This window comes from Paenibacillus rhizoryzae (assembly GCF_059686995.1).
The window spans coordinates 115,343-230,685 of the sequence record NZ_JCAALT010000008.1; the positions used below are offsets into that span (position 1 = coordinate 115,343).

Consider the following 115,343-nt stretch of genomic DNA (forward strand, 5'->3'; position numbering starts at 1 on the left):
TGCGGATTGTCGCGATCCGTCTTCACTTTCACAGTCAGCTCCCGCTTCGATTGCAGCGATACCAGGTGATACACGGTTTCCAGATGCGTCTCATAATCGACGCCGGATAAGTTCCGCAAATAATCGAATTGTTGCGATTCATGCGACTTTAACAGCTCGGCACTTTCAAGCAGACGATCCGTCCGAATGACAAGCGTCGGCATATGACTGTTTATTTCATTTATGTAGGCTTCCACGATGGCATCATCAGAAACGAGTGAACGTATGAGGGCCGAAGCTTCATCCAGCTGCGGCTGCTTCGGTGACGGAGGCTTCGGTTCAGCCGGAACGGCTTCGCTCTCGGCTGCTGCTTTGGCTGCCGCCCGTGCTGCGCGCGCTTCCTCGGCAGCTTTGATCTTCGCCGCCTTCTCCGCTTCGACATCGCCGGCGGCCGGAGCATCGCCACTTCCTTCGCCGCCGGCTGCGGCTTTGGCCGCGGCCCGTGCTGCGCGCGCTTCCGCGGCAGCTTTCAGCTTCGCTTCGCGCTCCGGATCCACGGCCGCTTGCTCCGCTGCGGGCGGATTCGCCGGCGCGGCGGATGCTTGCTCCGCTGCGGGGTCGCTCGCCGCAGGTGCCGCGGGCTCGCTCACCGGAGCGGCCGCTGCTGGCTCGGCAGCTTGTTCGCTCGGCGCTGCTATCGCCTCAGCTGGTTGCGCCTCCGCAGGGGCTGCGCTCTCCGGTTGCTCCGATTGATTCGGCTGCTCCTTCTGGCCCAGATCCTTCTCTTTATCATCGCTCATCGATTCGTCACCCGCTTCCCGGTCTTCGCCTCGTAGCGGATCTTCTCTTGCAGTTTATTGATTCCATAGATAAGTGCTGCAGGATTCGGCGGACAGCCCGGTATATATACATCAACAGGGACGATCTGATCGACGCCCTTCATAACCGCGTAGGATTTCACATACGGTCCGCCTGCGGTCGCGCATGAACCCATGGCGATTACCCATTTGGGCTCTGGCATTTGATCATAAAGTCTGCGAAGCAGAGGTCCCATCTTCTTCGTGACCGTACCCGCCACAATCATAACGTCTGACTGACGAGGAGATGTGCGGAACATAACGCCGAATCGGTCCAAGTCATAGTGGGATGCACCCGTACCCATCATCTCAATCGCGCAGCACGCCAGTCCAAAAGTTAACGGCCAAAGCGAGTTGCTCCGAGCCCATGCCTTAAGTTCCTCCAGCGTACCCATAAATACGTTGCGTTCCAGTTCTTTGCGTTCCTCTGGCGTGATCGACTCTAAATTGAATTCCATTTGAGCACCTTCTTTTTCCAGGCGTAGAGTAATCCAATTAACAATAATCCTGTGAAAATGGCCATTTCAACAAGCACAAATAAGCCGAGCTGCTTATACGCAACGGCCCAAGGGTATAGGAAAACGGTTTCGACATCAAAGATAACGAACATGAGCGCAAACAAGTAGTAGCGCACATTAAAGCGGACCTGACCCTCCCCAACGGGCTCGTTCCCGCTCTCGTAAGTGGTCTTCTTCTCTTCATTCGGTTTGTGCGGACGCAGTATACGGCCGACAGCCAAAGCAACCACCGGAAGTAGGATACCGAGTAGAATGAAGATCGTCACAATCACGTAATTGTTGATGTACTTCTCCACACATTTCGCCTCCATGGTTATGAGTCTATAGGGCGGGATAGGTGCTGACGCCTTGGTCAATTTTCCCTCACAATTATAACAAACCCTGCCACTTGCGTCTATGATGTAGTTGGATGCGCTTCCTTTTTACAAAAAAGGCCAGAATCTGCAGGTTTTCCCCATTAGAATGTACAGCTGTTGGAAATTTTATGCAAATTAAACTATTGAAAAAGGGTAGATAATCGCAGGGAGACGTTTTGGGGCTGGGATCTCGATACTTCGAAATTCTAACGAACCGTAGAGGTCTTATTTAGCCGAATACCGGTACTTCGAAATTCTAACGAACCATGGAGGTCTTATATTGAAATAGTCGGCTCCCAAATCGCCAAAAACCGTTAAATAGAGCCTCTACGGTTCGTTAGAATATTATTGGAGCTGTTTTGGGGCAAATAAGACCTCTACCGTTCGTTAGAGAATTCTGGATTCCGCAGTTCGCACACCGAGTGCCTCGAGCAGCACATCGTGCAACTTATCTCACGTTCGCTCCTTTCAATTCGAACCTCACAGTTCACACCTCACACCACACCGATCACACATCGCCCCCACATTTTCTCAAATCGCACTTCACATTTTGCACCGTTCGTTCATTCCGTACCTTGCACCACCCTGTTCACACTTCGCCGTCACAATTCGCAGTTCGCACCTTGTACTTAACACCTCACACCTTAAAGGTCGGACTTCGCTCTTCACACCTCACGCCTCGCACTCCTCATCCCGCACTAATCAACGCGAAACTCCCGAAACACATCAAGTTGTTAATAGTAGAACACCGCCCCCGCCAAGCAGTCGCCCCTTCTCCCAACACACGAAAAAAGACTCCCTCTGCGCCTAGTATGGCGAAAGGGAGCCTCTAACACGATTCATTACACAGCAGTTGTGATATCTTTATCGTCCGACTTTTTTGGGCCTTCTTGCGGAGTGCCCTCCATAGAAGCGCTCTTATCCACCGACTCTGCCGACTCTGCAAGCTTCTTCTGCCTCGCTAACAAGACAAATACGAAGCCATAATACATCCAATAGAGTACGAATTCCTCCAGCGACGGATCTTGGGTATAACCAAGGAACGCCTTGAAGAAAATGCCGATTTGGCCGTTCAGAATCGGATGATTGCCGGTATCGCGGATATAGTTCGTTTCGTCGATCGGATGCTCAGGCATGAACCAGGTCAGATCATACATCGCGCCAACTTCGCCGCCCGGCGTGTGATAGACGCTGCCGATCAGCTTCAAATCCTGCATGACGCCAACCGCTTGGACGAACAATCCTGCTGCAATCATGATCAGAAATACGCTCGTAATTCTGAAGAACGTGCTGATCTGAATTTTTTTACTGCTTTTGAACACGACGATCCCAAGCACGCCTGCCGCAACTAACCCGAACAACGCTCCCCAGCTTTGCAGTACCTTGGAAATGTCGCCGGAGGAGATGGCAGCAAAGAAAAATACGGTCTCCACGCCTTCCCGAAGGGTAACAAGGAAGGAATGCACAATCATATTCAGCGCGCCGCCGGCCGTAAGAATAAGCGCTACTTTCTGCTGCAGCTTACTTCGCATCTCCCGATTCTGCTTACTCATAAACAGGATCATATGGGTTAACAATCCCGCAGATACCAGCAAAATCCCAATCCGCAAATATTCCCGGCTGCCCATTGTCGCATAACCGTCCAGCACGATTTGGAAGACCAGGGCCACGCCAAGGCTGGCGATAATCGCCATAACAACCCCGAGCCACACCCATTTGTTCCACTTCGACTGGCCGATTCGATTTAAGTACGAAATGATAATGCCGACAATCAAGATGGCTTCGAACGCTTCGCGAAATGTGATGAGAAAGGCTTGCAAATTCATGCGAAGAGTCACTCCTTACCGTTCGTAAAATGAGCTAACCCGCCCTGCAAAGAGGACGGGAAGCGGTGGTTGCGGGCAAACGAAAAGCCCCTACTTATTGGATTGCGATAACTCTATTTGATTACGATAACATGACCTTTTTCGAAATAGATATGGTTCCCGGAAAGCTCAGCAATGGCGCGGAGCGGCAGGTAGGTCACGCTGTCTTTTACAACTACCGGTTGATCCAGCTTGAAGTCTGCAACAGGCTCGCCGTTCTTCAGGACTGCATCGCTGCCAATTGTTAGAGCAAGCGTTACGCCATCTTTCGTTACCGAAGCTGTTTTCGTTGTATTGTTGAAGTCAACTTGGAAGCCCAGCAATTGCAGGTAACGAGTAGGTACGAGCGTACGGCCGGTAGCTTTCTCGATGAAAGAAGGCGTTACTTCTTGTGCCGTGCCCGATACTGCTGCTTCTTTGTCGCCGACATTGAAGGAAATGCCGTCAACTGTTGCTGCATAAGCAGCCATTTTGTAGCCGATTGCGCGAACTGCATCTGCATTGCCTGCAGCGGAAGCTACAAGAATTTCGTCAGTCAGGGATTTTGCTTCTTTGTAGGTTGCACCAAGGAACGGCTCAAGAGCTGCGAAGAAACCATAAAGCTCACCGCCTGTACCAGCTGCGTCAGCTGCGTCGCCCTTCTCGAGTTTCTCAAGTACTTCGATTGTGTACGCACTTACTTTTGCGATGTTGCAACGGATGATTGCTTTCTTGATCGCATCATAGTTGAATTGTTTCGCATCGCCGGAAGCGAATGCTTTGTATACGAGATCTGCGTCAGGAGCGTCTCCACCCTTCAGGTAGCCATATACGCTCATGTAGTAGAAGTAGCCTTTGATGATTGCCGCAGGTTTCTCGGCTGCAGCGACCTTTTGAACATCATCAGCTGCTGAAAGCGTTGCAAGGGCAAACACTTTGATCAACGTTTTATCGAGTAATTGACGGTGAACGTTAAGCGATGTTACGTCTTTCTTCTCGATATCTGCTTTGAAAGCAGGGAACAACGTTTCCGTTACCAATTTGGAAGAGGAAGTGCCGAATTTGCTGTCTGTTGCTTTCACTGTTGCATCGATGGCAGCGGTGTAAACAGCAACTGTTTTGTCAATGAACTCTTGCGCTTTGACTGTGTCGCCTGCAGTAAGGGCACCTTTCGCACCTACGTTTGTCAGGTTTTTGATCAGGAAGTAGAAGTACCATTGCAGACCTTTATCAACGGCTTGCTGCGTTTGTTCATATGTAAGCTTGCCTGCTACTGCGTTCTCCAGAACGAAGTTGACATTCTCATTGATGACAGGGTCGCCGGCTTTGATGCTGTCGTCAACGCCTTTAACGTTAAGCTTGAAATCCGCTTCGAATTGTTTCTTGATATCGGCTACCGGTTTCTTCTGAGCAAACATGTCGAGCAGGTTCTGGTAAGCTTTCAGTTGGGGTGCTACATCGGTATTTACCGGTGCTTTCTGTGGTGCATCATCAGCAAATGCAGTTGCTGCGAAAGTGAATACGGCAGCTACCAGCATTGAAATCGTAAGAAGGATGGATAAAAATTTCTTCATTCGGTTCATCGTTTTGAACACTCCTTGTTTAATTAGGGATGATTGCCGCTTGCACTTGCTTAGAAAAACCCTTTGCGTCTAGCCAACCAAACCGCACCTGCTCCAATGATGAGGACGCCGCCGATTACACCGACAGTGACGCCCGTATTGGTTTTGTCCGTACGCGCCATTGCGGCATGTTCCTTCGTGCCGTCAATGGTCTCAGGCTCTGCTGCCGCTGCCGCGGCTTCGTCCGCTACTGCCGTATTGTCAGTCGCAGCTGCATCGTCTGCTGCATTGTCAGTTGACTCCGAAGCATCAGTGGCTTGATTATCAGCTGTATCAGCAGGCTCTTCGGCTGCTGCCGTTTGATCATCCGCCGATGCGGCTTGATCGTCGGCAGGCGCTGCATCCGTAGGAGCGGCTTCTTCAGCTGCCGGCTTGTCACCATCGGCCGTTTCCGCTGCATCCGGCGCTGCCGCGTCCGGTTCTGCCGTAACCGGCTTGTCAGCTGGCTGTTCCGTCTGCTTAGCAGGCTCGGTCGGCTTAGTAACCGGTTTATCAGGCTTCTGCGTCGTGCCTTTATCTGTGTTGCCTGAGTTCGTGCTTGGTTTTGCGGTTGTACCTTTATCTGTACTTGTACCGGCACCGGCAGCCGGTTTGGTCGGCTCCTTGTACGCGGTATAAGGGAACAGCGGTTTAAGCGAGCTGTAAATACGGTTGACAGCATCTTTCAACGCTTTCTCGTCAGCGTCCTTCTGCCCCACGCCGAACAATCCCGGATTGCCGATGGCATCAAGCGCGACATCAAAGTCGGCGCTTAAGCTGCTCATTTTGGCAGCTGAGAGTTTGGCTTCCGCGTAAGGAGTCAGCGCAACGAAGGTTGCGCGTGCTTTGGCAAGCAGCATCTTCGCATTCGTGTAATCACTTACATCCTTCAGCGTGTTCTCGAATCGCCGATCAAGGTTCATGATTAGAATCGCCTTGTAATTGGCAATCGTCTCCTTCGCTTTGAGAGACTTGAAGTTAGCATCTAGCGTAGCGGCTACCGAATTGCCGAAATGAGCGGCAATTTCTTCACGTCTTTCTTTATGAGCGGCCAGCGCAGTGTTCCAGTCCGCAGGAGATTTGCTGAGCGAGGCTGCAACGATCTTAAAGGTTTCCGCGACATCCTCTGTATTGGCATCGCCATATGAATAGGCCCACGCCCCCGTTGGTGCAAGTGAAAAAAATAGCGCCATGACCAGCATTATGGTCTTCGTAAACGTCAAACGCATGATTGCATATCACCTTCCGTCAGACATAAATTCATATAAAATTCATATTGCAGATGACCCGTTAACAATGATAATCATTTTCAACTGAGGTGTCAATCACTTTTATTTCCTGAAATTGCCTTGCTAATTTTCCGGTAGATTGGTCCTATTTGGGAGAGAGAAGAATGGGAGCGGAAGCCAGGTGCTTTGGCGGCGAGTCGTGTTTATGAGGTGGTTGAGGGTGGCGGATGCTAAGGCTGAACATGCGATGGTCTAACAGGAGGTTCAAGAAGTACTGTGCACAGTAGAAAAGGTGTATTTTGAACGGAGAAAAAGAAAACCCCGCTGCCCGCGAGGTTAATTCTTCGGTTTCCCTATCCACTTGTATAAACGAATCTCGTTATAGACCGGCTCAAACAGCTCCTCGCTCCGATAGACCGCGACCGGCTGCACGCAATCCCGCAACGAGCCTACCTGCTCTTCAAACCCCTTGAGCACGTGATCCGTCAATAGAATCGTCGCCTCCGGATCCGCCTGCACATCGGCAATAAAATAATCGTAGGTTTCGATTCTACGGTTGGTTACCGGCGAATGCAGGTATTGCAGCACACGCATCTCTTCCCACGTGTAGACGACGAATCGGCTTGAGGGATTGTCGCTGGCCAGCTGCCGCAGCCCCTGCTCAAGCCGATACACAGCTGGCAGCTCCTTCGCCTGCCTGGCGACCAGCGAGCCGCCCACCGCCGCCTGCAGCGCAATGATGCAGGCGGCGAGCAGCGCGGCCGCGGCCGCCAGCGCGCGGCGCGCGCGCAAGCCGCGCTCCGCCGGCGCCGCGGGCTGCTGCGCAGCAGCGGATGCACCGGGCACCGCCGGTGCATCCGGCGCGGCGGGCCGCGCTAGCGGCGCTGCCGCGCAGAACAGCGCAAGCAGCAGCCACATCACGCCGATGAGCGGCGTGATGTGGCGTGGCTTGTCGATGTTCTGCGCCAGCAGCGCCCAGGCGCCGTAGGCGCTCGCGAGCGCAGCGAGCGCCCCCGGCAGCGCCGGGCGGCGGAGCCATGCCGCCGCCCGGGGCGCCAGGCGCGGCTCGCCCGCGCTCGCGCCGCCGCGGGGCGAGCGTGCCGCGCCCGCGGAGAGCACGGCGGCGAAGAGCAGGCCCGCCGCCGCATAGAGCAGTGCCGTAGAGCGGGCGAACATCCCGCTCCACAGCACATTATCGCCCGCGAAGCGCAGTGCGCGCTCCGCGAAGCTCAGCCCGCTGCCGGCGGACGCAACCCCGCCGCCCCACTCGCTGAAATGGCCCGCCGTAAATGCGGCGGCGAGCTGGATAAACCCGAGCAAGCCGCCTTCGCTAAGCGCCAGCCCGGCTACCCACAACAACTGAAACACAGCGGCCAGCGCACCAAACAGCACGATGCGAGGCCACAATCTCTTCCCTTGTCTTCGCCAGTTCACGCAACTCACGACCAGCAGCCATACCAGCGCCAAGCCAAAAGGCGCAAACGAAAGTCGGATCCCCATCAGCAGCCCGAACACAAACAAAGCCACTACCATTCTGCCCCATGTGGACCGCTCCATCGCCCGCCACCAGCTCCATAGAAACCACCACAAGAGCGCGATACCTGCCCCCTCCGACATCGGCCTGACTGATTGCAGCCACAGATAAGGCGCTGTCAGCACTAAGAGCACGGTTAGAACAGACCACAGCGGAGAAAGCATTCGTCTCGCAAGCAGCCAAATCGGAATCGTCGCCAGCGCCGTCAGCCCGATGTTTAACGTCTCAAACGCATAAACAGCATTCGGGATGAATCGCTGTACAGCCAATGCCCCCATGACGAAATACGGATATCCCGGAAAATGCGGCTGCATCGCCAGCAGATCGAAACGATCAAGCGCCAACACAAAATCAACCTCATCCCAGCTCGCCGCATACGGACTCCTGTGCATGAAGCTGTAAACCACCCACAGGATGACCCCAACAAGAAGAAAAGCCGGTGCAGCCACCGACTTCAACGTCATTTTGTTATCCAGCTTGCTTACTCCACGAGCTTCCCCGCTTCGTCCATCCGCCCGAACCCGCTGCCGCACCTTTCTTCCCCCTTTACAACTGTGACTCATTTCACTCGGTGTTCCCTTGTTTTCACTTCGCGTTTCAATAAATGTTTCACTTCGTCCCGCCAGGCCCAATCGCAACCGTGCCAGTCTGCTTATGCCGCACACCGCGTTTGTTTCCCACCGGGCGACGCATCTCTTTCCAAACCGCCGGAAGCACATTGAACATGTACTTGCGAAACTTGATGAAGGATTCCCCGTGCGTACGCACTTGGTAGGTAATCGGCACTTCTTTCATCACGAAGCCCTGGCGCACCAAATTCAGCGTCAGCACTTGAGCGTAGTTGTAATCGTGGATGATTTCGGCATGCTCCATAGCTTCCCTTGAGAAGCCGCGCATCCCCGATTGTCCGTCCCAGATCATCCGGCGCAGCAGCACAGCCTGCAGCAAGGTGAAGCAGATATTGCCCAGCCGGCGATGCAGCCTCATCCCGCGAATGACGCCTTTAAACCGCGAGCCCATCGTGTAATCGGTATGTCCCTCTCGAATTGGCGCGATGACATCCGGAATTTCATCTGCCGGATATTCGTAATCCGCATCGATCATAAGCCCAATATCCGCACCGAGCCGCACGCAAGAGGCAAGCCCCTCGCGCACCGCAGCACCAAGTCCTCGATTTCGGACAAAAGAAACCACATGGTCCGCTCCCGCTTCCCTTGCTTCTTGCACCGTTCCATCCGTGGAACCATCGTCGATGACAAGCACCTCAACCTGCCAATCCGGATGAAAATCACGCGGGACTCTGGTTATAACCTTGCCGATATTCTGTTGTTCGTTATGCGCCGGAAGGAACACAATCAATTTCTTTTTCACGCTGCCCAGCTTCCTTCTATCCAAAATTTACAATAGATTAAACTTTTACTTATCTAATTCAAAAGCATCCGAGAGAACCGGTCCACGGCTATGACTCGGCAGCGGAGCACCAAGCAAATAACTAAGCGTCGGCGCAACCGACACGAGCGAGTGCTTCGCCTCAACCTTCACACCTGCACGCACATGCGGGCCGTACATAAAGAACGGAACGAAACGCTCTCCTTCATCGAGATGGCCATGCCCGCCAATGCCATCCGCTTGTCCATGATCCGCACAGATAATGAACGTAGCATCCTTCGCGTGACCTTGGGCTGTAAGCCATCCCACGAACTCAGCGATGAGCGCATCGGCTTCCTCAATCTTTTGCCGATATTCGTCGTACAGCGCTCCCATGCTATGACCGGTTTGGTCCGTCGCAATAAACTGTACGACGAGCAAGTCCGGATTCTGCTCCGCCATAATAAGCTTTGCACGTTCCATGATGTTGCGGTCCGCTTTGTCGTTATGCATAACGGCCGTTACGCTTTCCACGTCTTCACCCATCGAGTCAATCAGATGAGCGATGCCGAGGAGTCGTCCTTTTTTCCCCACCTTGCGCAGGCTGTCGAAGATCGATTCGACTTTAATCCCGAGCTTCCATACCATATTCGAAGTAATCCCGTGCTCGCGCGGGTACGACCCCGTGAACATCGACGAGAAACAGACTACTGTACGTGCAGGATAAAGAGTTTCCATTTGCGTGTATTCCGTACCTTCTGCGCGCCATTTCTTCAGGAATGGGGCATTGGCCTCTTCGAACCGATCCTTGCGCATCCCATCGATGACAAGTACAAACACCTTCCCGCTGCTCGCCTCTTCAGGCTGGGCTTGTACCGGAACGGTGTAGCCCTCCACTTCTTTGGGCTTCCAATCAAACAGATTGCGATGCAGGATCCATGCATAGAGCGCTACACCCAAGAGGAACAACACATAACTGCTCCATGTAAAATCAACCTGTGCTCCTGCTCCATCCACGTCCGCCCAATAGGAGCCTCCCGTATCCATAATAAACAGCAATAGCAGAAACTTCGGCAGCTGCTCTTGGGCATTGCCGCTTGTGGAATCGCTATTTTTCAGGACGAGCTTCCAAAATCGTTTAAAGTTCCACCACGAGGTACCAATGCGCAGATGATAATAGAAGGTGCCCCAGAAATAGATCGTGAAGAACAAGAACAATCCAATCGCCGCCGCATACAGCCCCATATCCAGATACGTATCTCGCCACAGCACGAGCGCACCAATAACCGGGAACCACAGATAATTACGCAGAAACAGCGGAAAATCAAAATGAAAATAAAGGGCAAACAGCGGCAGTGCCGCCAGAAGTCCAAGTCCAAACTGCTCCCAGAAGCTACCGTCTCCCCAAGCATTCATGTGGTAGAGGAGATACACACCAACCGTAAAAATCGGCGTAAACGGCTTGCCCTCATTCAACAAGTTCCAGCACCTGGCTGCAACAATTTCAAATCCTGACGCTTTCTTCACGATTTCTTCTGCCTCCCTCTATCCTTTAAGCCGAACCATTCCTTTAATTCCCTCCGGGAAACAGCTCCAAGAACCAACGCTGCTGCTCCTGCTGTATAGGCAAAACCAAATTTATAGCCATGCGATAATAACGCAGCTGTATACCCATCACTGCCGGCAATGCCGAGCAACCCAAGCGAGGCCGTTAAAGTCGTCTCATAGGTTCCAATACCGCCAGGCGTCACATGGAACAGCTGTCCCGCAATCGTCATGCTATTAGCCCAAACGGCTTGCAGCAGGCCAACCTGCAAATTGAGCACATGAACTACACCGTATACAACCGCACCTTCCAGCACCCAACTGGCGAGCGTAAGCAGCGCAACTGCCGCTCCCCTGCGCGATCCAATCGTCGTCCACAGCCGCTCGAAATGCCGTTGAAACGGTTTCCACTTCCTGCTTAGCCATGTAGCCAGGGCTAGCATGACCACTCCCAGAACAATCATTACAAGCAGGAAGCGAGGCGAAAAAGACAATCCCAGCGTGATGGCTCCAATTGAACCAATGAGCAGCAGCGAAACCATATCCAGCAGCCGCATCATCGCCACAGAGTGAAGCGCATCATCAAAGCGCATCTTCGATTGCCGAGCCAGCATTCCGGTGCGCGCCAAATCTCCTAATTTAACGGGCAGTATATGATTAACCAATAGACTAACAAGTAAGGGATACATGTATGTACGCAGCCGATCCTCGTTCTCCCGGGCCACATATAATCGCCAAGCTACCGCTTTCAGCCAAAAGGAACAGCCATATCCTATCGTCATAGCTGCAATCCACCCAGGCGAATGGAGCAGTCTCCTGAAAGCTTCATCGATCTGACGGCCATGAAACCACTGCAGCGACAGCCAAACAAATACGGCTGTCATTACCAGACCGCCGCCAACAATTACTGCTCTTTTCATTTTGTCACCTGTATCCTGTTACTCTGTTCTATCACTCTGCTCTATCACTATCGATCAGCATTGTTGAGAACAGTTATCAATTAAGTATAAAGGCCCTGTCGAAGCCCGTCAATTTATATTCCACTTAGCATTATCTACCAGCACACCACTCACTGATTCCTCTAAACTTATAATTTGGTAAAAATATGGGTAAATTTACCGTTCTTGATTTATCGAAGCCTAGTATACACCAGCATCAATGAGAGTTTTGCAAATAGTGCGGTATCTAGCGCTTTTATCGAACTTACTTGGCGTACAATTTTAAATTGAAATCGTCTAATCCTATTCCAGATTGCAAAAACCCTACCTTTAAATGACCTATTTCTACCCTTTACATAACAATATTCTCTATACGGAACTTCATTATTAGTAAAAAATAGATAATGTGAGCGCTTCACATACGAGAGGAGTGAAATTAATGAAAAAGAATTCACGCTTTATGTCTCTATGTTTGTCACTTGCAATGCTGTTTGGCGCACTAATCTTACCGTCTTCGGCCGGAGCGGCGTATGGCGATCGAATTACGATCACCGGTACGAACTTCTATGCAGGCGGTCAGCAGATCTTTATGAATGGGGCCAACACGCCTTGGAACAGCTGGAATGATTTTGGCGGATCCTTCGACTACACGTGGTGGGATAACCATTTCCAGACGCTTCACAATAACGGCATCAACTCCACGCGGATCTGGATTACCTGCAATGGCGAAGTCGGCATCAACATCGACAGCAGCGGAAACGTATCCGGCGCAACAACCGCTCACTGGAACAACCTCGACAGTCTCTTCCAAATCGCGCAAAATCGTGGTGTCTATGTCATGGCAACACTGATGTCCTTCGACCATTTTAAGAACACCCACACCAACTACAACAGCTGGCGCAATATGCTCAGCACGAACGCCAACATCGACTCCTACGTGAACAATTACCTCATTCCATTCGTGAATCGCTACAAGAGCAACCCATGGCTCTGGTCCATCGACCTGATGAACGAGCCGGACTGGGTATATGAAGATGCTGCAGCCGGTCAAATCGCATGGGCTCGCCTGCAAACGTATTTTGCCAAAGCAGCCGTCGCGATCCATCAGAACAGCAACATTCTCACAACGGTCGGCCTAGGCATGGTCAAGTATAACAGCGCTACTCAATCCGGCTCCACCGACAACAAAATAAGCGATGCTGCCTTGCAGGCCCAAGTCAGCAACACACTCGCGAAGGTCGACTTCTACTCCCCTCACTACTACGGCTGGCAAGACCCTTACTTCGGCATTCCATTCTACATGACGCCTACCGCGTTCGGTATCGTCCATGACCGCCCTGTCGTGATTGGCGAATCCCCTGCGCTTGGTTCCACCGGTCATACCATTACAAGCGACTTTGCTAATGCGTACACCAATGGATACGCAGGTGTTATGCCTTGGACGTCTAACGGTGTCGATAGCAATGGCAGCATCACGAACCTCGGACCTGCTACACAAGCATTCCGTGACGCACACTACTCCCTGGTGTTCCCGCCAGCAACCACGGATACTGCAAAGTTTAATTTCGAGAGCAATTCCCTGCAAAGCTTCTTCGGCCGAAATGGTCTAGCCGTATCTGCAAGTACGGACCGCGCCTATGCCGGCAGCTATTCTTTGAAAATGACCTCTAGCGCAACAGGCGTGGCTACCTACTATGCACAACTCGATAATCCAAGCGGGTTAAGCGCGAACACCACGCTTTCCTTCCGCGTTTGGGTACCAAGCGGCGCAGCCATTGCATCCATCCAGCCTTATGTACAAAGCAACAACTGGACCTGGTATGGCAACTATCAAACCTATGCAAGTTTGACGAAGAATGCATGGAACACCATCACCTTAACAATCCCTTCCGGCGCAGCCACACCGATGAAGAACATCGGCGTTGAGCTCGTCACATCCGGCGCTTGGAGCGGAAGTATTTATGTAGACAGTATTAACTAAATAAAGCTTAATTGTAATTTACATTAAAGGGACTTATGTGCATGCACATAAGTCCCTTTATACATTCGCGCCACACCCACCTTATTAGTCCAATTTACCCAATCTGATTCCTATTACCTATTTTCATAATAACCCCTTTAAAAACCTACGTTTCGCTATATTTCTTACTCTTTCCTCATTATCTTTTTTGAAAATCCATAATATTATCGACGAATTTCGACACACTCTGCACCATTACCTTAGTATGATATTTAATATATCTTCATGGAGGTAGAGGCGATGCCAAATTACTTTTTCAAAGAAGTGTGGTCCCCCTTGAAATTGATTGGTGTCCGTTTTTACCGGGATGATGACAACTATCTGTGGATTAAAATGTGGTCCAAGCAAAGACGACGTCTTGGCTGATTAAACCGTTTTATCACATCTACGTCTATAACCTAGATCCTGTTCATACTTCTCACTACATCAAGAAGCCTGGCGTTTATGGGTCATGAATTATATAAAGGTCTTGTAATCATTTCGTTCATGGGTTGGATAAATATCTTAAAAGCGCTCTAATAAAAATGACTGCTCCCCAATTTCCACCAGGGAGCAGTCGTTTTGTTTGTTCGGTCTGATTAGGCCATGCCCTTCATGATTTCTCTGCCGGCCTCGACTTGGCTATTAAACTCTTTACGGTAGTCAGCAATGATCGCAGTACTATAGCCGTTAGCCTTCAGCTGAGCCTCGACCTCGCCTACGATTGTATTAAAGGAAGCTGTGCAGGCATCAAGCTTGGCGTAGCCTTGATTCTTCAGCTTCTCCTTCAGCTTCGCATCATTCGAGCTGATGTATTGGATGCCAATATCCATCAGCGCGGCTTGGCAGCTATTTTGCAGGGAAGTAAGACGCGTCTGTGCATTAGCTGTAATGGACTCGTAAGAAGGCTTAACCGGTCCAGAACCACCGCCAGTGGAGCCACCTGTCGACCCGCCGGTAGTGCCGCCGTTAGAACCAGTACCAGTGCCACCAGTACCTCCATTATTGCCTTGTGATCCATGCTCAGCCCGATAGGCTGCAGACTCTGCATATACTTGCTTCTTCACCGGATCCCACTGTATAGCAGTTCCTACCGCTTCCGACATGAAGCGTACCGGCACATACAATGCACCGTTCACTATGTATCCGGACTGTCCATTAGGCAGCACCTTTGCTTTGCCATCCACGACAACCTTCACACTCTTCGGAGTAAGCTGCACGGACACGCCGCCTTTAGCCGACACTTCATTACCATGTGCAGTGACATTAGTAAGGTAGTCCTTCAAAACAACAGCTTCTTGTTTATTCGGATTCGCTACAGTAACCTGAGAAGCCTTAGCATCCCACTGCACGCTCTTCTGCAGGGCATAAGACACAAAACGCAGTGGCACGTAAGATGTGCCGTTAACTGCAAATACGTATTGCCCATCCGGAAGTACAAGCGTCTTCCCGTCGAACACCATGTTGAACGAGCTTGTCTTAACTTTAAGTGCAGCTGAAGGAGCTGCGGCGACGATGGATTGGAGCGTCAGTAATATTGCTGTGAATAAAAGTAAGGAAAGCGTTAGTTTACTAGCTTTGCGGTTTAACATTCGTATGCACCTCTTCTTAGAAAAACTCATTTCTATTAATAACGTTGCTAGTTCATGTTTGAATCCAGATAATTACTGTGATACAGCTGCCTTATTCTTACTTTCCTTCTCAGTTACCTGCACTAAATACTCTAGAAATTCTTCTCTCAAATCATCTCGTTTAAGAGCAAACTCTACTGTTGCTTGCAAGAAACCTTGCTTGTCACCAACATCATACCTTCTTCCCTCGAAGGTATAAGCGTACATAGCTTCTTTTTGCGCTAGAACCTTAAGTGCATCCGTAAGCTGGATCTCTCCACCTTTACCGGGTTCTGTACATTCCAAAATTTCAAAGATAGCCGGAGTAATAACGTATCTTCCCAGAATGGCTATATTGGAAGGTGCATCTTCCACAGATGGTTTCTCAACTAGCCCCTTTACTTTGTAAATCCGATCTTCAATATACTTACCTTCCACGATACCGTACTTACCGACTTCTTCATACGCAATTTCTTGAACACCCAGAATAGTAGTCTTATACTCATTATAGATTTCCATCATCTGTTTCAAACAAGGCTTAGGATTATCAACAATGTCATCTCCAAGCATAACAGCGAACGGTTCATTACCTATGAAACTCTTTGCGCAATGAATGGCATGACCTAACCCCTTAGGCTCTTTCTGACGGATATAATGAATATTTACCATATCCGAAATGCCTCTAACTTGTTCTAACAAATCAAGCTTCCCTTTGGACTCTAGTTCCAATTCCAGTTCGACGGATTTATCGAAATGATCTTCAATGCTTTTTTTGTTTCGACCTGTTATGATCAAAATTTCTTCAATCCCAGATGCCACTGCTTCTTCAATAATATATTGAAGCGTTGGCTTGTCCACGATTGGAAGCATTTCCTTTGGTTGTGCCTTAGTCGCCGGAAGGAATCTTGTCCCTAGTCCTGCCGCAGGAATAATAGCTTTCCGAACCTTCATGTAGTCTCACTCCTTGTTACCCCATAATACTCCACGTACCAGTTCGCAAACTTTTGCAATCCTTCTTCGATTGGGGTTTCCGGTTTAAATCCTACAGCTTGTTGCAACAAATGTATAGACGCATAAGTTGCTGGCACATCACCTGGCTTAATTGGTTCAAATACCTTTTCAAATACCACTTCTTTACCAGCAGCCTTGCTTAGAGCCTTTTCTAACGTTTCAATAAAGGTCATTAGCTTCTCAGGGCTGTTATTTCCAATATTATAAACCTTGTGTGGAACAGATTCGGTAGGCGAATTGCTGAGCAATCGTTCAATGCCTATTACAATATCGTCTACATATGTAAAGTCTCGATAGAGGTCATTCTCAAAATCACCATTATTATAGATGTGAATAGGTTGGCCAGCAAAATATTTATCCGCAAATCCGAAATAGGCCATATCCGGTCGACCCATAGGACCATATACGGTAAAGAATCGAAGTCCGGTAGCCGGTATGTTGTACAAATGGCTATATGTATACGCCATTAGCTCATTTGATTTCTTGGTAGATGCGTAGAGCGAAACAGGAGTATCAACCATATCTGTTTCTTCGAAAGGCACTTTCTTATTCGCACCATACACCGAGCTAGATGAAGCATAAACGAGATGTTCGACCGGATAAGCTCTGCAGGCTTCTAGGATATTAAAGAACCCTATAATATTGCTTTGAATATATACATCCGGATTCTCAATGGAATAACGAACGCCTGCTTGAGCAGCTAAATTCACTACATAGTTTGGTTTATGTTCTTCAAATATTGCAGTAATTATTGTTTTATCAGAGATATCGGCTTTGATAAACGTGAATTTCTCAAAAGCTTGAAGTTGTTCCAATCGAGTATGCTTAAGATTCACATCATAGTAATCATTGATATTATCAATACCAATGACTCGACATCCCTGCTCTAGAAGCTTTTTAGATAAGAAGGATCCAATAAAGCCAGCCGCTCCGGTAATAAGATACACTTTACTAGAATCAAAAGGTTTGAAGTTCAAAGCTCTTCAACTCCTTGCTGTCTTCTCTATGTGCAGGTGTTCTGCCAACCGAGTGATACTCTACGCCTGCACCTTTCATTGCATCAACTTGATACAAATTTCTGCCGTCATAGACTAACGGAGTGCGCATAAATGACTTATAAACTTCCGCTGAAATAGATTTAATTTCTCCCCATTCAGTGAAGATAAAGCAGACATTCGCTCCCTCTAAAGCACCTTCTATGCTATCAACATACGTTATGTTGCCTTTACCATGCTCCCCTTCAGGATAAACTTTGGAGAAGTTTTCTTTTCCGACAGGATCATAAGCATAAATATCTGCACCTTGCTCTAATAGCATGGGGACGTTAACTAGGGAAGCAGCCTCTCTCAGATCATCTGTACCCGGTTTAAATGTAAGTCCCAGTACCGCAACTTTTAGACCATTGAAAGTAATTAATCGCTTACTTGCCTTCTTATATAAGAGCGTTTTTTGATCATTATTGACGTCAATTGCAGCTTTTACCGTTCGTAGTTCATATCCATGTTGCTTAGCAATATACTCGAGTGCCTTAGTATCTTTAGGGAAACAAGACCCCCCATAGCCAATACCAGCATTTAAGAACTTGCTGCCGATTCTGTCATCAAAGCTCATCCCTTTTGCAACATCTTGAATATCTGCGCCGACTAGCTCACACAGATTGGCTATGTCATTCATATAGGAGATCTTAAGAGCCAAGAAATCGTTTGAGGCATACTTAATCATTTCTGCTGATCTTCTATTGACGGAAACAATAGGTAAATTAAAAGGCTCATAGATCTTCATTAGCAGCTCTTCAGCCCATTTACTCTCTGTACCAATGACAATACGATCAGCATGCAATGTATCACGCACTGCTGAACCTTGTGCCAAGAATTCAGGATTAGATGCTACTTCTACTCTCACATCGTTGACTAAGAAATCATGAATGAATTGTTCTACTTTATCATTTGTACCAACCGGAACAGTGGATTTCACGACCACGAGACAGTCCTTTTCTACCGACTCCGCAATTTGCCTTGCAACAGTTGCTATGTAAGAGAGATTGGCAGAACCATCCGGCTGCTCCGGAGTTCCAACACCTATAAAGATTGCATCTGCATCTCTATAAGCTGATTTATAATCAGTAGAATAATTAATTCTTCCAGCAGCATAATTCTTGCGCATTAATTCTTCCAAACCTGTTTCATAAATCGGAGAAATACCAGATTTCATTAAGTCTACTTTTTTTAAATCTATATCAACACATGTTACTTGATGACCCATTTCAGCAAAACAAACACCGGCAACTAAGCCTACATAGCCTGTTCCTGCAACTGCTATTTTGTACATTGAAGTGCCTTCCTTTACTCTTAATCTCTTACTTCTTGTACATTAAGTAACAATTCTATTATTGATCACTAAAACCGAATAATATCATCTTCTTCCAGATAATCACCAATTTGCACTTCAATAAGCTCCAGCACTATTTTACCAGGATTCTCTAATCTATGTCTTTGCCCTTGCTTTATAAATATACTCTCACCTGCGACCACGAAGTTCTCAACACCATCAATCGTTACTTTTGCTATTCCTTTAACAACAATCCAATGCTCGCTGCGATGATGATGTAATTGATTACTTAACTTTCTCCCTTGATTGACTTTTACCCTCTTAATTTTACAATTGTTCTTTTCTTCTTCAAGTACTTTATAATATCCCCAAGGTCTATAGTTGTGAACATGATTTTCCACTCTACTATCTTTTTTCAATGTTAATGTATCTACTATCTCTTTTACCTGTTGTGATTGATCTTTTTTACAAATCAATAGAGCGTCTCTATTATCTACTACAATTAAATCAGTAACACCAACAATTGAAACTAATTTCTCTTTTTCCGAGTAGATGTAATTATTCCTTGAATCGATTACAATGCTATCTGAATTAACGATATTATTATTCTCATCTTTGTCAAATACATCATAGATAGCGTCAAAACTACCAAGATCGTTCCAACCAATATCCACTGGCACTACAACTACATTACTACTCTTCTCTAATATGCTATAATCAACGGAAAAATTTCCTTCAATTTTACTAAAAGCATCATTAATATTGTTGCATGTCTCAAAAGCATAATAAATGTCTTTAGTAAACTCTTTTACTTCTCTTTCAAAAAAATCCGAATGAAACATAAGAATACCGGAATTCCAATAATATCCGTTATTTACATATGATATGGCTACATCATAAACTGGTTTTTCTTTAAAATCTTTTACCTCAAAGTAATCACCCTTTTTAGTTCCAGGTGCAATATAACCATAACCTGTATTTGGATTATCAGGCTTTATACCAAAAGTTATTAATGAATAATTAGAGATGTCTTCGAACTTTCTAATTATGTCCGCGAATTCTTGCTCTCTTTCAATAATATGATCAGATGGAAAAACTACTACTGTATCCTTCTCCACTTTATTAATTTCATGAACTCCGGCGTAAATTGCCGGCAAAGTATTCTTCGCTTCAGGTTCAACAATAATATTCGATTCTTTAAATTCAAAACCTAATTCTTCGATCGCACCTATAACTAAAAACTTATATTTCTCATTAGTAATGACATATACATCATCTATTTCCACTAATAACAAGCTTCTAATAAAAGTTTTTTGAAAAAGAGAAGGTTTGTCTGATTGTAACTTAATAAATTGCTTTGGATAATTATTACGACTAAGTGGCCACAGCCTTGTACCACTTCCACCAGCTAATATGATAACTTTCATAAGTACTTCTCCTTAGGCAACTAGATTATTTCATTACACTTTATTACTAATTCTTAAAATAAAAATACTAATGGTTTCTTTAAAGCCCATTTTAAACATGCTTATTAAGTTTAGATTGAGTGACCTAAGAACTTTTAACGGCCAAACCCAATTATTAAATACAATTTGTACAGCAATTTGAGCGATTATAAGCCCCCATACACCCATGTTTGTCGTATAAATTATTATGTAAGCTAAAATAATACCTGATAGACTTGAAATTAAAAAAGCTTTCATATACGGCACATTATTGGTATTGGATATGTACGACGCATAATAGGAATGATGAAATAATAAGAAAATATAAAATGTAATTGAAAGTAGAACTGGAATATTAAAACTAGTATCTGGTTTAACAATTGATAATAAAGGTATCCCAAAAACCAACAATCCTATTACACCTGCAATAAAAATTATACAGTACGCAGTCATCGCAGAGGACATTAGTCGCTTTAATTTTTCAATATCTCTATTTATATAAGCAGATTGTAAGGATGGCTGATATGCAGAGTATAATACCCCTGAAATTGTAGCAATTGCTGTTATAAGTTGCACTGAGATTGAATAAATTCCAGTCTCAGTTAAGCTTAAAAACATTGAGCAAATTATAGTACTCGCTTGGTTAGTGAAATAACTTGAGATCGAAACCAGACCATCTCTCCAAGCATTATGCCAGATTATGTTAAAAGATTCTTTTATATCATTCTTGCCAATAATGATTGATACTTTATTTAAATGTTCTCCGATTTTATTAAAATTATAAAAAAAATGTTTCGATAATACTCGAAACAACACTCCATACCCCAAATAGCTTATAGCAACTGCGATTAATCCGAAACCACTACATAATAAAATAATTGAAGCTACAATTTGAAAAGTTCTGGAATAAACATTTGCAACATTAACTTGTGTAACTCCACCAACACCTCTCAGGAATGTTGTATAATAACTATAATATAAATTCATAAAAACCGCAGATATATAAATTAACCATGCTGCTATATAATGCGAATAACCACTCAAATCTCTTGACAGGTGTAGAATATAGATAGTCCCTACAGTTAATAATACAAATAGAGCAGATAGTGAAATTATTAGGTAAATTCTCTTACATGTTGCGATAACTTTTTTCATCAAAATAAAATTAGGCTCTTTATTAGTTACAAAGTGCCCACCCGTTTTACTCAATTTTGAAGCTCCGCTCCAACAGTATGCAATATTCCTGGCGAAAGTCGGATTAAAACCAAAATCAAATAGTGTAACTAAACCGCCAATACTAAGGAAAACATACCATAACCCTAGTGTATCTCCATCAAGAAAATGCATAATGAAAGGCAGTACAATAAAATTACTGCCCATACTCATAAGCGTCCCCAAGTAATTCCACATAACATCTCTTTTAGTGACTTTCACTATCACAGTTCTCCTCGACTTGCAATTTCAATTCTATTTGTTAATCATTCTGTTATATCTTAAAGTATTTGAAAGTTCGGTCTTAAAAATCGACGATATTCTTTCCAGACTATGATCTTGGATGAATCTTGAAAACGATTCAGTTAATTTTGCGTTATTTTTTATTTTTTTAATTTCACTAAAGAATTCCGATTCATTTTGAACTCCAATACAAATTCCTGGATATTTATTCTGATACTGCTTAACAATATCGTCATTATTAGTAATAACTATCTTATGCAAAGAGAATGCGTCATATATAGCCCCACTTGACCTATACTTAAAATTTAAGGGTAAAGGAACCAATATACTTTCTGAACCTTGAATATATTCTTCATAATCTATCCTTGGCAAGAAACCATTTATTATTTTCAAATGATTATTATCATACTGATACTGCTTTGATCTAAACACAGCCTTTAAGTTCATTGTTTTAAAATGATTTTTTTGTTTTTCACTTTCGATAATTCTATTTAAAAATAACTCATCATTACTATTACTCAAACCCACACAACGATACAAATTTTCTCGGTTTATATTCTTAATATTTTTGTTTTCCACTGGATGAGGTATTACATGAACTCTTTCATTGGCAATTCCAATTTCATCTACTAAATATTCTTTAAAATAGCTTTCAAAAACTATATGGTGCATTTTATTCATATAAGATTTAAAGATTATTTTTTTTGATTTTCGGTTAAGTTCATCAATATTTTTATGATGTATTATTAAAACGTTATCTCCTTTTAAAAACAATTTAGACAACGCCATTGCGATAGTATCAAAAGCCAAAATGATAACAAAGTCATACGCAAGACCATTATCAATATTACCTGTTCTTAGCATTATCGAAATCGTTTCTAACTTTCTGCTTATTGCATTTTCTCTTTTTCTTTTCTTGTTATGCTCAAATTCTACTAATTCAACACCATTCCAATTGTTCTTATAATCAATATAGTAATCTTTTTTAGCAACTACCTTAACACTGGCGATAGAGGACAAACAATCAATTATATTGCTATTAAAGTGTTTATGACCTTCAGCAAATAGATAATCAATTACAAGAATTTTCATTTGAACCTCCACTTATACTTGTATGTAAAAAACCGATTTGAGTACTTTCATTACGCAACCTCATTTTTATTTGGTGTTTCCCTATCAAGATCGAATAATCCAATAATAAAAGCAGTTACACCAAATATTGATATTGTTATAGAATATGCATAAAACAGTATAAACCAAAATCCACCAATCATTATCCATGGAGATTTATGGAAATTTTTATATATGATTATAAATAAACCGAGACAGTAGAAAACTCCTATTAAACCATTGGTTAAAAATAATACATTTAACGTTTCATGCATACTATAGTATGTTTTGTTGGCTAATTCCCAACTTGAAAATGAAAATTCATCAATTACACCAAACATATTTAAATGATCTGTGATAGTCCCTAAATAACCTTTTCCTGTAATTAAATACCACGGTTTGCTCGCATACTCATATGTTATGTTTAAAATTTCAGAAATTCTCATTTTGGGGGAATCCGGCAGATTAATTAGCCAACCTGATTTCCAAATTGAGAGCATTGATTTAGCCTGTTCCAATTTGACAGAAAACAATACACTGTGATTACTCATAGCTGAAACCAAAGAGTTCATTGCAATCAACATTACAGCCATGAATATAGTAATCAAAATGATAGCTTGCAATGGTTTTCTTTTTCGAATTAATAACACAATCGTCATCATCGGAACTAATACAATAATAATAATCATTTTTCCATTCGTATTATATAATAAAGACAATATAGTAATTATACTTCCAATAATAAGGAGTAGTGTTTTTTCAAATCTTGAATAATTAGTATACAATGGCAATAGCACCACGCAAGTAAGGAGCATCACAATATTACCTACTTGAAGTGAATCCAATCCACCCCGGTTACCATAATTACCGAACAATAATGAGGCTACCAGAGTTATTGCTAAGCTTATAATTATTCCGTGTAAACATTGTTTAATTTGATCTACATTTATTTTATTTTCACTAATAACGCAGCTAACAACAATAACTTCAATTAATACAACAATAAATATGTAACTCGCATCTATAAACTTAGAAATAACATTTGGTGAGCTCGCGATGTTATTATCATTAAATAGTATACCTAGCATTCCCATTACGAAACCAATAGTAGTCATAATTATCACTGTAGTTATAAATTTTTTTATATATCCGTTGGATTTCAATACGTTTTTAATTGAACCTTTTATTAGATACTTTATGAAAAGGGGCAGAATGCAAAGTATGCCAACGTTTATTCCTGCTATCTTAAAGTTCTTGAATCCATAAAACACATCTGTACCAACAAATGATGGGGACTCCATACTCAAACTAAGAAAGATAATATAATAGCATAAGTACTTATGATCTTCTTTAAATACGAATGACTTAGCGAGTACTAATACTTCGGCTATAGTAAGAACTAACATTACATTAAAATTGTCATAATAAAAACTGTTTAACAAAGCAATCATTGATGCAATAATAATAAAACTTAGAGACATTTGATTGCCGGTAATTCTTGCTAAAGGGTATCTTAGTTTAGAATTCATATACTTTAGTCATCCTCATAATTCATTGATATAATTATAAATTATCCACAAAATCACTTAGAGTATTACCAAAACTTGTTTCATGGAGAAGCTGAATTCGAGCCTCACTATCATCTTTAATATTTCTTCTAGATACATAATCATAGAGAACTTTTTTTTCATCTCGATCTATGTCTAATACAATTCCGATATCATACTGTTTGACCTGGGCCGCAACATCATAAACATAAGGGGTAGTAATAATTTTCATTCCGCTTTGCACATATTCTAGAAATTTATTTGGATATGCCACATTGTTTGTAACAATATTTTCCCGAATAAGGAAAGCATAATCCCCTGCACATAATACGTTATTTACTACCTCTGCATTTACACTATCAATAATAGCATCTTCACAGTCAATTAACCGAACGATCTCATTTCTTTGATGTGAAAGTATTAGTAATCTGCTTTTTATACTGGAATTTTGTTTTATTTCTTTGTATAGTTTAATTGTTTTATCAATGCATTGCCATGGTGAAACCCCGCCTGAATAGATAAATAATACTTCATCATCTTTTATTCCATATTTCTTTCTATAAATTTCTCGATATTGTAATCTTTCAAATTCATTAAACTTCCCTCCCTCAATCGCACATGGAGCGATATAAAATTTATGATTTTTCAATTTATATTCACTCGTGAGATGTTCTACTAATCCATTAGAAACTACAAGAGTAGCATCAACATCTTTCAAGTGCTTTGATTCGCCATACCTAGCAACTTGATAAATTATCTTTTGGCGTATTTTCCTTATTAAGTTTTTTCCAACCGAAAATTGCAACATATCATCATTTGCTCCATGAATATCAGCAATAATTGGAATCTCTTTGTCTAAAGATCTTATTTTTCTGACATAGTGCAAGGTGCCAACCCCAGATAAAATAACACATTTATATTCGCCAGATCTAACGTATTCAGAAATAATGATATTACTCCTCTTAATAACAGACAAAACACTTAAAGGATTATTCATTTCTATACCTAACTTGATTACTTTACATTTATATCCCATTGATTCGTTATTGTTATTTAGCTTTTTATTGCTGCATAAAACAACGAAATCTGTTTGTATTCCCCACTTCTCATATAATGTTTTTGCTCGGTTTTTAATAAGTCGTAATTCACCACTGGTATTTAGTATATTTCGAGTAGTAATTAAAAGTATCTTATCCAAATCCTATCCACTCACTTATCATTTTTTGTTTGCTTATTTCAAATACTAAGAAACACTTCAATATCTATCCATGGTTAAATAGGAATGTTTTCGTATCCCTCTTTTGAACAACTACTGTATTATCTGCGAATTCACCTTTTATAACACTCCCTGCTCCAATCACACAATTATTCCCGATTTTTGTCCCTCTTAGAATAACTGTATTTGCAGCAATCCATACATTATCACCAATTTCAACAGGAGATGTAATATATTTTAAATTTTTCAAACCATTAGCGGCTTTATAATCATGATCGTGATCATAAATAAACACATTCGGACCGACCTGAACATTTTTCCCTATAGTTATCTTCTCATGAGAAATTATTATACAACCGTGATTAAAAGATGAATTATCTCCTATTGATATCTCTGCATTTTGTCTAACTCTAATCTTAACACCACTACGCATACGAATTTTATTGCCAATAATTAATTTACTTCTTTTCCCGATTTCAATCTCGGTGAAAGGAGAAACGATATTAAAAAAAGTAAAATAAAAACTCTTAAAATGAAATAACTTAATCAAATGGAACTTTACTAATGAAAATAATAAGCAAAATACAGCTCTTATATATTTTTTCATTTTATTCTCCTTTAAATTCTTTGCAGTTCTTGTAGATAAGTATCTATTACAATCTGTCGATCGAATTCATTTTCCACTTTAATTCGAGCATCAAGTCCCATATTTAATTTCATTTTATGGTTGATATTTAAATACTTTTCTATTTTATTTGTTAGGTCCCTTGCATTTCCTGGTTCAAAAAGGTAGCCTGTGTGATTATCATTTATAACGTCCTTTGAACCATTTATATTCGATGCAATACAAACCCTACCCATTGCCGCTGACTCTAAAAGAACATTTGGAACTCCTTCTCCTCCATGTGAGGGAAGAACAGTACAATGACATTTTTGAATCCATGATTTAATATCCTTTTGAAATCCGATATAGTTTATAATTCCTTTTAAATTGTAATCTTTAATAATCTCTTTATATCTATCTTCCTCAATGAATCCAGCCACATAAAAATTTGTATTCGGATATTTTTTTTTAATGCTTTTAGCACTAATTAAATACTCATCTATGCCTTTAATTTGCATAACTCTTCCAATGAAAATGAAATTCACTATATCGTCGCTCGGTAGGTCACATACTGAAAATTGTTCGAGATTCACACCAGATCCTGGGACCATTGCATAATTGGCTTTTACCAAGTTATTATTGATAAAATAGTCTCTATCGCCACTGTTTTGGAATAATACTTTGTACGACCTTTTAAGTGAGATTTTATATAAAAACTTCGCCATTACGTTAACAACATTGTTTTTTATAAAAGTACCTCCTGTTCCTGTAATGTTGCTTATTTGTTTATGTTTTGTAAGGTTCGAGGCTATACAGCCATATATATTGGGTTTGATGGTGTATGAGAAGATAATATTCGGTTTAATTTTAAGCATTATTTTTATATAATTTATTATTAACCTAATGTCCGTAATCGGATTTATACCTCGTCGATCCACTGTTGTCTCAATGATTTTACAGCCCAAATCACTAAAAAACTTATTATCTTCCGATTTTGGTATTGATATATATATATCATGTCCTTCATCGACCAACATTGTAATGAACTCTCTTCTGAAATTATATAACGTTATAAAATGATTTGATAAAATCAAAATTCTCCGCCTTAGCACTCTCTTAATCACCTGCTATCTTTTTAAATTATTGTTATTTACCTTTGTGATCGGTAGGACTCTCTTTTTATCCCACTGTTATTACCTTCAATAATTCCATCACTTTTTAAAATACTAACTAATGTCCCAAAAAAGCATTTAATATCCATCCATACACTAATCTTCTCGACATACTCACCATCAAGCTTTGCTTTTTCTTCAATAGTAAGTTCGTCTCTTCCATTAATTTGAGCCCACCCAGTTAATCCGGGTCTAATATTGTTTGCTCCATATTTATCACGTTCAGCAATCAAGTCGTACTGATTCCAAAGCGCTGGACGTGGGCCTATTATTGCCATGGAACCACATAAAATATTTATTATCTGAGGCAATTCATCAAGACTTGTTTTTCTTAATATTTTCCCTACGTTCGTAATATATCGGGTTGGATTTTCGAGTAGATGTGTCGGTGTGTCCTTCGGTGTATCTATTCTCATTGTACGAAACTTAAGAATTGTAAACCTTCTCTTGTGGATACCAACTCTTGTTTGTTTAAAAAGCACTGGTCCTTTGGAATCCAGCTTTATCGCAATGATAATAATTGCAAATAATGGTGCAAGAACAATCAATCCTACAAATGCAAGTATGAAGTCAATTACACTCTTTGATACTGAGTACAGTTTAAATCCCCCCATATTTTTCAAGTCCATCATTACTATGCATTCTGCAAATGCTTACACGCTCAGTGCCAAAGGGTTCATACAAAAGAATAACGATTTTATATCTCCAACAATCTAATAGCTATAAAGTAAGTCCCCTTTAGAATAAAAGCTCCCCGGATGCTGATTATCTACCACAATCAGCAGCACACGGAAAGCGTTCCATCAATTACTTTTCAGTTATCAAAATCCTAATAATGCTAATAAAATTACTTATTCAGGCTCTCTTCCTTGACTATATCATCATGAGTTTTGCCTTGACTAACACCATACTTCTTAGCAATCTGTGAAAGTTCATTATACTGCTCTGGACTAACTCCATTAAGAACAATTTTGCGGGCTTCTCTTTTTTCCTCAAGACTAAGTCCACCACTGGCTAGCTGCTGTAATTTTTTCATATCCTTTAAACAAAGTTTACTAATAAGAATCGAAGTCACCGATGCCTTGTCCTTTAATGAGACCGATTCCTTTATGTTTTTCGCCTTTTCAACCGATACTTCGGGAGAGTATTTGTTAATTTGTTCATCACCCGTTTTAGTTTTCCCATCATCTGTAGCAGGCCTAGCTGCTTGGTTATCTTCGTCCTGGATTTGAGAAGTATTTATTGTCGTTTCATTGTCAGATGGTTCATTTTTTTTCGTACCTTCTTGTTGTGACTCATTACCGGCGCTACTCTCAATTTCTTGTTCAACAGCCATTGTTTCAACTGTAGTATTGTTTGTTAGATCAGGTTCAAGACTTGCAGACAAAGACCCAATCACTTTATTCACAGCATAATTAGCTACAAATACTCCTGCAATCCCAAACACGATAACTATTGAGCCAATCCACAATGCGACCTTTTTCCATCTCTTCATGTTTCGCAAAGTATCCATTCCTTTCACATCCAATTCAATTCCTAATGTTAGGAAACATCTTTAAACAACGGTACTATGTACTCAATAACATTTCGAATGTCATCTTTATCATCGCCAATTGCACGTTCCAGACGTTTAAACTGAAGCTCCAACTCCGCTTGATTAATACCCAATGGTTTGCCAATAAATATTCGATTATGCTTCGTCTTCGCAATCGCCTCTTCATTCAGTAGCAGCTCTTCATACAGCTTCTCCCCGGCACGGATACCGGTAAACTCGATTGGTATCTCAGTATATGGTTCGAAACCAGACAATCGGATAACATCCTCTGCAAGCTCTACAATCTTTACAGGCTGGCCCATATCCAATACGAAGATTTCACCTCCAGCAGCAAAGGCTCCTGCTTGGATGACGAGCTGTACGGCCTCAGGAATGGTCATAAAGTAACGTACCATCTCTGGATGCGTGACAGTTACAGGACCACCGGCTGCGATCTGCTCTTTGAACCTTGGTATAACACTGCCTCTACTGCCGAGAACATTACCGAACCTTACTGCTACATATTTGGTATGGCTTACTTGGTCTAACATTTGTATGTACATCTCAGCAATCCGTTTGGTGGCCCCCATAATGCTCGATGGATTAACCGCCTTGTCAGATGAAATGAGAACGAATCTCTCCACCTCATAACGATCAGCCGCATCAGCCACATTCTTAGTCCCAAACACATTATTCTTAACGGCTTCCGCCGGGTTTCTTTCCATTAGTGGAACATGCTTATGCGCGGCTGCATGGAAGACGACTTGTGGTCTATGTAAGCGGAATACATCGTCAATGCGTTGACGATCTTGGATATCCGCAATGATGGTTTCGAGTGCGAGTTCTGGGAAACGTCTACGCAGTTCCATCTCAATGGTATAGATACTATTCTCGCCATGCCCTAATAGAATCAAGGTCTTGGGCCTGAATATCGTGATTTGTCGGCACAATTCAGAACCTATGGATCCACCGGCACCGGTTACAAGAACAACCTTGTTCTCTACATATTCGGCAATACCTTTCAAATCTGGCAGGATTGGATCGCGTCCAAGTAAATCTTCCAGATCTATATCTCTCATGGCACTAACCGATACCTTGCCGGCGATTAGATCATTCAGTGCAGGTATGATTTTCACCTTAGCGCTAGTTACTCTGCAAATCGAAATGATCTCAGACAGCTCTGACTTCTCAGCTGATGGAATGGCAATTATAATCTCGTTAATCTTATGCCTTCTCACAATTGCTTCAATTGCGTACCGATCGCCCAGAACGGGTATACCCAGTATGCGTTGTAGTAACTTCTTCTTATCGTCGTCAATAAAGCCAACTACATATAATTGCGCGTTAGCATTGCTCTTAATCTCTTTCGCGATAATGGCACCGCAGTCTCCGGCTCCAATAATAAGCACTCTAGACTTATTAGTAGCAGTATTCTTACTATCTACAATCATTCTCCATATGAAGCGGATGCCACCCATTATCAACAGCATCGTCTCCATGGTCCGCACCGCTATTGGCAATGGAACGTTCTCATCCATGATGATGCTCGTTAAACCATAGGAAATTACCCAGCCAAGAATGACTGCTCTCAGCAGAGAAACAAGCTCACCAATACTGGCATATCTCCATATACGTTGGTACATCTTAAAGTAAACCATCGTCATATTGCATATCACTGCTGTGACTAATGCATAGATTAGCATTTGCAATACAGAGTCTGCTGGAATGGTCCCCTGGTAACGGAATAAATAAGACGTTCCAACGCTAAAGCAAACGATTAATGAATCAATTCCCAATAAAAGCAAAGAACGCTTCTTGTACAGCATTGGACTTCCCCCATGTTCTCAGTATTACTATCCGGCTTATATGCCCTCAATTGGTAGTATTAGACAATAGTCCCAGATATAATAATAGAACTTATTACCTGGCATAACAATACTTTTGAACTACTTTTCTGTTTCGCTATAATAGTAGTAGTAGTACCCATCACTGTTCTTCTGCTCTATGTTCTTCAGTACCACACCGAGTATTCTTGCCTTTACATGTGTTAATTGTTGCTTCGCCTTGATAACTGCATCGCGTTTGACCTTACCTGATTCAACGACAAGCAAGACGCCATCACATTTTGTCGAAATAAGCTGTGCATCTGTTACTGCTAACGTCGGAGGGGTGTCGATTAAGACAATATCAAACTTGGTTCGCAGTTCTTCGATTAGTGCACTCATCCGCTGAGACGCAACCATCTCGGAAGGATTAGGCGGTACAGGACCGGAAGGAATAATAAATAAATTAGGGATGTCCGTAGCTTTAACCGCCTCATCCAGCTCACACTGCCGTGACAGTAAGGAAGACAAGCCATGACGATTGCTTAGCCCAAATGTGTGATGCATCGTCGGCTTGCGCATATCGGAATCGATGAGTACGACTTTCTTATTCGCTTGGGCATAAACTACGGCTATATTAGCGATTGTCGTTGATTTTCCTTCTCCCGGTGATGCTGAGGTTCCCATAATAACTTGAATGTGATCATCGACTGAGGAGAAATCAATATTCGTCCGCATCGCACGATAAGCTTCTGAAATAGGTGACTTTGGTTCGTAATACGTAATCAGATATCTGCTATTTCCCAACTTGGACACTCGAAATCTCACCTGCCTTTACGTTACCCGTCTTAATCGCTTCTTCTCGATTCGCATGTTCATTCTTCACTTTGGCGATTTGGCCCATTGTCGGCAGCTCCAAGTATCGCAGAACGTCCGCCTCAGTCTTAATCGTGTCATCTAAATACTCAAGTAAAAAAGCAATTCCAGCTGCTGCCATAAGAGATACAACGAAAGCCAAAATCACGTTTAGCTCAAGTTTGTTATTGACCGGAATAGGGTCTTTGCTTGGATTCAATTTCGCTAAGTTCAGTACGGTTACATTCTGCACGTTGAAGATTGTCGGAATTTGTTCTTTAAACACCTGCGTCACTGCATTCACAATCTCTGCTGCTTTCTCATAAGAGAGATCCTGAACAGCCATCGTCATTACTTGCGTATTGTTGACGGAGCTCACTTTCACTTTCTTAATCAAATCATCCACGCTCATGTTAAACTCCGGATGTTTGTTGGACACTGCCTCCATAATAGCCGGTGTCTTGATCACTTCTTTGTAGGTATCAATCAAACGAAGATTGGCATTCACTTCGTTCAAATCCAAGTCGTTGGCGGAAGTACCTGTGGCGGCTGTGCGATTGACAACAATCTTGGTCGTCGCTTGATAAACCGGTTCAATCATGAAATAACTATACAACCCCGCTGCCATTGAACAGATGACAACAACTGCAACGATCATCCATTTCCGTTTGGTAATAATCCGTATATAGTCTCGGAGTTCTAACTCGATCTGCACGTCATATCCCTCGCAATTTCATCATCAAAATTTTGGATTAATCTGGGTGAATTTTGTTCTTTAAAGCAATATACATCCCCCATTGAAGGGGGATGTATATTATGCCATTCCATCCTGTGATGCTAGTTGATTAACCCTTGAAGTTAAATGCACGGTAGATAATAACTGCTGCTTGAGCGCGTGTAGCTGTAGCGTTTGGATTGAATTTACCTTTATCGCCAACAACAAGTCCGTTGTTCGCTGCAAAAGCTACTCCATCTTTTAAGCTAGCGCTAATCGAACCAGCATCCTTGAATGCGTCTAGAGCCTTCAGGTCTTCAGCGTTAGCTTTGACCCCTTTAGCTGCTTCCAGGCCACGAGCGACCATTACAGCCATCTCTGCGCGTGTAATTGTAGCGTTAGGCGCGAAGGAAGTAGCTGTACGGCCCTTGATGATACCAGCTTCGGATGCTGCAGCTACGAATGGTGCGAACCAGTCAGCAGCATTCACGTCGCTAAAGCCTTCTTTGGCCAATACGTTGTCCAGATCAAGTGCACGAACGAGCATCTTAGCGAACTCAGCGCGTGTTACTTCACCATTCGGAACGAATGCGCCATTAGCGCGACCTTGGATAGCGCCTTTAGCAGCCATAACTTCGATCTGGCGGCCAGCCCATGCTTTTACTTTATTAATATCTTTGAATGCAACTTTGTTCTCAACAACTACATATGTGGAGAAGTGGTCACGCTTCTCAGTGATCACGCCGTCGTGGAATACGCCCCCATAATAAGTCGTACCGTCGAATACTGTTAGAAGATCTTTGTCGACACCTGTTGTATTTACAGGGATGTTAACTTCAATTGGGCTGCTGAACTCGTGAACTTCTTTACCGCCAACTGCTAGGGCAAAGTCATAAGCGTCAGATACAGCTTTCAACGAAGTTGCAGGAGCCGCAGGAGCGTTGTTCTTCACATTGAATGTGAAAGCATCGTTGATCTCAGCACCAACCGGCAATGTCGCGCTAAAGCCATTGAAGCCAAAGTTGAAGCCAATTACGTTAGCTCCGATAACTTTCTTCACGCTGTCGCCGATAACGGAAACACTAACATCTTTGGCATTAACAGTTCCGAGATCCACTGTCAGTACCACTTTAAGTGCAGCTTCCGCACCAGGAGCCGCATCTTTCAAAGCTGCGATAACTTTAGCGATTTCGTTGATAGCTTTTTCAATTGCTGCCGCACTTACCGTTACAGTTGCTTTACCATCAACAATCTTAACGTCGCCTTTAGCATCGATCTTCGCTAGTTCTGCGATAGCTGCTGCAGCTTTATCAATCGCTTCTTGGATTAGCTTGTCTTTCTCTGCGCCGGTTGCAGCTGCAATCTTGCCTTTAAGCTCATTCAAAATGTCAGTAATCGATGGCGTTGTGATTGGCGGAACATATGTGCTAGTAGAGTAAGTTAGTGTATCTGATTTCTCGAAGATTACTTTACCTTGGAACTTCGCTTGAATTAATGCTGTACCAGTCGTCGCAGTAGATGCAAGCGTTACTTTACCCGCCACAACTTCAATATCCACGTTGCCGCTTGCTGTCCAAGTGAGCAGCGCATTAGGAATTGTGATGCCTTTGAGTTGCAGCGTGTATGTATGAGTGCGTCCATTGTCAGAAGTCGTATACGTGTTTACGGTTTCTGCACGAACTGCTGCTACCACTAGCGCTTTCGTCGCTGCTTCTCCCGCTGGAAGTGCAGTTGTGAAGTTCTCAAATGTTGCTGCCAGGCCATCTGCCAAATCTTGATTAGAAGTGTTACCTTTAAGAGCGTTGAGAACATTGCTAACTACTAGAGTATCATTATCCAATACATTCTTCACACCAGCTTTGATCAAAGCTACTGCTAGTGAACCTGACTCATCATTAAGCAAATCTGCTAGATTCGTTTGCACGGATTCAACTGCTGCCGTTTCAACCGCATCAACAAATGCCAGCAAGTCATTTACTGTAAGCTTGTCTGTGTTAGTTGCAGCAGCCAAAGCTACTAGAGCCGCTTGAAGATCTGCATCGGAACGAATAGCTGCAATTTCTTCGTTGCGCGTGCTGTACATAATTTTTCCAACAGCTTGGAAGGTGTCGAACAGAAGATGTTTGTTGGCGTCACTATTAATCGGTGACGGAACATAAGCCCAAAGAGGGTCAATAGCCTCGTTGTTTGCTACATACGTCAGTGCGCCGATTTGAGTGCGAAGATCGCGTACGCTTTGCGCTTCTCCACCAGCTATAAGTGCTGTATGAATAGCATCCAATCTTGACATGAATTCATCATAAGTAGGAGTTGCTGCTGCTGCAATATTGGACAGACCCAGTTGCTCTGCCAATCCTTTATTGCTAAGTGGCAATCCTGCCAGAGAACCTGCTACTAGACTTGCTGCGATCGTAGTTACTACTAATTTTTTTCTTACTGTCATTATAAGTCACCTCAACCTCTAAATTTGTCTAAAATTGCCTCCATTTGTAACAATCACTACCAATAGTACCATCCATACACCAAGTGGTCAATTATCTCCCAAAAAATTTTAGGAGATTTTCCAGCTTTTTACTTTTGGTAGTCCTGCCCAATACTGGTGATTCATTGAAAATACGATTGCTAATGATAGCCTCAGCATTATGCTTGTAACAGTGCTCGAAGCTCTCTCCAAGCTCTTCTCTTACTCTCTTATAGGCTTCTTGAAGACGATAGCCGCGACGTATAACATGATGTGCATCCGAAGAGAGCGTATGTATGAGACCTTCCTGGCAAAGCTGCCAGGCTGAACGTTCGATTTGTTTGCCAAATCCGCCGAGCAGAGAGTGGGTCGTCACTTGGCCATAGGCACCTGCGTCTACCATTTCTCTTAATTTGGATGGGTTCTGTACGACCTCAGCATTTCGTTCGGGATGGGCGATGATCGGCCGTATGCCCATAATCGTGAATTCATGAATATATTCCAGCATCCGTTTGGGAACGGAAGAAGACGGCATCTCTAATAAAATATATTGGGAATTAGCCAAAGTGGACAGTTCCCCTGAACTCCAAGCTTCAAGCATATCACTATGTACACGAATCTCTTGTCCCACATACAGATCAAGCGCAATTTGCTCAATGGTTAGTCGCTCTCTGAGCAGCTCTACTTGCTGGTGAGCGAATGACGCATCGTTCATATAACGCCCATTGGCGTGATGCGGAGTGGCAATGAGTCCGGTGATTCCATCCGACACAGCAGCTCTAGCCAAATCTAGTGCCTCTTCCATATCTGCAGCGCCGTCATCAATGCCCGGCAATATATGCGTATGAATATCTATCATGGCAAGACCTCCTTACGATGTCGGATTTTCTCATTATACTACAGATTTACCAACGGAATGTGTCCATCATTTGTCAATTTCCTCCCAAATGATTACAACCATAAATACATAATAAAAAGACTGACCCTTTCGCAGAATGCTTCTGCGAAAGAATCAGTCCTCTTCGCTTGCGATCTTAGCGCGACTTTACGGCGATCCGGTTAAGCGCACGCTGCAATGCGAGCTCAGCGCGAAGTTGGTCGTACTCATCACGCTTGCCGTTAATGCGTTGCTCTGCACGCTGCTTCGCTGATTCTGCGCGGGACAGATCGATATCGCCCGGCAGCTCAGCGCTCTCAGCCAAGATAACCACTTTATCCTTACGGATCTCAAGAAACCCGCCGTTAACGGCGATTGTTTCTTCAGAGCGGTCTTTCTTGATCGTAACAGGAGCAATTCGCAAAGGCGTTACCATCGGAATGTGATTAGGCATAATACCCATCTCACCCTCGGAGCCTTTAACGATAATCATATTTACATCCTCCGCGTAAACTTTACGCTCAGGTGTTACAATTTCCAATAAAAAGGAGCTCATGATATTACCTCCCTAGCTATGAGCGATTAAACCTCTTGAGCAAGTTTTTCCGCTTTAGCAACCGCGTCTTCGATCGTTCCGACGTTATGGAATGCCGATTCCGGAAGGTGGTCGTACTTACCTTCAAGAATTTCTTTGAAGCTGCGTACCGTTTCTTTAACAGGAACGTACAAGCCCGGAATACCATTGAACGCTTCCGCAACGTGTAGTGGTTGCGCGAAGAACACTTGAATTCGACGCGCACGGTGAACGATCAGCTTGTCTTCTTCAGACAATTCGTCCATACCGAGGATCGCGATGATATCCAGAAGCTCTTTATAACGTTGCAGAACTTTCTTAACGGTTTGCGCTACTTGGTAGTGCTCTTCGCCAAGAATTTCAGGTGTTAGGATACGGGAAGACGAAGCGAGCGGATCTACGGCCGGGAAGATACCCATTGCAGCGATGTTACGCTCAAGGTTAGTCGTTGCATCCAAGTGGGCAAACGCCGTTGCAGGAGCCGGATCCGTATAGTCATCTGCAGGAACGTAGATCGCTTGAATGGAAGTAACGGAACCCTTCTTCGTGGAAGTGATACGCTCTTGCAGTTGACCCATTTCAGTTGCCAATGTTGGTTGGTAACCTACCGCGGATGGCATACGGCCTAGCAAAGCGGATACTTCAGAACCAGCTTGCGTGAAGCGGAAGATGTTATCGACGAACAGAAGAACGTCTCTTCCTTCTTCATCACGGAAATACTCAGCCATTGTAAGACCTGTCAAAGCTACGCGAAGACGCGCACCCGGAGGCTCATTCATTTGACCGAATACCATCGCTGTCTTAGCGATAACGCCGGAGTCGCTCATCTCGTGGTAAAGGTCATTACCTTCACGAGTACGCTCACCAACGCCGGCGAATACGGAGATACCGCCGTGCTCTTGTGCGATGTTGTGGATAAGCTCTTGCATCGTTACGGTTTTACCTACGCCCGCACCGCCGAAGAGACCGATTTTACCACCCTTGGAGTAAGGAGCCATCAAGTCGATAACTTTGATCCCTGTTTCCAAGATTTCTTGTGATGTCGACAATTCTTCAAACGGAGGTGCTTGACGGTGGATCGGGTTAGAGATCGTACGGTCAACATCACCGTTGTTATCGATTGGATCACCAAGTACGTTAAATACACGGCCAAGTGTTGCTGGTCCTACAGGTACTGTGATCGGTTTACCCAAATCCACAGCTTCTGTTCCTCTGACAAGACCGTCAGTGGAAGACATCGCAACGCAGCGAACCAGATTGTCGCCGAGGTGAGTTGCTACTTCAACCGTAAGGTTGATATCGCGCTCGCCTGCGTTTTGAGCCGTTCTTTCGATTTTTATCGCATTAAGAATCTCAGGCAATTGTCCGTTGTCGAACGCAATGTCGACTACCGGTCCTGTTACCTGGACTACACGCCCCTTGCTCATTCTTGTACCTCCTTCATGTTTTCCGGAGCTGCACCGCCGGAAGTGAAACGGCCGTTAAACCGATCACAACCAGCTGGTGCTTACTTCGGATGCATTAATGGTGAAGCTTATGCCTGTGCGTTAGCTCCGCCGACGATCTCTGCGATTTCTTGCGTGATTGCTGCCTGACGTGCACGGTTGTACGTCAACGTCAAGCCTGCGATCATCTTCGTCGCGTTCTTCGTTGCATTGCCCATCGCTGTCATACGTGCGCCGAATTCGCTCGCTTTACCTTCCAATACCGCGCTGTAAACAACCGTTTCCGCGTATTTCGGCAATAGAACGTCGAGGACCTTCTCAGGTGACGGCTCATATTCGTAACTTGCCTTCGCGCCTGTAAATTGCGACTGATCCAGTGGAAGCAGCTGCTTAATAACAGGAACTTGGGTAATTGCATTATAGAATTGGTTATACACCAGGTTTAGCTCGTCATATTTACCGCTTTCGAAGCCTTTAACAGCAGCTGCTGCCAACGACTTGATATCGGCAAACTTCGGTGAATCGGAAAGTCCTGTTACTTCATCAGCAAGGTTGATGTTCCGGCGTTTGAAGTAATCCCGGCCTTTACGTCCGATGACGAAAACGTCGTATTCAGCAGCAGACTTATGCTTCTCCTGAATCTCCGTCCATACTTTACGAAGCACGTTCGCATTGTATCCGCCCGCCAAACCGCGGTCCGACGTGACGACCAGGTAGGCCGTACGTTTGACTTCGCGGCTTTGCAGCATAGGATGCTTAATCGCGCCCCCGCCCGATGCAATGCTCGCTACGACTTCCTTGATCTTGTCGGTATATGGACGTGATGCTACAGCGGCATCTTGAGCTCTCTTGAGCTTGGCGGATGCAACCATTTCCATTGCCTTCGTGATCTGTTTCGTATTCTGCTTACTCTTGATCGAGCGCTTAATTTCGCGCATACCTTTAGCCATTCGTTGTCACCACCTTATTACCGGCCGTATGGGTGAAGCAAGCCTCACCCTAACCAGTTCTATTCCGCACAGTATTCAAACGGTATACGATAAGCAGCATACCGTTTAAATGATTAAAGAAAGGTTTTAAACCGACACTGCAAAGCTGTTCTTGAACGATTTGATCGCTTCAACAAGCACTTTCTCATTGTCGGAAGTCAAATCTTTCGTATCGCGGATGGAAGCGAAAATTTCTGGTTTGTTTGCATCCACGTAAGCCAGAAGGCCAGCTTCGAAGCGGCGTACATCTTGAACCGGAATATCATCAACGTGTCCACGTGTAACCGTGTAAAGGGAAACGACCTGGCGCTCTACCGGCAATGGCGCATTAACGCCTTGCTTCAAGATTTCCAGTGTGCGCTCACCGCGGTTTAGACGGGATTGCGTTACTTTATCAAGATCAGATCCGAATGCTGCAAATGCTGCCAATTCGCGGTATTGAGCAAGGTCAGTTTTGAGCGTGCCCGCAACTTTCTTCATGGCTTTGATTTGAGCGGAGCTACCTACACGGGATACAGAGTTACCAACGTTAACCGCTGGACGCTGACCGGAGTAGAACAGGTCGGACTCTAGGAAGATTTGACCGTCCGTAATCGAAATTACGTTTGTCGGGATGTAAGCCGAGATATCGCCGGCTTGCGTCTCGATGAATGGCAAAGCAGTCAAGGAACCGCCGCCTAGCTCATCGTTCAGCTTAGCTGCGCGCTCAAGCAAACGGGAGTGAAGGTAGAATACGTCCCCTGGATAAGCCTCACGGCCCGGCGGACGGCGAAGCAGCAAGGAAAGCTCACGGTATGCTGCCGCTTGTTTGGAAAGGTCATCATAGATAACAAGTACGTGTTTGCCGTTGTACATGAAGTACTCGCCCATCGAGCAGCCTGTGTAAGGTGCAAGGTAAAGAAGCGGGGACGGCTCGGAAGCGCTCGCGGTTACGACGATTGTGTATTCCAAAGCGCCTTGTTGGCGAAGGGATTCAACAACGGTACGAACAGTGGATTGCTTTTGACCGATTGCAACGTAGATACAGATAACGCCGTTGCCTTTTTGGTTAACGATCGTGTCGATCGCGATTTGCGTTTTACCTGTTTGACGGTCGCCGATGATAAGCTCACGTTGACCGCGGCCGATTGGAATCATCGCATCGATTGCTTTGATACCTGTTTGCATCGGCTCGAATACCGATTTACGAGCCATTACGCCCGGTGCCGGAGATTCGATTGGACGTGCTGCAGTTGTGTTGATTGGTCCGTTGCCGTCAACCGGTTGGCCTAGTGCGTTTACTACGCGGCCAAGCAAAGCTTCGCCAACTGGAACTTCCATGATACGACCCGTTCTCTTAACTTGGTCGCCTTCGCGGATGCCTGTGTAAGGTCCCATGATAACGACACCGACGTTGCTCTCTTCAAGGTTAAGGGCCATACCCATAACGCCGTTCGAGAATTCGAGCAATTCGCCGGCCATAGCGTTCTCAAGGCCGTGCACACGTGCGATACCGTCACCGACTTGGATGACCGTACCGACATCAACGACTTGAATTTCGGATTTAAATTGTTCGATCTGTTGTTTAATCAGCGTGCTGATTTCATCAGGTCTGATACTCAATTCCGTTCACCCCTATCTACAATGCTTGAGTTTTCAAAGCTTTTTCAAGTCGAGCGAGCTTGCCGGAGAGGCTGCCGTCATACAAACGGTCGCCGATGCGCACTTGTACGCCGCCGAGCAGAGCTGGTTCAACGATTTGTTTTGCGATGATGCGTTTGCCAACCATTGTGCCGAATTGCGCAGCCACTTTGGACAGCTCATCTGCGGACAAGGATTTAGCCGTATATATAGTAGCGTGTGCCTGACCGAGCGCATCGCCCGCTACTTTCGTATAAGCTTCGTACACTTCTGCGATCGCGTCATGACGGCCGCGGATAATGAGCAGCTCTACTGTATTCAGTACCATTACCGACACTTTGTCAGATAGCGCACCTTTAATAATGTCGATCTTCTTCGTCACTTCGACGTTTGGCAGACCAAGAAACTTGCGGATTTGCGCATCTCCGGTCAGGGCGTCAACGACGATTTTCAGCTGTTTCTCAACATCTGCAACCGCATTATTGCTTTGCGCAAGTTCAAACAGCGCTTTAGCGTAGCGTTTAGCTACGACGCTCTCGCGGCTCATTTGCTTCCAACCTCATTCAAGTATTGGTCAACAAGCTGCTCTTGCGATTTATCATCGATTTGTTTCTCGATGATTTTGGAAGCGATCATGACGGACATACCGCTAACTTGACTGCGGAGTGCAGAAATCGCTTTGTTTTTCTCGCTTTCGATATCTTTGACAGCGTCGTCCTTCAGGCGAGTAGCCTCGGATTTAGCAGCATGTACGATTTCATCTGCTTGCTTCGAGCTAGTTTGTTTCGCTTGCTCGATAATTTCATAAGCATCTTTACGTGCTTGTTGAAGGGATTGCTTCTGCTCTTCATACTGTGCTTCGGCTTGTTTGCGGCTGTTCTCCGCGCTCTCAAGCTGTTCTTTCACGAACTGCTTGCGCTGTTCCATGATGGAGAATAGCGGACCGAAAGCGTAACGGCTAAGCAGCCAGTAAAGAATTCCGAAAGCAACCAGTTGGATGAAAAAATTGGACCATACGATATCCAACGTACGTCACTCCTTTCCGTAGATTAGCCGGCTTTCAATTGAAGCAGGCAAAAGGAAGGCGCGGAGGCTGATTGCACTCCCCGCCATAATGCATTAGTAATCTTACGATTTGCCCAAGAAGATGAACGCTAGTACTAGGGAAATAACTGGAAGTGCCTCTACAAGCGCTACCCCGATGAACATTGTAGTTTGAAGAGTACCGCGAAGTTCTGGTTGACGGGAAATACCTTCAACTGTACGACCTACGATCAAACCGTTACCGATACCTGCACCCAGTGCTCCAAGACCGAATACAATTGCTGCTGCAACTAATGCTAAAGCTCCCATTAGAGAAATCCTCCTTAAAATGTTTACATATAGTTTTATTGTTTCCTGCCAGTAGCAGGTTTGTTACTGTCTTAATGCTCTTCGTGAACGATCGCTTGCGACATGTAAACCATGGTCAACATGACGAATACGAAGGACTGAATTGCACCTACGAAAACACTGAAACCTTGCCACACAATCAGTGCAGGGATACCAAACCATCCCATGCCCATGATGACGCCAATCATAACCTCACCCGCGAAAATGTTACCGTATAGACGAAGCGAAAGCGATAGCGGCTTAGCGACCTCTTTGATTACGTTAAGCGGGAAGAATGCTGCATAAGGTTCGAAGTAATGCTTGAGGTAATGCTTACGGTTGCGACGCAGACCCTCGATGTGCGTGAGCACGATTACGATAGCCATTAGTGCGCCGGCAACGGCAACATCGGCAGTCGGCGATTTCCACCATGCGATGTGCGCTTCCTCTTCACCATGCAAGTTAAGCTCCATGCCGAAGATTGTTGCTCCGTGATGCGCCTCGGTAATGATACCGAAAGGAAGACCCAGCAAGTTGGCAACAAACAGGTACATGATCATAGCAATCCCCAGCGTCAAGTACGGACGACCTTTCTTCAGGTCCATCGTTGTACCGATAATGTTCTGTACGAATTCGATCACCCACTCCAAGAAGTTCTGCATCTTGGTCGGATTGGTCACCGAAGCGTTGCGAACCGCCAGCTTTGCAATAATAAATACGATAATGCTGGTGATAACTATCATGATAATGGCAGCCAAATCAAATCGAATGCCACCCAGACTTACTTCAGGAAAAATATGATCCATTAGTTGTTTTCACCCCTTTCATCGGTGGATTGCCGTACGGCCGGATCTCTCTTGGCTTTAAATCCCAATATGAGTGTTGCCAATTGAGCAACAAATAATCCAGCTACTGTTCCATAGAGGCTAAACGAAAAGTACTTGGTTGCAATCACAACCGCTAACAAGGCAATACATGCGCGAGTCAGAAAACCGAGATTATGGCGTTTCTGGATACCCGCAGCCGATATAGCGCCGATCCGCTGTACTTTCCAAGAAAGATGGAAGGCGTTTGCAAGACTTGCCGCAGTTCCGAGAACAAGACCGCCGAAGAACGGTTTATATTCCGGAAGAAGGGCCCATCCAATAAAGCATAGAGACAAAAAAAAGAACGTAATACGCTTAACCGTTCGAAGGTGGCCGGATAAATCATCCATTATTTCGCTTTGCCCCCAGTAAACGCCTTGATCAGAATGATGGTGATGAAGACCGCGACAACAAAACCTAAAGCCATGCCAACAATGGAGCTATACCCGGTGTCTTGCGCTTGATCGACCTTGAGTCCAATCCAGTAGCCCAGTCCAAGACAGGCACCGATTGTACCGCCAACGGATCCGATCAGACCCATTGCGCGCCAAGGATTATCTCCGAAGCTGCCGTTATCCGTGTTGCGATTATTGTCGTTATGGGACGGATTCGTCATCCTAGAATCACTCCAAAACTCTTATTTATTTTAGCCAAGCGGGTTCACTTTTGTCAATTGATATAAATTCAAACATTTAGTGAACGGATGCCCGAAAACCCTTGATTTACCTGGGGTTTCCGGGTTTCCAAACCGTACAGTAGCACTGTATGCTGTTGCGTTGCTCGGAATGCAATCCTACTGATGTAAACTATGAACGTTGTGTGAACGACTCCGGACGCTTGTCCGCTTTTCCAAAATGATGCAGGATCGCCTGGACAATACGAACAGATGCTTGCCCATCGCCATAAGGATTGGCTGCTTGGCTCATTTTCTCATAGAGTTTCGTGTCGGATAGAAGCGCATGAGCACGCTCGTAAACAACCTCTTCGTCCGTGCCTACCAGCTCCAGTGTTCCTGCATCGATACCTTCAGGACGCTCGGTAGTATCACGAAGCACCAGCGTCGGAACGCCGAAGGATGGCGCTTCTTCCTGCAGACCGCCGGAATCCGTCATAATCATGTAGGTGTGCGGATAGAAGTTATGGAATTCAAACACGTCGAGCGGCTCGATTAGCTTAATACGCGGATGATTGCCAAGGATTTCATTCGCCGGCTCACGAACAGCAGGATTCAAATGCACCGCATAGACAATAACAACATCTTCGAATTCGTCGGCAATTCGTTTCACCGCGCGGAAAATATTACGGTGAGGCTCGCCCAGCGCTTCGCGGCGATGAGCCGTCATCAGAATCATGCGCTTACCAGCCGCCCATTCGATCACCGGATGCGTAAAGGATTTGTCCACCGTGTATTGGAATACGTCTGTCGCCGTGTTGCCGGTTATGTAGATCGTAGACTCCGATTTGTTCTCTTTGCGCAGGTTGTCTGCCGCTCTGTCCGTTGGCGCGAAATGCACATCCGAGAGTACGCCTGCCAATTGACGGTTCATCTCTTCCGGATACGGAGACATCTTGTTCCACGTACGAAGACCTGCTTCTACATGTCCAACCTGAATCTGCTGTACAAAGGAAGCATAGCTGGCTAAGAAACAAGTCTGCGTATCGCCATGTACGAGTACGATATCCGGTTTCGCTTCACGCAGGATCGGCTCAAGGCCTTCCAGCACTTTGACGGTTGTTTCCGTCAGCGTCTGCCGATCTTTCATGACGTTCAGATCGTATTCCGGCTGGATTTTGAAGAAATCGAGTACTTGATCGAGCATCTGGCGATGCTGCGCCGTCACGCAGACAATGGATTCAATTTGTTCCGGATGCTTCTGCAGCTCCAGCACCAATGGCGCCATCTTAACCGCTTCCGGTCTGGTGCCGAAAATCGTCATAACCTTTATTTTAGCCAAAGTATGTCACTCCTAAATTTACTCGCAGCAGTTATTGCTCCGAAAGCAGTATTATTTGGTGCCAAACATACGGTCACCGGCATCGCCCAAACCCGGAACGATGTAGCCGTGATCATTAAGATGGCTGTCGAGCGAAGCTAAGAAAATATCAACTTCCGGATGCGCCTTCTGCACAGCCGCTACACCTTCCGGTGCCGCGATGAGGCACATTAGCTTAATTTGCGTACAGCCGCGGGTCTTCAGCGCTTGGATAGCCGCATTCGCCGATCCGCCTGTAGCGAGCATGGGATCAATAACAATCAACTGACGCTCCGTTGCATCAGAAGGCAGATTGACGTAATACTCCACCGGCTCGAGCGTTTCCGGATTACGGAACAGCCCGATGTGGCCGACTTTAGCCGAAGGAATCAGCTTGAGCATCCCTTCCACCATGCCGAGCCCTGCGCGCAAAATCGGAATAAGCCCAACCATGCGTCCGGACACGACTTTGCTCGTCGCTTCTACGACAGGCGTTGTAACGCTAACGGTCTCAAGCGGTAGATCTCTCGTAATTTCATACGCCATCATGGTGGCGACTTCATCGACCAGTTCACGGAAATCTTTGGTCTTCGTATCTTTGTCGCGAATAAAGGTCAGCTTATGCTGGATAAGCGGATGGTCGCAAATTGTGAGATTGCCCATAGGTCTATTCATCCTCCTGAAATGCTTCTTCAACTGACTATTATAACATTCGACGCATCAATGTGCTATGTGGGCCACGGAGTGCAAGAAACACATGCAAAGTATACCCGAAAGCAGCATGAATTACGTCAAAAGCATCTCAGTCTCAGCTGCCCCCGCCGCAGCTGCTTCCACAGGATGAACCGCTTCCCGAATCGCCGCCGCCGGAACAAGAGCTGCCCCCGCCATCGAAGCCTCCTCCGTTACCGGAATCCCCGTTGCCGCCGTCATTAAAGTCAGAGGAGCCGCCATCGTCGCCGCTGCATATAGGTGCAGACCCTCCGCTATAGTCGCTGTTCGCATCACGCTGTTCCTGCGTTTGATTCTCATCCATCTGATTATGGAAGTTATCGCTAGGTCCGAATGAAGAGTAGAAAAACATCCCCGAGAGCAAACCTGTCGTCATCATGTCGGAGGAGGAGTCTGCTTGGCGGTTATGGACTGGCTGCTCTTTGGCTGAAGCGAGCTGCCTCCCACGATCAATTAAGTAATCAACGGTTGCGTTCAAATCGCCAAACTGAGCTGCCGCCTTCTCGTTGAAGCGTTTGCTGCGCAGTTCATCCGGTGAGCCTGTCTCCAGCTCGTACATTAACTCATGCGGCAATGGCGTCCGATAGAAGGCTCCCCACAGCTGTCCGCTTACCGGAACGGGCAGAAACAGTTCTCCGTAAATCCAATCGAACCACGCGCGTTCTCCGGCTGCAGGCTTCGCCTCAGGACCGTGCGGAGCATGATGAATCGTCCCCCCGCAAAATTGCTTGCAGAACTGCTCATACTCCCGCGTAAACATCAGCATTTCATGCCAAACCTCATCTACGCGCACACTGTACATCGGAACGTTCCGAAGCACGCCGCACATGAGAAAATAACGCTTCAGCTCAAACCACTGCCACTGCCATTCGCCCTCGCGCATGCTTGGGGTACGCTTGAACACGCGGTCTTTCACGCGTGCCTCGAAGTCCGGCGACAGTGCGGCTTCAAGCCGCTCAGCGGCCGATCGCGCCGGATGCTGTTCGGGTACGCCGAGATATTCCGGGGGTTTGCGCATCGTCATGGCCGGCCGGCGGGCGCCGGCCGAATTGAAGCCGCTAGGACGTGACTGCTGGGTACCTCGCGATTGAAAGAGCTTCAGCACAATAAACACTAAAATGATTATGAAAACAATCGTAAATAAACTCATACGCCGGAGGCTCACCGCCTTTGTTATCGATATATGGTTATCATATCATGCCGAAGCTGATGCACTGCTCATTTTTCGCTAAAATCAGGAAAAAGTTGCGGGGGTGTTGTGTCAGATGGTCATGGGCAAAGTTGTTGCAGGAACGGCAACATTTACGCCTCCCAGTGGGCAAATGGTTCTAAATGTTGCGCAAACTGCAACATATCTAAGCGGATTGGCGGCCAATTAGCTGTTTGTTGCGATAATGTTGCCATAAGCGCAACATTTTCTCAACGAGACTTATCATTAACGTAATTGTTGCATAACGAGCAACATTACTACTTCTCATTTCATTTGGGCGTGTAGCGGTTAGCCATAGACACAAGAAAAAAGATGGCATAAGGGATTGGCTCGCCCTATTGCCATCTTCATAATTAACCGCGAAGCAGCAGACGGTTAAAGTAGTCGATTGTGTACCGAACGCCTTTGTCCCCAAGCTCTCCCGTCCACGTGTGGGAATGCGGCTCGATGCTCAACCCGCCTTGGTAGCCGACTCCATAAAGGATGGACATGAACGTGCCCCAATCGGTTTGATCCATGCCAGCCGGCGGATCGTCGAAGCGTTTGCCGTCAATGATGACGGAGCCTTTGATGTGGATATGCTTGATGCGCGAGCCCCAGTTCACGATTTCTTTCAAATAATCTTGCCCTGCGTAACGAGCATGGGACGGATCGTACTTGATGCCAAGCTCAGGCAAATGGCCGTGAATAAGCTTCCATGCCGCTTCGTCCACGATGTAATTGTTCCAATGGCAGTTATATGTCGCAATGGAGATGCCGCGCGTTTTGCCATATTCAATCAGAACGGTAAAGTAGTTAATCGCCGCCGTGATGTTATCGTAGTAGGAAAGCTCTTCGATGTAGTTACAGCCGCCCACAAATACCGGACAGCCAAGCTCTTGGCATGCGTCGATCAGCGCCTGCGCTGCCTGCAACTCCTCTTCGTTGATACTGCCATCTTTATTGATGCGATCAGGGCCCCAACGTCCGATGGAAGCAACCGCAACGCCAGTCCGCTCACTTGCGGCTTTCAGCTCTGGCACAAGGTTCGTGAAAGCAGAAGCCGGAATGTCCACATTGACGCAAAACTCTAAAAAGGCCAAGCCGAGATTGGCCGCATAATCGAAGCTTTCAGCACGATAATCTGCAATAATTCCAAGTTTCATATTCGGTTCGACTCCTTCGTCTTCATCCTATTATGACACATCCCCGAAACGTTTCGGTTGGCTCGCACTACCACTATATATCCAGCAAGAAAGCGATTGCAACATAAATTTATCGACAAGCGGTAAGTGACAGAAGTGAGCGATTCGTATGGGCGGCGGTGCATTGCGGGAGAGCGGGTAGCGGCTGATGGGATCGGGAGACTGCGAGGCGTGAACTGCGGACGGTGACTGATGCGACCATGAGAGGCGGGATATGTGGGTAGCGATAAGGAGAGATGGTGTGTCCGCCGGTAAGGCAGCAGTAATGCGACTTCGTATGATGGTGCTGTCGGCAGCGGGTCGGCTTGCTGCTGTGGATACTCGCTAACGAACCGTACAGGCCTTATTTCGTGGAAATGGGCTCGTCAAAAATTCTAACGAACCACAGGGAGCTTATTTAGCCAAAAATGGAGGTACGAAGCATGATTTTTGCTAAATAGCGCCTGTAGGGTTCGTTAGAATTTTAACTGGCGTGATTTGGGCGAAATAAGACCTCTATGGTTCGTTAGAGTTGAGAATCCGTCCGTAGCATGCTGCGGAATGCAAAAAAAAGGCGGCATAGGGAGGAACCCTTTGCCACCTTTTTTTGATTTTCTGCTTAGTAAGTCATGCCCGGGTAAAGCGGGTATTGCGACATAAGGTCGCTTACCATACCGCGTGCTTTTTCCAGAACGGACTCGTCTTTCGGATTCTTAAGCGTCATTGCGATGACTTCTGCGATTGTAGCCATTGCGTCTACGCCCATGCCGCGCGAAGTCGCTGCTGGCGTACCGATACGGATACCGCTAGTGATGAAAGGACTGGTTGGATCGAATGGAATCGCGTTTTTGTTGACTGTGATTTGTACGGAATCGAGTACGTGCTCCGCGTCTTTACCTGTGATGTTCAGGTTGCGAAGGTCGATCAGCATCAAGTGGTTGTCCGTACCGCCGGAAACGATGTTGATGCCTCTTTCGATCAAACCGTCAGCGAGCGCCTTAGCGTTGTCGACAACGTTCTTGCCGTATTCTTTGAACGAAGGCTGAAGCGCTTCGCCGAAAGCTACTGCTTTAGCCGCGATAATGTGCATCAGAGGTCCGCCTTGGGAGCCCGGGAATACTGCTTTATCAATCGCTTGCGCCCATGCTTTGCGGCAAAGGATCATACCGCCGCGAGGACCGCGAAGCGTTTTGTGCGTAGTTGTTGTTACAAAGTGAGCATGTGGAACCGGGCTCGGGTGCAAGCCGGCAGCTACAAGGCCTGCGATATGCGCCATGTCAACGAAGAGCAATGCGCCTACGTCATTAGCAATGCGGCCAAGCTCTTCGAAATCGATGATGCGCGGGTAAGCCGATGCGCCTGCAACGATCATGCGCGGACGGTGTTTGAACGCCAGTTTGCGTACTTCTGCATAGTCGATTGTAAAAGTGTTCTCGTTAACGCCGTAAGCTACGAAGTTGTACAGAAGACCTGAAGCATTAACCGGGCTGCCGTGCGTCAAGTGACCGCCATGCGCCAGGTTCATACCAAGAACCGTGTCGCCCGGGTTTAGCGCCGCTAGGTAAACAGCCATGTTTGCTTGTGCGCCGGAGTGAGGCTGCACGTTCGCGTGCTCAGCACCGAACAATTCTTTGGCGCGGTTGCGTGCGATATCTTCCGCGATATCGACATGCTCACAGCCGCCGTAGTAACGTTTGCCCGGGTAGCCTTCCGCGTATTTGTTCGTCAGCACCGTACCCATTGCTTCCAATACCGCTTCGGAAACGATGTTCTCGGATGCGATCAGTTCGATGTTGTCACGTTGGCGCTGCAGCTCAAGGCCAAGGGCTTTCATGATTTCGGGATCTTGTTTACGTAGGTTTTCCATGTTGATGAGTCCTCCTCAAGATAATAAGTATATTAGTCGCATGTGCCGGCATCCGTTGCCGGACCTGCCGCTTCTCGCGTGTAAACCGCACGTTCCCCGCCAATTAGCTTCGGACGGGTATAAGCCATCGTCAAATGCGCGGATCCGATTGCTCGAATCGTTGGTCGCACCGGCACCGCAACACGCTTCAAATGCATGCCGATGAAGGTGTCGCCGATATCGATGCCCGCATGTGCCTGAACCGTCTCGGTCAGCACAGCATCCTGCAGCGTTTGGAACGCGTAGGCTGCCATCGAGCCGCCGGCTTTACGCACAGGGACCGCCGAAACAAGGTCTAGGCCGTATCGTTCAGCGGCTTCCCGTTCCATCACGAGTGCCCTGTTCAGATGTTCACAGCACTGATAAACGGGATAAAACTGCAATTCTTGCCGTACCTTCTCGACCCCCGCGTAGATCGCGGCTGCCGTTTCCAGCGTGCCTGATGTACCGATCCGCTCGCCGAGCACCTCGCTGGTCGACACGCCGATTACAAGCAGCTGTCCCTGACGAATGCCCGACGCGGCTGCCAGCTCGCGGACTACGGTTTCTACATCCTTGGTCAGCTGTGCCGAGTCCATGTTGCTTATTCCGTGGTCGCTCATCACTGGATACGCCCCTTACTCGGATTTCGCCGCATCGGCGTATTGTGCTTCAAGCTTCATCACTTTGCTCACGCGGCCGATATGACGCTCGCCATTGGAGAACGGTGTCTCAAGCCAAATCCGGATAATCTCTTGGGCTACGCCCGGGCCAATGACGCGCTCGCCCATTGCCAGCACGTTGGTGTCGTTGTGCTCGCGGGTTGCTTTAGCCGAGAACATATCGTGCACCAGCGCGCAGCGAATGCCTTTGACTTTGTTAGCCGCGATGGACATGCCGATTCCCGTGCCGCAAATGAGAATGCCGCGTTCTGCCTTGCCTTGCGCTACAAGCTCAGCAACCGGAAGTGCATAATCCGGGTAGTCTACGGATTGATCGCAATCGCAGCCTACGTCCTCAATGTCGTGACCAAGCGATTTGATAAACGGAACTAGCTCATCTTTCAAGCGGTAGCCCGCGTGGTCTGCGCCGATGGCGATTTTCATATCCATTTTCCTCCCAATAAGACCGCACATGGCGGAAATTGTCGATTCACAATGGCATTAGTATACCTGATTTCGCCGAAAAAGACGAAAAAAGAGCAAGCATGCTTACGCACGCTGCTCTTTGCCCAGGCGACCGGCCGTATGATCCGATGCTCCACCGTGGTTTAACCCACTTTCGTCGCCAGTTACATCGGAAACCGTCTTTAGTTGCTTTTATCATAACGGATTTTAGTGTCAAAATCAATCGTTGCCGGAAGAAACGGCGCTTGCCATCCTTTGGCAAAGGGAGAGGTGAAGAGCAAGAAAATTACTGCGATCCCTCTACTTCTTATCCGTTCAGGCGATCAAGAAGTCGATTTAATGCGGCTTCGATTTGGGTCGCGCTCTGCTCATAAACCGCCAGCGAACCGCCGAAAGGATCCGCTACATCGAAGCTTGGGATCTGCTGCTCCAGCTGAAGCAGCCTTGACCGCTCCTGCGCCGTCATCGGCTGACCAAGCGCTTGCTTGATCTGCCAGCTCGAATAAAGCCCCTCCAGCTCCGCGATGTCAGCCAGTACTTTGGGATCCGTGTTCACGAACTCGAGCAGCGTATGCGTCTTGTCCACGGCAGCCGGAAAATGCTGCAGCAGCTGCCTCTTATGGCTGGCGGTCATTGTCAAAATAAGATCAGCCCACGCAATCGAGCCGCCTTCCAGCGCTTTTGAGGTGCCGTTATGCGCAATATCGCGTTTGGACAGCGCCGTACGCGCATGATTGGAAACAGGCAGTCCATCGATCGTGGACACGCCTGCGGAACGAATATCGAGCTGCATGCCCCTTTGCTGGGACATCGCCCGAAGCAGCGCTTCAGCCATTGGTGAACGGCATGTATTGCCGGTGCACACGAATAGAATCCGTTTCACGATTGATACACTCCTTTTCGTAGGTGTGGGTTTGGTGATTGATCTATAGGTTATGAAATTGAAATTGTTATTGTTATTGATAAAAGATAAAGGGCATATGTTGCTGATCTGTTAGAACAGGAACAGCAATCCGAATGTGAATAGGATCACGCCGCCGCACGCTTCCCCGTAGCCGCCGAGACTTGTACCCACTTTACGGCCGAGCAGCAGCCCAAATACGGACATCATCCCGCCGGCAACGCCGAACAGCAGTACCGTCAGCAGCATGTCCGTATCGAACATGCCAAGAGAGATCCCGACGGAAAAAGAGTCGATGCTCACGCCGAGTGCGAACAATAGCATCCCCCACGAGCTGCGGTAATCGATCGACTCCACGGCATCGCCGCGCAGCGAGCTATAAATCATATGCCCGCCGAGGAGGAGCAGCAGCGCACCAGCCGCAGTCGTCGCAACGCCGCCAAGCAGCGTACTGACATATTTGCCCGTAAAGATGCCCATGAGCGGCATAATCGTGTGAAAAAGCGCAATGATCGCGCTAAGCTTTGCTATATCCATCAGCCGAATGCCTTTGAGCCCGATGCCGACACCCAGCGAAAAAGCATCCATCCCCAGTGCCATAGCGATAATCAGCAGCGTCAGCAATTGTCCGGCATGCATGCCCGCCTCAACCATTTCATCCTCTCCTTGTCCGCAACCTCTGAGTAAGCATATGCGGACAAGATGGGAAAGATGACCCGTGGAGGCGGGGAGCTGGGCGCCTGCGCGCTAGTTTTCGAGAGCAAGGGCGTGGTGGCGCTTGGGGCGCGGAGCGAGCAAGGCTACGCCGATTGGCGCGCGGCGAGCAGGTTCGCGGCGAACTAGCGCAGCGGTGCTTGGCGCGCGGCCGGAAACCTTGTCGCTAGACGTGGACCACTGCGTGACCGGCCGCTTTGGATAAGCGATTCATGAGCGCGTGGCCGATACCCTGCTCCGAGCAGGTCTCGGCCCAAATGCGCTGTACGCCGCGGTTGTCGAACTCGCGCAGCGCGTTGTAGAGGCCGTGCGCAGCCGTTTCCAGCTGCGCCAGGCTGCCGACGACGAGCACGCAGTCGGCGTCGTACCGAGCAGCATGCTCGGCAAAGGCGAGCACGCCTGTGCGCTCGCCGCGCGCTTTCGCTGCGCCGACTTCCGCCTCAATATAGGCGGAGACGGCGTCAGCGTCGCCTTTGACCAAGTGCATCAGCCCCTGTGGGGCGTAATGCGCGTATTTCATGCCCGGCGAGCGCGGCGCATGCGTTTCCGCCGCGGGAGCTCCCGCCGCCGCAGGCGCAGAGGCGGCTATGCCGGCGCCAGGCGCAGCCACGGCGTCGTAATCGACCCGCGCCGCAACCTCGCGCAGCGCTTCGGCCGTCACGCCGCCGGGGCGCAAAATGCGCACAAGATCGCTGTCAACCTCCACAACGGTCGATTCAAGACCTACCCCAGCGGCACCGCCGTCGACAATACCGTCGATTAGGCCGCTAAGGTCATCGCGCACATGTGAGGCCAGTGTCGGACTTGGCCGACCGGATCGATTCGCGCTAGGTGCCGCCAGCGGGCAGCCAGAAGCAGCAATAAGCTGCAGCGCCACAGGATGGGCAGGCATCCGCACCGCGACTGTAGCAAGTCCCGCCGTTACCCGCGGCGATACGGCCCCCGGCTTCACCGGCAGCACAATCGTTAGCGGCCCCGGCCAGAACCGATCCATGAGCCTCCCGGCAAGCATGGATGACTCTCCTTCCAGCGGAAGCGTCAGCTCTTCCAGCTGCTTGCGATCGGAGATATGAACGATTAGCGGATTGTCGGAAGGGCGCCCTTTTGCCTCAAAAATCCGTTCAACCGCCGCCGTGCTCCTCGCATCCGCACCTAGCCCGTAGACCGTTTCTGTCGGAAAAGCAACGGTACCGCCTTCACGCAGCAAGGCAGCAGCCTCATCAAGTTCACTTTCGCGCGGGTGGTGGCTATCCACTTCCCACAGTAATGTTTTTCGTAGATGGATGGTCAATGTCGTATCCCCAGCTTCTGCTTTGTTTTGCCCCATTATACCATACGCCGCTGGACACCATCCAAACCCCCCACTATACAATAAAAGCCCAATCGCGGAGTGCGCGACTGAGCTTAGTGTGTGATTAGCTGAAAAGGCTGCGGAAGAAACTAATAATCGACTTGATGACTTCCCACAGAAAAAATTTCACTTCCGGCTGTTTGACTTCACCCGCTTGAACATTTTGATCAGAAGCTTTATCTTTGGCAGGCGCATCTGCTACAGCTGAGGTTGCTTGAGCGTTGTTGTCTGCTTTTGCACTCACGCTTGCCGTTGCAGCCACCGCCGGAGTTGACGCTTCCCCGCTCACTGCATCCACGAAGCAGAGGGGTGGGAACAGCACGCACCACCAGTTTTGTCCGGCACCGGCACCAAGCGTGATGCGAAGCGCTTCGTAATTACCGGCAGGATATACTTGAGTACCATATATTTTAGTTGGAAACGGCACGTTGCCGAGTTCCGCTTTGAATCCATAGTGAAAACCGCGCGCGCTAAGTTTAGTAGCAATAATACCTTCGATATCGCTCATATGATAGCGGATGGTGTTGCGTGCTTCTTCGATCGTTTGCGGTCCAGCCACCCAGTTGTTCATTTCCGCTACGATGGCATCACGAACCTCGCGTTTCACCGCTTGATCGGACGCATGATCCGAATTCGCTAGAATGCGCAGACGGATAGATTCGGAAGGAATGCTGCCGCCGGCAATAGACGCATCGGCTCGTTGACTTTCCCAGCTCATAAGCAGTACTGCAGCGATAAGAAGGACATACCCATAAATAGGACGATAAGGAAAACGGGAATAAGTGCGAATCATAACGACAAGCTCCTTTTTGGCACCCGTCGGTGCATCGGCTTGCGTTCCGGAACGATCATATCCCCATTATGTCCCTCGCGGCGGCTCTCTAAACCTATCAATCCACTTAAAAAGAGTTTCGTAGAGTAAAAGAAAAAGGCAACTCATGGTGCGCCTCGACTAATCGAAGCGGTGGTGCGGCTTTGTTAGCGGAATAGCCGCTAAAGAAAGTAGAATTCAGCTAGTTTGGCTCGTTTTAGCGGTATATCCGCTTATTGCGAGGATAGTTGGCGATTAAGTGCCACTTTCGATGGGTTCGAGCAACTGTAAGCGGAATAGCCGCTAAAGAAAGTAGATATAAGCTAGTTTGATCGTTTTTAGCGGTATATCCGCTTATTGCGAGGATAGTTGGCGATTGCGTGCCACTTTCGATGGGTTCGAGCAACCATAAGCGGAATAGCCGCTAAAGAGAGTAGCTATCGCTAGTGTGATCGTTTTTAGCGGTATATCCGCTAATAAGCAGAGTTTCGTGGAGTTTGCAGCCACTCGGCTTCCGCCCCAAGCTTTAACCCGGTCAACAAAAAACCTGAGAGTTCGATTTCCGAACTCTCAGGCTCTATTTCTCACTATTTCGCTACTGAAAGTTTATTTTTCGCACTCTCAATTCACAATACAAGCTGCATTCCGCTGATCCTGATGGTGAGAGTGCGATTTTGGAACTCTCAGCAGCTTTTGGTGCCATTTCACTGCTGAGAGTTTGATTTCTGCACTCTCAGCTCCCGATGCACGCTATATTCTGCTGATTGCGGTGCGGAGAGTTCCATTTCCGAACTCTCACCATCTTTTTGATGCCATTTCGCTGCTGAAAGTTTGATTTCTGCACTCTCAGCTCCCGATGCACGGATGATCGCTATTCCACCGCCAGCACATGGCGGTCAATCCCCGCGTAATCGGGGATGATGCGCACTTCGCGCCATGCGCCGATGCCGCGGAGCAGGTCGGCAACGGCTTCGGCCTGGCCCATGCCAAGCTCAAAGCCGACGATGCGCGGCATCGAAGACAGCTGCAGCAGCTGCTCTGCCATGCGCCGATACGGCGTCAGGCCGTCATCGCCGCCATCGAGGGCGAGGCGCGGCTCGTGGTCGCGCACTTCCGGCTGCAAGCCGGCAATATCCCCCGCCGGAATATACGGCGGGTTCGAGACCAGCACGTCGATGCGCAGGCCGGCTACGCTGCCTGGCGCATCGTTGTGCTCCCCGGGCCGCGGCTGCGCGAACGGCCCGAGCAGGTCGCCCTGCACGAACGTCATGCGCGCGGCTGCGCCATGGCGCTCCGCGTTCGCGCGGGCGACAGCCAGCGCGTCCGGCGACAAATCGGACGCGCATACGCGCCACCGCGGACGCAGCGTGGCCAGCGTCACGCCAATGGCGCCACTGCCGGTGCCGACATCAACCACCGTCGGCCCCGTACGCTCTCGATGCGCAGCATCGCCACTCACATTACTTGCTGTAGCGCCTTCAATTACCGCTTCTTCGCTACTCGCTTCTGCGACTTCACTTACCGCCTCGTCACCACTCGCTGGCACGCCCTCGCCTAACGCTTCGCCGCTACTCGCCACACTCGCTTCTGCGTCTTCACCTTGCCCCTCGCCCACAGCCCCCGGCCATAGCTTATCCGCTGCTTCCAGCACAGCTTCAACGAGCAGCTCCGTCTCGGGGCGCGGGATGAGCACCGCCGGTGTGACCTGATAAGGCAGACCATAGAACCACTGCTCGCCGATCAAATACTGCACCGGTTCGCCGGCTGCTTTGCGGGCAAGCAGCGCTTCCCATTCAGCGGTGTGCTGCTGCGGAAAAGGGTCTCGCCAATCGCGGATCAGCGCGGCCCGCTCCATTCCGAGCACATGCAGCAGCAGCAGCTCCGCGTTATTGCGAGGTTCGCTGATACCGCGAGCTTCAAGCATCTTCGTCGCATTTACACAAACTTCCCCTATCGTAAGCAACTCCCCGCCTCCAGCCTGACCATTTACCTCCACAACAAACACTCCCTATCCTCAAACTCAGACCAGTCTGCACGCTGCGACTTCTAATCACTCTGCATCCTACACGTTTAACCATCCCTCAGGATTTTGCACTTGACGGTATTAACATAAGCCTTAGCACAGCCATTGCCGAAGTGGAACCATGTACAGATTTGATTATTAATTCTCATTAATTCATCATCACGCTCACGCCCAAGAAGTCGCTGCCGCTAACCCCAGCGACAATATCCAGGCTACACAAACGGGAGCAGCCAAGGCCGCTCCCGTCATTCCTAACTATGATTGCGCTCTGAGATTACTCTTCAACGCGCTCTTACACCAAGTTCTCGCGTTCCATCAGTTCTGTCTGAGCCGTCAATGTCAGCGCATTGATGATCTCTTCCATATCCCCGTTCAACACGGAGTCGAGTTTGTGCAGCGTAAGGCCGATACGGTGATCGGTTACCCGGCTTTGCGGGTAGTTGTACGTCCGAATCCGCTCGCTGCGGTCGCCTGTGCCGACTTTGCTTTTGCGTTCGCCGGCATATTTGGCTTCTTCTTCTTGGCGGCGGATATCCGAGATCCGTGCACGTAGAACTTGAAGAGCTTTCGCTTTGTTCTCGTTCTGCGATTTACCATCCTGACACTGAGCCATGATGCCCGTCGGAACGTGAAGCACACGCACCGCGGATTTGGTTGTATTAACGGACTGACCGCCTGCACCGCTGGAACAGAAGGTATCGATCCGAATATCCTTATCGAGAATTTCGATCTCGACCTCTTCAACCTCCGGCATAACGGCAACCGTTGATGTCGATGTGTGAATTCGGCCGCCTGACTCCGTTACCGGAATCCGCTGTACGCGGTGCGCGCCGCTTTCGAATTTCAACTTACTGTAGGCGCCTTTGCCGGTTACCATGAAGATAACCTCTTTGAAGCCGCCAAGATCGCTTTCGCTGAATTCAAGCAGCTCCACGCGCCAGCCTTGGGTATCCGCAAATTTCATATACATGCGGTACAAATCCGATGCGAACAAAGCCGCTTCGTCGCCGCCGGCAGCGCCGCGGATCTCAACGATCACGTTTTTGTCGTCATTCGGGTCTTTCGGCAACAAGAGAACATGGATATGTTCTTCAAGCTCAGCTTGGCGCGAGCTCAGCTCGTCGATTTCCATCTTCACCATTTCGCGCATTTCATCGTCAAGCTTCTCGTTCTGCATTACTTTTGCTTCATCAAGCTGCTCGGATACTTGCTTATATTCCGTATATGCCTCATAAGGAGCTTGCAAATCCGACTGCTCCTTGGAGTAGTCGCGCAGCTTCTTCGGATCGCTAGCCACATCCGGATCGCACAACAGCTCGCTCAATTTCTCATACCGGTCAGCGAGTGCCTGTAAACGGTCCAACACTGTCATTCACCTCTACTTTAGAATAAATCCAATTGATTGTTCCTTTAGTATAACATAACGCACTACAAACCATAAACGTGACAATTCTGGTTAATTTGCCGACTTCCGCAAGGCATAGCAAAAGGACCCGAGAATTTCGGGCCCTAAAACCAACCATTCAACCGCTAAACGTTGAAACGGAAATGCATAACGTCGCCGTCTTGCACCACGTATTCTTTACCCTCCAGGCGAAGCTGTCCTTTTTCCTTAGCCGCATTCATGGAGCCTGCCGCCATCAGATCCTCGTAGGAAACCACTTCTGCACGGATAAAGCCGCGTTCAAAATCGGTATGAATAACGCCGGCAGCTTGCGGCGCCTTCATGCCTTTACGGATCGTCCATGCACGCACTTCTTGCACGCCCGCCGTAAAGTAAGTGTACAGACCAAGCAGCTTGTATGCTGCGCGGATCAAGCGGTTCAGGCCGGATTCCGTGAGGCCAAGCTCCTCCAGGAACATCTCTTTGTCTTCGCCTTCAAGCTCAGCGATTTCGGATTCCACTTTCGCGCTGATCGGCACTACTTCCGCGCCTTCCGATTTTGCGAATTCGCGTACCAATTCCACGTAGCTGTTGCCGTCGGAGTTTGCCGCTTCGCCTTCGCTAACGTTAGCCGCGTACAAGACCGGTTTCATCGTAAGCAGGTGAAGATCGCGAATGATCGCTTTCTCATCCTCGGAGAGGTCCAGACTGCGCGCCGGCAGGTCGTTGTACAACGCTTCTTTCACGCGCTCGAGTGTTTCCACCTCTTGCACGACCTTCTTGTCGCCGCCTTTGAGGTTTTTGCGGGAACGCTCGATTTTGCGGTCAACGGAATCGATATCCGCCAAAATCAACTCCAGGTTGATCGTGTTGATATCGCCGATTGGATCCACTTTACCCGATACGTGCGTGATGTTGTCATCTTGGAAGCAGCGAACCACGTGAACGATCGCATCAACCTCGCGGATGTGCGCAAGGAATTTGTTGCCAAGGCCTTCGCCTTTGCTCGCGCCTTTCACGATACCTGCAATATCGATGAATTCAAAAGCAGTCGGAACGGTTTTGTTAGGCACAACAAGCTCCGTCAATTTATCAAGACGCTCATCCGGTACCTCTACGACGCCCACGTTCGGATCGATCGTACAGAACGGATAGTTCGCGGATTCCGCGCCCGCTTGCGTTATTGCATTAAATAAAGTCGATTTACCTACGTTCGGCAGGCCGACGATTCCAGCTTTCAAAGCCATGTATGAAGACACCCCTGTTCCGTAATAAACAATCTCATGACATTATACATGAAGGGGGGGAAATAAAAAAGGAGACTCCGCGGATTCCCAGCTTGCAAATGTTTGATTTTCCCCGATAATCAGCTAATACTGGATAAATTGTTCGGCTTCCGGACGTTACCCCCAACCGCATGCCGCTCCCATCTTCCGAACATACTACCTTGTGTGCGACCATCCATCGGAGGTGAACCGACATGGAAAACCAAACCCATAAAGGCAACTACAAAGGTACAACCAAGATGCACGCCAAAAATCAGGATATGGCCTTCGTCAACGATACGATCGAAGATGCCAAGTCCATCACCAACTTCAACCATGTGAAGAAGAAAACCGATAAGTAAGCCGATCTCGCGGACCCTCCCTCTGCGAAGAAGCGGCACGGCTAAAAGGGTGTCCCGCCGGATCGTCACCGATCCGCGGGCACCCTTTTTCTTGTTCGTCTTGCGCCATGCCTTCAGCCACCATCATGTCGCCTAAGGCTTACTTACGCCTGTATAGATATGAATGGCATCTCGCAGAAACTCAGCCGATCCCGGTTGATCCACGTCGTAATACGCCTTGAACCGCTCGTCGTCCACGTACATTTGCGACAGGTTCGCATGGGCTTCCTTGCTGTACTGAGCCCAGTAGAAGCTCAGCCATTGCCGGTGCAAATCCGCCGTCTTCTGCGCGAGCTCGCCCGCCGGATCGCCTTGCTTGAAAGCCTCCGCCAACGTTTCCTTAACTTCCTCGGCCAGACGGGTTACGCGGTCGTGGTCTTCCTGCGACATGCCCTTCACCTTGGCATTCGATTTGTTCACGGCATCATCGCCGTATTTCTCGCGCGCTTCCTTGCCGTATTTCTGCTCGTTCTCGTCAATCAGGCGCTGCTTAAAGCCTTCAAATTTCTGTTTATCGCTCATCGAAATTCTCCCTTCAGCCGCAGCGATGGTTTGATCTACGTTTGCGATCAGCGCATCAAGCTGCCGTCTTCTGTCGAGAAGCTGTTCCCGATGCTGGATCAAGGCTGCGGTGCCATTGAAGGCCGGATCCGTCAGAAGCTCTTTAATGCGATCCAAGCTGACGCCTAGCTCCCGATAAAATAAAATCTGCTGCAGCCTGTCGACCTCGGCCTGACCATAGATGCGGTAGCCCGAAGAGTTCATTCTTGCCGGCTTAAGAATGCCTACTTCGTCATAGAACCGCAATGTCCTCGTACTGATTCCCGCGAGCCTGCCCAGCTTCTGAACGGTATATTCCACCTTCATCACCTCCCGACAAACCCACTTTACACCTTTACGCAACGTGAATGTCAAACCCATTTTTTAATCTAAAATGCCCGTTTGCTACTCCCTATACCCACGCATCCGTATCGTAGCCGCGTTCTTCCCAGTACCCGGTATGATTCCCATCGATAAGCTCAATCCGATTCAGCCATTTGACCGACTTATAGGCGTACATCTTCGGAACGATCAGCCGCACCGGACCCCCGAGGTCGCTCGGAATCGGCTTGCCGTCATGCATAACCGCAACCATAACATCATCCATACCGGCCTGCTCCAGTGTGAGGGAATCCGTATACACGCCGTCTCCGGAGTACAGTTTTACCGTTTTCGCTGACGGTTTAACCCCTGCCAGCTTCAAGAAATCCATCAGCTTGATGCCTTCCCACGTATTGCCGAGAACCGACCAGCCGGTCACGCAGTGGAAATCACTCACTTGCACTTCCCGCTTCAGCGCCACAAACTGCTCCCAGTTCCATTGCAGCCGCTTCTCCACAAGCCCATCCACGATGAAGGAAAAGGTGCTGTTGTCGAACTCCGGAATCGGTGTCACGGTATAAATACGGTACGATCCGCGGCTTCCCCCGCCAATCGGCGGCGATGAGGCCGGAAGCGGTTGCGGGGCAGGGATGAGCGAATTCGCATCATGCTCGACCAGATCATCCAGATTCGCGCTTGGCGTTAGTTGATTGCTGAACCATTTTAGAAACGAAGGACCGATGGCAACGGCGATACCCGCTCCTACCGCGACTCGAATAAACGAACGCCTCGACATGACCGCTTCCGGTTTGGCTGCCGGATGGAGGCCCTCGCCTAGTTGTCCGGTCTTAATCGTGCGGCGATGCGGCTCCTTGAGCCATTTCAGCCTTGTGATGGAGTGGTAGATGATATAGGGAAGTCCAGCCCATGTCAGCAGATCATGGATGGTGAGCGCATTACCGGACCATGCCGGACCAACCGCCTTGAATTGCCACAAAAGCACGCCGGACAGCAGCCAGCCGACCAGCAGACCCAGCACGATGATGACGTTTGCCTTCTGCCACGTCTTTCCTTTCAGCTGTTTCCAGTGCTTCGCGGCCAGCGCCAAATAGAACACGACCGGCAGCAGCGACGCGATGCCGACCACAATATGCGCGTAGCGGATGATAACCCGCCCTTCTCCGAGAATACCGCGCCACAGTCCTTGGAACAGCACAAGCCCTGTCAGTGCCAGAATCACGACAATCCAACCGTTTATTGCATGCAGCTTAACCAGCTTCTTGCCGTAGCCTTTGCGAAGCTGCGCGAGCCATTTCTGCATAGAAGACTCTGCCCCCTTGACGGTTTATTCACTACCTATATCGACGTATATAAACTTGGGAACGGATCACGATAGCTCGTAGTAATATGTATGCTTATTGTTGCACAACGAAGCCCTCACACCATATAGGCGCGAGGGCTCGTAAAGCAATACTTAGATTTGGCCTTGAATTTTGTTTTTCAGGGCGTCTTTGGATTGCAAGCCAACCATTTTATCAACCGGTTGACCGTCTTTGAAAAGAATCAGTGTCGGGATCGACATTACGCCGAATTGGGATGCCAATTCAGGCTCCTCGTCCACGTTAATTTTAGCGATTGTAGCTGTACCAGCAAGCTCGCCGGAAAGCTCTTCTACGATTGGAAGCTGCATTTTGCAAGGTCCGCACCATGGTGCCCAGAAATCAACGAGCGTTACGCCGCTCTCGATGCTTTTGTTGAATGTGTCTTTCGTCAATGCTACTGCCATATTCAATCATCCTCTCTACAATAAGTTCACAAGCTTATGGGAAGGGAAACCCCGTCACACCTTGTTCAACACTCTTCGCATTCCTTGATTTGACCCAGCACATCGGAGATCGTAATGCCGCCGAAATAATTCTCCAGCTGCTTCTCCGCTCTGCAAAAGATCCCATCCATGACTTCACGCATGTTGGAGCCGACTACGCAATCCATCTCTGGATTGCCCGAGCACCAGCTCGGAATAACGGAGCCTTGCGCCATTAACCGGTAGATGTCGGCAAGGTTGACGATGGCCGGATCCAGTGTAAGCCGATATCCGCCGCCTGCGCCTTCCCTTGTATCGACATAACCGCCTCGCTTCAAACAGCTCATCACCTTGCGGATTCTGGCAGGATTGGTCGAGACATTATCGGCAATGGCTTCACTCGGAGCCATGCGTTCGGGCAAAAAAGCCAAGTAAACCAAACTGTGTACGGCAATGGTGAATTCGCTGTTCATGCTTAACGGCACCCCGCTTTGTACTGTAATCATATCAGTTACAGTTGAACCTGTCAACGGCGGTTGTACTTCTATTTTGCGAATATGAGCATGCGTCTATTCAAAAGCCAGTGATTGCCGGGCCGCAGGCAGCTTTGAGATTCATCGCTCGCTGCCCATTAATCGAACAGCTCCAGCTGCTGGGCTGTTTCCTGCGGCGGCGGAGCCAGCTTAAACGAGCCTCGAGGCGGCAGCTGATGCAGCATCGCCATGAGCTGTAAGGCGTTATCCGCCGCATCCCCGCCGGAGTTGTTATTGAACAGCACGCATACCGTGCCGGTCAACTGCTCCAAGCGCCGCAGCCGCTCCACCCACTCTGACAGCTCCGTTTCATTATAACGGTACAAATATCGAACATCCCGCCAGTTAGGTTGTCCTGCCGAAACCCAGCCATCCGTATTGCGTCCATGCAGGCGAACAATGGTGAATTGATCATCCGTGGCCGCTTCTACGATCGGAATGGAGCCATCTCCGGCCTGCGGCTCATCGCATACCGTATGAATCCAGCCTTCGCGGCGCGTGAAAGCAATGGTTTTCTCACTCATTTCGTTCGTGAACCAGCTTTGGTTTCGAAATTCGAGCGCGCAAGGAACATTGCCCATCCGCGCCTTGGCCGTGCGCAGCGTCTCCACGTTAGGCCGCGTGCAATTAAACCATGGCGGATATTGAAATAGGACGGCAAGCAGCTTGCCGGCGGCGCGGATCGGTTCGATTGCCTCTCGGAATGCTTGAAACATCGCCGCCTCGCTTTCGTAAGGATGATGCCCTTTACCCCCGCGCGCATGCCCTGTCATCCCTTGATACGCTTTAATGACAAAGCGGAAGTGATCCGGCGTTTCCGTAGCCCATTTCTCCATCACCTGCGGGGACTGAATGGCATAGAAGGTGCTGTCTACTTCGACGACCCGGAACCACTGCGCATAGGCAGGCAGCTTATTCTTTTCCTTGCCCGCTTCCCGATACAGCTCCGAATGATCGCCCCAGCCGCATAGACCGATTTCAATCATACCTTCCCCCTCCTCATTGACCGAGTATTCTATATCCAATAGTTTACAGCCCTCCTAAATCACAAAGCAAATCGCGAAAATGCACTGTGCGCCGTATCTACCCTTGCTTGATATGCAAAACTACATTAGCATGGTTATGTAACCTGCAACAATTGAAGAGAAGAACTGACAAACTATTCGAAAGGTTGTCGTTTCCATATGCATATTGACCTGTACTCGGATGTGGTCTGCCCTTGGTGCCGCATCGGCAAGCAAAATCTATACCGTGCGCTCGCGCTTTGGTCGGAGAAGAACGATGAGCCGGTCACCGTCACTTATCATGCGTATCAGCTTGATCCCGGGCTGCCCGAAGAGGGAAAACCGTTCGATGATGTAATGGCTAAGAAAATGGGCGGCCTCGAATCGATGAAACGCGCCACCCAGCAGGTAACGCAAGCCGGAGCGGCCGTAGGCGTGACGTTCCATTTTGACCGGGTCACTCGGATGCCGAACACGCGTCTTGCGCATCGTTTCGTTGCTATTCTGCCTGAGGAGCGTAAAGCAGAGGCGGTGGAAGAGCTGTTCCGCGCTTATTTCGAAGAAGGCCTGGACGTGGCGCAGCTGAGCGTGATCATGACGATTGCCGAACGGCTTGGCGAGTTCACTCCGGAGCTGCAAACTCGTCTTGAGAACGGCGAAGGCGGCGATGCGGTTGACGCCGATCTGAAACGCGCGCAGCAAATCGGCGTGACGGGCGTTCCCTTCTTCGTCTTCAACAACCGCTATGCGCTGTCCGGCGCCTATCCCGCTGAGGAGCTGCTCGGCTTGATGGGCGGCGTGAACACTGGCGTGTAGTCAGGCGAAAGCTACTTAACATCAGTTCGTCGGGAAGACTGGAATGGGTTCGAAGCCAACATCCGCAATGTGCGGATCCGGATGATCCCGAAACCGACAGGGTTCGTTTGAAACAAGAACAAAAGAAGCTTACCATGCCGTCCCGTGACGTTTTGGTAAGCTTCTTCTCTTTTCATTATTTTAGATTCTATAATCAAATGAACCACTTGTAACAGGAATAGCCCCAGTACGTATCCATTCAATCGCCTGTAACACCAGGGGAGATGAATTGGTAGAAGTTGCTTTATCAAGAGCCAGCCAAATAGACCCGTTTGAATCTTGCCCTTCAAACGATTCAATGGTAGTCGTTGTCTCTTCCGAATCAACATCTATTTTATATAAAATAGCAATATGGTGTAAATTTTCCACTGTACGATCTTGTAATGTCCACATCACTGAAAAATCGCAGACACCAATATTTTCGAGTTTTCGAACTGTATAGCCCGTTTCTTCTCGGAGTTCTCTTGTGATTCCTTGTTCCAAGGATTCCATCTTTTCTAACCGACCACCCGGTAAATCATATTTTCCTGTGTAGGGACCTAAAATTTTTTGAATCACTAAAATACAGTTATTAGCTATACAAACTCCATAAACCCCCATATGTCTATAAAAATTGTCATTGTTATCCCCCATTCTTCCCTTCCCCCCAAGCTATCTCTAATTCATCCAAACCATTCGCCGTTGTGTTTCATATCCCCTGCTATCCAAGGACCCCAGCTACAGTTTAAACGGGAGTGATCGCTATCCATACTCTGGACGTTACACATAGCCTTCATTATAAAAAGCGGCAGTCCATTAATGACCGCCGCCTGTAACTCGTAAACCCGCAACACTAATTATGATCATAGCGATAAAGAGCAATTTCCGTTTATCCTTCGACTCGCCGAACACCAACATGCCAAGTACGACGCTGCCGACAGAGCCGATCCCCGTCCAAACCCCGTAAGCGGTACTGATCGGGACATCCTGCAGCGATCGAGATAGGAAATAAAAGCTGACCATCCCGGATCCTAACGCGAGCAGCGTTCCCTTCCAGTTTTTAAAACCATTCGACAGCTTCATGCCCGTCACGCCGCCTACTTCACCCAGCCCAGATATGAGCAAGAACAACCAGGCCACTTGCAGCCACCTCCCCTTACTCCGTTCCCTCAGAAGCAGCAAGCTCCGCTTGAGGTTCTTTCTTTTCGTCTTTGCTTGCGATCACTTTAAGTCCCACAATGCCTCCGATCAGCATCGCGATAAACAGCAACTTGAGCAGATCGGCCGGCTCGCCACGGACAATGCCGACAATCACGGTACCCACGGTTCCGATTCCGGTAAATATGGCGTACGCCGTTCCGATTTCGATGGTCCTCATCGCCCGGGCAAACAAGATAAAACTTATAATTAACAGCACAATGGTTATCACACTGGGCAGCCATTCCGTAAACCCATCAGACGCCTGCATGCCATAAGCCCAACCCACCTCAAGGAGTCCGGCCAGCAGCAAAAACAGCCATGCCATCGCGACTCATCCCCCTCTCTACGCCGTTCCCGGCTTCAACGCCTCCTGCAGCCAGCTCCAAAGCTGTTCCTGCCTCTTCCGATAGAGCGCCGAATCATACAATTTATGTTCCACCAGCAAGCCGTCAATTAGCGCGTAAAACAAAGCAAGCAGCCGTTCAGCCTGTAACTCGCCGAGCGTTCCCTCGTTTGAACTGCCCCGAAGCAGCGCCAATACATGAACCGTTACTTCTTCTTCATAAGTCGTAAAATATTGACTAAGCCGCGACTCTAAATGCCGTGGCGGGACAAGCATCGTTCGCTTAAGGAAGGATTGGCCCTTCGTAATCTGATCCAAATCGGTGTAAAACAAGAACACCGCATACAGCCGCTCTATAGGCGGATGATCCTCCATGCCCTGAAGCAGCAGCAGAAGCTTCTCCCGCTCCTCCCGAATCGCGTCCTCCAGCAGCTCAATAAACAGCTGTTCCTTGGAGTCAAAATGAGCATAGATCGACGGTGTCTTAATGCCCACTGATTTTGCGATTTCCGATAAGGACACACCTTCATAGCCCGAATCCGCAAATAACGTCAATGCAGCTTGCTTCAAGCGATTCGCCGTCATCCTTAGTTCTCCCCTTGCATGGTCCGTATTATTGCCTAACGAACGTTAGTTAGCCTCAAGTGATAATAGCCCCTTTGGCTGTACGTGTCAAGCGGTGGACGGGCTCTATCCAAACTTTGGGGTGAAAAGCGCAGGAGCGGCGATTATGGGCGTGAATAATTGCGTGCGGATGTGGTACAATAGACGTAATTAAAAGGCCATGCTACCGCAAAGGTACAACCTCGCTATGAATGACGAGGTTGTACCTTTTTTGCATTGGTTTAGATCTATTTTAGGAGAGTGAACCTTATTATGATGCTTGAAGCCATTTATCATCGTCCGAAGCAAAACTGGTCGTACGCATACGACCGTTCCACCCTGCATCTACGTATTCGCACACAGAAAGGCGATATGGATGCCGTTCAGGCTGTTGTAGGCGACAAATATGCATGGGACAAAACGATGCAAATCGTGCCTATGCGCGTTTTTGCAACGGACGCTATGTTCGACTACTGGGAAGTTGCCGTGGAACCGCCGTTTCGCCGACTGCGCTATGCGTTCCAATTGGAGAAAGGCCCGAAGACGCTGTGGCTGACCGAAAGTGGTTTCGTGGGCGAGCTGCCGGCTGACTGCCTCACGTTCTACGACTACCCGTTCATCAATCCGATCGACGTGTTCCAGCCGCCGGCTTGGGTAAAAGAAGCGGTTTTCTATCAGATCTTCCCGGAACGTTTTGCGAACGGTGACCCGTCGCTCGATCCCGAGAACGTAGAACCCTGGGGCGGCAAACCGACTCCGAAAAACTTCTTCGGCGGCGATCTTCAGGGGGTTATCGATCACCTGGATTACCTGGAGACACTAGGCGTTAACGCGATTTATTTTACCCCTGTATTCGAAGCGACGACGAACCACAAATACGATACGCAGGATTATTTGAAGGTCGACCCCCATTTCGGCACCAATGAGCTCATGAAAGAGCTCGTGGATATCTGCCACAAGCGCGGCATGCGCGTGCTTCTTGATGCGGTGTTCAACCATGCCGGCGCAACCTTCCCTCCATTCCTTGATGTACAGGAGAAAGGTGCAGAGTCGAAGTATGCAGGCTGGTTCCATGTGCGTGAATGGCCGCTTCGCATCGAGGATGGTATCCCCACTTATGACACGTTTGCTTTTGAACCGATCATGCCGAAGCTGAACACCGAGAATCCGGACGTCAAAAAGTACCTGCTGGACGTAGCCCGCTACTGGGTGGAGGAAATCGGCATCGACGGCTGGCGGCTTGATGTCGCGAATGAGGTCGACCATCATTTCTGGCGCGACTTCCGCAAGACGGTTAAGGACGTCAATCCGGATGCCTATATTCTGGGCGAGATTTGGCATGACTCTATGATGTGGCTGGAGGGCGATCAATTCGATGCGGTCATGAACTATCCGTTCACTAATGCCGTGCTCGATTATGCCGCTTTTGGCAAGCTTGACGGACGCAGCTTCGCGAACGCGATCGGCACGCAGCTGGCTAACTATCCGCAGCAAGCAACCGAGGTTGCGTTCAACCTGCTGGATAGCCATGACACGCCGCGTCTGCTCACGCTGTGCGATGGCGATGAGAGCCGAATGAAGCTGGCCGCGCTGTTCCAAATGACATACCCGGGTACGCCGTGCATCTATTACGGTGACGAAGTCGGCATGTCCGGTGCAGGCGATCCCGACTGCCGTCAGTGCATGGTGTGGGAAGAGGAGCAGCAGAACGGCGATATGCTGAAGTTCTATCAGACGCTGATCTCGCTTCGCAAGGAGCATGCCGCTCTACGCTCCATGGACATTACGTTCCTGCATGCAGAGGCGGATGATGCGGCAATTGTCTACGCTCGCCGCAGCGGCGATGAGCAATTCATCATCGCGATGAATGCAGGTGCGAAGGCTTGCAGCCTCACTGTGCCGGCTGCAAATGGGAAGTGGCAGGATATGTTCGCCGGCTCGCCTGTGGAGTCGAAGGGCAAGCAGCTCTCCATCGCGCTGGATGGCTTCGGATTTGTAGTGTATAAGCTTTTGGGTTAGTTTGTTTTTGCACGCCGGCCGCCGTGCAAGTTGGTGTGCGCTGGCACGGTTTGGAGCCGAGAGTCTGGATTTTCGACTCTCGGCTCTTTTTTGTGGCGGTTTGGGCGCTGAGAGTCGGGATTTCGACTAAGCCACCTAATTGACCACCCATGAAAGGCTCTGAATGCTACTCTTGCGCTCGATTCGTCAGTTTCTAACCCATGTGTGGCTCTGGAAGCTACTCTTGCGCTCGACTCGTTAGTTTCTAACCCGTGTGTCGCTCTGGGAGCTACTCTTGTGCTCGACTCGTCAGTTTCTATCCCATGTGTTGCTCTGTATGCTACTCTTGCGCTCGATTCGTTAGTTTCTAACCCATGTGTTGCTCTGAATGCTACTCTTGCGCTCGATTCGTTAGTTTCTAACCCATGTGTTGCTCTGAATGCTACTCTTGCGCTCGATTCGTTAGTTTCTAACCAATGTGCTGCTCTGGGAGCTATTCTTCTGAATGAGTCACCCACAATGTAGATCTCTGGTTAAGCTACTTTGTCTCTTTTTGCAAATTTTCGACTAATGTAGATCTCTGTGTGAGCTACTTTCTCACTTTCCCCCAATTTCCCGCCAATGTAGATCCCCAGGTAAGCTTCTCCGAATTCGAACGGGGTTGATTTCAGAGCTGAGGGTCGCATTTTCCTACTCTCGGCTCATTTTTCCGGCGATTTCGGTGCTGAGAGTCGGCTTTTCCTACTCTCAGCTTCCCACCAATGCCGAGCGGGCTTGGTTCTAGATCTGCGAGTAGCGGGTTTCCCTACAAAAAAGACCAACCCTTCATCTAAGATGAAGAGTTGGCCTTTCCCAACCCGGCGCGGGAACATCATTTCCTCTGCAAGTCGGTCATCCCCTATCCCGTCACGGGATTGGCAGCTCCTCCGCGAAGTGGCCGGAGCGGTTCACTTTGGTCTCCAGATACTTGCGGTTGAATTCCGAAATGTCGCCCCAGAGCGGGACTCGGTCGTCCACGTTCATGCCGGATGCTTTGAGCGCCGCGAGCTTCTTCGGATTGTTCGTGATGAGCGTGACCGGCTTGCTGCGGAGATGGGCGAGGACGAGCAGCGTTTCCTCGTAGCTGCGCGTATCATCCTTGAACCCGAGCTCCAGGTTCGCCTCGACCGTGTCGTATCCTTTCTCCTGCAGAAGATAAGCCATCGCCTTACTGAACAGCCCGATTCCCCGCCCTTCGTGGTTGGCCAAGTAGAACAGAGCCCCTGTGCCGTGCGTAGTAATCATCTTCATCGACTGATGCAGCTGATACCCGCAATCGCAGCGCTTGCTCCCAAAAATATCGCCCGTATGACAGATGCTATGCATACGAATCAATGCGTCTTCACTGTCCCTAAAGTCGCCGTACACGAGTGCGCTCGACTGCTGTTTCTCCGCCAGATTGGACGCGGACAGCTGCTCGATCAGAAACTCGGTCCGCTCCTTTTCCTTGCAGCCGCCCTCTGTATGGACCAAATCCCTGCACGGAAGCCAGCAATACCACTGGAAGGTGTGCGTTTCTCCCTCCAAATTCACCGGCAGCTGAATGGGTCCAACCAAGATTAAAGTACCGTTCTTACCTTTGATCGTTTCAATGCGATCATCCAGAATGCCAACGATTTTCTCATCAATCATGCCATGCCGCCTTTCCCGCTTCTGACAGTAAACCTCAGGTTAGTGTTTATTGCGCGGAGAGGAAATATGCAGTCCTAAGCGGCACTCCTATTTGTTCCAATCCCGAACTAACCGAGAACAATTATCCCGCCTGCGCCGTCCCCTCATCCACATAATACTGCGCCTGCGCGTTGAACATCTCCGCATATTTGCCTTCCTGCTCCAACATTAACTCATCGTGACTGCCATACTGGATGAGCCGGCCTTGATGGAAGACGGCGATGACATCGCAGAACCTGCAGCTGGACAAGCGATGCGAAATGTACACGGCTGTTTTGCCTGAAATGATCTCATTAAACCGATTATAGATCTCATATTCGGCAATCGGATCCAGCGCCGCGGTCGGCTCATCGAGCACCACAACCGGCGCATCCTTATACAGCGAGCGTGCGAGCGCGATCTTCTGCGTCTCTCCACCGGAAAACTCCACGCCATCCTCGTCAAAATATTTATAAACCGCCGTATCGACACCCTTCTCCAGCGTCTCCACAACGCTTGCCAACCCCGCTTTATCGATGACCTCATGCAGTTTCTCGGCCTGGTCGCCCATCGTCATCTGGATATTCTCCTTCATGCTGAAAGCGAAGATCGCAAAGTCCTGGAACACAACCGAGAACAGCTTCTCGTATTCAGCCAGCTCGATCGTCCGAATATCTACCCCATTCAGCAAAATCTGCCCTTCAGTCGGATCATACAGCCGCGTCAGAAGCTTAATAAACGTCGTCTTGCCCGCGCCGTTCATCCCCACGACAGAAAGCTTTTGCCCGAACGGAATCGTAATGGAGAAGTCCTTCAATATCATCTCCGAGCTCCCCGGATACTTGAACGACACATCCCGAAACTCGATGACAAAATCCCGCTCCGCCGGCAGCGCACCATGCTCCCGGGGTTTCACATCCTCAAGCTCCGCGAACCGAACGAACTCGGCCAAATACTTAGCCTGCTCCCGCAGCCGCAGCGTCTCGCCGAAGACGTTCTCGATGCTGTCCTTCAGCGCCGAAGCAGCCGCAATGTACATCGTAAAACTGCCGATGGTGATCGAACCCACAAACACCTTCGCCGCAAAATACCCGTACAGCACCATTTGCTGCAGCACATTCAAGAAGTTGAACAGCATGTTGTATTTCACATTCAGGCTGGACCACTCACCGGATATTTTGCGATTGAATTGAATGCTCTCCTGCTGCCGTCTTAAGATCAAACCCGAAGCATCGTACAGCCGAATATCCTTGCCGAATTTGAAATCCTTCAGAATACCGCGGAAGTAATCGAACATCCGGTTATAACCCGACATTTTACCCCAGAAGCTATGATTGGCCTCAGATAATTTGGCGCCAAAGTACAAGTTAGCGGCGACGAACAGAAGAACCAGCGCAACAATCCACCACTCCACCGCGGAGAAGACATAACCCAGACCTGCTAGCGTAATGATACCTGCGAGAATTTCGACAGTCTTGGAGGTGACCCCGTACATGCCCCAAGTACCCCACTTCATAGAAGAGGTCGCTCGCTCCGACATGTTCAGCACCGCTGCATTCTCGATATGCTCGTAATCCATCTCCATGGCTTTATTGATGATGACAAAATCGAGCAGCTTATTCGTCCGCATATTGATAAACTGCAGCAGATGATTGCACACCGACAGCAGCGAGGAGATGACAAGATTGCTTCCGATCAGCAGCGCCGTGTACAGCACGAGCTTCTCAATGCTTTTGCCGCCGATGAGTTCATCGATGATAGATTTGGGGAACAGAATGTTCGGGAAAGGGACAACCGCTTTGAGCAAAATACTCAGTACCAAATAGAGCGGATAACGTTTGTTGTGCCGCCATGTGAAGCGATAGAAAAAACCCAGCGTTCGCAGCGTGCCAACGTGACTTCGATTTCGATTAGCCAACGACCTTCACCTCATTGCTGTAGTATACGGCCTGCATATCGAACATCTTCTTGTAGGTGCCGCCCTGCGCGATGAGCGTTTGATGCGTGCCGTATTCTTCAATCCGGCCATCGTTGAACACCGCGATGTTCGTGCAAAACCGCGTACTGGAGAGTCGATGCGAAATATAAATGGCGGTCTTATCCCCGATCATCCGATCAAAGCTTTGATAGACCTCGTACTCCGCCAAGGCATCAAGCGCGGAAGTCGGTTCATCCAGCACAACAATCGGCGCGTCCTTGTAGAGCGCCCTTGCGAGGGCGATCTTCTGATTCTGGCCGCCGGAGAACTCGACTCCCTCTTCGTCCAGCACTTTCTGCACATAGGTGTCGTAGCCTTTCGGCAATCCTGCGACTTTGTCGCCTAGTCCGGCTCCTTGAACGGCGCGCTCGACTTTACCGGCATCCAGCACATCCAGCTCCCTCACGGCGACATTCTCCTTGACCGAGAAAGCGAACATCATAATTTCCTGGAAAACGACGGAGAACATTTGGTAGTACGTTTTCTTATCAAAATGGCGAATGTCCGTCCCGTTCAGCAAAATACGCCCTTCCGTCGGCTCATAAATCCGCGTCAGCAGTTTGATGAAGGTGGTCTTACCAGCGCCGTTCAGTCCGATAATCGCCAGACGTTCTCTGGGCTTCAATACGATTGAAACGTTTCGAAGCGCATACTCATCCCTGCCCGTGTACTTAAATGAAACATGCTCGAATTCGATGGTATAGGAAGCGTTGCGATCAGGAGCGAGCGCAATCCGCTCCAAGGAATTGTCCCGAATCGGCAGCTCGATAAACGCCAGATAGTCGTCCACGCGCATATTTTGCTGCAAATATTCTGCGAATCGTTCCAGCAGCTGACCAAAGCTCGAGGAGAATGCCCGAACGGCAGCCGCGTACATCGTAAAGTCCGCAATCGACAAATCCGCATACAGCACTTTATAGATCAGCCAGGCGTAAAGCACAGCCTCCTGCACGACGATTCCAACGTTGTACACCGCGTCGATGATGATATAGCGTTTGCGAAGCAGCCAGCTCTTGGCGATGTCAACGCTTACAACACTCCAAAACTTATCCGACAGCCACTTGCGCAACCCGAACAAACGGATGTCTTTGCCAAACTTAAAATTTTTCGTAGCCGCCATGATGTAGTCGGTCTGCCGAAATATCGTAGAGAGGGAATCAAGGATGCTTTTCTCCACGTAACGATTGCGCAAATTCACATAGAAGTTGATGGAAATGATAATGCCGAGAACAAGGATCACGACGACATTCAGATTAAGCAGTATGGCTGAGCAGCCGATGACGACCAATGACCGATTCAAAATCTCCGTTACGTTATGAAGCAGCCCCTCGACCCCATTCCCGTCATTCTCCACCGCGTTGTCCGCTTTCTGGCTGAAATCCAGCACCTTCGCATTCTCAATATCCTCCTGGTTCATCTCCATGAACTTCTTGCCTGACAGACGGATGAGCTGCATGCGGAATGTGGAGTAGCGGGGCCATACCTGGTGCGTCGACCAAGTGGCGACCGCTTGGGCTGCGAACAGAAACAAGCCAAGCCCGATAATGACGGTGTATAGTGCCTTCATATCACTGCTTTGTGTAATGGCATCGAGTACTAATTTGGGGATAAGGACAACAATCAGCGGTACAACTGCCTCGGCAACTGCAGCCACCGCCATGAAGAGGACCGCTGCTTTATCATGCTGCCACAGGGTGGTCAGGATCCACTTCAGGTTGCGGATAAGCGTTTTCTTCCGATTAGGTGCTTGTGTTTCCACAACCGCCCTCCTTCTATATGGAATTATTAGGAAATTATAGTATAGGCGATGTCTTCCTCAGGAGCAATACATGCAAGCTAAAATTCGTCGCTCACATGGATCGATCCGTTGTGGGAAGAAGCTTTGATGTAGATTAGGTCCTCGTCTCCTTGACGGAATGTTTGGCAGTTGTCAGCATCATCGCCCTGTTTCTTATCGACCAGCTGTTGGCCATTCAAGCGGCAGGCCGCGCGACCATGATGGACGTTTAATTCGCCGTAAACGCCGGTCGAATGAGCGGGGAACTGAATCGTAATGTTGCCATTATGTGTTTTAGCGGTAATGCTGCTTTCTGAGGTCGCATTCGCTACCAGAATCTCAATCTTCCCATTTTGCGATTTGCATGCCAATTCCTCGAACTGACAGTTCGCTTTGATGTTGCCGTTCTGCGTGTGTACCTCTATCGTCTCGGCTATAACACCGTCTGTATGGACGGAACCGTTCGTTGTGCGGCATTCCAGCTTCTCCAGTTGGCCTTTCGCCGTAATCTTGCCGTTCGTTGTCGTAAGCACAGCCGATTCGGCTTGGAGCCCGCCTATGTGAATAAAGCCGTTAACCGTTGTTACATTGACCTGTTCCACCTGCATGCCTTCAATCTCGATATTTCCGTTGTTCGAGGTGAATGCAGCCGTCTCTGAGTAAATCTGCTGGACATCAAGGCCACCGTTCGTCGCGGACATGTGGAACAACTCGTAGGCTTGTCCTTGCGGAACTTGAATGGTTACGGCGAGATCTACTTGACGGCCGTTCAGATCGTCCGTCTTCAAGCTGAATCTGTAACGTTCATCATCGGAGCTCTGAGCAACCGCCTCCTGCAGCCATTGGGACAAATCGAAGCTGCTGTCCGGTCTATCCATCCTCGCCGTGACGTTCACCTGAGTGAAGGGCTGGTCCCAAGCCCGGTACCGGATGGACGCGTTATCCGTCGCAAATTCCACGTACTCCGTCGGAAACGCGTGGTGCTTGACTTCCCAGTAAGCCTCTCCCTGGCCGGCTTGTCCGCCATGAACGATGGAATCGCTCACCGGCGCCTGATCTTCCTTATGAAGCGGAGCGGGAACGACCGCATCCTCCTCGGCTGGCGTACTCTCGCCTCGCTCAAGAGCTTCAAGCAGTGCCAGACCTTGCTCAACGGTAATTTTCCGTTCCTCGATCATTCTTGTAATCATCGTCCGTTCTTCACGCATTTCGCAATCGCTCCTTTATTTTTTACTCGCTTGAATGAGCTTCAATGCTTCTTCAACCGTAATCGCACCTTCATCGAGCTTCGATAGAATCTGCTTGCGCTGTGAATCCTCCGCGGCCGCAGCCGTATCTGGCGCGGGTGAGGTCTGGTAACCAAGCGCCTCCACGATGTGGTCAAGCCGGTTACGAACAGTCGGATACGAAATGCTGAGCTCCTTCTCCATCTCGCGGATGTTCCCCCGAACCTTCAGGAACACCTCCACGAACTTCAGTTGGTCGTCGTTAAGGGAGGCCAGTCTGGTCGATTCGAAGCTGCCTTTAATCGTGGTGTGGCAATGGTCGCATTTAAGCTCTTGGATCGTCAGCTTATTCTCGCATACGGGACATTGCTGCGGTGGTGGGTATTTCAGAGTAATCCCTCCTCAAGTGGTTGTTTAAATATATTAGTTGTATATTGAATTATATTAAATAATAATATTCAATTTTACAAGTTTAAAATTAAATAATTTAATATTCGTTTTCCTACCCCTCACTTCCTGCAGTTCTTGTGGTACGGCGGTGGAAGGGTGCGCCCGGCTAGAAATTGCAATTTCAAAGATAGCTCAATGAGCCTTCGCTGCCGTGCACGCGGACTATATAATTAGACACCCTAACCCTGGGGGACTTATATTTGCGAAACTAACCGCTATTCTAAGCTAACGAACCGTGAGAGACAGCCGACGAAAATCTAACGAACCGTAGAGGCCTTATTTGGCCGGATTTCTCACTTCTAGGAATCTAACGAACCGTACAGGCCTTATTACGGCAAAATCGCCTCATTTCCGACCGCAAACCTCCGAATAGCGTCTCTACGGTTCGTTAGAATTATTTCGGGCCATTTTTGAGGCAAATAAGCGCTGTACGGTTCGTTAGAGCTTTCCTCCTAGGGTTCGTTACCGCGAATGGCTCCATGGGAAAGCTAACGCCATCGCACCGTACAGGCCTGCACCATTTTCGGTTATCCCCAGGCTTACGCACATATTATCCACAGAATCCACAACTTACTCACAATGCTGAACAAAACAAAAAAGGGCTGCCCCACCCGAAATCATCCTGCGATGACCTCGAGTGGGACAACCCAGCCCCTGTTTATTGCAATATAACCGTACTGTAAGGCGGCAGCTTCAGCTTGCCCTCGCCTAGTTTGGCGCCGTCCTTGGTGGAGCGCGCGATTTCTTTAAAAGCATCCTTCGCTACGGTACCGCCCGATGTCAGATCAATAATCTGCTCAGCCGCCGACATATTGTGCACAACGAGAACCTTCTGATCGTTGGTTTCGCGGTAATACGCGGCAACGGACGGGCTATCGGTGTTCTTCTCTACAATCGTGCCATCGCGAAGCGCTGGCAGTTCATTGCGCCAAGCAATCAGCTTCTTATAATGCGAGAGCAGCGAGTTCGGATCAGCCTGCTCCGCTTCAACCGAAACCGTATTCGGCGTCGTATTGTAGCGGGAGGCTTCCCAGGTCGTCTGCCCTTTGCCGCTCGCTGCGCCTGAGGCATACCAAGGCATCGGCTCGCGAATTGCTTCGTCGGGCTTCATCCCCTTCATGCCCAGCTCCTCGCCGTAGTAGATGAACGGATTGCCTGGAAGCGTAAGCAGCAACCCTGCCGCCATCTTGGCATGATCCACATTGCCGCCAAGCTCGCTCATCGTCCGGTTCTGGTCATGATTCGTCAGAAACGGCGCATCCAAGAACGCACCATTCGATGACTTGTTGTACATCTCATATACGCGGCCAAGACTAAACGCGACATCGGGATTCTGCTCCCGGTCTGCGCCGGAGAGCAGCTTCTTCGCCAAATCAAAGTTAAAGGCCGAATCGAGCGCTTGGTCCAGGTATGGCGCGATGATAACCGAGGAATCCCAGACTTCGCCTACGAGATAAGCGTCCTTTTTCGTACCGCTAATACCCTTGCGGAACTCCTGCCACCACTTCTGGTTGCTCGCTTTGACGGCATCCGTGTTAATGGTAGACGCAAAATCGCCGTAGATATGCTTCGCCGCATCCAGTCGGAATCCATCTATGCCTTGCTTCAGCCAGTAATTGCCGATCGCGACCATCTCGCTGCGCACTTCAGGCTCGTCAAAGTTTAGATCGGGCATCCCTTCCCAGAAGTCGCCCAAGTACTTCAAGCTCCCGAACGGATGCCACGGATTGCCGCCTACAGCGCCATCTGCCGGCACCTGTGCATCCGCTTGCTTAATATGATACCAATTGCGATAGGGGCTCTTCGGATCGGCGATCGCGGATTTGAACCAAGGATGCTCGTTGCTCGTATGATTGACCACAAGATCCATAATGACCTTGATCCCAAGCTTATGTGCAGCATCCGTTAATTTCTTCAAATCCTCCATCGTGCCATAATCCTTGTTGACGCCATAGTAATCCGTCACATCATACCCGTGATAGCTGGGGGAAGGATTAATCGGCATCAGCCAAATCCCGCCGATGCCCAGTTCCTTCAAGTAGCTCAGCTTCTCGGTCACACCGTTCAGATCGCCGATGCCGTCTCCATTAGAATCCGAGAAGGAACGAACGAAGATTTCATAATAAACCGTTCCCGGCTGCTCATCGACTAGTGCCGCAGCCGCTTCTTTCCCAACTTTCTTCCCTTGCTCTTGTTCATCCTTCGAGGAGGAGCAGCCTGCCAGCACGGTCATTAGAAGAGCGGCGGCCAATGTGGCCGCCGCGAATTTGTTGCTTATAAAAGTACGGATGATCATCACCCCTTGGATGCTCCGGCAGTAAGTCCTTCAACAAGGAACTTCTGCAGAAACGCGAACAGAATCATAATCGGAATGGCAATCATAACTGCCCCTGCCGCGAACATCGTGAAGTTACTGTTCTGGAAGTTAGCCACCATATCCCACATGCCGACTGCAAGCGTCCAGTTTTCTTTGGAACGCAGAACAAGTCTCGCGAAGATAAAGTCTACCCATGCACCCGTAAACGTCGTTAGCCCGATGTACGTAAGCATTGGACGTGACAATGGCAGCATAATGCGCCAGAAGATCGTCAAATGGCTTGCTCCGTCAATCCGCGCCGCTTCATCCAAGCTCCGCGGAATCGTATCGTAGAACCCTTTTACAATGAAGCCGCCAAGCACAGAGCCCGAAGAATAAACGAGAACGAGCGCTGCATGCGTATCCAGCAAATCCAGCTGAAGCAGCAGGATATAGATCGCGACCATGCTCATAAAGCCCGGGAACATCCCAAGGACGAGCATCGTAGTGAGCAACGTTTTACGACCCTTGAAGCGGAAACGCGACAAAGCGTACATGCTCAGCGTAGTCAGCAAGGTCGACAGCAGCATCGACAGTGTAGCGATCTTCAGCGTGTTCCAATACCAGCGGCCGAAGCTGAAGCTTGGTGAAGTGAACAGCTCCTTGAAATGGATGAGCGTCGGATGGCTCGGGAAGAACTGTTCGCTAAACAGTGCGCTGCCGGGACGCAGAGCCGAGAACAGCACCCATACGGCCGGATAAATCGCACAAATCGCAATTAGGGTCAGAATGATATAGGTCAACGTTAAACGGAAGACGTTCCTCGATTTCATACTCATTGGATCATATCCTCCTCTTTAAACGACCGTGAACGACGGTAGCTCCAAATCGAGAGCGAAGCGACAATCACGAAGATGATAATCCCGATCGCGGATGCAAAATTGTACTTGTTGTTATTAAGCGTCAGCTTGTACAGCCATGTAACGAGCAAGTCGGTGCTGCCCGCGTACTGATAGTCACCCTTAACCGGGTCACCGTTCGTCAGCAGGAAGATGACGTTGAAGTTATTGATATTACCTGCAAATTGCGTAATCAGAATCGGCGTTGTAGCAAAGAACACGAAAGGCAATGTAATGACGCGAAGCTTCTGGAACGCCGTAGCGCCATCCACCTCGGCAGCCTCGTACATATCTCTTGGGATCGCGGTAAGCACACCCAGAATAAGGACCATGGAGACCGGAATCCCGACCCACATGTTGACGAGAATAACCGTAACCTTGGCCCAGAACGGATCGGTCAGCCAAGGAAGCTTGCCAATTCCGAAATAGCCGAGATACTGATTGATCGGCCCGAATTGGCCGTTAAATAAGTTACGCATGACAAGCAGCGAGATTAACTGTGGAATCGCGTAAGGAATGATAAAGATCGAACGCCACATCCCTTTGAAACGAATGCCCTGCTGATTGATCATCAGCGCGACGAACAAACCGCCGAAATAGGTTGTAACGGTGGCGATAACCGCCCAAATAACCGTCCAAATGAACACGCCGTAGAACGTATGGCTCCACGTCTTTAATTGGAGCAAATCGATAAACGTCTGGAACCCAACCCAATCGACAAGCTTCGCAGGCGGAATATGCTCCGGTGCGGAGTAGTTGGTGAATGCCAGCAGGATCGCCATCAATATCGGCATGATCGTTAAGAACAGCACGGAGATAGCAGGCAGCGTAAGCAGCAGCTGAGGGAACCGTTTGTCGGTTACATAGCTGACGGATTGTTTAAACGATGCCGGTTTGACGCCTTCATCCCGCAGCTTGCCGGTTCGGTTCGCATCCCTGACGTTCATTACATAGATGACAACAAATAAGCTGAATAAAATCAGAATAACAAGTCCGCCGATTAGCAAGTTGACGGAGTGGTCACCGACTACGTTCTTATAGCGTTTGCCGACTTTAACAAGCTTTGTCGGTGTATCACCAAGGGTAACGAGACCCCAAATGGCATGTGGAAGCTTCTGAATAAAGTAGTAGCCGCCCATAATTTCAACGCAAAGCAGAAGAATGCCTTTCACGAACTGACGATTGTACAGTTGACCAAGACCCATCGCGAGAACAGATAAAATAGTTGCTGTTTTTTGATGCCGCTGCATCCACCTCCAGCTCCTTTCCCTTGTCCGAATAAAGTTACGTCACCCGCCCCTTATAAGAAAGGGCGGGTGACGGCATTGTATGGTTGTTTATTCGCAGCCATTTGGCTGCTTCCGATACCGCGACTGCCGCGAATTACTTCGCTACAGCTGCATTAGCATCTTCGATTTGCTTCACAGCATTATCAAGCGTTGCTTTTGGATCTTTGCCAGCGTTCCAGATGTCGGAAAGCGCTGCGCCGATTGGTGTCCAAACGTTACCCATTTCAGGGATCGAAGGCATTGGCTGCGAGTTTTTGAACTGCTCTACGAATGCTTTTACAATTTCATCGCCTTGGATCTTCGGATCTTCCGTCGCTTCCTTGTTTGCAGGAATCGCGCCAGTCAAAGTGAAGTCATCCAGTTGCGCTTCTTTCGTGGAAGCAAAACGCGCGAACAATTTCGCTGCATTCGGGTATTTCGTGTACGAGTTTACGTACCAAGCTTTAACGCCGGAGAACGATACGGACGGTTTGCCGTTGATGCTAGGGATTGGCGCTGCACCGAAGTTGATGCCGGATTTCTTGATATCGCCGATTGCCCATGGGCCGTCGATGTTCATAGCAAGCGTACCGCCTGTGAACAGACCTTTCTTGATGTCGTACGTCACATCGCCGGATTTAAGCGGCAATACGTCTTTCTTCAGCGAAGCGAAGTAAGTTGCGCCTTCTACTGCACCGGCGTTGTTAAGGCCGATTTCCGCTTTGTCTTGGCCGTTGTTGCCATATACGAAGCCGCCAGTTGTAGCTAGGAACGGATAACTGAAGTAGAAGTTTCCGATATCCCACATGAATGCATATTTATTCTTTTTGCCGTCGTTGAACGTTTTCGCGAATTCTTTCACTTCGTCAAACGTTGTCGGAGGCGTTGCGATTAGATCTTTGTTGTAGAACATTGCGTATGTTTCAACTGCACGCGGGAAGCCGTATAGTACGCCATCGTACGAAACCGCTTGAACGGCAACGTCACTGTTCTCCGATTTTGCTTCTTCTTCGTATACATCATTCGGAAGCACAAGACCGGCCGCTACTGCTTTACCAAGGTTATCGTGCGGGAACAATACAACGTCCGCGCCGATTCCGGCAGGACCGTCAGTTGTCAATTTCGCTACTTGGTCGCCAGCGCCAAGCTCTTCCATTTTCACTTCAACGCCGTATTTCTCTTTAAATTCTTTCATCATTTTCTCAACGAAAGGACGCTCTTCTTTAGCTTCCCATACAAGCAAAGTTGCGCCGTCTTCAGGTACAAGCTCAGCATCTTCAGCCGTGTTGTTGCCCGTGTTGCCTGTTCCGTTGTTTACTGTACCGGTGTTGGTTTCACCCGTGCTTTCATTGTTGTTTTTCGAGCCGCATGCTGTCAGTGTGGCAGCAAGTGTTAAAACTAGAAGCAAGGATACTGTCTTTTTCATTCTATTTAACCCCTCTCGTTATTAAAGCGTAATCGCCGGAGCATAAACCTAGCGTAACCAATTATCGACATCCTATTACGAATAGCGCGATTGCCTTGGATGATGCAATAACCCGAGCCATGCATGTTGCATAAAAATGCGGCTCTTGCATTGTACACGATCCTCTGCATTTGTGCAAACGTTTGTACAGATGGCCATGGAAATGGTAATTCGAGGCTTTAATTTCCTTCTTTTTATGAAAGAAAGCGTTTTACCGACGCCCTTACTATACACTAAGGCCTGCTGGTTGGGAAAACGTTTGCACAGTTCGTTTGCACAAATAATTACGGACCGTTCTTCCATTTCCTCTGTTTTTCTCCCCGTATCTCAGAAAATTAAATTTGTGCATGAAAAACTTTTCAATGATATACTCTAGGTAAAGTACGGATTTAGCATCGGCTCACATAAACAATGATAAGTGCACACGTTTGCGCAATTGGGGGATTTTATGTCAGTCACGATTAAAGATATCGCAAAAATCGCCGGCGTCTCGCCTTCCACGGTATCGAGGGTCGTCTCGAACCATCCGCGAATCAGCCGGGAAACGTCCCGCAAGGTAAAAGAGATCATGGACCAGCTCGGCTATCATCCGAACATGATGGCGAAGAGTCTGGTGTCGAAAACAACGCAAACCATCGGCATCGTCTTGCCGCGCCCCGCTGAAGAGCTGTTTCTGAACTTCTTCTTCGGCGAGTTGATACGCGGCATCGTTACGCAGGCGACCAGAGCCGGCTACGACATGCTGATGACGACGGTTACCTCCGATTCCAATGAGCTTGAAGCCATCTCGCGCCTCGTAATGGGACGCCGCGTCGATGGTATTTTGCTGTTGTCCTCGCGTACCTCCGATCCGATCATCGGATTCTTGAAGCAGCAGAACTTCCCCTTCGTGCTCATCGGGCGAAGCGACGAGTTTCCGGATGTGCTGTCGATCGATAACAACAATATTCAAGCGAGCTATGACGCCACGAGCCACTTTATCGCACAGGGCCATAAGCGAATCGGCTTCATTAGCGGACCGCCGAATCTCGTCGTTTCCCAGGATCGGCTCTTTGGTTACAAGAAAGCGCTCAAGGAAGCGAACCTGCCATTTCAGCAAGAGTGGGTATTGGAAGGGGATCTGCTGCAGCAAAGCGGGTATCGGGCGATGTCTTTCTTCATGAGCTTGCCGGATCGGCCGTCTGCCCTTGTCATCTTCGACGATTTGCTCGCCTTCGGCGTGCTGCGCGGACTGACAGAGCTTGGCTACAGTGTTCCGCAGGACATCTGCATCGTCAGCTTTAACAATATTCCGCTGTCTGAGCTCGCATCAACGCCGATCAGCTCCATCGATATCGGCACCTATCAGCTCGGCTACACCGCTTCGCAATCCTTGCTGCGCATCGTGCATGATGAGCCGCTCTCGCAGAATCACATCATCATTCCGCATCGCCTGATCGTGCGGGAATCGTCGATCAATTCGGGCGGCAAGAAAACATAACAAAAGGCATCCTCCGCTGTCCGGCTGGAAGATGCCTTTTTATTATGCCTCCGTACCCGCACTCCTGCAGAACCGGGCCTATTATTGATAAACGGCAACAGCTTTTTGAATCGCAGCATTGAGTGCATTCAGGTCCGGCGTCGACGGCGTCTTCGTGTCTGTCAGCCCGTATTTCTGCTTCAGCACTAGAATCCGCTTCACACTTTCGTCCACACGCTCCACAGCAATGCCGCCGTTGTTCACGCTTTTCTTGAGCGCCGCAAGTATGGCATCCACATTCTTATACTCATGGGCCACGAGCAAAATATCGCTGCCCGCCTTCACCGACATGACCGCCGCTTCTCCCATGCCGTAATTCTTCGCGATTGCACCCATCGTCAAATCGTCCGTCATGACGACGCCTTCGTAACCGAGTTCGCCGCGAAGCTCATCTGTGATGACCCGTTTGGATAGGGAGGCCGGCACTTTGTCGTCCACTTTCGGGTAGAGAATATGCGCGATCATGACCGCATCTACCCCTTTATCAATCGCCTCTTGGAAAGGGACCCACTCGAAGGCTTTGAGCGCGGCTTCGCTTTTGTTGACTACCGGCAGCTCCAAGTGCGAGTCAACCGACGTATCCCCATGCCCCGGAAAATGTTTTACAACCGGAATGACCCCTTCCGCCTCGATCGCCTCCATGACGGAGATGCCCATCTTCGTCACGACTTTAGGCGTCGAACCGTAGGATCGGTCGCCGATGACCGGGTTCTTCGGGTTGCTGTTAATGTCCAGCACCGGCGCGAAGTCCACGTTAAAGCCCATCTCCTTGCTCGCGTCTCCGAGTATGCTGCCAATCTTCGTTGCGTACGCGCTGTTGCCCGTGTCTCCGACCGCCTTGGCGGTTGGCAGCTTCACAAGTCCGGGAAGCCGGCTCACTCGGCCGCCTTCCTGGTCGACGGAGACAATGAGCGGCGATGGATTGTCTTTGTTCCACGCCTTCAGCTGGTTCACATAGGCGATAACCCCTTTAGGGGTCTCAATATTATTCGCGTAGAAGATGACGCCGCCCACATGCTGATTCACGATCATTCGTTTCGCTGCCTGGCCGCCCGTCGTACCGTCCACTCCGGCAATAATCATCGTCCCAAGCTTCTCATCAAGCGACATCTTCTCGATCTGCTGCGTGATGGCATCTTTCGGCGGTTGCTCAGGTTGCTCCGGCTGCTCGGGAGTCTCCGGCACTGCCGGCGTTACCGGCTCTTCGGGGGTTTCCGGCGTTTCCGTTGGCGTCTCATCCGCCGGCTGCTCCGAGTCAGGCGGCGAAACGACGACCGGCGGCTGTTCGCTGGTCTCTCCCTTATGCGTACAACCGCCTAATAGTCCAATCGACAAAGCCATTAATCCAATAGCAAGTTTCTTCATCTGTCCGTTCACCCGTTCCTCTTCGCGTACTTATTGCAATTGTAACCATTAGAACGTAAGAAGAACCGCCAAAAGTTGCAGAAAGAGAATTAATAACCAGCAAATGAGTGTTTTGGCCTGTGTCGGTACGTGTTCTTGTGTAGGTGGCGGGTGCGGGTGGGTGATCCACCCCATTAGCGAATATGTTGCAGGAAATGCAGCATTCCCACCTATAACCACACCTATTCCGTAAAATGTTGCAGGAAATGCAGCATCTTCATGGATTTCTCCCACTGCCTCCCCCTCTTACGCAAAAATATTGCATTTCGTGCAGCATATAAAAATTCACGGCAGCTGGCTGGTCGGAATCATGCTTAAATCGCAACATTTCACGCCTTACAACCTTAAACAAGTCAAAAAACCGCCTTCCCCCTCGAAGAGGAAAAGCGGTCCCATACTAGTATTCGATTAGATCGTCCACAAGCTCCAATCATTGCGTCTGCGGCCGATGGAATCGATCCAGCGCAGCGATACATCGAACAGCTCGTCGCGTGAGGCTTTCGAGGAGAACGTATGGTCACCCTGCAAAATAACCTCTTTATCGCAATTGCCCTCTTTGCGCAGCCAGAACATTTTCTGATACAAGAAGCAGTAGTCGACAGGGATCACCGTGTCCGCCGTGCCATGCACGATCAGCACATCCCCGTTGTAGCCTCGCAGCTCAGTCAATGGCTGGAATTGGGCCAACGAATCGGTAAACTTCTTCGTAAACTGGTAATGCATATGGTCAGTCGTACCTATGGTGTCGATCTCTTGGATCGCCTTGGTTCCGATAATGTTGCGAATATCCATGAACGGGTGGGCGACCGGCGCCCACATGACCAATGACTTCACGCGCGAGTCGCGAGCAGCCGTCAGCACTGCGACCGCACCGCCAAGGCTGTGGCCCACAAGAATCAGCCGCTCGGCATCCACCATGTCGAGACTGAGCGCGTAATCGATGACCGTTCTCGTCTGTCCGATCATCTCATCCAAACCGCCGCTTCCGTAATCGCCGGTGCTCTCGCCGCAGCCGCCGTAATCAAAGCGCAGCACAAGATAACCGCTGCGAGTCAGCCGATCAGCCGCCTCAACAAATAACCGGTCCGTACCCATGCGATTGCCGATAAAGCCGTGGCAAATGATGATAATCGGGTATTTGGCAGCTCTCTTCTCTTCGCGATCTACTACGGGATACTGCAGCACGCCGGACAATTCTACCTCGCCGCTGCGGATTGATATGGGATGATTCATGATCGGCACCACCTTATTCCTATAATTCCTACCTACTTTGTTGGAATTAAGAATATCACGGAAGCGCGTTATCGTCAATCGTCATTTTGCCCGGCATCCGGCTATGCTTGTGCACCTACATGCTTGAGCGCTTCGCGTGCGCTGAGCGGCGATAATGCCGTGTCCGCCACGAACCGCCGCACTGCAGCCGCATCGGTCTTCGCATATTCGCGCAGTGCCCAGCCGATCGCTTTGCGGATGAAGAACTCTTCCTCACGCGCAGTGCGCCGAATGAGCGAGAAGAGCAGCTCCGCATCCGTTCGGCCCTTATAGCCGAGCTGAAACAAAATGGCGGTACGGCGCAGCCATAGGTTGTCCGATGAAATCCATTTCTCCGTGTATGCGGGCACAAGCTCCGGATAACGTGTAAACATTGCTCCCACAAGATGACTAGCAATCAAATCGACCGTATCCCACCAGGAATGGGTCGTGATGAGATGTTCGATAAACCCTACCTGGTCAATCGCCAGATCTTTCTTCCGCTTCTCAAGCAGAATCATGGCTGTGTAATGGAACTCCCGCTCCGGCAGCGACCATAGCTTCCGAGCAATCTGTTCAAGCTCCCCACCCGATGGCACACCGTGCTCTTTCATAAACTGCTTCGTCACGGCAGCGCGTTCCGGTGTCCGAATGCCAAGAAACGGAAACAAATCACGCATATAAGCCGTCATCGGACCGGCGGTTTCTTCATTCGCATGACTGCGAAGCATCGACTCGAGCTCCTCGCAGTATGTTTCCGATACCCTATTCTCTTTCACAAGGCAGCAGCCTCCTTTTTATATCCCATTATACCAAACCTCCCCCGCTTCCCTAGCAAGACACGCAGCATAAAAAGACGACCGATGATCAAACCATCCGCCGCCTCTAGTATTACTTCTTATAGATCAGCTTTCGCTGCTCTTCTACCAACCGCTTCAGCTCTTCCGTCGCATAGGCGCCAGGGCTCAACACGCCGAATTTGATCCAGTAACTCACCCCAAACGACGAGCCGTCTTCCAAAATAACACGCAAACTGTAACTCCCGCCCGCTAAATTCTTCGTTTGTTTGGCAAGCGCCATGCGGTCGACCACCTTCAGCTTTACGTACTCCTCCGCAAACTCCGTGACCGCTTCCGGCGTGAAGTCTTTAAGCGGCGAACCATCGTTTCCGCTCACGAAACGAACATTTTTGATTCGGCCCGTAATATCATAGAGGTCGCCTACCGTAGCCGCGGCCTTATTCTCTAAGACTTGATAGAGCTCGCCGCCTGCCAGAAGACGATAGCTTTGCTTATACCCCTTAACCTCGAACAGCTCCGTCCCGATTTCCAGCAGCGTAGCATCCCCGTCCTGCATCTTATAATCCTCGCAGGCATGATCGGATAGCTTATAGCCGATTTGTCCGATTTTCTGTCCTTGCTGCACGAAGCTCGCTTCTTCGCTGTCCCCCATAGACATATACAGGATGCCGTTCCAACGCAGCACTGGCGCATAGTCGATAACGGAGGTCTTATTGCGGCATTCCCTTCGATCTGCGCCCCCTACCTTGGTGCCCGGCAATTGAAACGAACAACCAGACAGCAGCACTAGGCAGCTCAATAGAAGAAGCACTGCTCGCATGGCATATAACCTCCGGCCATAACCTTGCTTCATTGATCCTCACTCCGACTCTCATTCTTGCACCTATAGACGAGGCTATTCTGAGTTTGGTTGCAGTATATGATCAATGATACAGGATCTGGATGCATCGTCAAAATAAAAAGCCGCCTCCGCGTGCCTGCTCGCTCGCGGATAACGACTCACGGATCGGTTTATAAAGAATTATTTCAACGCAGCTTCAACAGCCCGCCACTTCAGCTTGTCCCGCATAGCGACGACCGGGCCGATGACGATGGCGACTGGGCTAACCAGCTCCGCAACCTCAGGCTGTGAGGTTATCGTCCGAAGTGTACCAACAACCGTTCTTTGCTCGGAACAGGTTCCGCTTTGCACGAGCGCGATCGGCGTGCTCGGCGGTTTATCATGGCCGAGCAGCTGCTCCACGATGTACGGAAGCTGGGCCAGCCCCATCAGCACGACAAGCGTTTCCGAGCCGGCCGCCCATGCCCAATCGACACAGGCGCTGTCCTTGTCGGTACATTCGTGGCCGGTAATGACCGCGAAGGAAGCAGCCAGCTTCCGATGCGTAACCGGAATCCCGGCGTAAGCAGGAGCGGCGATGCAAGAGGAGATACCTGGCACGATTTCGAATTCAATCCCGCGCTCCGCTAAGTGGGCGGCCTCTTCGCCGCCGCGCCCGAACACGAAGGGATCGCCTCCCTTCAGCCGGGTGACGGTCAGACCACGCATCGCGCGCTCGGCAAGAAGAGCATTAATCTCTTCTTGCCCCAGTGTATGTCGACCGGAGGCTTTGCCAACATAGATCAGCTCCGCATCTACCCGAGCCTCCTTAACCAGCTCGCCTGACACGAGCCTGTCATAAACAATGACATCAGCCAGTCGGATACTCTCCAGCCCGCGGACCGTAATCAGCTTCGGGTCGCCCGGACCCGCTCCTGTTAAGTACACCTTCCCATAATCGCCGCCCATACGCCCACTCTCCCCAACTCAGCTATGTCTTGCTGCCATTATGTTGTAAAACTATCCACTCACCGACTATGCACTCACACCGCCCGCGCAGTCGCCCGACACGGCACCAACGGCCGCCTCGCCCTCCGTCAGCTGTCCGCCGCCGCCGAAATATTTGCTCATGGCAACGACCATACTGCCCATCCGCTCCTCTTCCGGGAACAATACCCGCTCCACGCCTTCCTCTTGCAGCGCCTCCGCCGTCACCTTTCCAACGGCAACCGCCAGTACTCGCTCCGCGAAGGCGGAGCGAACCGCCTCCAGTTTGCCGAGCTTCGCCGCGCAGCCCATCACATAGCGCACTTGAACGGTACTCGTGAGCGTCACAGCATCCACATCGCCGCTTACAATTTCGTCGATCAACGTCTCGACGATATCGCCCTGCGGCGGGATGTGCCGATAAGGCAGCAGCTCCTCGCATAGCGCGCCGCGACCGGCAAGCTCGCCGATCAGACGCGGGGCAGGATCGCCGTACAGCTGCAGAGCGACGGTCCGACCATACAGATCATGAGCGCCCATTAAGCGAAGCAACCCCGCTGTCGTCCCGTCATCATCGCGAACCTCCGGCGTGATGCCAAGCTTGCGCAGCGCATTCACCGTCTTATAGCCGCGGGCCGCTATGCGCATCCCGCTCAGCGCATGCACGAACTGCTCCGTCAAACCGATTCGCTCGGCAATTTGCACGAGCGCATCGGTTCCAACGCCAGTCGTCAGCACAAGCCAATCGGCCGGCCGCGTGATGAGCGAGCTTAGCTGCTCCTCAATACCGGAATCGTCGAGAAACACCGTCCCTTGCGCTGGACGAAGTACCGCAGTTCCACCGAATTTGGCAATCATTTTGCTCAGCTCATCCGCCTTGCGCGGTCCCGTCACTGCGATCCTTTTCCCCTCTAAACGCGCCATAGCCGCCGCCCCCAGTCCACTCGTTATCAACGCACATCAAGGCAGCAATCTTAAGACACTTTTCTTGCGGAGGCCCCGTCCTGCACCAGCAAAACCACATTTCCCGCACCATCAACGGTCGTGCTGTACGTATTCACGCAGCCCTCGTCCGGCGCTTGCACGAGCCCATCGTGTAAATTAATCTTCCAATCATGCAGCGGACAATAGACATGATGGTCGCACACAATCCCTTCGGAGAGCTTGCCGTTCTTATGCGGGCATAAATTCTCGATCGCTTTGACCGTTCCATCGGTCAGTTTAAACAATGCGAGCTCCAGATCACCAAGCCGAACAATGCGTCCGCTCCGCTCAGGAAACTCAGAAATGTGTCCAATGATCAGTTCGTTCATCTTCTCATCCGCTCCTTCCGCTGCTGCCGCACACAAGCCGCAGCGCTGTCTCTATTTATGGCTTAACTGTTGCATCTGCCGCGGCAGCTTCCGGACTCATCGGCGCTGTCAGCGCATCGAATGCGCTGCGCAGATCGTCACTCTCGATAATTTGCTGCCATGGATCCTTCATGAGATCAAGCGTCTTATCAATGCGCGCATTCAGGGCGTCACGATCCTCTTGCTTTTCCAGCGCAGCCTTAATCGTATCCAGACCTATTCGAAGCGACCACTCACTTGTTCGTTCCATATAGTTGGCGGTTTCCCGGTAATACTGCAAGTAAGCACCCGTCCACCCCAGCACTTCTTCCTCCGTCTTCACCTTTGTCAGCAAATCCGCCGCGCGTACGCGGGTACCTCCATTGCCGGCCACGTAAATCTCCCACCCGCCGTCAATCGCGACAACGCCGAGGTCTTTAATGGTTGCCTCTGCGCAGTTACGCGGGCAGCCCGAGACAGCGAGCTTCACTTTATGCGGGGTGTTCAGCCGTTCGAATTTCTTCTCCAGGTCGATTCCCATCTTGATCGCATCTTGCGTTCCAAACCGGCAAAATGTATTGCCTACGCAAGTCTTCACTGTGCGCAGCGCCTTGCCGTACGCATAACCGGAAGGCATATCGAGATCCTTCCACATGCCCGGCAAGTCTTCTTTCTTCACGCCGAGCAGGTCAATCCGCTGGCCTCCTGTTATTTTCACAAGCGGCACTTGGTATTTCTCCGCAACCGTCGCGATTTTCATTAAATCCTCCGGCGTCGTCACGCCTCCATAAATGCGGGGAACAACGGAGAATGTGCCGTCTTTCTGAATATTCGCATGGTTGCGTTCATTAACGAAACGGGATTCCAGCTCATCCTCATGTTCGTCCGGAAACGCCATGCCGAGGTAATAATTGAGCGCCGGCCGGCATTTGGAGCAGCCCTCCGGGTTGTTCCACTCCAGCACATGCATAACTTCCTTCGTCGTCGTCAGGTGCATTTGCTGAATCGCATTCACCACTTCATCGCGCGAGAGTGTCGTACATCCGCAGATCCCTTCTTTTACCGCCGTAATCTGATCTGCGCCAAGCGTTGTTGTCAGAATAGCTTCCACAAGCGGCTTACAGCCGCCGCACCCGCCTGAAGCTTTGGTGCAGGCCTTCAGCTCGCCCACACTGACGCAGCCTTTCTCTGTGATGGCCTCGACCAATGTGTCCTTCGTAACGCCATTGCAGCCACAGACGATTTCGTCCCCGCTCATCGCGGTTACGAGATCCGCCGTGCTCACCGACTTTCCGCCCCCGCTTCCGCCGGACGATCCGAACAGCACCTCTTTTTCGCTTCCCGTGAAATCCTTGCCGCTGCGAATAACCGAGAAAAGTCTGGAGCTGTCGCTGGTATCACCGAACAGCACCGCGCCAACAACCCTCCCGTTCTCAAACACGACCTTCTTATAAATGCCGTCCAAATCATCCTGTACGCGAAGCGCCTTCGTACCCGGTTCATCCGCAAATCGTCCCGCCGAGAATACGTTAACCCCCGACACCTTCAGCTTGGTTGACAGCACCGAACCTTGATAGCCGTCGCTTTCCACCCCCGCTAACTTCTTCGCGAGAATAGCGCCTTGTTCATAGAGCGGTGCTACCAGTCCATACACAGTCCCGCGATGCTCAGCGCACTCCCCTACGGCGTGTATGTTAGCTATACTCCCCTGGAGATAGTCGTTAACCACAATACCCCGATTCACTTCCACGCCGGCACCTTTGGCCAGTTGCACGTTAGGTCTAATCCCGGCTGCCATGACGATGAGGTCCGCTTCCACATGCGTCCCATCCTTGAACGTCAGACCCGTTACCCGCTCTTCGCCCGTAATGAAATCGGACTGTTTCTCCAGCAGAAACCTCATCCCCTGCCGTTCCAATTCCGCTTGCAGCAGCCGTGACGCCGTCGCATCAAGCTGCCGTTCCATTAAGTAGCTGAAGATATGAACAACGTTTACTTCCATGCCGAGATTGACCAGCCCGCGCGCCGCCTCAATACCTAGCAAGCCGCCGCCAATGACAACCGCCTTCCGATACTTCTTCGCTGTATCGATCATCGTTTCGCAGTCTTTTATATCTCGGAATGCGATGACGCCTTCCTTATCGGCACCCGGTATCGGAGGCATGAAAGGCAGCGATCCCGTTGCAAAAACAAGCTCATCGTACGCCAATTCCAGCCCTTGATCGGTTGTTACCGTTCGCGCCTCCGTATCCACTTTGGTAGCTTGCTGACCGGCATGCAGCGCAATACCATTATCACGGTACCAATCCCAATCGTTCAAAATAATATCCTTCATGCTGGCATCCCCTGCAAGCACCGACGACAGCATGATGCGGTTATAGTTGGGATGCGGCTCCGCCCCAATAATCGAGATTTCGTAGCGATGCGGATTCAGCTTTAGCAGCTGCTCAACGAATGACACGCCGGCCATCCCATTGCCAATCATGACCAATTTCTTTCTCATGGCTATCTCTCCTAAAAGTTAGTGCGTCGCACGAGGTACGACCCTTATTGCGCTGCAGCCCCGGCCGCTTCCGAAAACATAAAAAGCCTATCCACTCGTCGCAATTGACGAAAGAATAGGCTCCATTGCCGGATTTAAGAGGGCACGCCATTGTGCCGTCGTAAAGATCTTGGCTTCAGTATAGTTCTCGAAGATGCACATGTCAATATATCTAACATAAAATAGGACGTTAAGTGCCACTTTTGGTCACTCGCCTAAAATTTAGGAAAAATAGTTGAAATGAACGTCGACATTCTGAGGAAGGGTATGTTATATTTTATTACAAATTTGCAGGCAGGGCTCTAAAGCTGGACAAATGCTATGCCTAACCGAGGTGACCGATGATGAGATCAATCCTTTTTCTAGAGGAAGGAAGGCCTCCCGTTTCGATGCATAGCTTGCAGCAAAACTGCCGTACCTTGCACCGAGCAGCTGATGCCGAAGAGGTTAAGAGCCTGATTAGCGTTGTGGATGCCGCGGTCATGCATGTTCCCGTTGAACGGATGCAGAATTGGCAATCTACAATTGCCGGAATGAGAAGACTGCCAACGCTTTGGCTCTGTTCCGATAGCGCGGTTCCGAGTGAGCTCGAGTTCGGATTTACGCTGGACGGCGTCCTCTTCAGCTCCATGAACACCTTGGAAATAGGCATTGCTTTGAAATGGGGGCAGCGAGTATTCCAGCAGCGCAAGCGATGGGCCGAGGAACGGGAGCAGCTGCTTCAGCGGATCGATGAGCGCAAATGGATCGATCAAGCGAAGGCTGTACTGTGCGAAATCAAAGGAATTTCCGAAGCGGAAGCCTATGATTTCCTACGAAAGCAGGCCATGAATGAACGCAAACGGATGGGCGATATCGCAGCCTCCATCGTGAAAGTCTACCAACTCATCCACGGCTAACCCTCCGGAACAAGTCCCCTCGATGTTCTGAAAATTTATATGTTAGCTATATTGACATCATCCTCGCAAGCCCCCTATAATTGCAACTAAGATCACAATGACGTGAATCGAACGATAATTTGGCTGCCACACCGACGTGGAGCCGATGGCAAAGAGGCCGTATTGCAGTTATCCAACTGCGATGCGGCCTTTTATTGTGTTAGAAACGCTTACAAACAAAAAAGAGAGAAAACCGGAATGAACAATGGAGAGGAGCTACTTGCAATGATGAATCGCGATGGATTTTTAAAAAGCGGACACAGCCCGTCCTTACTGAGTGCATTTTTGTATTTTGACATGAGCTTCATGGTGTGGGTGCTGCTCGGGCCGCTGGCTGTCATTATTATGAGCGACTATCAGATGGATGCCGCGCAGAAAGCAAACCTGGTTGCCTTGCCGGTACTCGGCGGTTCCATCCTTCGCTTAGTGCTCGGTTATTTCACCGATGTTATCGGACCGAAGCGTACGGGACAAATCGGCATTGCGCTGACGATGATCCCGCTGATCTGGGGCTGGAAATTCGTCGACTCCCTGGGCGAGCTGTATATCGTCGCGCTGCTGCTCGGCGTTGCCGGCGCTTCCTTCGCTGCCGCCCTCCCACTCGCAAGTCGCTGGTATCCGCCGAAATATCAGGGCCTCGCGATGGGAATCGCCGGCGCAGGCAACAGCGGAACGGTATTCGCCACGCTGTTCGCTAATCGAATCGCTCAGCATTATGGCAGCTGGCATGCAGTGTTTGGCTTAGCGCTCATTCCGATCGCGATTGTCTTCGTCGTCTTCACCGTGCTCGCCAAGGACAGCCCGAACCAACCCTCCCCGCGCAAGCTGTCCGATTACGGGGCAGTGCTGAAACAGCGAGATACCTGGATGTTCTGTATGCTGTATGCCGTCACATTCGGCGGTTTCGTTGGGATGTCCAACTATTTGACGATTTTCTTCAACACCCAGTATGGCTTGAGCCCCGTACGAGCAGCTGACTTCGCTACAATCTGCGTCATCGCAGGCAGCTTCTTCCGTCCGGTCGGCGGTTGGCTTGCCGATCGAATCGGCGGCCTACGCATGCTGATAGCCTTATATGCGGTCGTCGCCATCATGATGGCTTGCATCTCCACGCTGCCGCCTCTTCCGGCCATGATCGTCCTGCTGTTCATCGGGATGATGGCCCTCGGCATGGGCAACGGCTCCGTGTTCCAGCTTGTGCCGCAGCGCTTCCAGAACGAGATCGGCATCGTCACCGGTATCGTTGGCGCCGCCGGGGGACTTGGGGGCTATTTTCTCCCGAAGGTTCTCGGCAACCTGAAGCTCTCCTCCGGCTCCTATACACCGGGCTTCCTCATTCTTAGCGGCGTGGCACTGATCTGTATCGTCCTCATCTTCCTCGTGCAAGGTGCCTGGAAGAAATCCTGGATCGGCAGCGGCGGCAAAGCTCGCATCGATTCGGCAGGCATGCAGAATACAGCCACCTCTTAATTGATTTCGCTAGGCGGACTGCTCAGCCCGGATGATCACCGCACTGCGCACATCATCCGGGGCGGACGGAACAAAGTCGTTCCGTCTGCACGCCTTAACCCTACGCAAGCGGAAACGGAGGAAACCTCATGTGCGCACTACCTATAGCAGCTGATCCGGATGCGACCCGCATTAGCTCCCATTGCTGCTTTTGCAGTATGCAGTGCGGAATTGAGCTGCTTCCGGAAGACAATTCCGCAGGCTTCGAAATTAAGCCCAGCCCGGATTTTCCGGTGGCAACGGGCCGCTTATGCCAGAAAGGACTGAATGCCTTGGGGCATACCGTCCATGAGGAGCGTCTCCTTGTACCGCAACGCAGAATCGGCTCTGCGCTTCCGGGTTCCACATGGCAGCCAACCAGCTGGGAAGATACGCTGGATGCCATCGCCTCCTCGATCTTATCCATTCAAGAGCAGCACGGCCGCGATGCCGTATCCGTCTTCGGTGGCGGCTCGCTCACGAATGAAGTCTGTTACCTGCTCGGCAAGTTCACGCGTGTCGCTTTACGCTCCAAATATGTGGATTACAACGGACGCTACTGCATGTCCTCCGCTGCGGCGGCGCAAATGCGCGCCTTCGGCATCGACAGAGGGATGAATGTGCCGCTGGATGATTTGATGATGGCAAACTATATTATTTTGGCCGGATCCAATATTGCGGAATGCCAGCCGACGATGGTTCCGTATTTAATGGCAGCCAAGAAGCGCGGGGCCATTATCGTCACGATCGACCCACGCCCTACCATGACCTCCAAATTAGCGGATATTCATGTGAATTTACAGCCGGGGTTCGACTCCGTCTTCGTCAACGGCCTGCTCCATGTCATCTTGAGCGAGAATCTATATGACAAAGCCTACGTAGACGCTCACACAACCGGAATCGAGGAGGTCCGGGAGTCCGTTCGTGATTTCTCGCCCGATACGGTGTCCGGGTACACCGGCATTCCCAAAGAAGTCATCCGCACCATCGCGCGCGGATTTGCCCGTGCGGAAACAGGCATCGTCCTCACTGCACGCGGATTGGAACAGCAAATTAACGGCGTGGAGCACACGCTGAACTATATCAATCTCTGTCTGTTAACCGGCAAAATGGGCCGGCCCGGCTGCGGATTCGGACCCGTAACCGGTCAAGCGAACGGTCAAGGCGGCCGAGAGCACGGTCAGAAAGCCGACCAGCTGCCGGGCTACCGCATGATTGACGACCCCGAAGCACGTCGGCATGTCGCGGCGGTTTGGGGAATTGATCCGGAGGAGATCCCTGGCAAAGGGGTTTCTGCTTATGAGCTGTTCGACCGCATTCTGGACGGCGAAATTAAAGCGATGATCGTGCTCGGCTCCAATCCCCTTGTATCGAGTCCGAATAACTCGCGAGTGGAAGAGGCATTAAAGAAGCTGGAGCTGCTCGTTGTTATTGATCTCTTCGAGACGGAAACCGCCGCTTACGCACATTGGCTGCTTCCGGGATCGACATTTCTGGAGGCGGAGGGTACGTTAACCAATCTCGAAGGCCGCGTATTTCATCGTCCGCGTGCGCTGAAGACGCCGGGCGAAGTGATGGAGGACTACAAGCTCATTGCTGCACTGGCAGAGCGGCTTGGGCGCGGTGCTTATTTTCAATATGAAACACCGGAAGCGGTGTTCGACGAGCTGAGCCGTGCAAGCGCAGGCGGAAAAGCAGACTACAGCGGCATGTCCTATTCACGGATCAAAGAGAAGAAAGGCTTGTTCTGGCCTTGTCCGGCGCCCGAACATCCCGGAACGCCGCGCATGTTCGAGAACGGCGTCTATTACCATCCGAACGGACGCGCCAAGCTGCATGGGATAACGCCAAAGAAACCCGCCGAAACGACGAGTTCCGAGTATCCTTATATCCTTACGACAGGCAGGCTTGGCAACCATTACTTGAGCGGCACCCAAACGAGGCGCACCGCCGCACTAATGAAGAAAGCGCCTGTTCCCGTCGCTGAAATTCACCCCTCTGCAGCCGAGAAACTACTGCTGCGTCCCGGCGACCGCCTCCGCCTCACCACGCGGCGCGGTACGATGGTCATCGACGTGAAGGTGGTGCAGGATATTCACCCCACCACCGTATTCGTTCCCTTCCACTGGGGCGGCGACTTGGCAATTAATAGGCTGACCAACGATGCGCTGCACCCCATCAGCCGCATGCCTGAATTCAAGCTATGCGCGGTCCGGCTTGAGCGGGAGGCCTCCTCGTAAGCGAAATGAAATAAACAAAGCACCCCTTCGGGTGCTTTTCTTGCGATGAAAAACTACCTTTCGCTGCGGCGATAGCGCTACATGAGAGGTACCAGATACCGCTCTTCAGCGGGAACGTGACTCTATTGGGTTAGGCTCGCTGTTTAGCGGCAAAGGGAAAGTAGCTCACAGAGCTACACTTGCGCAACTAAATGCCGATTTCTGTTCATGTGTGGCTCCACGAGCAACACATCCTCAAATAGTTGGTGATTTCTGTTGAAGTGTTGCTCCCAGAACAACACTTCAACAAGTGGTTAGTTTCATTTTGCTTACAGCTCTATACTACCTCTCGAACGCACATAGTCAGCGTACAATTCAGGAGTATTCAGATTCACAAAAGCCTCTTCTTCCTCCGGAAGCGGCTGCACCTGAGCGGTATGCAGCGCATCAAGCAGCGACATGAGGCGAAGCTCACGCCGCTCGAGCCGCAGCTGCAATTCGCTCGCCACGCTCGTATGATAAAGCGCATGGAACGGCTGATTTACCGTGCGAATAATTTGCAGCACACCTGCTTCCGGCCGCGATACCGCCTCCTCGCTTGCTAATTGCAGCATCCGTGCCAGCAGCGAACCCGACAACAAGGGCATATCACATGCCATCGCAAAGCCATAACCCGGCTCTTGCATCGCAGACAACGCGGCATGCAGTCCAGCCAGCGGGCCGCAATCCGGGTAAGAATCGTGCACGAATCGAACCCGGCCGAGCAGTCCGTCCAGCCTCGACCTGTACGCGTCCTCCCGCTGACTGTCGCCAACGGATACAATGACACACGTCATGCCAAGTGCCAGCATTTGCTCGGCGATCACCTTCAGGATCACGTCACCATTTGTCCCAACGGGCAGCAATGCCTTATCGGACCCCATGCGCGAGCTTCGTCCGCCTGCAAGAATGATGCCCGTCACCTTCGATAGCGATATCGACAAAGCCGTTCCCCTCCGCCCACAAAATAGTTGCCCTTAGTATACCAGCCATCAGCGGATACCTGTACTAACTTCTAACAAAAAAGGACCGAAGACAGAGTTTCCTCTCCGCTTCGGCCCTCGCTCGTTATGCGCTCCCCCACTTTTCCCCGCGTCTCTTACAAACACAAAAATAAGCCTAATTCGAGGTCATCGAACTAGGCTTCTTCTGCTTGTTACAATGGTTTACTTTTCATTGCCCCACAATGTAGGCTTGCTGCCGTTTGCATTGCGCCATGCATGCCGCCACCGATGCACATCAACGACGCCGACTTCCGGCATGTTGCCCCGCTCTTCCTTCGGCGGAAGCGCCGGGAATGGTTGATGCGGCTCGCTTTGATACCAATACGCAACGGTCGACAGATCGAGCGTCAAGCTATTGTCATGTCCGTGCTCGATGCTCGCATGCAGCGATTTCTCGAATCGGATCGGATCTTCCAAGAAGAAGCGGTAGCAGTGCGTGCGACCCATCCAGCCCAGCTTATTCGGCACTTTAGCGTAACCAAAGTACGGATGCGCATACACTTCGTTCGGGCACCAGGAGCTGTTGAAGAAATCCTCCGTCCCCGTTCCATGGAGAGAGCCTGGCCAATCCTCGCCATCGATCAGCCACATGTCATCGCCCTCGCCGTACCACATTGGGCCCGGGTTATCCACGTAGTAGTTGATGCCGACAAACTGTCCGCTGCCAACGATATTTGCGAACACATAGTTATGCTCGGTTGTCGGGTTCTTCCCCTGTGGTGCGATAACACCCCACTCCGTCTCTCCTTCTTGAGGTTGCACGCCCGTAATCTCCCGGTTCCACCAAGCGTGGAACCGGCCCTCACTGGCAGGAATCTCCGGATGCTGCTCGAAATCAATATAATAATAAAAGTTGGTAATTGGCTCATTCGATTGGTTCTCAATCGTAATTCTTGCCCCGTCGCCAAACGGCATCGGAAAATAACAGTTAAACGCTTTGCCATTTACAGGCGCCGCGGCAAGCGGAAGCGAGGCGAAATTGTACTCTTCGCCAAATCCTTGTCCGAAGAAATCGCCCATCGGGGATTCGACGCTCGGCTCGGTCTCGCCATCCCAATACATCCGAATGACGGCATTGCGGCGAATAAACTTGTCCGGTGCATTGACCGTGATCCAAATATGTTTTACGATGCCAGCGCCGGCAATAACAGCAAGATCCGCTGTTTCTCCTGCGGGAATCGATATAAAGTCGGCGTTCCCTCCGCTGCGGTCGTAGCTCGAAATGCGTTTCGTTTTAATGCCAGGTTGAATCTTACTGATATGGTTTAACATATTCGTCTCCTCTCACTAGCTCCATGATAGCTAGATTATAACGAACCGCTTCGGAGAAATATTTATCAGGACCATGTGACTTTTTAACAGCAATTGCTCTTCTAGTAGATTGCAGCCAGGGAGGCAACGTAGTTGGAAGAACAAGATATCCTCACGAGGCTTAGTCCTTATGTTCGCATAGCGATGGCAAGCATCGTCCCTTCGCATTGGTCTATTCCCGAGCGGCAAATTTGGGATTACGAGCTTCTTTACTTGCAAGAGGGGCAGTTGCTTGTAACAGTGGAAGGCGTTGCCTATGAGGGAGTTCCCGGCGACATCTTCTTGTTTAAGCCGCGGCAGACGCATTCCATTCAGGTGCTTGGCGACGCGGCCGTAAGTCAGCCTCATGTGCATTTTGACCTGATCGAGATGCCGGACAGCCCGGAGCTGTCGGTATCCTTCCACATGCCCAGCCACATGCCGAAGGAACAGCTGGCATGGTTTCGGCCGGACCGGATGTCTGAAGGACCGCTCGCGCTCCCGAACCACATTCGGCTCCGACAACCGAAGCGGTTTGAGTCGATGCTGCTGGAACTGATTGAGGAGTTTCAAATGCGATTGCCGCTATACGAAACCTCTTGCAAAGGATTGCTGCTCTCCCTGCTCACTTATTTGATCCGGCAGCATGACCTTGGCATGAAACGGCCAGGTACGGACATGCAAGCCATTCGCCGGCATCTTCACTCCAAATGGGACAGCGAGATTACGCTGGAGGAGCTGTCTGAGCGATTTAAGATCAGCAAGTACTATATGCTGCGCACCTTCAAGAAACACTATCTCACGACGCCGATCCAATACCATCGCCAAATCCGAATCGATCAGGCCAAACAATTGCTTCGTTATACCAATCTCTCCATCCAGCATATTTCCGATCACTTGGGATTCGGCAGCATCCATGCGTTCAGCCGCGCCTTCAAGGTGGCGGAGGGCGTGCCTCCAATCGCTTTCAGGGCAAGGAGCGGTCCGGGTGCGGAAGAGTTTAACAGTCAATTTTGACAAAAAAACGAGATTGTTTAGACCAAGAAATTCTCCCTTAGAACTTATATAATCGTACGTAAGTACAACTTTCATAAGGGAGTGTCGCGCATTGAACAGAGTCGTTATTGACAATAAAGGCATACCGCCTCTTGCCGGAATATGTTCCTACGAAGAGGCCTGCAAGCCCGGGTTTACCGTCGACCAAAGCGTAAATCTGCTGAAGCGTTTCAACTTTATTGCCAAGAACCTCAATCAAATCTTGTCCGCGCATCTGGCAGCTGTTCCGGAATGGGAAGTTAAATGTGCGTTTGGCTACCATCTGTGGCTCGATGCCGAGCACAGTGCCGCTATTCGCAAACGGGTTTCTGAAATGCGCGAGCCTCCCCTGCATCTTGATCAAGATCCGGATGAGCAGCTGCGCATCTGGCTGGATGAAGCAATCCGCGCGGAGAATACGGTGGAGCTGCTCACCGGGGTCTATCGGGTCATCCGACCGGAAGTTGCGAAAGCGCTGTCCCAGTATATGGCGAATATGAACAAAATGACGGAGCATCCGACGTACCGCCTGCTTCGCGGCATGCTGCAGGATGAAGAAGAAATGATCGCCTGGGGAGAAGCGGCCCTCGCGGCGTTAATGGATTCGCCTGAGCAGGCGAGCATTGCCGATCAATGGGAAGCTCACCTGCGCGCTTTCTTGCTCGCTGCCGGCGGCGTGTCGGGGGATCTCGATGCTGTGGTCTGTGAAGCAATCCCGCGTTCGGACGGTCAACGCTATGAAATGGACCCGATGCCTCGTCGCGATGATCGGTTCATCGATCCTTACAATACGTCCGCCAAGATCGATTCCTACTTCTGGGATGAGAACTGTTCACCGGAAGAGCGCGCCTACTCGCTCATCTATAAACGACTTCGCGAGATGGATGTACCGGAGTGGATGGGGCCGATTCTGTACAAAACGGAAGGCAAGCCGTGGGAATACTACACCGATCTTAGCCGCCAGCTATGGGATGAAACCCGGCATGCGATGCTTGGAGAGATCGGCCTGTACTTTGGCGGAGTTCCATTTTATAAGTACCCGATTCATATGGGATCTTCGGTGATTCTCAATACCGAATTTAGTCCGCAGGATGCTCATCTCATCCTGTGGCGGATCGAACAGAGTCTCATGCCTAAACATACGGGCAAGCAGAAAGAGTGGGAAATCGCGAAGGACACCAACAATCCGATTTCGCTCCTGATCCAAGATTACGATTGGGCCGACGAGGTGCTTCATGCCCAAATCGGACGCAAATGGCTCGTTCCGGACTACGGCAGCTTAGCGGCCATGACCGAAAGCGGCGACCAAGCGATGAAGGCGTGGGGCCAAGCGAACGCCAAAACGGCCGATTGGTCCGAGCAGGCCGAGTGGTGGCCGCAGTTTATGGAGGAAATCCGCGCGAATGAGCTGGCGCGGAAGGGTTAGAATTGGGGCACCGCTGTCAGCGGTGCCCTTTTTGGCGGGCTTCCAGCTGCAGGCTGAGCCAGGGCAGGCAGAGCAGGTAAATTTGTTTAACCCGCGATGGCTATCCCGCTTATGTGTTGGTTTTTTGGCGATTTTGCATGCTTTTAGCGGCTATTCGGCTTATGGCGACGGAAAGATGCAGTTCGGGGTTAGGTTTACTCGGGTTTCGTTGGTGTTAGCGGCTATTCCGCTTATGGGCTGGTTTTATCGCGATTTCGCCCACTGAGAGCGAATATGCCGCTATCGGCGGTCAACTGCACCACGCAAGCAAAAAAGGGCTGGCCCCGCAAGTCATAACCATGACTTGCGAGGCCAGCCCTATTCATTTTAAGCCTTCGGATCAAACGAACTCTTCAGCGACACGATGCGGTTGAAGACAACCTTCTCATCGCTGGTGTGCTTCGGATCTACGTTGAAGTAGCCGTGGCGGAAGAACTGGAACTTGTCCTGTCCGCGCGCTTCCTTCATGTTCGGTTCGACGAAACCTTGCAGCACGTCGAGCGAGTTCGGATTGATGCGCTCCAGGAACTCTTTGCCGTCATCCTCCGGGTTATCGAGAAGCAGCGGCTCGAACAGGCGGAATTCAGCCGGTACGGCTTGGGAAGCTTCCACCCAGTGGATGGTGCCTTTCACCTTGCGGCCGGTGAAGCCTGATCCGCTCTTCGTTTCCGGATCATACGTGCAGCGAAGCTCGACTACGTTGCCCGCTTCGTCCTTCACCACTTCTTGGCAGGTAATGAAGTAAGCATGCTTCAAGCGGACTTCGTTGCCCGGGAACAACCGGAAATATTTGTTCGGCGGGTTCTCCATGAAATCGTCCTGCTCGATATAAATTTCACGCGAGAACGGAATTTGGCGGCTGCCCATCTCTTCGTTCTCCGCGTTATTTTCGGCTTCAAGCATCTCCACTTGCCCTTCCGGGTAGTTGGTGATGACCACTTTCAGCGGTGCAAGCACGGCCATCGTGCGCGGCGCCTTCAGCTTCAAATCCTCGCGAATGAAGAACTCCAGCATCCGCTCGTCCACTACGCTATAAGCACGCGCTACGCCGATTTCGCGGCAGAAAGCACGCAGCGATTCAGCCGTGAAGCCGCGGCGGCGAAGACCGCTGATCGTCGGCATGCGAGGGTCGTCCCAGCTTTCGACGACGCCTTGATCGACGAGCATTTTGAGGTAACGTTTACTCATGATCGTATTCGTCACGTTCAAGCGGGCAAACTCATATTGACGCGGCTGCGATTCCATCTCGCATTCGATGATCGTCCAATCGTACAGCGGGCGGTGATCTTCGAACTCCAGCGTACAGATCGAATGCGTTACACCTTCAATCGCATCGCTGATCGGGTGCGCGTAGTCATACATCGGATAGATGCACCAAGCATCGCCCGTCCGGTGGTGATGAGCATGAGCAATACGGTACAGCGCAGGGTCACGCAGGTTGATGTTCGGCGAGCTCATGTCGATTTTGGCACGCAGAATCCGTTCGCCGTCCTTGAACTCGCCTGCACGCATACGAGCGAACAGATCCAAGTTCTCTTCCACGCTGCGGTCACGGTATGGGCTGTTTTTGCCAGGCTCGGTCAACGATCCGCGCATTTCGCGCATTTGCTCGGCCGTCAGGTCGCAGACGAACGCTTTGCCCTTCTTAATGAGAAGCACCGCACGTTGATAGAGCTCCTCGAAATAATCCGAAGCAAAGCGAAGGTCGTCCCACTCAAAACCAAGCCAAGTCACGTCCTCTTGGATCGATTCCACATATTCCGTATCTTCTTTTACCGGATTCGTATCGTCAAAACGCAGGTTGGTTTTCCCGCCATATTCGTCGGCAAGCTCAAAATTCAAACAGATCGATTTGGCATGGCCAATATGCAGGTAACCGTTCGGCTCCGGCGGGAATCGGGTAATGACCTCGCTGACTTTACCGGCTTTCAAATCTTCAGCCACGATATTTTTAATAAAGTTAGAGGATGATGTCTTGTTCTCCATTGCGACCAACCTTTCCTACCTAAAATCTTATCCTACTATCATACACAATTTTCAGAGTGTTTATAAATAGCAATCTTGACATTCCATTGGCGAAATAAATATACTTAGGTTAGCTAACCAAACTAAATGCATGATGCAAAAAAGGAGCACTTCCTATGCAAGGTCATAACGAGCACGACCGCGGCACTGCCCACCAGCTTATCCGCGCATTCCGACAGCTCAAGCATATTCCGTTTAAGAACCGAAATCCGATCGAGAATTGCACGCCCAGCGAGACGATGACGCTATTCACCATCGGAGGAGCCATGCGCTCCAATCCCGCAGGACTGAAGGCATCGGAACTCAGCAGTCTGATGAACGTCGCTTCGCCTACAATCACGCAGACCGTCAATGTGCTCACGGCAAGAGGTCTGCTTGAGCGCAGCGCGGACCCGAGCGACCGCAGAGTGGTACGGATTAAGCTGACGGAGGAAGGCGCCAGGCTGACCGGTCTTGCCCGAGCCGCCATGCATGCCCGGATGAACGGACTGATCGAGCATCTGGGCGAGGATCGTGCAGCGCTGCTGGTAGAATTGCTCGATGATGTTTTCGCCTTCTATCATGGCGAGCGACCAGAGGAATATTCCGTATGGTGCAAGGACAGTCCAAACAAACCAACTAACTCCAAAGAGGGTGAATGAGCGTTTATGATGAAACTGCTTCGTATGCTGCGGCCTTACCGCATCCCTGTTTTATTCGTTCTATTATTCGTCTTCCTTCAATCGTTATCCGATTTGTATCTCCCGACGCTGCTCGCCGACATCGTCGACAAAGGCGTCGTACAAGGGGATAACCCGTACATCTGGCGGATCGGCGGTTTCATGCTGCTCATCGCGCTGGGCGGCGGTATTTGTTCCATCGGTGCCAGCTTCTTGTCCGCCAAGGCGGCGGGCGGCTTCGGCCGCGACCTGCGCAGCCGCGTTTTCGGGCATGTAGAGAAGTATTCCCTGCATGAATTTGACCAAATCGGCACTGCCTCCCTCATTACACGGACGACCAACGACATCACCCAAGTACAGCAAGTACTCATGATGATGATGAGGGTCATGGTCATGGCCCCGATGATGTGCTTCGGCGGGATCATTATGGCGCTCTACAAAGACGTCAATCTCTCACTCATTATTATTGCGATCGTACCGATTCTCGCACTCATTATCTTCGCGATCGTTAGCCGTGGTGTCCCGCTGTTCAAGGCGATGCAGAAGAAGATCGACAAGCTTAACCTTGTACTTCGCGAAAATCTTACCGGTATCCGCGTTATCCGTTCCTTTAACCGGATCAACCACGAGCAGGGCCGTTTCAATGATGCCAATTTCGATCTGACCGATACATCGATCAAAGTAAACCGGATCATGGCCTCGCTTATGCCCGCGATGATGCTCGTGTTGAATTTTGCGAGCCTTGCCATCGTTTGGTACGGCGGACTTCGCATTAACAGCGGCCATATGGAAGTCGGCGACTTGATGGCCTTTATTCAATACGCGTGGCAAATCATGTTCGCGCTTATCTTTGCCTCCATGATGTTCGTAATGATTCCGCGTGCATCCGCTTCGGCCACTCGGATCAACGAGGTGCTGAACATGGTACCGGATATCACAGACCCTAATGCAGCTTCATCGGCTCGATCAGCTGCTGCAAGCGGCGAGCTTGCTTTCAACAATGTATCCTTTCATTACCCGGGCGCCGAAATGCCGGCGCTCTCCAACATTTCGTTCCGCGCAGGCCGCGGCGAAGTGACGGCCATTATCGGCGGCACAGGCTCCGGCAAATCTACGCTCATCAATCTCATTCCGCGCTTCTATGATGCTTCTGGCGGCAGCATTACGATCGGCGGCATCGATGTACGCGAGATGTCGCAAGAGACGCTGCGTTCTATGATCGGCCTCGTGCCGCAGAAGGCGGTGCTCTTCACGGGGACCATTGCCGAGAACATCCGCTTCGGCAAAGAAGATGCAACGGACGAGGAGATTCGTCATGCGGCCGTTGTAGCGCAAGCCAGCGACTTCATCTCTGAGATGAAGGAAGGCTTCGGCTCGCCGATCGCGCAAGGCGGTACCAACGTATCCGGCGGCCAGAAGCAGCGGTTATCCATTGCCCGCGCACTCGTTCGCAGACCTTCGGTCTATTTGTTCGACGACAGCTTCTCGGCGCTCGACTTCAAGACCGATGCCAAGCTGCGTGAGGCACTGCGCAGTGAAACGACGGATGCGACAGTCTTGATCGTTGCCCAGCGGGTTAGCACCGTCATGGATGCCGACCGCATTATCGTGCTCGATGACGGCCAAATCTCAGCGATTGGCACACATCGCGAGCTGCTGCAATCGTCCACCGTCTATCGCGAAATCGTCACGTCACAGCTGTCAGAGGAGGAAATCGCATGAGTGAACAACAACGAGGCCCTGCAGGTGGACCGGGCGGTCCTGGCGGTCCGGGCGGTCAACGGCCAGGTGCCCCAACCGGCCCGGGTCCAAGCAATTTCGGTTTCGGCCCGGGACGCGGCGGCCCGGGCGGCATGATGGGTATGCCGGTTCAGAAGGCGAAGAACTTTAAAGTTACGCTGCGCAGACTAACCGGTTATCTGAAGCCTCACCGCACGGCACTGCTTATCGTGCTTCTGACGGCAGTACTCAGCACGGTCTTCTCGATTCTCGGACCGAAAATCATGGGGAAAGCCACAACGAAGCTGTTCGAAGGACTGATGGGCAAGATTAAAGGCGTACCCGGCGCAGAGATCGACTTTCATTATATTTGGCAAATCCTTGTTATACTCGCTGTCTTATATGTAATCAGTGCCATGTTCAGTTTCATTCAGCAGTATGTCATGGCAAGCGTCGCGCAGAAAACCGTATACGATCTTCGCAAAGACGTGAACGAGAAGCTGGCGCGATTGCCTCTGAAGTTCTTCGATTCCCGCACGCACGGGGAAATACTGAGCCGCGCGGTCAACGATGTCGATAACATCAGCGGAACGCTGCAGCAAAGCTTGACGCAGTTCATTACCTCCTTCGTGACGCTGATCGGCGTTATCGTCATGATGCTGACGATCAGCCCGCTCATGACGCTCTTCACGGTTGTGACGCTGCCGCTTAGCTTCCTCGCGATTAAGATGATTGCGAAGCGATCGCAGCTTTATTTTAAAGGACAACAGAAGGCGCTTGGCGAACTGAACGGCCACGTTGAGGAAATGTACACGGGCCACAATATCGTGAAAGCGTTCGGTCATGAGCGCAAATCCGTTGCCAAGTTTAATGCGGTCAATGAGGAGCTGTATCAATCCGGCTGGCGCGCGCAATTCGTCTCCGGGATGATCATGCCCATCATGGGCTTCATCGGCAACATCGGCTATGTACTGGTCAGCGTCGCGGGCGGCATACTCGTGCTGCACAAGTCGATTACAATCGGGGACGTGCAGGCGTTCATCTCCTATTCGCGCCAATTCGCGATGCCGATTACGCAAACCGCTCAAATCGCCAACATCATTCAGTCGACGATTGCTTCCGCGGAGCGGATTTTCGAGCTGCTGGATGAGGAAGAAGAAGTGCTTGAAGCAGATGCTCCGGTTGCCATTGTAAGCAGCCAAGCAGCTGCCGGTACCCTTGTCGGTAAAGCAATGAAGCCGAAGGGCGACGTGAGCTTCAACCATGTGCAATTCCGCTATAAGGAAGACACGGCGCTCATCGAAGACATGGACATCCATGTCCGCGCAGGTCAAACGATCGCCATCGTCGGCCCAACCGGCGCAGGTAAAACAACGCTTATTAACCTGTTGATGCGGTTCTATGAGCTGAGCAGCGGCAGCATTACCATTGACGGCGTAAACCTGACGCAGCTTCGCCGAGGCGATTTACGCAGCTTGTTCGGCATGGTGCTTCAGGATACGTGGCTGTTCAACGGGACGATCCGCGACAATATCGCTTACGGTCGTATCGGCGCTTCGGAAGACGAAGTGGTTGCAGCAGCCCGGGCCGCTTACGCCGATCACTTCATTCGAACGCTGCCGGACGGCTATGATACGATTCTGAACGAGGAAGCCTCGAATATTTCTCAAGGCCAGAAACAATTGCTCACCATTGCCCGCGCCATTCTTGCCGACCCTGCCATCCTCATCCTCGATGAGGCGACAAGCAGCGTCGATACGCGGACAGAGATTCATATTCAGCATGCGATGAATCAGCTGATGCAAGGACGGACCAGCTTCGTCATCGCCCACCGTCTCTCGACAATCCGCGATGCGGATCTCATTCTCGTCATGAACCACGGTACCGTGATCGAACAAGGCACACACGAAGGCTTGCTCGCTGCCGGCGGTTTCTACGCCGACCTGTACGAAAGCCAGTTCAGCAACCGCAAGCGTCAGGATGTAAGCTAGCTTACGATCAGCCGGTTGCCGAAATGCAGAACCTCCATACCTACCTTTCTCGGTGGGATGGAGGTTTTGTCGTTCTGTCGCCAAACACGCCTTGCGGCGACTAAAAAATGGAAGCGCATGGTATACTGAAATGGAAATTTATTGCCCGCTAATTTAACAACTGGGGGAATCCGAGATGTTAGCCACGATTCTGATTACCGCTGTTTTCTTGCTTGTCGCGCTGCCTCTGCTCGCGTTCTTCAGCTATATGTACATCCTCTCCAAGCGGCCCAAGCATTCCATTATCCGATCGCATCCGTTTCTTGGCTGGATGCGGTATTTGCTGGAGAAGCTGGGTCCGGAGTTCCGGCAATATTGGTTCGATAATGATACAGAAGGCAAACCGTTCTCGCGGGCCGATTTCGTCGGCCTGGTGTATGCGGCCAAATACCGCACCGATCTCATTTCTTTCGGCGGGCGCCGTGACTATGAGAAGCCGGGCTTCTACTTGTCCAATGCGATGTTTCCCAAGCTGACGAGCGAGCTGAAGGTCGACAACCTTCAGCTTGTGCCCGGAAGAAAATACGTCATCACCGACGAAGGGCTGTTTACGCGCAAAGAAAAAACCGTCGACGAGAGCGTGAAGCGCTGGCTCCTCGCTGACGACGATGTCATTATCGTGGGTCAAGATCGCCCTCAGCCATGGCGGCTGAAAGGCATGTTCGGCGCGTCCGCCACTTCCTTCGGCGCAGTCGGCGAGAACTATATCCAATCGACAGGCAGCGGCGCAGCTATGGCCGGCGGGTCATGGATCAATACAGGCGAAGGCGGCGTTGCAGCCGTTCACCTCGCAACCGGGGTAGACGTCGTTTCCCAGATCGGCCCCGGTATGTTTGGTTTCCGTGACGACCTGGGTAAATTCTCCATAGAAGAGTTCAAGCGCAAAGCAGAGAATCCGAACATTAAAGCCTTCGAGCTCAAATTCCATCAAGGGGCTAAGATCCGCGGCGGACATCTGGAAGGCTCTAAGGTAACGGAAGCGGTAGCGGCAGCAAGGCTGGTCCCGGTTGGCAAAACCGTCAATTCGCCCAATCGCTTCGAAATGCTGACGAGCCCGGAAGAAGCGCTCCGTTTCATAAGCTCCTTGCAAGAGGCCGGCGGCAAACCTGTAGGCATTAAGATCGTCGTCGGGGACCCGAACCGGCTGGAGCCGTTATTCTCGGCGATGCTGGAGCTGAACATCTACCCCGACTTCATTACGGTCGACGGCTCCGAGGGCGGGTCCGGCGCCACGTTCAAGGCGATGGCTGACGGCATGGGCCTGCCGCTATACGCGGCGCTCATCATTCTCGACGACACCGCTCGCAAATTCGGCGTTCGCGAGCGCATTCGCATCTTCGCCTCCGGCAAGCTGATCACGCCGGATAAAGTAGCGATTGCCCTCGCACTTGGAGCAGACTGCGTCAATTCGGCGCGCGGCTTCATGATGGCTAACGGCTGCATCATGGCGATGCAATGTCACACCGGCAAATGCCCGACCGGCATCACCACAACCGATGACAAGTATCAAGCTGCACTCGCGCCTGAGGAGAAGCAGTGGCGGGTCATGAATTATATTTTGCAGCTGAGGGAAGGTTTGTTCTCGCTGTCTGCGGCATGCGGCCTGGAGAGCCCGCGCGGGCTGCGACGGGAGCATGTGGTATTCACGACCGAAAGCGGCCAAACGACCCGAATCGCCGATCTCTTCCCTTATCCCGAGCCGCAATAATCAATAGGGTTTTTCTTACATCCGTATTGACAAAGACATACTTTCCCCATTAAACTTACTATATAATATTTAGCTTATTATTAATTGTAAGTAAACTTAGGAGGTCAATTCATGTCTTTGTCCAAATGGATCGTTGATGCAAGCCACAGTAGTGTTGATTTCACAATCAGACATATGATGATTGCTAAAGTTAAAGGCACGTTTCACGAGTTTAATGCCACAATTGAAGCGGATCCAACGGATTTGACTACAGCAAACATTGAATTTAACATTGCGCTTAGCAGCATCGACACTCGTAATGCCGATCGCGATAACCACCTTCGCACCGGTGATTTCTTCGATATCGAGCAATACCCAACCCTCTCCTTCAAATCGACATCCATTAGCAAAACAGATGATGGCGAATATAACGTTAGCGGCGATCTGACTTTGCACGGCTTGACTCGTACAGAATCGTTCACCGTTACTTATGAAGGCAGCGGCAAAGACCCATGGGGCAACGAGAAAGTTGGCTTCAGCGGCAAAGGCGCTTTCAAACGGAGCGATTACGGCCTGACTTACAACGCGGCGCTTGAAACAGGCGGCGTTCTAATCGGCGATGAAGTGAAATTCACAATCGAAATCGAAGCTTCCAAACAGGCTTAATTTCACGCTTTTCATAGCAAAAAGACCCGCTCTCGGCGGGTCTTTTTCTCATGCTACCAGACGACCTATGCCGCCTTCATCATCATAAGCTGAATTCCTCTTGCTCCTCTAAAGAAACCCGCTTATCGCCAATGCGCACATGGATAACCGGTCCCTGTTGATTAGCCACCGTAACGCGGCCATCGCGAACTTCAACAAGCAGCGTATTGCTCAGCATCGCAATCCCTTCCGCTCGTACCCAGTCCAACCCATCCGGCAGCTGCGGCGCAATCTCGATGAGCTGCTGGTCGGCGTATGGGCGGACGCCCAGCAGTCCGGTGACCATATTCCCGATTACGGAATACGACACCTCCGGGTACTCTCTGCGCTTCATCCCTTCGTCACACAGCGCGAGAATAGCCCGATAAGCCTCTTCTTTCTCCCCAGAGGCGTAGTAGATATCGGCCAAATGCGACATCTCCTCCACATTGGAGACTCCATTGCGAATGATGTCCTGCACCGCCAGCTGCCGCTTCTCAGCCGATGCGATCAACCCGAAATAAACTGGCATGTATTGCGCCGACAAATAATAGCTGTTATGAAACTGACCATCCTGCAAGATTGCCGCGCTAAACCGCTGCTTCGCCTCACTCCACCACTCTGTATCAAACATCTGCTGCAGCCGCTCCGCCAAAGCCCTATAATGTGCCGCTTTGTCATACTCCCCGCGCAGCGAAGCCATAGCACTATAGGCGGCGTAAGCGCCATATTGCGCCGCTACAAGATCGCCTCCCACCCGAGGTGTAAGCGAATCCTCCACGTAAGACGCAATACCGCGCCGGCCTTCGCCCTTCACATGGTCGGGAATGCCGTCTCCATCACGATCCCAGCGCTGTACATAGTCGTTTAAGCTCCGCTCGTAGAATGTAAGGAACCGTTCATCCGTTAGAAAATCCCTATCCCCGCTCCACAAATATTGCCGATAACAGCAGTCGATTACGTCGAAGTTGGCAGGCAAGTTGTACCAGAAATCGGCATCGCTCGTATAATCATCCGGGCACGGAAGCCCTTCCTTCGTTATTTCCCAGTACGTGCACCAATCCTTAGACTCGCTGATGTTCTCCGCAAACTTCAGCAGCATATTCTTCGTGTGTGCGCCTAGCCCAAGTACAGCGGCTCCTGCGCTCATATGCGCCACATCGCGCATGCAGAACGCCTCGCGTCCCGGCAGCGCCGCTTCGTACCACGGTCCAACCGGATCACTTACCGACGCGTAAGCTAGCGCCTGCTCCTTCGCCCAGCGCGCAGCAGCCTGAAGCGCCTCGGATGAAGAAGTCAGCTTAAACGGACTTAATACGGATATCGGACTCACGCCATAACCTCCCTTATCTCAATGCAGCCGAATCGTTATTACTTGACAGAGCCTAACGTAATCCCGCCGATAAAATATTTCTGCAGAAACGGATACACGCAAAGAATCGGCACCGTCACGAGGACGGTTGTCGCCGCGCGCAGCGTCTGTGGAGATAAGCCCTGAAACTTATGCAGCAGCAGCTGTTGATCGCGAATTTGCTGTGTAGCCTCGACTTCCAGAAGCAAGCGTCTCAGGTACACCTGGAGCGTATCGAATTTCCCGTTAAAGTTGTAGAGAATAACATCGAACCAAGAGTTCCAGTGACCTACCGCCCCATAGATGGACACTGCGGCGAACACCGGCATCGCTACAGGAATGACAATTCGCCAATAGATGCGGAGCTCCCCTGCTCCGTCAATCCGCGCCGATTCGAACAGCGCTTCCGGCAGGTCGGAGATATAGGAAGCCATGAGCAGCATGAAGTACGCGTTAATGAGTCCCGGGATCCAGTACACCTGAAACGTATTCGTCAAATGCAGCTGGTTCATCAGAATATAAGTCGGGATGATACCACCGCTGAAGTACATCGTCATAAAGAACAGAATACGCATAAATTTGCGGCCCGAGAACGTCCGAATGCTGATGATGTAAGACAAGAGTCCCGTCACGAACAAGCAGGTGCCCGTACCGATCACGACGCGCAGAATCGACCAGCCGAGTCCCCTTAGCAGCTTCTCATTCTCGAATAGCATGCTATAGGCGGAGAATGAAACCTTGCGGGGGAAGAAATAAATGCCGCCGCGCGCCGCATCCTTGCCGTCATTGAAGGACAGCGCCAGCAGATTGATGAACGGATAGACAACGATAAAAGCCAGCAGCAGCAGCGCGGCAATGATGAGTACATCCGCCACCCGGCTTGCAAAAGAGGGCTTAATATAAGAGGTTTCCATCGCGATCAGTCCTCCTTCCTAGAAAATAGATGATTGCATGTAGCGCTTGGACAGACGGTTCGCCACGATGACGAGAATAAGACCGATTCCGCTCTTCATCAACCCGACGGCTGTTCCGTAGGAATAATTCCCGAGCTGTACGCCGAAGCGGTACACATACGTATCAATAACCTCGTAATGATCCTGCGTGAGCGGGTTTCCGATCAAGAGCTGCTGCTCGAAGCCGGCATTCAGAATGCCGCCAATTGCGAGGATGAGCAGAAGTACGGCCGTAGAACGGATACCCGGAATGGTAATATGGCGGATAAGACCGAAGCGCCCCAGTCCGTCTACCCGGCCTGCTTCGTACTGCTCCTTATCAATGCCGGCGATGGCGGACAAATAAATAATGGCGGAGAAGCCCATGTCCTTCCACACATTGCTGCTTACAAGGATCGTCCAGAAGTATTTGCCCTCTGTCAGAAATCCGATCGGTCCGTCAATGATGCCAAGCCTGAGCAATATATCGTTCAGAATCCCGTCGCTTCCCAGCAGCGTAATGAGGATGTTGGCAACCACCACCCACGAGATGAAGTAAGGGATATACGACAGCGATTGAATGGTCTTTTTAAAATAACGGCCTTTCAATTCGTTCAGCAGCAGCGCGAGAATAATCGGGGCAGGAAACCCAACGATTAAGTTTAAGAAGCTAATGACGAGCGTATTGCGCACGATTTGCACAAAGTCCGGCTCATTGAAGAAGCGAACGAAATTGTCAAACCCGATCCAATTGGAGAACATGGAATGTCCGGGAACATAATTTTGAAAGGAAATAAGCAGTCCATACATGGGGTAATACGAGAACGTAAGCACCCATGCGATCATCGGAATACAGAGCAGCCAAATTTGCCGTTCACGCCGCACTCTTTTCCACAGCTGTGTCATACGTGTGCCTCCTACTTAAGAATCACGTTATTCTGTTTTGAAAAAGGGGGCTCCGTTCGGAACAGGAACGGCCCCCCGCGTGCTTTACTGCAATTTAGCCAGATTGCTCTGATATTCCTTGGTGCGGAAAGCTTCGATGTCTTTCAGGCCAAGCTTCTCTGCTTTATCCCGCATATCGTTGAAGGCGTTAACCGCCTCTTGCTCGGTTTTGCTCATGACCGCCTTGGCGAAGCCGGTTTTGATCAAATCTTCAATCTGCTGGTTGACGATGGTCAGCGGATTATCGACCGAGAATACGACGCGTCTTGCGGTGTTGTCATAGATCGTATCCTTCAGGTTCGTGTTCATCAGCGCTTTCCACTTGTCTTCCATGTTGAAGTTCTGATCGTACCAAGCGGTGCTCTTATTGTCGTCGCTCATGATTCCTTGCGGATGAGCCAGCCAAATTTGGTTCCAGCCCGTCAGTTCATCTTCCTTCTCAAAATCAAGCGTACCCGCAAACAGCTCCTTCTTGTGCTCATCGTTGAAGGACCATTTGCCGCCTTCTTCATAGTTCCAAACCGAATCCGGTAAATTCGGAATGCCCCAGCCCAATAAACGCGTGCCGATTGGCGTCATTTCAAAATCAAGGAATTTGATAATGTCTTCAGGATGCTGTTCTTTATCCGTAATGACCGTATAGTTCCAGCCCGTTGTATCTTTAGGGGACAAGTAGGCGGCTTCGGCCTCCGGCGCTTTCAAGCCGATCTGCACGTAGCGCTGCTCATCCGTCCAGCCCTGCATGGTCGTCTTCCATACCTCATGGCCGGCATTCCACGACTGCCACCAAGGTCCGATATGGCCGAGAATGCGTTCGTTCGAGAACTTCAGCTTCCAATCATCGAATTTGTTCAAGAAGCTGTCCGGATCCATCAGCCCTTCGCGGAAGAAACGATTATAGTATTTCACCGCTTCAAGACCTTCCGACGTATTCAGCCAATGCGTCAGGTTGTGGCTCGCATCTTCCTTATAGCCATCCTTCAAGCCCCAGATGCCCATTACGTTGTTGATGCCTACTTGATCGTTCCAGGAAATCGCGTACGTTTTCTCGCCCTGCGCATTCTTCGGATGCTCGGCCACCATTTGCTTCAGCACATTGTAATAATCATCCGGCGTCTCGATCTTCGGCGAGCCCATCGCTTGATACCAATCCCAGCGAATGTGAGCGCTAAAGTCCGGAATCGGCAGGTAACCCCAACCTCTCGGCAGTCCCCAGAGCTTGCCGTCCTTGTCCAGGTAGGAGTTGTATTTGTCGCCGAGCTCTTTCTTGATGTTCGGGCCGTACTTGTCAACCAGAGGGGCTAAGTCAATCAGCTTGCCTTGCGAGCGCCATTTGTCCAGGGATTCGCTGTCGATGGAAGACATCACGCCGGGATAATCGCTGGAAGCCAGCATCAGGTTCAGCTTCTCTTTGCCATCCACGTCATAGGATGTTTTCTTCACGTCTACGTTGAAGTTTTCAAGGATGTAATCATGGATCGCAACTAGTTTCTTAGCTGCTTTATCGGGATTGTCTTTGTCGGCAGAATAGTAATCGATCGTAATCGTCTTCTCCGGAACCGTCCAGCCGAATGCATTAACCTTCGGTGCAGCTGCCGCATCTGTCTCTGTATTC

The 115,343-nt window shown here is 49.8% G+C and carries 100 protein-coding genes and 1 riboswitch (2 of these 101 running past the window's edge); of the genes, 15 read left to right on the plus strand and 85 right to left on the minus strand.

Translation table 11 applies throughout. The annotated features are described in order from the left end of the window. The 10 genes from AC6ESO_RS22910 to AC6ESO_RS22955 form a co-directional block, all read right to left on the minus strand. On the minus strand, positions 1-779 hold the 5' portion of the coding sequence (locus tag AC6ESO_RS22910) for an NADH-quinone oxidoreductase subunit C (protein WP_497093425.1). 175 nt of this gene lie to the left of the window's left edge; 779 of the gene's 954 nt are visible here — the first part of the coding sequence; its start codon is at positions 777-779; its stop codon lies beyond the left edge, outside the window. Continuing rightward, the gene (locus AC6ESO_RS22915) at positions 776-1,294 is read right to left on the minus strand and encodes a NuoB/complex I 20 kDa subunit family protein (RefSeq protein ID WP_090982261.1); all 519 of its coding nucleotides are present in this window, start codon (positions 1,292-1,294) and stop codon (positions 776-778) included. The genes AC6ESO_RS22910 and AC6ESO_RS22915 overlap by 4 nt, the downstream gene beginning before the upstream one ends. Then, positions 1,279-1,665, minus strand: a complete 387-nt coding sequence (locus AC6ESO_RS22920; RefSeq protein WP_494819630.1) for an NADH-quinone oxidoreductase subunit A — start codon at positions 1,663-1,665, stop codon at positions 1,279-1,281. Before AC6ESO_RS22920 ends, AC6ESO_RS22915 begins: the two co-directional genes overlap by 16 nt. Positions 1,666-2,552: 887 nt before the next feature. Next, entirely contained in the window at positions 2,553-3,536 is a 984-nt protein-coding gene (locus AC6ESO_RS22925) for an FTR1 family iron permease (RefSeq protein WP_497093426.1), read from the minus strand. 113 nt (positions 3,537-3,649) lie between these two features. Further along, positions 3,650-5,137 carry a copper amine oxidase N-terminal domain-containing protein gene (locus AC6ESO_RS22930; protein ID WP_497093427.1) on the minus strand — a complete coding sequence of 496 codons (1,488 nt, stop codon included), beginning with the start codon at positions 5,135-5,137 and terminating at the stop codon, positions 3,650-3,652. 50 nt (positions 5,138-5,187) lie between these two features. Then, complete coding sequence (locus AC6ESO_RS22935) at positions 5,188-6,384, minus strand: hypothetical protein (protein WP_497093428.1); 1,197 nt, start codon at positions 6,382-6,384, stop codon at positions 5,188-5,190. 336 nt (positions 6,385-6,720) lie between these two features. Further along, the gene (locus AC6ESO_RS22940) at positions 6,721-8,382 is read right to left on the minus strand and encodes a glycosyltransferase family 39 protein (protein ID WP_497093429.1); all 1,662 of its coding nucleotides are present in this window, start codon (positions 8,380-8,382) and stop codon (positions 6,721-6,723) included. Positions 8,383-8,527: 145 nt separating this feature from the next. After that, positions 8,528-9,289, minus strand: a complete 762-nt coding sequence (locus AC6ESO_RS22945; RefSeq protein WP_497093430.1) for a glycosyltransferase family 2 protein — start codon at positions 9,287-9,289, stop codon at positions 8,528-8,530. 45 nt (positions 9,290-9,334) lie between these two features. Beyond that, positions 9,335-10,813 carry an alkaline phosphatase family protein gene (locus tag AC6ESO_RS22950; RefSeq protein WP_497093431.1) on the minus strand — a complete coding sequence of 493 codons (1,479 nt, stop codon included), beginning with the start codon at positions 10,811-10,813 and terminating at the stop codon, positions 9,335-9,337. After that, on the minus strand, positions 10,810-11,751 hold the full coding sequence (locus tag AC6ESO_RS22955; protein WP_497093432.1) for a lysylphosphatidylglycerol synthase transmembrane domain-containing protein: 942 nt from the start codon (positions 11,749-11,751) through the stop codon (positions 10,810-10,812). Before AC6ESO_RS22955 ends, AC6ESO_RS22950 begins: the two co-directional genes overlap by 4 nt. Before the next feature lie 457 nt (positions 11,752-12,208). On the opposite strand from AC6ESO_RS22955, the gene AC6ESO_RS22960 reads away from it, so the two are divergent. After that, positions 12,209-13,750 (plus strand): hypothetical protein, encoded by a 1,542-nt coding sequence (locus AC6ESO_RS22960; RefSeq protein ID WP_497093433.1) that lies wholly within the window; start codon positions 12,209-12,211, stop codon positions 13,748-13,750. Positions 13,751-14,367: 617 nt separating this feature from the next. On the opposite strand, the gene AC6ESO_RS22965 is transcribed toward AC6ESO_RS22960, so the two are convergent. The 42 genes from AC6ESO_RS22965 to ychF form a co-directional block, all read right to left on the minus strand. Continuing rightward, the gene (locus AC6ESO_RS22965; RefSeq protein ID WP_497093434.1) at positions 14,368-15,360 is read right to left on the minus strand and encodes a stalk domain-containing protein; all 993 of its coding nucleotides are present in this window, start codon (positions 15,358-15,360) and stop codon (positions 14,368-14,370) included. Between the two features lie 72 nt (positions 15,361-15,432). After that, positions 15,433-16,329, minus strand: a complete 897-nt coding sequence (gene galU, locus AC6ESO_RS22970) for a UTP--glucose-1-phosphate uridylyltransferase GalU (RefSeq protein WP_497093435.1) — start codon at positions 16,327-16,329, stop codon at positions 15,433-15,435. Beyond that, entirely contained in the window at positions 16,326-17,366 is a 1,041-nt protein-coding gene (locus tag AC6ESO_RS22975) for an SDR family NAD(P)-dependent oxidoreductase (protein WP_497093436.1), read from the minus strand. The genes galU and AC6ESO_RS22975 overlap by 4 nt, the downstream gene beginning before the upstream one ends. Next, entirely contained in the window at positions 17,347-18,717 is a 1,371-nt protein-coding gene (locus tag AC6ESO_RS22980) for a UDP-glucose dehydrogenase family protein (RefSeq protein WP_497093437.1), read from the minus strand. Before AC6ESO_RS22980 ends, AC6ESO_RS22975 begins: the two co-directional genes overlap by 20 nt. A 68-nt stretch (positions 18,718-18,785) precedes the next feature. After that, a complete protein-coding gene (locus tag AC6ESO_RS22985; protein ID WP_497093438.1) occupies positions 18,786-20,144 on the minus strand; it encodes a mannose-1-phosphate guanylyltransferase/mannose-6-phosphate isomerase in 1,359 nt (452 codons plus the stop codon). A 33-nt stretch (positions 20,145-20,177) separates the two neighbouring features. Continuing rightward, positions 20,178-21,596 carry an O-unit flippase-like protein gene (gene wzx, locus AC6ESO_RS22990; RefSeq protein ID WP_497093439.1) on the minus strand — a complete coding sequence of 473 codons (1,419 nt, stop codon included), beginning with the start codon at positions 21,594-21,596 and terminating at the stop codon, positions 20,178-20,180. 33 nt (positions 21,597-21,629) lie between these two features. Further along, entirely contained in the window at positions 21,630-22,709 is a 1,080-nt protein-coding gene (locus AC6ESO_RS22995) for a hypothetical protein (RefSeq protein WP_497093440.1), read from the minus strand. 50 nt (positions 22,710-22,759) lie between these two features. Further along, complete coding sequence (locus AC6ESO_RS23000) at positions 22,760-24,256, minus strand: hypothetical protein (RefSeq protein ID WP_497093441.1); 1,497 nt, start codon at positions 24,254-24,256, stop codon at positions 22,760-22,762. A 34-nt stretch (positions 24,257-24,290) separates the two neighbouring features. Further along, positions 24,291-25,472: a glycosyltransferase family protein gene (locus AC6ESO_RS23005; RefSeq protein ID WP_497093442.1), complete on the minus strand. Its 1,182-nt coding sequence runs from the start codon at positions 25,470-25,472 to the stop codon at positions 24,291-24,293. 64 nt (positions 25,473-25,536) lie between these two features. Further along, the gene (locus tag AC6ESO_RS23010) at positions 25,537-26,097 is read right to left on the minus strand and encodes an acyltransferase (protein WP_497093443.1); all 561 of its coding nucleotides are present in this window, start codon (positions 26,095-26,097) and stop codon (positions 25,537-25,539) included. 11 nt (positions 26,098-26,108) lie between these two features. Continuing rightward, the gene (locus tag AC6ESO_RS23015; protein ID WP_497093444.1) at positions 26,109-27,218 is read right to left on the minus strand and encodes a glycosyltransferase family 4 protein; all 1,110 of its coding nucleotides are present in this window, start codon (positions 27,216-27,218) and stop codon (positions 26,109-26,111) included. 26 nt (positions 27,219-27,244) lie between these two features. Then, on the minus strand, positions 27,245-27,898 hold the full coding sequence (locus AC6ESO_RS23020) for a sugar transferase (protein ID WP_497093445.1): 654 nt from the start codon (positions 27,896-27,898) through the stop codon (positions 27,245-27,247). Positions 27,899-28,113: 215 nt separating this feature from the next. After that, a complete protein-coding gene (locus AC6ESO_RS23025; protein ID WP_497093446.1) occupies positions 28,114-28,779 on the minus strand; it encodes a hypothetical protein in 666 nt (221 codons plus the stop codon). A 29-nt stretch (positions 28,780-28,808) separates the two neighbouring features. Next, positions 28,809-30,626 (minus strand): polysaccharide biosynthesis protein, encoded by a 1,818-nt coding sequence (locus tag AC6ESO_RS23030; protein ID WP_497093447.1) that lies wholly within the window; start codon positions 30,624-30,626, stop codon positions 28,809-28,811. A gap of 120 nt (positions 30,627-30,746) precedes the next feature. After that, positions 30,747-31,439 carry a CpsD/CapB family tyrosine-protein kinase gene (locus tag AC6ESO_RS23035; RefSeq protein ID WP_475783036.1) on the minus strand — a complete coding sequence of 231 codons (693 nt, stop codon included), beginning with the start codon at positions 31,437-31,439 and terminating at the stop codon, positions 30,747-30,749. Further along, on the minus strand, positions 31,420-32,193 hold the full coding sequence (locus tag AC6ESO_RS23040; RefSeq protein ID WP_497093448.1) for a YveK family protein: 774 nt from the start codon (positions 32,191-32,193) through the stop codon (positions 31,420-31,422). The genes AC6ESO_RS23035 and AC6ESO_RS23040 overlap by 20 nt, the downstream gene beginning before the upstream one ends. A 130-nt stretch (positions 32,194-32,323) precedes the next feature. Beyond that, the gene (locus tag AC6ESO_RS23045; RefSeq protein ID WP_497093449.1) at positions 32,324-34,636 is read right to left on the minus strand and encodes an S-layer homology domain-containing protein; all 2,313 of its coding nucleotides are present in this window, start codon (positions 34,634-34,636) and stop codon (positions 32,324-32,326) included. 91 nt (positions 34,637-34,727) lie between these two features. Further along, complete coding sequence (locus tag AC6ESO_RS23050; RefSeq protein ID WP_497093450.1) at positions 34,728-35,513, minus strand: tyrosine-protein phosphatase; 786 nt, start codon at positions 35,511-35,513, stop codon at positions 34,728-34,730. Between the two features lie 175 nt (positions 35,514-35,688). Further along, positions 35,689-36,087 (minus strand): F0F1 ATP synthase subunit epsilon, encoded by a 399-nt coding sequence (locus AC6ESO_RS23055; protein ID WP_497093451.1) that lies wholly within the window; start codon positions 36,085-36,087, stop codon positions 35,689-35,691. Between the two features lie 26 nt (positions 36,088-36,113). Further along, positions 36,114-37,532: a F0F1 ATP synthase subunit beta gene (gene atpD / locus AC6ESO_RS23060; RefSeq protein WP_497093452.1), complete on the minus strand. Its 1,419-nt coding sequence runs from the start codon at positions 37,530-37,532 to the stop codon at positions 36,114-36,116. Positions 37,533-37,639: 107 nt separating this feature from the next. Then, complete coding sequence (atpG, locus tag AC6ESO_RS23065) at positions 37,640-38,500, minus strand: ATP synthase F1 subunit gamma (protein WP_494819365.1); 861 nt, start codon at positions 38,498-38,500, stop codon at positions 37,640-37,642. 126 nt (positions 38,501-38,626) lie between these two features. After that, positions 38,627-40,141 (minus strand): F0F1 ATP synthase subunit alpha, encoded by a 1,515-nt coding sequence (atpA, locus tag AC6ESO_RS23070; protein WP_494819366.1) that lies wholly within the window; start codon positions 40,139-40,141, stop codon positions 38,627-38,629. 16 nt (positions 40,142-40,157) lie between these two features. Further along, positions 40,158-40,706: a F0F1 ATP synthase subunit delta gene (locus AC6ESO_RS23075; RefSeq protein ID WP_494819367.1), complete on the minus strand. Its 549-nt coding sequence runs from the start codon at positions 40,704-40,706 to the stop codon at positions 40,158-40,160. Then, a complete protein-coding gene (gene atpF / locus AC6ESO_RS23080) occupies positions 40,703-41,185 on the minus strand; it encodes a F0F1 ATP synthase subunit B (protein ID WP_497093453.1) in 483 nt (160 codons plus the stop codon). Before atpF ends, AC6ESO_RS23075 begins: the two co-directional genes overlap by 4 nt. 102 nt (positions 41,186-41,287) lie before the next feature. Beyond that, positions 41,288-41,512: a F0F1 ATP synthase subunit C gene (gene atpE, locus AC6ESO_RS23085; protein WP_494819369.1), complete on the minus strand. Its 225-nt coding sequence runs from the start codon at positions 41,510-41,512 to the stop codon at positions 41,288-41,290. Positions 41,513-41,583: 71 nt separating this feature from the next. After that, on the minus strand, positions 41,584-42,336 hold the full coding sequence (atpB, locus tag AC6ESO_RS23090) for a F0F1 ATP synthase subunit A (RefSeq protein WP_497093454.1): 753 nt from the start codon (positions 42,334-42,336) through the stop codon (positions 41,584-41,586). Continuing rightward, positions 42,336-42,746, minus strand: a complete 411-nt coding sequence (locus tag AC6ESO_RS23095) for an ATP synthase subunit I (RefSeq protein ID WP_494819371.1) — start codon at positions 42,744-42,746, stop codon at positions 42,336-42,338. The genes atpB and AC6ESO_RS23095 overlap by 1 nt, the downstream gene beginning before the upstream one ends. After that, positions 42,746-43,012, minus strand: coding sequence for an AtpZ/AtpI family protein (locus AC6ESO_RS23100; RefSeq protein ID WP_494819372.1), 267 nt, complete (start codon positions 43,010-43,012; stop codon positions 42,746-42,748). The genes AC6ESO_RS23095 and AC6ESO_RS23100 overlap by 1 nt, the downstream gene beginning before the upstream one ends. Positions 43,013-43,202: 190 nt before the next feature. Continuing rightward, a complete protein-coding gene (wecB, locus tag AC6ESO_RS23105; protein WP_497093455.1) occupies positions 43,203-44,351 on the minus strand; it encodes a non-hydrolyzing UDP-N-acetylglucosamine 2-epimerase in 1,149 nt (382 codons plus the stop codon). A 51-nt stretch (positions 44,352-44,402) separates the two neighbouring features. Next, positions 44,403-45,032, minus strand: coding sequence for a uracil phosphoribosyltransferase (upp, locus tag AC6ESO_RS23110; RefSeq protein ID WP_497093456.1), 630 nt, complete (start codon positions 45,030-45,032; stop codon positions 44,403-44,405). A 145-nt stretch (positions 45,033-45,177) separates the two neighbouring features. Then, positions 45,178-46,251 (minus strand): UCP032817 domain-containing protein, encoded by a 1,074-nt coding sequence (locus AC6ESO_RS23115; RefSeq protein ID WP_497093457.1) that lies wholly within the window; start codon positions 46,249-46,251, stop codon positions 45,178-45,180. 413 nt (positions 46,252-46,664) lie between these two features. Then, complete coding sequence (locus AC6ESO_RS23120; RefSeq protein ID WP_497093458.1) at positions 46,665-47,456, minus strand: sugar phosphate isomerase/epimerase family protein; 792 nt, start codon at positions 47,454-47,456, stop codon at positions 46,665-46,667. Positions 47,457-48,093: 637 nt separating this feature from the next. Next, complete coding sequence (gene glyA, locus AC6ESO_RS23125) at positions 48,094-49,341, minus strand: serine hydroxymethyltransferase (RefSeq protein ID WP_494819377.1); 1,248 nt, start codon at positions 49,339-49,341, stop codon at positions 48,094-48,096. A gap of 32 nt (positions 49,342-49,373) precedes the next feature. After that, positions 49,374-49,982, minus strand: a complete 609-nt coding sequence (locus AC6ESO_RS23130) for a TIGR01440 family protein (RefSeq protein WP_494819378.1) — start codon at positions 49,980-49,982, stop codon at positions 49,374-49,376. A 15-nt stretch (positions 49,983-49,997) separates the two neighbouring features. Next, positions 49,998-50,465, minus strand: a complete 468-nt coding sequence (gene rpiB / locus AC6ESO_RS23135; RefSeq protein ID WP_494819379.1) for a ribose 5-phosphate isomerase B — start codon at positions 50,463-50,465, stop codon at positions 49,998-50,000. A 116-nt stretch (positions 50,466-50,581) separates the two neighbouring features. Then, positions 50,582-50,664: riboswitch (ZMP/ZTP riboswitch) on the minus strand. A gap of 129 nt (positions 50,665-50,793) precedes the next feature. Further along, the gene (locus AC6ESO_RS23140; RefSeq protein WP_497093459.1) at positions 50,794-51,369 is read right to left on the minus strand and encodes a low molecular weight protein arginine phosphatase; all 576 of its coding nucleotides are present in this window, start codon (positions 51,367-51,369) and stop codon (positions 50,794-50,796) included. Between the two features lie 111 nt (positions 51,370-51,480). Beyond that, entirely contained in the window at positions 51,481-52,041 is a 561-nt protein-coding gene (locus tag AC6ESO_RS23145) for a manganese efflux pump (protein ID WP_494819381.1), read from the minus strand. A 226-nt stretch (positions 52,042-52,267) separates the two neighbouring features. Then, a complete protein-coding gene (locus tag AC6ESO_RS23150; RefSeq protein WP_497093460.1) occupies positions 52,268-53,428 on the minus strand; it encodes an L-threonylcarbamoyladenylate synthase in 1,161 nt (386 codons plus the stop codon). An 88-nt stretch (positions 53,429-53,516) separates the two neighbouring features. Continuing rightward, positions 53,517-54,245 (minus strand): stage II sporulation protein R, encoded by a 729-nt coding sequence (gene spoIIR / locus AC6ESO_RS23155; RefSeq protein WP_497093461.1) that lies wholly within the window; start codon positions 54,243-54,245, stop codon positions 53,517-53,519. Positions 54,246-55,134: 889 nt separating this feature from the next. Next, positions 55,135-56,226 (minus strand): N5-glutamine methyltransferase family protein, encoded by a 1,092-nt coding sequence (locus AC6ESO_RS23160; RefSeq protein WP_497093462.1) that lies wholly within the window; start codon positions 56,224-56,226, stop codon positions 55,135-55,137. Between the two features lie 352 nt (positions 56,227-56,578). Further along, the gene (gene prfA, locus AC6ESO_RS23165; protein WP_497093463.1) at positions 56,579-57,652 is read right to left on the minus strand and encodes a peptide chain release factor 1; all 1,074 of its coding nucleotides are present in this window, start codon (positions 57,650-57,652) and stop codon (positions 56,579-56,581) included. A gap of 164 nt (positions 57,653-57,816) precedes the next feature. Then, positions 57,817-58,917, minus strand: a complete 1,101-nt coding sequence (ychF, locus tag AC6ESO_RS23170) for a redox-regulated ATPase YchF (RefSeq protein WP_497093464.1) — start codon at positions 58,915-58,917, stop codon at positions 57,817-57,819. A gap of 233 nt (positions 58,918-59,150) precedes the next feature. Here ychF and AC6ESO_RS23175 point away from each other — a divergent pair, with 233 nt between their 5' ends. After that, positions 59,151-59,297 (plus strand): hypothetical protein, encoded by a 147-nt coding sequence (locus tag AC6ESO_RS23175; RefSeq protein WP_177186699.1) that lies wholly within the window; start codon positions 59,151-59,153, stop codon positions 59,295-59,297. Positions 59,298-59,429: 132 nt separating this feature from the next. Here the strand turns inward: AC6ESO_RS23175 and AC6ESO_RS23180 are convergent, their stop codons facing one another. The 5 genes from AC6ESO_RS23180 to AC6ESO_RS23200 all read right to left on the minus strand — a co-directional run bounded on the left by AC6ESO_RS23180 (position 59,430) and on the right by AC6ESO_RS23200 (position 63,520). Continuing rightward, a complete protein-coding gene (locus tag AC6ESO_RS23180; RefSeq protein ID WP_497093465.1) occupies positions 59,430-60,197 on the minus strand; it encodes a MerR family transcriptional regulator in 768 nt (255 codons plus the stop codon). 91 nt (positions 60,198-60,288) lie between these two features. Next, complete coding sequence (locus AC6ESO_RS23185; protein WP_497093466.1) at positions 60,289-61,518, minus strand: molybdopterin-dependent oxidoreductase; 1,230 nt, start codon at positions 61,516-61,518, stop codon at positions 60,289-60,291. A 153-nt stretch (positions 61,519-61,671) separates the two neighbouring features. Further along, complete coding sequence (gene trxA, locus AC6ESO_RS23190; RefSeq protein ID WP_090982163.1) at positions 61,672-61,983, minus strand: thioredoxin; 312 nt, start codon at positions 61,981-61,983, stop codon at positions 61,672-61,674. A 65-nt stretch (positions 61,984-62,048) separates the two neighbouring features. After that, complete coding sequence (locus AC6ESO_RS23195; RefSeq protein ID WP_091225085.1) at positions 62,049-62,474, minus strand: RrF2 family transcriptional regulator; 426 nt, start codon at positions 62,472-62,474, stop codon at positions 62,049-62,051. A 158-nt stretch (positions 62,475-62,632) separates the two neighbouring features. After that, complete coding sequence (locus AC6ESO_RS23200; protein ID WP_497093467.1) at positions 62,633-63,520, minus strand: DUF72 domain-containing protein; 888 nt, start codon at positions 63,518-63,520, stop codon at positions 62,633-62,635. A gap of 198 nt (positions 63,521-63,718) precedes the next feature. Here AC6ESO_RS23200 and AC6ESO_RS23205 point away from each other — a divergent pair, with 198 nt between their 5' ends. Continuing rightward, entirely contained in the window at positions 63,719-64,354 is a 636-nt protein-coding gene (locus tag AC6ESO_RS23205) for a DsbA family oxidoreductase (protein WP_497093468.1), read from the plus strand. A 180-nt stretch (positions 64,355-64,534) separates the two neighbouring features. On the opposite strand, the gene AC6ESO_RS23210 is transcribed toward AC6ESO_RS23205, so the two are convergent. The 4 genes from AC6ESO_RS23210 to AC6ESO_RS23225 all read right to left on the minus strand — a co-directional run bounded on the left by AC6ESO_RS23210 (position 64,535) and on the right by AC6ESO_RS23225 (position 66,500). Beyond that, positions 64,535-65,026 (minus strand): NUDIX hydrolase, encoded by a 492-nt coding sequence (locus AC6ESO_RS23210; RefSeq protein WP_497093469.1) that lies wholly within the window; start codon positions 65,024-65,026, stop codon positions 64,535-64,537. Positions 65,027-65,188: 162 nt separating this feature from the next. Continuing rightward, positions 65,189-65,512: a DMT family transporter gene (locus AC6ESO_RS23215; RefSeq protein WP_497093470.1), complete on the minus strand. Its 324-nt coding sequence runs from the start codon at positions 65,510-65,512 to the stop codon at positions 65,189-65,191. A gap of 16 nt (positions 65,513-65,528) precedes the next feature. After that, the gene (locus AC6ESO_RS23220) at positions 65,529-65,897 is read right to left on the minus strand and encodes an SMR family transporter (protein WP_494819391.1); all 369 of its coding nucleotides are present in this window, start codon (positions 65,895-65,897) and stop codon (positions 65,529-65,531) included. An 18-nt stretch (positions 65,898-65,915) separates the two neighbouring features. Beyond that, entirely contained in the window at positions 65,916-66,500 is a 585-nt protein-coding gene (locus tag AC6ESO_RS23225; RefSeq protein WP_497093471.1) for a TetR/AcrR family transcriptional regulator, read from the minus strand. 291 nt (positions 66,501-66,791) lie between these two features. On the opposite strand from AC6ESO_RS23225, the gene AC6ESO_RS23230 reads away from it, so the two are divergent. Next, positions 66,792-68,537, plus strand: coding sequence for an alpha-glycosidase (locus AC6ESO_RS23230; protein ID WP_497093472.1), 1,746 nt, complete (start codon positions 66,792-66,794; stop codon positions 68,535-68,537). An 885-nt stretch (positions 68,538-69,422) separates the two neighbouring features. Here AC6ESO_RS23230 and AC6ESO_RS23235 read toward each other — a convergent pair. The 9 genes from AC6ESO_RS23235 to AC6ESO_RS23275 form a co-directional block, all read right to left on the minus strand. After that, positions 69,423-70,187 (minus strand): GTP cyclohydrolase II, encoded by a 765-nt coding sequence (locus tag AC6ESO_RS23235; RefSeq protein WP_497093473.1) that lies wholly within the window; start codon positions 70,185-70,187, stop codon positions 69,423-69,425. Between the two features lie 121 nt (positions 70,188-70,308). After that, positions 70,309-72,123: an ABC transporter ATP-binding protein gene (locus AC6ESO_RS23240; protein ID WP_497093474.1), complete on the minus strand. Its 1,815-nt coding sequence runs from the start codon at positions 72,121-72,123 to the stop codon at positions 70,309-70,311. Then, positions 72,116-73,942, minus strand: coding sequence for an ABC transporter ATP-binding protein (locus AC6ESO_RS23245; protein ID WP_497093475.1), 1,827 nt, complete (start codon positions 73,940-73,942; stop codon positions 72,116-72,118). The genes AC6ESO_RS23240 and AC6ESO_RS23245 overlap by 8 nt, the downstream gene beginning before the upstream one ends. A 77-nt stretch (positions 73,943-74,019) precedes the next feature. After that, positions 74,020-75,168: a DUF4097 family beta strand repeat-containing protein gene (locus AC6ESO_RS23250; protein WP_497093476.1), complete on the minus strand. Its 1,149-nt coding sequence runs from the start codon at positions 75,166-75,168 to the stop codon at positions 74,020-74,022. 15 nt (positions 75,169-75,183) lie between these two features. Next, positions 75,184-75,582, minus strand: a complete 399-nt coding sequence (locus AC6ESO_RS23255) for a DUF2089 domain-containing protein (protein WP_497093594.1) — start codon at positions 75,580-75,582, stop codon at positions 75,184-75,186. A gap of 712 nt (positions 75,583-76,294) precedes the next feature. Then, on the minus strand, positions 76,295-77,932 hold the full coding sequence (locus tag AC6ESO_RS23260; protein WP_497093595.1) for an alpha-amylase family glycosyl hydrolase: 1,638 nt from the start codon (positions 77,930-77,932) through the stop codon (positions 76,295-76,297). Further along, positions 77,932-78,771, minus strand: a complete 840-nt coding sequence (locus tag AC6ESO_RS23265) for a sugar ABC transporter permease (RefSeq protein WP_210660868.1) — start codon at positions 78,769-78,771, stop codon at positions 77,932-77,934. The genes AC6ESO_RS23260 and AC6ESO_RS23265 overlap by 1 nt, the downstream gene beginning before the upstream one ends. After that, positions 78,768-80,081, minus strand: coding sequence for a carbohydrate ABC transporter permease (locus AC6ESO_RS23270; protein ID WP_497093477.1), 1,314 nt, complete (start codon positions 80,079-80,081; stop codon positions 78,768-78,770). Before AC6ESO_RS23270 ends, AC6ESO_RS23265 begins: the two co-directional genes overlap by 4 nt. 133 nt (positions 80,082-80,214) lie before the next feature. Next, entirely contained in the window at positions 80,215-81,525 is a 1,311-nt protein-coding gene (locus AC6ESO_RS23275) for a sugar ABC transporter substrate-binding protein (protein WP_497093478.1), read from the minus strand. Positions 81,526-82,012: 487 nt separating this feature from the next. On the opposite strand from AC6ESO_RS23275, the gene AC6ESO_RS23280 reads away from it, so the two are divergent. After that, a complete protein-coding gene (locus AC6ESO_RS23280; protein ID WP_494819400.1) occupies positions 82,013-83,044 on the plus strand; it encodes a substrate-binding domain-containing protein in 1,032 nt (343 codons plus the stop codon). An 81-nt stretch (positions 83,045-83,125) separates the two neighbouring features. On the opposite strand, the gene nagZ is transcribed toward AC6ESO_RS23280, so the two are convergent. The 8 genes from nagZ to nirB all read right to left on the minus strand — a co-directional run bounded on the left by nagZ (position 83,126) and on the right by nirB (position 92,179). After that, a complete protein-coding gene (gene nagZ, locus AC6ESO_RS23285) occupies positions 83,126-84,448 on the minus strand; it encodes a beta-N-acetylhexosaminidase (protein WP_497093479.1) in 1,323 nt (440 codons plus the stop codon). Positions 84,449-84,895: 447 nt separating this feature from the next. Next, positions 84,896-85,720, minus strand: coding sequence for an alpha/beta hydrolase family protein (locus tag AC6ESO_RS23290; RefSeq protein WP_497093480.1), 825 nt, complete (start codon positions 85,718-85,720; stop codon positions 84,896-84,898). A gap of 101 nt (positions 85,721-85,821) precedes the next feature. Then, positions 85,822-86,517 (minus strand): DNA alkylation repair protein, encoded by a 696-nt coding sequence (locus AC6ESO_RS23295; RefSeq protein ID WP_497093481.1) that lies wholly within the window; start codon positions 86,515-86,517, stop codon positions 85,822-85,824. A 112-nt stretch (positions 86,518-86,629) separates the two neighbouring features. Then, positions 86,630-87,358, minus strand: a complete 729-nt coding sequence (locus AC6ESO_RS23300; protein ID WP_497093482.1) for a hypothetical protein — start codon at positions 87,356-87,358, stop codon at positions 86,630-86,632. Between the two features lie 201 nt (positions 87,359-87,559). Then, a complete protein-coding gene (cobA, locus tag AC6ESO_RS23305; RefSeq protein ID WP_497093483.1) occupies positions 87,560-88,327 on the minus strand; it encodes a uroporphyrinogen-III C-methyltransferase in 768 nt (255 codons plus the stop codon). 66 nt (positions 88,328-88,393) lie between these two features. Next, a complete protein-coding gene (locus AC6ESO_RS23310) occupies positions 88,394-89,269 on the minus strand; it encodes a uroporphyrinogen-III synthase (RefSeq protein WP_497093484.1) in 876 nt (291 codons plus the stop codon). A 50-nt stretch (positions 89,270-89,319) separates the two neighbouring features. Continuing rightward, positions 89,320-89,658, minus strand: a complete 339-nt coding sequence (nirD, locus tag AC6ESO_RS23315) for a nitrite reductase small subunit NirD (RefSeq protein ID WP_497093485.1) — start codon at positions 89,656-89,658, stop codon at positions 89,320-89,322. A gap of 55 nt (positions 89,659-89,713) precedes the next feature. Continuing rightward, a complete protein-coding gene (nirB, locus tag AC6ESO_RS23320; protein WP_497093486.1) occupies positions 89,714-92,179 on the minus strand; it encodes a nitrite reductase large subunit NirB in 2,466 nt (821 codons plus the stop codon). Between the two features lie 428 nt (positions 92,180-92,607). Between nirB and AC6ESO_RS23325 the strand changes: the two genes are divergently transcribed. The 3 genes from AC6ESO_RS23325 (at position 92,608) to AC6ESO_RS23335 (ending at position 96,884) form a co-directional block, all read left to right on the plus strand. After that, positions 92,608-93,117, plus strand: coding sequence for an ANTAR domain-containing response regulator (locus AC6ESO_RS23325; RefSeq protein ID WP_497093487.1), 510 nt, complete (start codon positions 92,608-92,610; stop codon positions 93,115-93,117). A 267-nt stretch (positions 93,118-93,384) separates the two neighbouring features. Further along, entirely contained in the window at positions 93,385-94,626 is a 1,242-nt protein-coding gene (locus AC6ESO_RS23330) for a nitrate/nitrite transporter (RefSeq protein WP_497093596.1), read from the plus strand. Between the two features lie 128 nt (positions 94,627-94,754). Further along, positions 94,755-96,884: a molybdopterin oxidoreductase family protein gene (locus tag AC6ESO_RS23335; RefSeq protein WP_497093488.1), complete on the plus strand. Its 2,130-nt coding sequence runs from the start codon at positions 94,755-94,757 to the stop codon at positions 96,882-96,884. Positions 96,885-97,192: 308 nt separating this feature from the next. On the opposite strand, the gene AC6ESO_RS23340 is transcribed toward AC6ESO_RS23335, so the two are convergent. Next, a complete protein-coding gene (locus AC6ESO_RS23340; protein WP_497093489.1) occupies positions 97,193-97,846 on the minus strand; it encodes a molybdenum cofactor guanylyltransferase in 654 nt (217 codons plus the stop codon). 222 nt (positions 97,847-98,068) lie between these two features. After that, entirely contained in the window at positions 98,069-99,178 is a 1,110-nt protein-coding gene (locus tag AC6ESO_RS23345) for a glycoside hydrolase family 172 protein (RefSeq protein ID WP_497093490.1), read from the minus strand. 132 nt (positions 99,179-99,310) lie between these two features. Between AC6ESO_RS23345 and AC6ESO_RS23350 the strand changes: the two genes are divergently transcribed. Next, a complete protein-coding gene (locus AC6ESO_RS23350) occupies positions 99,311-100,213 on the plus strand; it encodes an AraC family transcriptional regulator (protein ID WP_497093491.1) in 903 nt (300 codons plus the stop codon). A 91-nt stretch (positions 100,214-100,304) separates the two neighbouring features. Beyond that, positions 100,305-101,657: a hypothetical protein gene (locus AC6ESO_RS23355; protein ID WP_497093492.1), complete on the plus strand. Its 1,353-nt coding sequence runs from the start codon at positions 100,305-100,307 to the stop codon at positions 101,655-101,657. Positions 101,658-102,023: 366 nt separating this feature from the next. On the opposite strand, the gene AC6ESO_RS23360 is transcribed toward AC6ESO_RS23355, so the two are convergent. Next, complete coding sequence (locus AC6ESO_RS23360; protein ID WP_494819416.1) at positions 102,024-103,682, minus strand: glutamine--tRNA ligase/YqeY domain fusion protein; 1,659 nt, start codon at positions 103,680-103,682, stop codon at positions 102,024-102,026. Between the two features lie 155 nt (positions 103,683-103,837). On the opposite strand from AC6ESO_RS23360, the gene AC6ESO_RS23365 reads away from it, so the two are divergent. From AC6ESO_RS23365 to AC6ESO_RS23385, 5 genes are all read left to right on the plus strand, one after another. Continuing rightward, complete coding sequence (locus tag AC6ESO_RS23365) at positions 103,838-104,362, plus strand: MarR family winged helix-turn-helix transcriptional regulator (RefSeq protein ID WP_497093493.1); 525 nt, start codon at positions 103,838-103,840, stop codon at positions 104,360-104,362. Positions 104,363-104,368: 6 nt separating this feature from the next. Continuing rightward, positions 104,369-106,102: an ABC transporter ATP-binding protein gene (locus tag AC6ESO_RS23370; RefSeq protein ID WP_497093494.1), complete on the plus strand. Its 1,734-nt coding sequence runs from the start codon at positions 104,369-104,371 to the stop codon at positions 106,100-106,102. Then, entirely contained in the window at positions 106,099-108,090 is a 1,992-nt protein-coding gene (locus AC6ESO_RS23375; RefSeq protein WP_497093495.1) for an ABC transporter ATP-binding protein, read from the plus strand. Before AC6ESO_RS23370 ends, AC6ESO_RS23375 begins: the two co-directional genes overlap by 4 nt. 175 nt (positions 108,091-108,265) lie before the next feature. After that, positions 108,266-109,837, plus strand: coding sequence for a glutamate synthase-related protein (locus AC6ESO_RS23380; protein ID WP_497093496.1), 1,572 nt, complete (start codon positions 108,266-108,268; stop codon positions 109,835-109,837). A 111-nt stretch (positions 109,838-109,948) separates the two neighbouring features. Beyond that, positions 109,949-110,482, plus strand: coding sequence for a YceI family protein (locus tag AC6ESO_RS23385; RefSeq protein WP_497093497.1), 534 nt, complete (start codon positions 109,949-109,951; stop codon positions 110,480-110,482). Positions 110,483-110,564: 82 nt separating this feature from the next. On the opposite strand, the gene AC6ESO_RS23390 is transcribed toward AC6ESO_RS23385, so the two are convergent. The 4 genes from AC6ESO_RS23390 to AC6ESO_RS23405 all read right to left on the minus strand — a co-directional run. Next, positions 110,565-111,833, minus strand: coding sequence for an MGH1-like glycoside hydrolase domain-containing protein (locus tag AC6ESO_RS23390; RefSeq protein ID WP_497093498.1), 1,269 nt, complete (start codon positions 111,831-111,833; stop codon positions 110,565-110,567). A gap of 38 nt (positions 111,834-111,871) precedes the next feature. Continuing rightward, a complete protein-coding gene (locus AC6ESO_RS23395) occupies positions 111,872-112,765 on the minus strand; it encodes a carbohydrate ABC transporter permease (RefSeq protein WP_494819423.1) in 894 nt (297 codons plus the stop codon). Positions 112,766-112,783: 18 nt separating this feature from the next. Beyond that, complete coding sequence (locus AC6ESO_RS23400) at positions 112,784-113,689, minus strand: ABC transporter permease (protein ID WP_497093499.1); 906 nt, start codon at positions 113,687-113,689, stop codon at positions 112,784-112,786. 84 nt (positions 113,690-113,773) lie between these two features. Beyond that, a protein-coding gene (locus AC6ESO_RS23405; RefSeq protein WP_497093500.1) for a type 2 periplasmic-binding domain-containing protein crosses the window boundary here: on the minus strand, positions 113,774-115,343 show its 3' portion. It continues 137 nt past the right edge of the window; the window shows 1,570 of its 1,707 coding nt (coding positions 138-1,707); its start codon lies off the right edge, out of view; the stop codon is at positions 113,774-113,776.

Coding starts and splice junctions, on each gene's coding strand:
- AC6ESO_RS23010 (WP_497093443.1), bottom strand. CDS start 26,097: ATGAAAAAATATATAAGAGCTGTATTTTGCTTATTATTTTCATTAGTA.
- AC6ESO_RS23185 (WP_497093466.1), bottom strand. CDS start 61,518: ATGCAGAAATGGCTCGCGCAGCTTCGCAAAGGCTACGGCAAGAAGCTG.
- AC6ESO_RS23265 (WP_210660868.1), bottom strand. CDS start 78,771: ATGAGTATGAAATCGAGGAACGTCTTCCGTTTAACGTTGACCTATATC.
- AC6ESO_RS23385 (WP_497093497.1), top strand. CDS start 109,949: ATGTCTTTGTCCAAATGGATCGTTGATGCAAGCCACAGTAGTGTTGAT.
- AC6ESO_RS23120 (WP_497093458.1), bottom strand. CDS start 47,456: ATGAAACTTGGAATTATTGCAGATTATCGTGCTGAAAGCTTCGATTAT.
- AC6ESO_RS23235 (WP_497093473.1), bottom strand. CDS start 70,187: ATGATTGATGAGAAAATCGTTGGCATTCTGGATGATCGCATTGAAACG.
- AC6ESO_RS22920 (WP_494819630.1), bottom strand. CDS start 1,665: ATGGAGGCGAAATGTGTGGAGAAGTACATCAACAATTACGTGATTGTG.
- AC6ESO_RS23130 (WP_494819378.1), bottom strand. CDS start 49,982: ATGAGCGACCACGGAATAAGCAACATGGACTCGGCACAGCTGACCAAG.
- AC6ESO_RS23310 (WP_497093484.1), bottom strand. CDS start 89,269: ATGGCGCGTTTAGAGGGGAAAAGGATCGCAGTGACGGGACCGCGCAAG.
- spoIIR (WP_497093461.1), bottom strand. CDS start 54,245: ATGATTCGCACTTATTCCCGTTTTCCTTATCGTCCTATTTATGGGTAT.
- AC6ESO_RS23205 (WP_497093468.1), top strand. CDS start 63,719: ATGCATATTGACCTGTACTCGGATGTGGTCTGCCCTTGGTGCCGCATC.
- AC6ESO_RS23335 (WP_497093488.1), top strand. CDS start 94,755: ATGTGCGCACTACCTATAGCAGCTGATCCGGATGCGACCCGCATTAGC.
- upp (WP_497093456.1), bottom strand. CDS start 45,032: ATGGGCAATCTCACAATTTGCGACCATCCGCTTATCCAGCATAAGCTG.
- AC6ESO_RS22980 (WP_497093437.1), bottom strand. CDS start 18,717: ATGTACAAAATAGCAGTTGCAGGAACAGGCTATGTAGGCTTAGTTGCC.
- atpG (WP_494819365.1), bottom strand. CDS start 38,500: ATGGCTAAAGGTATGCGCGAAATTAAGCGCTCGATCAAGAGTAAGCAG.
- glyA (WP_494819377.1), bottom strand. CDS start 49,341: ATGGAAAACCTACGTAAACAAGATCCCGAAATCATGAAAGCCCTTGGC.
- AC6ESO_RS23145 (WP_494819381.1), bottom strand. CDS start 52,041: ATGGTTGAGGCGGGCATGCATGCCGGACAATTGCTGACGCTGCTGATT.
- AC6ESO_RS23330 (WP_497093596.1), top strand. CDS start 93,385: ATGAATCGCGATGGATTTTTAAAAAGCGGACACAGCCCGTCCTTACTG.
- AC6ESO_RS23030 (WP_497093447.1), bottom strand. CDS start 30,626: ATGCTGTACAAGAAGCGTTCTTTGCTTTTATTGGGAATTGATTCATTA.
- ychF (WP_497093464.1), bottom strand. CDS start 58,917: ATGGCTTTGAAAGCTGGAATCGTCGGCCTGCCGAACGTAGGTAAATCG.
- AC6ESO_RS23200 (WP_497093467.1), bottom strand. CDS start 63,520: ATGATTGAAATCGGTCTATGCGGCTGGGGCGATCATTCGGAGCTGTAT.
- AC6ESO_RS22985 (WP_497093438.1), bottom strand. CDS start 20,144: ATGAAAGTTATCATATTAGCTGGTGGAAGTGGTACAAGGCTGTGGCCA.
- trxA (WP_090982163.1), bottom strand. CDS start 61,983: ATGGCAGTAGCATTGACGAAAGACACATTCAACAAAAGCATCGAGAGC.
- AC6ESO_RS23360 (WP_494819416.1), bottom strand. CDS start 103,682: ATGGAGAACAAGACATCATCCTCTAACTTTATTAAAAATATCGTGGCT.
- AC6ESO_RS23370 (WP_497093494.1), top strand. CDS start 104,369: ATGATGAAACTGCTTCGTATGCTGCGGCCTTACCGCATCCCTGTTTTA.
- AC6ESO_RS23380 (WP_497093496.1), top strand. CDS start 108,266: ATGTTAGCCACGATTCTGATTACCGCTGTTTTCTTGCTTGTCGCGCTG.
- AC6ESO_RS23400 (WP_497093499.1), bottom strand. CDS start 113,689: ATGACACAGCTGTGGAAAAGAGTGCGGCGTGAACGGCAAATTTGGCTG.
- atpD (WP_497093452.1), bottom strand. CDS start 37,532: ATGAGCAAGGGGCGTGTAGTCCAGGTAACAGGACCGGTAGTCGACATT.
- AC6ESO_RS22995 (WP_497093440.1), bottom strand. CDS start 22,709: ATGAAAATTCTTGTAATTGATTATCTATTTGCTGAAGGTCATAAACAC.
- AC6ESO_RS23025 (WP_497093446.1), bottom strand. CDS start 28,779: ATGGATACTTTGCGAAACATGAAGAGATGGAAAAAGGTCGCATTGTGG.
- AC6ESO_RS23095 (WP_494819371.1), bottom strand. CDS start 42,746: ATGGATGATTTATCCGGCCACCTTCGAACGGTTAAGCGTATTACGTTC.
- AC6ESO_RS23275 (WP_497093478.1), bottom strand. CDS start 81,525: ATGAAAAAGACAGTATCCTTGCTTCTAGTTTTAACACTTGCTGCCACA.
- AC6ESO_RS23055 (WP_497093451.1), bottom strand. CDS start 36,087: ATGAGCTCCTTTTTATTGGAAATTGTAACACCTGAGCGTAAAGTTTAC.
- AC6ESO_RS22925 (WP_497093426.1), bottom strand. CDS start 3,536: ATGAATTTGCAAGCCTTTCTCATCACATTTCGCGAAGCGTTCGAAGCC.
- AC6ESO_RS23325 (WP_497093487.1), top strand. CDS start 92,608: ATGCATAGCTTGCAGCAAAACTGCCGTACCTTGCACCGAGCAGCTGAT.
- AC6ESO_RS23260 (WP_497093595.1), bottom strand. CDS start 77,932: ATGATCATCCGTACTTTTATAAGCAACAAATTCGCGGCGGCCACATTG.
- AC6ESO_RS22955 (WP_497093432.1), bottom strand. CDS start 11,751: ATGAAAAGAGCAGTAATTGTTGGCGGCGGTCTGGTAATGACAGCCGTA.
- AC6ESO_RS23270 (WP_497093477.1), bottom strand. CDS start 80,081: ATGCAGCGGCATCAAAAAACAGCAACTATTTTATCTGTTCTCGCGATG.
- AC6ESO_RS22935 (WP_497093428.1), bottom strand. CDS start 6,384: ATGCGTTTGACGTTTACGAAGACCATAATGCTGGTCATGGCGCTATTT.
- AC6ESO_RS23300 (WP_497093482.1), bottom strand. CDS start 87,358: ATGCGAGCAGTGCTTCTTCTATTGAGCTGCCTAGTGCTGCTGTCTGGT.
- AC6ESO_RS23195 (WP_091225085.1), bottom strand. CDS start 62,474: ATGAACAGCGAATTCACCATTGCCGTACACAGTTTGGTTTACTTGGCT.
- atpB (WP_497093454.1), bottom strand. CDS start 42,336: ATGGATCATATTTTTCCTGAAGTAAGTCTGGGTGGCATTCGATTTGAT.
- AC6ESO_RS22965 (WP_497093434.1), bottom strand. CDS start 15,360: ATGTTAAACCGCAAAGCTAGTAAACTAACGCTTTCCTTACTTTTATTC.
- AC6ESO_RS23050 (WP_497093450.1), bottom strand. CDS start 35,513: ATGATAGATATTCATACGCATATATTGCCGGGCATTGATGACGGCGCT.
- AC6ESO_RS23045 (WP_497093449.1), bottom strand. CDS start 34,636: ATGACAGTAAGAAAAAAATTAGTAGTAACTACGATCGCAGCAAGTCTA.
- nagZ (WP_497093479.1), bottom strand. CDS start 84,448: ATGAAGAAACTTGCTATTGGATTAATGGCTTTGTCGATTGGACTATTA.
- AC6ESO_RS22915 (WP_090982261.1), bottom strand. CDS start 1,294: ATGGAATTCAATTTAGAGTCGATCACGCCAGAGGAACGCAAAGAACTG.
- nirB (WP_497093486.1), bottom strand. CDS start 92,179: ATGAGAAAGAAATTGGTCATGATTGGCAATGGGATGGCCGGCGTGTCA.
- AC6ESO_RS23375 (WP_497093495.1), top strand. CDS start 106,099: ATGAGTGAACAACAACGAGGCCCTGCAGGTGGACCGGGCGGTCCTGGC.
- rpiB (WP_494819379.1), bottom strand. CDS start 50,465: ATGAAAATCGCCATCGGCGCAGACCACGCGGGCTACCGCTTGAAAGAT.
- AC6ESO_RS23365 (WP_497093493.1), top strand. CDS start 103,838: ATGCAAGGTCATAACGAGCACGACCGCGGCACTGCCCACCAGCTTATC.
- AC6ESO_RS23100 (WP_494819372.1), bottom strand. CDS start 43,012: ATGACGAATCCGTCCCATAACGACAATAATCGCAACACGGATAACGGC.
- atpE (WP_494819369.1), bottom strand. CDS start 41,512: ATGGGAGCTTTAGCATTAGTTGCAGCAGCAATTGTATTCGGTCTTGGA.
- AC6ESO_RS23250 (WP_497093476.1), bottom strand. CDS start 75,168: ATGCGTGAAGAACGGACGATGATTACAAGAATGATCGAGGAACGGAAA.
- AC6ESO_RS23220 (WP_494819391.1), bottom strand. CDS start 65,897: ATGGCATGGCTGTTTTTGCTGCTGGCCGGACTCCTTGAGGTGGGTTGG.
- AC6ESO_RS23175 (WP_177186699.1), top strand. CDS start 59,151: ATGGAAAACCAAACCCATAAAGGCAACTACAAAGGTACAACCAAGATG.
- AC6ESO_RS22940 (WP_497093429.1), bottom strand. CDS start 8,382: ATGACGTTGAAGTCGGTGGCTGCACCGGCTTTTCTTCTTGTTGGGGTC.
- AC6ESO_RS22960 (WP_497093433.1), top strand. CDS start 12,209: ATGAAAAAGAATTCACGCTTTATGTCTCTATGTTTGTCACTTGCAATG.
- AC6ESO_RS23150 (WP_497093460.1), bottom strand. CDS start 53,428: ATGGGGCAAAACAAAGCAGAAGCTGGGGATACGACATTGACCATCCAT.
- AC6ESO_RS23290 (WP_497093480.1), bottom strand. CDS start 85,720: ATGAATCATCCCATATCAATCCGCAGCGGCGAGGTAGAATTGTCCGGC.
- AC6ESO_RS23075 (WP_494819367.1), bottom strand. CDS start 40,706: ATGAGCCGCGAGAGCGTCGTAGCTAAACGCTACGCTAAAGCGCTGTTT.
- AC6ESO_RS23020 (WP_497093445.1), bottom strand. CDS start 27,898: ATGATGGACTTGAAAAATATGGGGGGATTTAAACTGTACTCAGTATCA.
- AC6ESO_RS23115 (WP_497093457.1), bottom strand. CDS start 46,251: ATGAGTTTATTTACGATTGTTTTCATAATCATTTTAGTGTTTATTGTG.
- AC6ESO_RS23225 (WP_497093471.1), bottom strand. CDS start 66,500: ATGACGGCGAATCGCTTGAAGCAAGCTGCATTGACGTTATTTGCGGAT.
- AC6ESO_RS23000 (WP_497093441.1), bottom strand. CDS start 24,256: ATGAATTCTAAACTAAGATACCCTTTAGCAAGAATTACCGGCAATCAA.
- AC6ESO_RS22930 (WP_497093427.1), bottom strand. CDS start 5,137: ATGAACCGAATGAAGAAATTTTTATCCATCCTTCTTACGATTTCAATG.
- galU (WP_497093435.1), bottom strand. CDS start 16,329: ATGAAGGTTCGGAAAGCTATTATTCCTGCGGCAGGACTAGGGACAAGA.
- AC6ESO_RS23230 (WP_497093472.1), top strand. CDS start 66,792: ATGATGCTTGAAGCCATTTATCATCGTCCGAAGCAAAACTGGTCGTAC.
- cobA (WP_497093483.1), bottom strand. CDS start 88,327: ATGGGCGGCGATTATGGGAAGGTGTACTTAACAGGAGCGGGTCCGGGC.
- nirD (WP_497093485.1), bottom strand. CDS start 89,658: ATGAACGAACTGATCATTGGACACATTTCTGAGTTTCCTGAGCGGAGC.
- AC6ESO_RS23210 (WP_497093469.1), bottom strand. CDS start 65,026: ATGGGGGATAACAATGACAATTTTTATAGACATATGGGGGTTTATGGA.
- AC6ESO_RS23395 (WP_494819423.1), bottom strand. CDS start 112,765: ATGGAAACCTCTTATATTAAGCCCTCTTTTGCAAGCCGGGTGGCGGAT.
- AC6ESO_RS23345 (WP_497093490.1), bottom strand. CDS start 99,178: ATGTTAAACCATATCAGTAAGATTCAACCTGGCATTAAAACGAAACGC.
- AC6ESO_RS23280 (WP_494819400.1), top strand. CDS start 82,013: ATGTCAGTCACGATTAAAGATATCGCAAAAATCGCCGGCGTCTCGCCT.